This window comes from Myxococcus guangdongensis, assembly GCF_024198255.1.
Lineage (GTDB): Bacteria > Myxococcota > Myxococcia > Myxococcales > Myxococcaceae > Myxococcus > Myxococcus guangdongensis.
In genome coordinates this window covers 1-115,343 of record NZ_JAJVKW010000002.1, presented here as the reverse complement: position 1 = coordinate 115,343, position 115,343 = coordinate 1, and the positions used below count along the sequence as shown (strand labels likewise).

82 protein-coding genes, 13 tRNA genes and 6 pseudogenes are annotated in these 115,343 nt (G+C 69.5%); 49 read left to right on the top strand and 52 right to left on the bottom strand.

Annotation, left to right across the window (positions count from 1 at the left end; translation table 11 throughout):
• Window positions 1-183: 183 nt before the first annotated feature.
• On the bottom strand, window positions 184-945 hold the full coding sequence (locus LXT21_RS05365) for an SDR family NAD(P)-dependent oxidoreductase (RefSeq protein ID WP_046711505.1): 762 nt from the start codon (window positions 943-945) through the stop codon (window positions 184-186).
• A gap of 128 nt (window positions 946-1,073) precedes the next feature.
• Between LXT21_RS05365 and LXT21_RS05360 the strand changes: the two genes are divergently transcribed.
• Complete coding sequence (locus LXT21_RS05360) at window positions 1,074-2,255, top strand: acyl-CoA dehydrogenase family protein (protein ID WP_254037008.1); 1,182 nt, start codon at window positions 1,074-1,076, stop codon at window positions 2,253-2,255.
• Between the two features lie 78 nt (window positions 2,256-2,333).
• Here LXT21_RS05360 and LXT21_RS05355 read toward each other — a convergent pair whose 3' ends face one another.
• A complete protein-coding gene (locus tag LXT21_RS05355; protein WP_254037007.1) occupies window positions 2,334-3,254 on the bottom strand; it encodes a DUF2058 family protein in 921 nt (306 codons plus the stop codon).
• 106 nt (window positions 3,255-3,360) lie between these two features.
• On the opposite strand from LXT21_RS05355, the gene LXT21_RS05350 reads away from it, so the two are divergent.
• The 3 genes from LXT21_RS05350 to LXT21_RS05340 all read left to right on the top strand — a co-directional run bounded on the left by LXT21_RS05350 (window position 3,361) and on the right by LXT21_RS05340 (window position 5,685).
• Window positions 3,361-4,398 (top strand): hypothetical protein, encoded by a 1,038-nt coding sequence (locus LXT21_RS05350; protein ID WP_254037006.1) that lies wholly within the window; start codon window positions 3,361-3,363, stop codon window positions 4,396-4,398.
• Between the two features lie 271 nt (window positions 4,399-4,669).
• Complete coding sequence (locus LXT21_RS05345) at window positions 4,670-5,197, top strand: hypothetical protein (RefSeq protein WP_254037005.1); 528 nt, start codon at window positions 4,670-4,672, stop codon at window positions 5,195-5,197.
• A 143-nt stretch (window positions 5,198-5,340) separates the two neighbouring features.
• Complete coding sequence (locus LXT21_RS05340; protein ID WP_254037004.1) at window positions 5,341-5,685, top strand: hypothetical protein; 345 nt, start codon at window positions 5,341-5,343, stop codon at window positions 5,683-5,685.
• 18 nt (window positions 5,686-5,703) lie between these two features.
• On the opposite strand, the gene LXT21_RS05335 is transcribed toward LXT21_RS05340, so the two are convergent.
• On the bottom strand, window positions 5,704-7,218 hold the full coding sequence (locus LXT21_RS05335) for a peptidase M3 (RefSeq protein WP_254037003.1): 1,515 nt from the start codon (window positions 7,216-7,218) through the stop codon (window positions 5,704-5,706).
• Between the two features lie 139 nt (window positions 7,219-7,357).
• On the opposite strand from LXT21_RS05335, the gene LXT21_RS05330 reads away from it, so the two are divergent.
• Complete coding sequence (locus LXT21_RS05330) at window positions 7,358-8,281, top strand: RluA family pseudouridine synthase (protein WP_254037002.1); 924 nt, start codon at window positions 7,358-7,360, stop codon at window positions 8,279-8,281.
• 67 nt (window positions 8,282-8,348) lie between these two features.
• Here the strand turns inward: LXT21_RS05330 and LXT21_RS45315 are convergent, their stop codons facing one another.
• Complete coding sequence (locus tag LXT21_RS45315) at window positions 8,349-8,510, bottom strand: hypothetical protein (RefSeq protein ID WP_323394108.1); 162 nt, start codon at window positions 8,508-8,510, stop codon at window positions 8,349-8,351.
• On the bottom strand, window positions 8,446-8,745 hold the full coding sequence (locus tag LXT21_RS05325; RefSeq protein ID WP_323394249.1) for a glycosyltransferase family 2 protein: 300 nt from the start codon (window positions 8,743-8,745) through the stop codon (window positions 8,446-8,448). Before LXT21_RS05325 ends, LXT21_RS45315 begins: the two co-directional genes overlap by 65 nt.
• Window positions 8,746-11,854: 3,109 nt before the next feature.
• Here LXT21_RS05325 and LXT21_RS05320 point away from each other — a divergent pair.
• Window positions 11,855-15,844: a hypothetical protein gene (locus LXT21_RS05320; protein ID WP_254037001.1), complete on the top strand. Its 3,990-nt coding sequence runs from the start codon at window positions 11,855-11,857 to the stop codon at window positions 15,842-15,844.
• 4 nt (window positions 15,845-15,848) lie between these two features.
• On the opposite strand, the gene LXT21_RS05315 is transcribed toward LXT21_RS05320, so the two are convergent.
• Window positions 15,849-16,700: a hypothetical protein gene (locus LXT21_RS05315; RefSeq protein WP_254037000.1), complete on the bottom strand. Its 852-nt coding sequence runs from the start codon at window positions 16,698-16,700 to the stop codon at window positions 15,849-15,851.
• Window positions 16,701-16,760: 60 nt separating this feature from the next.
• On the opposite strand from LXT21_RS05315, the gene galU reads away from it, so the two are divergent.
• From galU to LXT21_RS05300, 3 genes are all read left to right on the top strand, one after another.
• Window positions 16,761-17,663 (top strand): UTP--glucose-1-phosphate uridylyltransferase GalU, encoded by a 903-nt coding sequence (galU, locus tag LXT21_RS05310; protein ID WP_254036999.1) that lies wholly within the window; start codon window positions 16,761-16,763, stop codon window positions 17,661-17,663.
• The gene (locus tag LXT21_RS05305; protein WP_254036998.1) at window positions 17,660-18,415 is read left to right on the top strand and encodes a hypothetical protein; all 756 of its coding nucleotides are present in this window, start codon (window positions 17,660-17,662) and stop codon (window positions 18,413-18,415) included. Before galU ends, LXT21_RS05305 begins: the two co-directional genes overlap by 4 nt.
• Window positions 18,416-18,583: 168 nt before the next feature.
• A complete protein-coding gene (locus LXT21_RS05300) occupies window positions 18,584-19,213 on the top strand; it encodes a glutathione S-transferase family protein (RefSeq protein ID WP_254036997.1) in 630 nt (209 codons plus the stop codon).
• 176 nt (window positions 19,214-19,389) lie between these two features.
• Here the strand turns inward: LXT21_RS05300 and LXT21_RS05295 are convergent, their stop codons facing one another.
• Window positions 19,390-20,061, bottom strand: a complete 672-nt coding sequence (locus LXT21_RS05295; RefSeq protein ID WP_254036996.1) for a GNAT family N-acetyltransferase — start codon at window positions 20,059-20,061, stop codon at window positions 19,390-19,392.
• A gap of 350 nt (window positions 20,062-20,411) precedes the next feature.
• Here LXT21_RS05295 and LXT21_RS05290 point away from each other — a divergent pair, with 350 nt between their 5' ends.
• The 4 genes from LXT21_RS05290 to def all read left to right on the top strand — a co-directional run bounded on the left by LXT21_RS05290 (window position 20,412) and on the right by def (window position 33,877).
• A complete protein-coding gene (locus tag LXT21_RS05290; RefSeq protein WP_254036995.1) occupies window positions 20,412-23,438 on the top strand; it encodes a sensor histidine kinase in 3,027 nt (1,008 codons plus the stop codon).
• A gap of 170 nt (window positions 23,439-23,608) precedes the next feature.
• Entirely contained in the window at window positions 23,609-26,002 is a 2,394-nt protein-coding gene (priA, locus tag LXT21_RS05285; protein ID WP_254036994.1) for a replication restart helicase PriA, read from the top strand.
• A gap of 15 nt (window positions 26,003-26,017) precedes the next feature.
• Window positions 26,018-33,262: a hypothetical protein gene (locus LXT21_RS05280; RefSeq protein WP_254036993.1), complete on the top strand. Its 7,245-nt coding sequence runs from the start codon at window positions 26,018-26,020 to the stop codon at window positions 33,260-33,262.
• Between the two features lie 87 nt (window positions 33,263-33,349).
• Window positions 33,350-33,877: a peptide deformylase gene (gene def / locus LXT21_RS05275; protein WP_254036992.1), complete on the top strand. Its 528-nt coding sequence runs from the start codon at window positions 33,350-33,352 to the stop codon at window positions 33,875-33,877.
• Here def and nth read toward each other — a convergent pair.
• Window positions 33,837-34,649 (bottom strand): endonuclease III, encoded by an 813-nt coding sequence (gene nth / locus LXT21_RS05270; RefSeq protein WP_254036991.1) that lies wholly within the window; start codon window positions 34,647-34,649, stop codon window positions 33,837-33,839. The two genes, def and nth, sit on opposite strands and share 41 nt — an antisense overlap.
• On the opposite strand from nth, the gene ltaE reads away from it, so the two are divergent.
• Entirely contained in the window at window positions 34,648-35,673 is a 1,026-nt protein-coding gene (ltaE, locus tag LXT21_RS05265) for a low-specificity L-threonine aldolase (protein ID WP_254036990.1), read from the top strand. The two genes, nth and ltaE, sit on opposite strands and share 2 nt — an antisense overlap.
• A gap of 164 nt (window positions 35,674-35,837) precedes the next feature.
• The gene (locus tag LXT21_RS45135; protein WP_267145394.1) at window positions 35,838-36,746 is read left to right on the top strand and encodes a M23 family metallopeptidase; all 909 of its coding nucleotides are present in this window, start codon (window positions 35,838-35,840) and stop codon (window positions 36,744-36,746) included.
• A gap of 109 nt (window positions 36,747-36,855) precedes the next feature.
• Here the strand turns inward: LXT21_RS45135 and LXT21_RS05255 are convergent, their stop codons facing one another.
• Window positions 36,856-37,125 carry an HU family DNA-binding protein gene (locus LXT21_RS05255; protein WP_002635502.1) on the bottom strand — a complete coding sequence of 90 codons (270 nt, stop codon included), beginning with the start codon at window positions 37,123-37,125 and terminating at the stop codon, window positions 36,856-36,858.
• Window positions 37,126-37,479: 354 nt separating this feature from the next.
• Between LXT21_RS05255 and LXT21_RS05250 the strand changes: the two genes are divergently transcribed.
• Window positions 37,480-39,210 carry a hypothetical protein gene (locus tag LXT21_RS05250; protein ID WP_254036989.1) on the top strand — a complete coding sequence of 577 codons (1,731 nt, stop codon included), beginning with the start codon at window positions 37,480-37,482 and terminating at the stop codon, window positions 39,208-39,210.
• A 19-nt stretch (window positions 39,211-39,229) separates the two neighbouring features.
• Here LXT21_RS05250 and LXT21_RS05245 read toward each other — a convergent pair whose 3' ends face one another.
• Window positions 39,230-40,351, bottom strand: coding sequence for an alpha/beta fold hydrolase (locus tag LXT21_RS05245; protein ID WP_254036988.1), 1,122 nt, complete (start codon window positions 40,349-40,351; stop codon window positions 39,230-39,232).
• 123 nt (window positions 40,352-40,474) lie between these two features.
• Here LXT21_RS05245 and pssA point away from each other — a divergent pair, with 123 nt between their 5' ends.
• The 4 genes from pssA (at window position 40,475) to LXT21_RS05225 (ending at window position 44,821) form a co-directional block, all read left to right on the top strand.
• On the top strand, window positions 40,475-41,335 hold the full coding sequence (gene pssA / locus LXT21_RS05240; protein WP_254036987.1) for a CDP-diacylglycerol--serine O-phosphatidyltransferase: 861 nt from the start codon (window positions 40,475-40,477) through the stop codon (window positions 41,333-41,335).
• Window positions 41,336-41,533: 198 nt separating this feature from the next.
• Window positions 41,534-42,796, top strand: coding sequence for a CinA family nicotinamide mononucleotide deamidase-related protein (locus LXT21_RS05235; protein WP_254036986.1), 1,263 nt, complete (start codon window positions 41,534-41,536; stop codon window positions 42,794-42,796).
• The gene (locus tag LXT21_RS05230) at window positions 42,793-44,253 is read left to right on the top strand and encodes a hypothetical protein (RefSeq protein ID WP_254036985.1); all 1,461 of its coding nucleotides are present in this window, start codon (window positions 42,793-42,795) and stop codon (window positions 44,251-44,253) included. The genes LXT21_RS05235 and LXT21_RS05230 overlap by 4 nt, the downstream gene beginning before the upstream one ends.
• Before the next feature lie 58 nt (window positions 44,254-44,311).
• The gene (locus LXT21_RS05225) at window positions 44,312-44,821 is read left to right on the top strand and encodes a DUF1285 domain-containing protein (RefSeq protein WP_254036984.1); all 510 of its coding nucleotides are present in this window, start codon (window positions 44,312-44,314) and stop codon (window positions 44,819-44,821) included.
• Here LXT21_RS05225 and recA read toward each other — a convergent pair.
• Window positions 44,818-45,846, bottom strand: coding sequence for a recombinase RecA (recA, locus tag LXT21_RS05220; protein ID WP_254037750.1), 1,029 nt, complete (start codon window positions 45,844-45,846; stop codon window positions 44,818-44,820). The genes LXT21_RS05225 and recA overlap by 4 nt on opposite strands.
• 299 nt (window positions 45,847-46,145) lie before the next feature.
• Here recA and LXT21_RS05215 point away from each other — a divergent pair, with 299 nt between their 5' ends.
• Window positions 46,146-47,510 carry an NAD(P)/FAD-dependent oxidoreductase gene (locus LXT21_RS05215; protein ID WP_254037749.1) on the top strand — a complete coding sequence of 455 codons (1,365 nt, stop codon included), beginning with the start codon at window positions 46,146-46,148 and terminating at the stop codon, window positions 47,508-47,510.
• 41 nt (window positions 47,511-47,551) lie between these two features.
• Here the strand turns inward: LXT21_RS05215 and LXT21_RS05210 are convergent.
• Window positions 47,552-49,153 (bottom strand): annotated as a pseudogene (locus LXT21_RS05210) (YifB family Mg chelatase-like AAA ATPase); the annotation flags it as partial.
• Window positions 49,154-49,449: 296 nt separating this feature from the next.
• On the opposite strand from LXT21_RS05210, the gene LXT21_RS05205 reads away from it, so the two are divergent.
• Window positions 49,450-50,022 carry a hypothetical protein gene (locus tag LXT21_RS05205; protein ID WP_254036983.1) on the top strand — a complete coding sequence of 191 codons (573 nt, stop codon included), beginning with the start codon at window positions 49,450-49,452 and terminating at the stop codon, window positions 50,020-50,022.
• Here LXT21_RS05205 and LXT21_RS05200 read toward each other — a convergent pair.
• The 5 genes from LXT21_RS05200 to LXT21_RS05180 all read right to left on the bottom strand — a co-directional run bounded on the left by LXT21_RS05200 (window position 49,923) and on the right by LXT21_RS05180 (window position 53,173).
• Window positions 49,923-50,546 (bottom strand): DUF2378 family protein, encoded by a 624-nt coding sequence (locus tag LXT21_RS05200; RefSeq protein WP_254036982.1) that lies wholly within the window; start codon window positions 50,544-50,546, stop codon window positions 49,923-49,925. The genes LXT21_RS05205 and LXT21_RS05200 overlap by 100 nt on opposite strands.
• A 79-nt stretch (window positions 50,547-50,625) precedes the next feature.
• Entirely contained in the window at window positions 50,626-51,126 is a 501-nt protein-coding gene (locus LXT21_RS05195) for an ExbD/TolR family protein (protein ID WP_254036981.1), read from the bottom strand.
• A complete protein-coding gene (locus LXT21_RS05190) occupies window positions 51,126-51,539 on the bottom strand; it encodes an ExbD/TolR family protein (protein WP_046711535.1) in 414 nt (137 codons plus the stop codon). Before LXT21_RS05190 ends, LXT21_RS05195 begins: the two co-directional genes overlap by 1 nt.
• Before the next feature lie 129 nt (window positions 51,540-51,668).
• Entirely contained in the window at window positions 51,669-52,352 is a 684-nt protein-coding gene (locus LXT21_RS05185; RefSeq protein ID WP_254036980.1) for a MotA/TolQ/ExbB proton channel family protein, read from the bottom strand.
• Window positions 52,353-52,420: 68 nt separating this feature from the next.
• On the bottom strand, window positions 52,421-53,173 hold the full coding sequence (locus LXT21_RS05180; RefSeq protein WP_254036979.1) for an energy transducer TonB: 753 nt from the start codon (window positions 53,171-53,173) through the stop codon (window positions 52,421-52,423).
• 231 nt (window positions 53,174-53,404) lie between these two features.
• Between LXT21_RS05180 and LXT21_RS05175 the strand changes: the two genes are divergently transcribed.
• The 4 genes from LXT21_RS05175 (at window position 53,405) to LXT21_RS05160 (ending at window position 60,014) form a co-directional block, all read left to right on the top strand.
• Entirely contained in the window at window positions 53,405-56,611 is a 3,207-nt protein-coding gene (locus tag LXT21_RS05175) for a TonB-dependent receptor (RefSeq protein WP_254036978.1), read from the top strand.
• Window positions 56,612-56,647: 36 nt separating this feature from the next.
• Window positions 56,648-57,343, top strand: coding sequence for a hypothetical protein (locus tag LXT21_RS05170; protein WP_254036977.1), 696 nt, complete (start codon window positions 56,648-56,650; stop codon window positions 57,341-57,343).
• Between the two features lie 117 nt (window positions 57,344-57,460).
• Window positions 57,461-59,005: a radical SAM protein gene (locus LXT21_RS05165; protein ID WP_254036976.1), complete on the top strand. Its 1,545-nt coding sequence runs from the start codon at window positions 57,461-57,463 to the stop codon at window positions 59,003-59,005.
• A gap of 94 nt (window positions 59,006-59,099) precedes the next feature.
• A complete protein-coding gene (locus LXT21_RS05160; protein WP_254036975.1) occupies window positions 59,100-60,014 on the top strand; it encodes a hypothetical protein in 915 nt (304 codons plus the stop codon).
• Window positions 60,015-60,465: 451 nt separating this feature from the next.
• On the opposite strand, the gene LXT21_RS05155 is transcribed toward LXT21_RS05160, so the two are convergent.
• Together LXT21_RS05155 and LXT21_RS05150 are read right to left on the bottom strand one after the other, a co-directional pair.
• Window positions 60,466-61,173, bottom strand: a complete 708-nt coding sequence (locus LXT21_RS05155) for a hypothetical protein (protein ID WP_254036974.1) — start codon at window positions 61,171-61,173, stop codon at window positions 60,466-60,468.
• A gap of 3 nt (window positions 61,174-61,176) precedes the next feature.
• Window positions 61,177-61,749, bottom strand: a complete 573-nt coding sequence (locus LXT21_RS05150; protein ID WP_254036973.1) for a DUF4920 domain-containing protein — start codon at window positions 61,747-61,749, stop codon at window positions 61,177-61,179.
• Between the two features lie 89 nt (window positions 61,750-61,838).
• On the opposite strand from LXT21_RS05150, the gene LXT21_RS05145 reads away from it, so the two are divergent.
• Window positions 61,839-62,270, top strand: a complete 432-nt coding sequence (locus tag LXT21_RS05145) for a DUF2752 domain-containing protein (protein WP_254036972.1) — start codon at window positions 61,839-61,841, stop codon at window positions 62,268-62,270.
• A gap of 9 nt (window positions 62,271-62,279) precedes the next feature.
• A complete protein-coding gene (gene plsY, locus LXT21_RS05140) occupies window positions 62,280-62,858 on the top strand; it encodes a glycerol-3-phosphate 1-O-acyltransferase PlsY (protein ID WP_254036971.1) in 579 nt (192 codons plus the stop codon).
• On the opposite strand, the gene LXT21_RS05135 is transcribed toward plsY, so the two are convergent.
• The 3 genes from LXT21_RS05135 to LXT21_RS05125 all read right to left on the bottom strand — a co-directional run bounded on the left by LXT21_RS05135 (window position 62,775) and on the right by LXT21_RS05125 (window position 67,575).
• A complete protein-coding gene (locus LXT21_RS05135; protein ID WP_254036970.1) occupies window positions 62,775-64,013 on the bottom strand; it encodes a THUMP domain-containing class I SAM-dependent RNA methyltransferase in 1,239 nt (412 codons plus the stop codon). The two genes, plsY and LXT21_RS05135, sit on opposite strands and share 84 nt — an antisense overlap.
• A 51-nt stretch (window positions 64,014-64,064) precedes the next feature.
• Window positions 64,065-64,349, bottom strand: coding sequence for an antibiotic biosynthesis monooxygenase family protein (locus LXT21_RS05130; RefSeq protein WP_254036969.1), 285 nt, complete (start codon window positions 64,347-64,349; stop codon window positions 64,065-64,067).
• Between the two features lie 127 nt (window positions 64,350-64,476).
• Window positions 64,477-67,575, bottom strand: coding sequence for an FtsK/SpoIIIE family DNA translocase (locus LXT21_RS05125; protein ID WP_254036968.1), 3,099 nt, complete (start codon window positions 67,573-67,575; stop codon window positions 64,477-64,479).
• A gap of 179 nt (window positions 67,576-67,754) precedes the next feature.
• Here LXT21_RS05125 and LXT21_RS05120 point away from each other — a divergent pair, with 179 nt between their 5' ends.
• The 4 genes from LXT21_RS05120 to gatB are packed head-to-tail and all read left to right on the top strand — an operon-like array spanning window position 67,755 to window position 71,345.
• Window positions 67,755-68,084 carry a TFIIB-type zinc ribbon-containing protein gene (locus LXT21_RS05120; RefSeq protein ID WP_254036967.1) on the top strand — a complete coding sequence of 110 codons (330 nt, stop codon included), beginning with the start codon at window positions 67,755-67,757 and terminating at the stop codon, window positions 68,082-68,084.
• A gap of 28 nt (window positions 68,085-68,112) precedes the next feature.
• Window positions 68,113-68,400: an Asp-tRNA(Asn)/Glu-tRNA(Gln) amidotransferase subunit GatC gene (gene gatC, locus LXT21_RS05115; RefSeq protein ID WP_254036966.1), complete on the top strand. Its 288-nt coding sequence runs from the start codon at window positions 68,113-68,115 to the stop codon at window positions 68,398-68,400.
• A gap of 18 nt (window positions 68,401-68,418) precedes the next feature.
• Window positions 68,419-69,885 (top strand): Asp-tRNA(Asn)/Glu-tRNA(Gln) amidotransferase subunit GatA, encoded by a 1,467-nt coding sequence (gene gatA, locus LXT21_RS05110; RefSeq protein WP_254036965.1) that lies wholly within the window; start codon window positions 68,419-68,421, stop codon window positions 69,883-69,885.
• 20 nt (window positions 69,886-69,905) lie between these two features.
• Window positions 69,906-71,345: an Asp-tRNA(Asn)/Glu-tRNA(Gln) amidotransferase subunit GatB gene (gene gatB, locus LXT21_RS05105; RefSeq protein WP_254036964.1), complete on the top strand. Its 1,440-nt coding sequence runs from the start codon at window positions 69,906-69,908 to the stop codon at window positions 71,343-71,345.
• Here the strand turns inward: gatB and LXT21_RS05100 are convergent, their stop codons facing one another.
• Both LXT21_RS05100 and LXT21_RS05095 read right to left on the bottom strand, forming a co-directional pair.
• Window positions 71,346-72,362 carry a carbon-nitrogen hydrolase family protein gene (locus tag LXT21_RS05100; protein WP_254036963.1) on the bottom strand — a complete coding sequence of 339 codons (1,017 nt, stop codon included), beginning with the start codon at window positions 72,360-72,362 and terminating at the stop codon, window positions 71,346-71,348.
• A 54-nt stretch (window positions 72,363-72,416) separates the two neighbouring features.
• Window positions 72,417-73,379 (bottom strand): isopenicillin N synthase family dioxygenase, encoded by a 963-nt coding sequence (locus LXT21_RS05095; protein ID WP_254036962.1) that lies wholly within the window; start codon window positions 73,377-73,379, stop codon window positions 72,417-72,419.
• A gap of 277 nt (window positions 73,380-73,656) precedes the next feature.
• Between LXT21_RS05095 and LXT21_RS05090 the strand changes: the two genes are divergently transcribed.
• Entirely contained in the window at window positions 73,657-76,533 is a 2,877-nt protein-coding gene (locus tag LXT21_RS05090) for a serine/threonine-protein kinase (RefSeq protein WP_254036961.1), read from the top strand.
• Window positions 76,534-76,571: 38 nt separating this feature from the next.
• Here LXT21_RS05090 and LXT21_RS05085 read toward each other — a convergent pair whose 3' ends face one another.
• Entirely contained in the window at window positions 76,572-76,931 is a 360-nt protein-coding gene (locus LXT21_RS05085) for a hypothetical protein (RefSeq protein ID WP_254036960.1), read from the bottom strand.
• Between the two features lie 250 nt (window positions 76,932-77,181).
• On the opposite strand from LXT21_RS05085, the gene rplU reads away from it, so the two are divergent.
• The 6 genes from rplU to LXT21_RS05055 all read left to right on the top strand — a co-directional run bounded on the left by rplU (window position 77,182) and on the right by LXT21_RS05055 (window position 82,691).
• Window positions 77,182-77,490: a 50S ribosomal protein L21 gene (rplU, locus tag LXT21_RS05080; RefSeq protein WP_141328088.1), complete on the top strand. Its 309-nt coding sequence runs from the start codon at window positions 77,182-77,184 to the stop codon at window positions 77,488-77,490.
• Between the two features lie 38 nt (window positions 77,491-77,528).
• Window positions 77,529-77,801, top strand: a complete 273-nt coding sequence (rpmA, locus tag LXT21_RS05075) for a 50S ribosomal protein L27 (protein ID WP_046711556.1) — start codon at window positions 77,529-77,531, stop codon at window positions 77,799-77,801.
• A 128-nt stretch (window positions 77,802-77,929) separates the two neighbouring features.
• Complete coding sequence (obgE, locus tag LXT21_RS05070) at window positions 77,930-79,333, top strand: GTPase ObgE (RefSeq protein WP_254036959.1); 1,404 nt, start codon at window positions 77,930-77,932, stop codon at window positions 79,331-79,333.
• A 4-nt stretch (window positions 79,334-79,337) separates the two neighbouring features.
• Entirely contained in the window at window positions 79,338-80,018 is a 681-nt protein-coding gene (locus LXT21_RS05065) for a TrmH family RNA methyltransferase (protein WP_254036958.1), read from the top strand.
• A 77-nt stretch (window positions 80,019-80,095) separates the two neighbouring features.
• Window positions 80,096-80,953: a LolA family protein gene (locus tag LXT21_RS05060; RefSeq protein WP_254036957.1), complete on the top strand. Its 858-nt coding sequence runs from the start codon at window positions 80,096-80,098 to the stop codon at window positions 80,951-80,953.
• 10 nt (window positions 80,954-80,963) lie between these two features.
• On the top strand, window positions 80,964-82,691 hold the full coding sequence (locus LXT21_RS05055; RefSeq protein ID WP_254036956.1) for a hypothetical protein: 1,728 nt from the start codon (window positions 80,964-80,966) through the stop codon (window positions 82,689-82,691).
• 298 nt (window positions 82,692-82,989) lie between these two features.
• Here the strand turns inward: LXT21_RS05055 and rimO are convergent, their stop codons facing one another.
• From rimO to LXT21_RS05020, 7 genes are all read right to left on the bottom strand, one after another.
• Window positions 82,990-84,387, bottom strand: coding sequence for a 30S ribosomal protein S12 methylthiotransferase RimO (gene rimO, locus LXT21_RS05050; protein WP_256571382.1), 1,398 nt, complete (start codon window positions 84,385-84,387; stop codon window positions 82,990-82,992).
• Window positions 84,388-84,420: 33 nt separating this feature from the next.
• Window positions 84,421-85,536, bottom strand: coding sequence for a DOMON domain-containing protein (locus tag LXT21_RS05045; RefSeq protein WP_254036954.1), 1,116 nt, complete (start codon window positions 85,534-85,536; stop codon window positions 84,421-84,423).
• Window positions 85,537-85,544: 8 nt separating this feature from the next.
• The gene (locus LXT21_RS05040; protein WP_254036953.1) at window positions 85,545-86,042 is read right to left on the bottom strand and encodes a YajQ family cyclic di-GMP-binding protein; all 498 of its coding nucleotides are present in this window, start codon (window positions 86,040-86,042) and stop codon (window positions 85,545-85,547) included.
• A gap of 24 nt (window positions 86,043-86,066) precedes the next feature.
• The gene (locus tag LXT21_RS05035) at window positions 86,067-87,707 is read right to left on the bottom strand and encodes a ribonuclease J (RefSeq protein ID WP_254036952.1); all 1,641 of its coding nucleotides are present in this window, start codon (window positions 87,705-87,707) and stop codon (window positions 86,067-86,069) included.
• Window positions 87,708-87,813: 106 nt separating this feature from the next.
• Complete coding sequence (locus LXT21_RS05030) at window positions 87,814-88,188, bottom strand: hypothetical protein (RefSeq protein ID WP_254036951.1); 375 nt, start codon at window positions 88,186-88,188, stop codon at window positions 87,814-87,816.
• Between the two features lie 107 nt (window positions 88,189-88,295).
• On the bottom strand, window positions 88,296-91,214 hold the full coding sequence (locus LXT21_RS05025) for a tetratricopeptide repeat protein (RefSeq protein ID WP_254036950.1): 2,919 nt from the start codon (window positions 91,212-91,214) through the stop codon (window positions 88,296-88,298).
• An 846-nt stretch (window positions 91,215-92,060) separates the two neighbouring features.
• Window positions 92,061-93,272 (bottom strand): polysaccharide deacetylase family protein, encoded by a 1,212-nt coding sequence (locus LXT21_RS05020; protein WP_254036949.1) that lies wholly within the window; start codon window positions 93,270-93,272, stop codon window positions 92,061-92,063.
• A gap of 315 nt (window positions 93,273-93,587) precedes the next feature.
• Between LXT21_RS05020 and LXT21_RS05015 the strand changes: the two genes are divergently transcribed.
• On the top strand, window positions 93,588-97,274 hold the full coding sequence (locus LXT21_RS05015) for a CARDB domain-containing protein (RefSeq protein ID WP_254036948.1): 3,687 nt from the start codon (window positions 93,588-93,590) through the stop codon (window positions 97,272-97,274).
• A 47-nt stretch (window positions 97,275-97,321) separates the two neighbouring features.
• On the opposite strand, the gene LXT21_RS05010 is transcribed toward LXT21_RS05015, so the two are convergent.
• From LXT21_RS05010 to LXT21_RS04940, 15 genes are all read right to left on the bottom strand, one after another.
• A complete protein-coding gene (locus tag LXT21_RS05010) occupies window positions 97,322-100,141 on the bottom strand; it encodes an AAA family ATPase (RefSeq protein WP_254036947.1) in 2,820 nt (939 codons plus the stop codon).
• A gap of 239 nt (window positions 100,142-100,380) precedes the next feature.
• A tRNA-Ser gene (locus LXT21_RS05005) sits at window positions 100,381-100,465 on the bottom strand.
• 9 nt (window positions 100,466-100,474) lie between these two features.
• Window positions 100,475-100,560 (bottom strand) — tRNA-Ser (locus LXT21_RS05000).
• Window positions 100,561-100,725: 165 nt separating this feature from the next.
• The gene (locus LXT21_RS04995; protein ID WP_074949914.1) at window positions 100,726-101,268 is read right to left on the bottom strand and encodes an HNH endonuclease; all 543 of its coding nucleotides are present in this window, start codon (window positions 101,266-101,268) and stop codon (window positions 100,726-100,728) included.
• A gap of 20 nt (window positions 101,269-101,288) precedes the next feature.
• Window positions 101,289-101,362: transfer RNA gene (locus LXT21_RS04990), tRNA-Leu, on the bottom strand.
• Between the two features lie 41 nt (window positions 101,363-101,403).
• Window positions 101,404-101,477: transfer RNA gene (locus LXT21_RS04985), tRNA-Leu, on the bottom strand.
• Window positions 101,478-101,670: 193 nt separating this feature from the next.
• A tRNA-Arg gene (locus LXT21_RS04980) sits at window positions 101,671-101,745 on the bottom strand.
• A gap of 14 nt (window positions 101,746-101,759) precedes the next feature.
• A tRNA-Arg gene (locus LXT21_RS04975) sits at window positions 101,760-101,833 on the bottom strand.
• Window positions 101,834-101,839: 6 nt separating this feature from the next.
• Window positions 101,840-101,910 (bottom strand) — tRNA-Ala (locus LXT21_RS04970).
• A gap of 21 nt (window positions 101,911-101,931) precedes the next feature.
• Window positions 101,932-102,005: transfer RNA gene (locus LXT21_RS04965), tRNA-Thr, on the bottom strand.
• 98 nt (window positions 102,006-102,103) lie between these two features.
• Window positions 102,104-102,176 (bottom strand) — tRNA-Phe (locus LXT21_RS04960).
• Window positions 102,177-102,186: 10 nt separating this feature from the next.
• Window positions 102,187-102,258: transfer RNA gene (locus LXT21_RS04955), tRNA-Asn, on the bottom strand.
• A gap of 23 nt (window positions 102,259-102,281) precedes the next feature.
• Window positions 102,282-102,352: transfer RNA gene (locus LXT21_RS04950), tRNA-Lys, on the bottom strand.
• 274 nt (window positions 102,353-102,626) lie between these two features.
• Complete coding sequence (locus LXT21_RS04945) at window positions 102,627-102,785, bottom strand: hypothetical protein (protein WP_254036946.1); 159 nt, start codon at window positions 102,783-102,785, stop codon at window positions 102,627-102,629.
• Window positions 102,786-102,924: 139 nt separating this feature from the next.
• Window positions 102,925-104,511, bottom strand: a complete 1,587-nt coding sequence (locus LXT21_RS04940) for a CARDB domain-containing protein (protein ID WP_254036945.1) — start codon at window positions 104,509-104,511, stop codon at window positions 102,925-102,927.
• A gap of 251 nt (window positions 104,512-104,762) precedes the next feature.
• On the opposite strand from LXT21_RS04940, the pseudogene LXT21_RS04935 reads away from it, so the two are divergent.
• The 3 genes and pseudogenes from LXT21_RS04935 to LXT21_RS04925 all read left to right on the top strand — a co-directional run.
• Window positions 104,763-105,255 (top strand): annotated as a pseudogene (locus LXT21_RS04935) (MotA/TolQ/ExbB proton channel family protein); the annotation flags it as partial.
• A 793-nt stretch (window positions 105,256-106,048) separates the two neighbouring features.
• Window positions 106,049-106,489 (top strand): hypothetical protein, encoded by a 441-nt coding sequence (locus LXT21_RS04930; protein ID WP_254036944.1) that lies wholly within the window; start codon window positions 106,049-106,051, stop codon window positions 106,487-106,489.
• Between the two features lie 78 nt (window positions 106,490-106,567).
• A complete protein-coding gene (locus LXT21_RS04925) occupies window positions 106,568-106,870 on the top strand; it encodes a hypothetical protein (RefSeq protein WP_254036943.1) in 303 nt (100 codons plus the stop codon).
• A gap of 45 nt (window positions 106,871-106,915) precedes the next feature.
• On the opposite strand, the gene LXT21_RS04920 is transcribed toward LXT21_RS04925, so the two are convergent.
• On the bottom strand, window positions 106,916-107,059 hold the full coding sequence (locus LXT21_RS04920; RefSeq protein ID WP_254036942.1) for a hypothetical protein: 144 nt from the start codon (window positions 107,057-107,059) through the stop codon (window positions 106,916-106,918).
• Window positions 107,060-107,264: 205 nt separating this feature from the next.
• Between LXT21_RS04920 and LXT21_RS04915 the strand changes: the two are divergent.
• The 3 genes and pseudogenes from LXT21_RS04915 to LXT21_RS04905 all read left to right on the top strand — a co-directional run.
• Window positions 107,265-107,567, top strand: a pseudogene (locus LXT21_RS04915) (integrase core domain-containing protein); the annotation flags it as partial.
• 322 nt (window positions 107,568-107,889) lie between these two features.
• Complete coding sequence (locus LXT21_RS04910) at window positions 107,890-110,004, top strand: M4 family metallopeptidase (protein WP_254036941.1); 2,115 nt, start codon at window positions 107,890-107,892, stop codon at window positions 110,002-110,004.
• A gap of 106 nt (window positions 110,005-110,110) precedes the next feature.
• Window positions 110,111-110,588 (top strand): annotated as a pseudogene (locus tag LXT21_RS04905) (transposase); the annotation flags it as partial.
• Between the two features lie 564 nt (window positions 110,589-111,152).
• Here the strand turns inward: LXT21_RS04905 and LXT21_RS04900 are convergent.
• Window positions 111,153-111,224, bottom strand: a tRNA-Asn gene (locus tag LXT21_RS04900).
• A 22-nt stretch (window positions 111,225-111,246) separates the two neighbouring features.
• Window positions 111,247-111,317: transfer RNA gene (locus tag LXT21_RS04895), tRNA-Lys, on the bottom strand.
• Window positions 111,318-111,636: 319 nt separating this feature from the next.
• Here LXT21_RS04895 and LXT21_RS04890 point away from each other — a divergent pair.
• Complete coding sequence (locus LXT21_RS04890; RefSeq protein ID WP_254036940.1) at window positions 111,637-111,816, top strand: hypothetical protein; 180 nt, start codon at window positions 111,637-111,639, stop codon at window positions 111,814-111,816.
• A gap of 354 nt (window positions 111,817-112,170) precedes the next feature.
• On the opposite strand, the gene LXT21_RS04885 is transcribed toward LXT21_RS04890, so the two are convergent.
• Window positions 112,171-112,719, bottom strand: a complete 549-nt coding sequence (locus LXT21_RS04885; RefSeq protein WP_254036939.1) for a hypothetical protein — start codon at window positions 112,717-112,719, stop codon at window positions 112,171-112,173.
• 223 nt (window positions 112,720-112,942) lie between these two features.
• Window positions 112,943-113,270, bottom strand: a pseudogene (locus LXT21_RS04880) (IS3 family transposase); the annotation flags it as partial.
• 4 nt (window positions 113,271-113,274) lie between these two features.
• Between LXT21_RS04880 and LXT21_RS04875 the strand changes: the two are divergent.
• A pseudogene (locus tag LXT21_RS04875) lies at window positions 113,275-113,997 on the top strand (hypothetical protein); the annotation flags it as partial.
• Between the two features lie 1,047 nt (window positions 113,998-115,044).
• Window positions 115,045-115,233: an IS66 family insertion sequence element accessory protein TnpA gene (tnpA, locus tag LXT21_RS04870; RefSeq protein WP_254036937.1), complete on the top strand. Its 189-nt coding sequence runs from the start codon at window positions 115,045-115,047 to the stop codon at window positions 115,231-115,233.
• Window positions 115,234-115,343 lie beyond the last annotated feature (110 nt).

Here is a 115,343-nt window from a genome sequence, read left to right as displayed (position 1 = left end):
GCGAAGGTCCGTCGGATGAGGCCGTGGGGCGAGGCCGGGATGAGAGGCTCGTCGCTTGTTGCCCACCCCAGGCGTCGAGGCGTGAGGCCGCCGACAGGTGAGAACTTCGGCGAGCCATGGGCCGCCTGATGCTCGACGGACTCGAGGCCCCCCTGGGTGAGCGGGGGGCCTCTGCGCGGGCGCTCAGCCCAGCTCGCCGCCGTCGATGGCGTGCGCCGCGCCGGTGATGGCGCCCGCGGCGTCCGAGGCGAGGAACAGGCACAGCGCGGCCACCTCCTCCGGCTGGACGATGCGGCCCATCGCGTTCATCGACGCGAGCGCCTCGCGCGCCTGCTCACCGCTGCGGCCCGTCGTCTGCGTAATCGCCGCCGTGGCGTTGGAGAACATGTCCGTCTCCACCCAGCCCGGATTCACCGCGTTCACGGTGATGTTCTTCTTGGCGTACTCCACCGCGAGCGCGCGCGTCAGGCCCAGCAGCGCGTGCTTGGACGCGCAGTACGCGGACGTGTACTTCATGCCCCGCACCGCGGCCATGGAGCCGATGTTGATGACGCGGCCGCCGCCCTCCTTGGCCATGGCGGGCATCAGCTCCCGACAGAGGATGAAGGGCGCCGTCACGTTGATGGCCATCACCTTCGCCAGGTCTTCCGTGCGCGTCTTGGTGAGCGGCGCGGACACGGTGATGCCCGCGTTGTTCACCAGCACCCGGGGCGTACCCTCCGCGAGGATGGTCTTCGTCGCGGCCATCAGCGCCTCCTCGCTCGCCACGTCCACGACGAGCGGCCGGACTCCCTCGCCGCCCTCCTTCGCGAGCGCCTCGAGGGCATCCGCCGCGCGGGCCAGGGCCCAGACGCGATAGCCCTCACGCGCGAAGGACAGCGCCACGGCGCGGCCGATGCCCCGGCTCGCACCCGTCACCACCACGGTCTTCTGGGTCGTCGTCATGGCGCGCGAGCCTAGCGCCCCCGGCCTCGACAGGGGCACGTCTTCGCACCCGCTTGCGCAAGCCCGTCATTGCCAACAAGCCCCTCGCCCCGTTTGACGCTCCCCGAGGCGGGCACTAGGACGGCGCCATGGCACGTGCGGACATCACGGACTTGTTCCGGCTCGACGACCTGCTGTCCCCCGAGGAGAAGGCCGCGCGCGACACCGTGGCTGCCTTCGTGGACCGCGAGGTGCTCCCCATCATCGGCGGCCACTTCCGCGACGGCACCTTCCCCGTCCACCTCATCCCCCAGCTCGCGGAGATGGGCGTGCTGGGCGCGAACCTGCAAGGCCACGGCTGCGCGGGGATGAACACCGTCAGCTACGGCCTCATCCTCCAGGAGCTGGAGCGAGGGGACTCCGGGCTGCGCTCCTTCGCGTCCGTGCAGGGCTCGCTGTGCATGTTCCCCATCCACGCGTACGGCAGCGATGAGCAGAAGGCGCGCTTCCTGCCGGCCATGGCGCGAGGCCAGGCCATCGGCTGCTTCGGCCTCACCGAGCCGGACTTCGGCTCCAACCCGGGCGGCATGCGCACCCGCGCGCGCAAGGACGGCGACGACTACGTCCTCAACGGCACGAAGACGTGGATTACCAACGGCGCCATCGCGGACGTCGCCATCGTCTGGGCGAAGACGGACGACGGCGGCCCCGAGTCCGTCCGCGGCTTCCTCGTGGAGAAGGGCATGCCCGGCTTCAGCGCGCGGGACATCCCCGGCAAGTTCTCCCTGCGCGCGTCCATCACCAGCGAGCTGTCCTTCCAGGACGTGCGCGTCCCCGCGCGCAACGTGCTGCCCGGCGTGGTGGGCCTGCGCGGTCCGCTGTCGTGCCTCAACAACGCGCGGCTGGGCATCGCCTTCGCCGTCACCGGCGCCGCCATCGCCTGCTTCGAGGGCGCTCGCGAGTACGCGCTGTCACGCGCGTCGTTCCACGGCAAGCCGGTGGCCGGCTACCAGCTCACGCAGGAGAAGCTGGCGGACATGCTCCAGGACATCGTCAAGGCGCAGCTGGTGGGCCTGCGCGTGGCGCGCCTCAAGGACGAGGGCAAGGTGACGCCCGTCATGGTGAGCCTGGCCAAGCGCAACAACGTGAAGAGCGCGCTGGAGATTGCCCGCGTCGCGCGGAGCATCTACGGCGCCAATGGCATCACCGACGCGTACCCGCCCGTGCGCCACATGCTGAATCTGGAGTCCGTGTTCACCTACGAGGGCACCCACGAGGTGCACACGCTGGTGCTGGGCAAGGCCATCACCGGCCTCGACGCGTTCGACTGAAAGGCCGCCGCGCCGGGCGCCTCCCCTCGACCCGATGGGAAGAGGGGAGGGCCTCGTGCGCTCTGAAGGGGCCTGACGTCAGCCCGGGTTCTCGCCGCCCTCGGGCTTGGGCGTCTCGGTGGAAGCCTCGGCCTCGACGGGCGCCGTGGCCTCGGTCGCGGCCTCCGCCTCGGCGGCCTCGCCGCCCTCGGCCTCGGGCTCGTCGGAGACCTCGGGCGCGGTGCCAGCGGCCTCCGCCGCCTGCTGCGCCTTGAGCTCCTCGTCGTTCATGAAGCCGATGGGGCTGTCCTTCCGGTTGAGGAAGCGCACCGCCTTCTTCGAGAGCGCGAACATCTGCTCGGCCGCCGCGGCCGGCACCAGCGCGTGCTCGATTTGGGCGGGGTCCGGACGCTCCACCACGCCGAGCTCGCCGTCCTCCAGCCGCTTGGCCTGCTCCGGCGTCAGCTCCATCCGGCGCAGCTTGCCCTTGCGGGTCATGAAGTAGAACGCCGTCTCGCCCGGCTCCTGGGCCACCTGCGAGCCCATCACCAGCTCGCGCAGCGCCTTGTCCAGCTCCACCTGACGCTTGGACTCCGCGCGCTGGTAGGCCTTGGAGCCCGGCATGGGGGGCAGCTTCGGGATGGGCCGCTCGGGCGGAGCGGAGGAGGGCGGACGGCCGTGCTGGGGCGCGCCGCCGCCGCTCGGACGGAACGCGCCACCGCCACCACCGCCGCTCGGACGGAACGAGCCGCCGCCGGGACGACCGCCACCGGGCCTGCCACCGCCGCCACCGGGACGACCGCCACCCTCGCGGGGAGGCCGCTCCTCACTCCGCGCCGGAGGACCACCGGATGTCCGGTTGTCATCACGCCGGGGTGGGGGACGGTTGCCGCCTGGACGTCCGCCGTCCTGGGACGAGGGCCTCCGGGCTTCCGCCTGGCTGGCCGCCGTATCAGCCTTCTTGGACTGTTCCTCGGTGACGAGGCCCGCCTTCAACAACTTGTCGCGCAGGTTCTGCATGAGATGGGCGTTCTATCCCTTGCACGGCCGCACGCAAGCCGCAGCTTGCCGCTCCTGTACGCGCCACGTAACTTGCCGCCCCCGTGGTACCCCCTCCGGAGGAGTCGTGAGCCGTTCCAGGAAGTCCGCCTTCATCTTCGCCGTGGCATTGGCGGCCTCGGGCTGCTCGGACCCGGTCGACAAGGCGGCCAAGGCCCGCATCTTCTCCCCCGAGGACCCGCCCAAGGTGGTGGCCTCGGCCCAGCAGAAGCTGCCGCCGGAGGATGTCGCGGACAACCCCCAGGTGGCGCGCCGCATCCTCGGCATGGACGCCGCCGAGGTGACCGAGCGTCTGGGACCCCACCGCTACCAGGCCACCCTCGGCTACGAGTGGACCTCCGCCGAGTCCAACCCGGTGAAGCTCACCGAGACGCGCACCTTCCGCGCCGGCGCGGGCGGGGTCAGCGGGGACTTCCACGGCGTGCTGGAGAACTCGAGGGACCAGGGCCTGGAGGTGATGCGCGTCGCGGGGCAGGTGTTCGCCCGCAACCGGTACGGCCCGTTCCGTCAGCGTCTGCGCGACCGCGGCATGGCCGAGCGCACCCGCGCGGAGCTGACCGGCGCCATCCGCGACTTCGACAGCCTGTTCCAGGGGCGGCTCAAGCTGTCGCCCCAGGGCACCGTCACCTATGAGGGGCGCACGGCGTGGCGCTACCAGGTGACGCTGGCCCCGGCCTCGGAGGGGGATGCCTCCCGGCCGCTGCCCACGCTGTTGCAGCCCAGGAACGGGGCGGACGAGACGACCCGTCGCCGGGGGAACTTCTTCGCCCACCGGCTGCCGCGCTCGCTGGACGGCGAGGTGCTGGTGGATGCGGTCACGTCGGTGGTCCTCAAGGCGCGGCTGGACGGGCGCATCGGCGTGCCGTCGGAGAAGACGCCCGAGGCGGCGGAGCTGCGCATGACGCTGGAGGCGGCCCTGTCCGAGGTGGGCAAGGACCAGAAGCTGGCGCCTCCCGAGAGCTTCCTGCCCGACGCCGACAAGCCGCAGGGCATCGCCGACGCGTTGGACCGCTTCGGCATCGAGCGCGCCAAGCCCGAGGGCGCCAAGAGCTCGACGACGGGGGAGGCTCCTCCGGAGCCCGAGGACGAGGGCGGCGGCGAGTAAGCCCCGTGCGGGGCGCCCTCGTGGCGCCCCACGCAGTCCTCCGGAAGCCCAGGCGTGGAGGTGGGTGACGCCTCCGCCTGGGCCCGGTTCGAGTGGAGCGCGCGCCCGGACCCTCGCGTCATGTGGCCCCTGCCGCGCGCCGCTCCGACGTCCGCTCGCCTGCCCTGACGGCTCCGCCCGGACGCATGCGTCAGGACAGCGCCGAGGCGATTCAACTCCTTGTTTTCACTCGGGTTGTTCCGTGGCGTGTGGCTTGCTTTTCCGCCCGGCCATGCGTCGTCTCCGCCCCCTCCTGGCCTGCCTCTGCGGGCTGCTCGCGTCCCGCGTCTGGGCGCAGCCACCCGCCCGGAGCCTGGGCGTCACCGTGTTCCCGGTGGGGGCGTATGTCCTGTCGGACACGGAGGGCGGCCGCGAGACGGGCTACAGCGCGGGACTGGCCTGGAGCTATCGCCGGGAGGCGTCCCTCCTCGAAGTGGGCGGCCACGTGGCCTCCAGCCGCCAGCTCACCGAGGCGACGCCCATGTCCCTGCGAATCACGCCCCCGGGGCCCCGACGGGTGCGCCCCTACCTGGGCCTGGGGCTGAGCCTGATGGTGGCCCACGCGCCGAGGGAGGAGGGGGCGACGCGGACCCTCCAACTGGGAGCGGAGCTGTGCGGGGGCTTCGACGTGGAGCTGGGCCGCGGGCTCTTCCTCTCCGCCGAGGCCCGCTACCAGAACTTCTCCGCCACCGGGTCCCCCTTCACCGGGGCGCGACAGGCGCTCTCGTCCGGGTTCCTGGGGCTGGGAATGCACCTGTAGCACCCTCGCGCTACAGGGCAGGCCCAACCTGTTGGAAGAAAATTTGCGCCAACTCTTGCGTCCTCTACAATCCTCGTCGGTTGCGGCCCAGACGCGTCCGACATGCTCGGAAGTTCAGTGGGCTGTACAGCAAGGGAGCGGAGATGGAGCGCAAGGTCGGGAGTAGTACGGTGACGGCCAAGGAGGTCAAGGCGGCGCTGGAGAAGACGCGCACGCTGTCGGCCGAGGAGGAGAAGGTGCTGCGCATGCGGCACGGCGCCGACGCTTCCAGTACGCAGGCCCCGCTTCCGCGGGCCGCCGGGGACAACGAGGAGCTGGGCGACGAGCTGCTCTTCATCGAGATGCAGCTGATGAAGGCCATGCGCGCTCGCGCCGCGGCCAAGACGCCCGCCACGAAGGCGGCGGCGCCCGCCGCGCCGCGTGCTCGCGAGACGGCCGCCAACCCGACGAAGGACAAGATTGTCCGGGCGCTGCGCAAGAAGAAGTAGTCGCTCGCGCGGTCACCACTACCGGTTGAGGATGGCCACGAGGCGCTCCCCCGCCTCGGGCAGCGCCAGCGGCGTGCCCGAGATTTCCGTGGCCAGTCCCTCCGCATCATCGGTTCCACCCCGCGCGTACAGCCCCTTGAGCCAGGTGGCGGCGGGCGGGTTCCGCCAGAAGTCCTCGTTGAAGCGCTCGGTGAGGCGCGCGGTGAGCCGGGCCTCCAGCGCCCACGCTCGCAGGTAGTGCGCCACGTAGAGTTGCGGGTCCACGTCCGACAGGAAGAAGCCGGGATGGGGCTCGGCGAAGAGGGCGCGGCGCTGACCGTCGGAGTATTCGTCCGCGCGCTCGGTGGACGCGCCCTTGCGGCTCAGGGACAACTCGTAGGACAGCTTCGCGCAGTGGCGCCGCAGCACGGCCAGGGCCTGGAACGCGGCCAGCCTGGCCGTGTCGCGCGCGAGCACCGGGCCCAGGCCCAGGTAGCGCTTGAGCCACTCGGGGGACAACAGCAGGCGCTCGAACACGGCGGCGTGGGCCTCGGTGATGCCCGCGTCGCCCAGCCGGCGCAGCTCCATGGGCAGCGTCGCGGACACGTGCGCGCGGTGCTGCGCGTGGCCCATCTCGTGGAGCAGGCTGCCCAGCGCGTCCAGTCCGCCGCGCGGCTGGAGCACCAGTCGGATGTCGTCCGGCACGCGCACGGTGACGACGAAGGGGCGCGAGGACTTGCCGGGGCGGTCCTCCTCGTCCAGCCGGATGCGGCCGTCCGCGTGCGGCGTGAGGCCCCACTCGCCCAGCCAGCGCACCATCGCGGGCCAGGCGTCCTCACGGCGCAGGTGCTCGTCCATCCAGGGGGCCAGGAGCGCGGCCTGCACGTCGTGTCGGCGCGCGTCGCCGCCGGGCAGGGGACGCAGCAGCGGGTCCACCTTCTTGAGCACGTACGCGAGGACATCGCGGTATGCGTCCTCGGTGCGACGGAGCGTCTCGTCCGCGGCCTTGGCGAGGTCGGCGTAGGCGATGCCGGTGACGTCCTGGCGCAGCGCGGGGTAGTCGGCGGCGTCCAGGCGCTCGGCGGCGTGGAGGGCGGCGTCGCGGCGGTCTCCATGGGGGCCGCGTTGCTCCCAGAGGAAGTTGCCCACGGCGCGCTCCAGTCCGGCGCGGCGCGCGCGGCGGGGCTCGCGGGGGAGCCGGCTGAGGGCCTCCGTGAAGGCGTAGGTCTGATCGTCGACGGTGAGCACCGCCTTGCCCTCGATGTCGGCCACGGCCCTGGCGGCGCGGGCGGCGAGCGCCTCCTCGACGTGGGTGGCCACCAGCTCGCGCAAGAGCTGGATGCGGCGCACGGCGAGGGTGTCGTCCTTGGCGCGGGCCTTGGCGAGCGCCTCGTTGGCGGCGACGAAGGTGTCCGGCGAGGACAGCTCGGGGAAGGAGGCGTGGAGGCTGGGGGGCTCTGATGAGAGCCCGGCGCCGTGGCGATACTGAAGCGTGGCCAGCTCGGCGAGGAAGTCGTCCAGCCGCGTACGCACCGAGTGAAGGGGGCGGTCCATGGGGTCGCGCAAGCTAACAGGGGACGTGCTCGCCAGGGGGAACAGGTGAGGGGCCCTGGTGGCTCGTGGACCTGGCGGGAGGGCCTTGTGGTGGGCCGCGCCTTTCTGTAGCGAGCGGGCTGGAAGTGAGGTGCCGCGAGTGAAGCGTCGGACATTCCGGGTGGAGGGCACAGGGCGCGCCGTGGCGGAGGCGGTGGCCGGGGAGCTGGGGCTGCCCGAGGAGCAGGCGCGGGAGCTGGTGCAGGTGGGCGCCGTGTACGTGGGCGGCAAGCGCTGCCGCGACGCGAAGTTGCGGCTGACGTCCGGGCAGGTGGTGGCGGTGGTGCTGGAGGAGGGCGGGACGAGCTCGCTGGCCCAGGCGCCCCAGGCCCCCACGTTCCGGGTCCTCCATGAGGACTCCGAGGTGCTCGCGGTGGACAAGCCGGCGGGGCTCCCCGCGCAGCCCACGGAGGCGCGCGTGGGCGGCAACCTGGTGGACCAGGTGAGCCGGTACCTGGGGCGCGAGGCGGGGCTGGTGCACCGGTTGGACCGCGAGACGTCCGGGGTGACGGTGTTCGGCAAGTCGGCGCGGGCGACGTCCGCGCTGGCGGCGGAGTTTCGCGAGGGTCGTGCGCGCAAGCGCTACGTGGCGGCCACGGGGCCGGGGCTGCCCGGGTCGGGCGTGGTGGACCTGCCGTTGTCCAAGGACCCGTCGCGTCCGGGGCGGTGGCGGGCGAGCCGGGCCGCCAATGGGGTGCCCGCGCTGACGTACTTCCGCACGCTGTATGCCGGGCCGGAGTTCTGCGTGGTGGAGCTCTTGCCGCACACGGGTCGCACGCATCAGCTGCGCGCGCACCTGACGGCGTTGGGGGCGCCGATTCTGGGGGACTCGCGCTATGGCGGCGCGGCGAGGGCGGCGGGGACGGAGGCGGGGCGCTGCCTGTTGCATGCGCACGCGCTGGAGTTGGCCCATCCGGACACGGGGCGGACGCTCGCGGTGGAGGCGCCGGTGCCCGAGGACCTGCTGCGCTTCTTCACCCTCGCGGGTGTGGCGGTGCCGAGCGGCGCGGTGCCAGAGAAGTAGACGGACGGGTGGCTCAGGAGGCGGGGGCTCTCGATGAAGCGGGCGTGGAAGAGCTGTTCGAGGGAGTTCAGGCTGTTGATCCACCGCGCATAGGACTGGAGGGGCTCACCGGCTGGTCGTCCCGGAAGCGCTCCACGGCGGTGCCCACGCCGACGCGCCCGGGCTCAGCTTCCAGGGCGCGGACGCGGGTCTCGAGGCGGTGGGGGAGGGCTTCGTCGTCGGCGTCCATCCGGGCGACGTAGGGGGAGGTGGCTTGCCGGAGGCGAGTCCCGGGCGGCCAGGTCCTCCAGGACGGAGCGGGTGGCGTCGGTGGAGCCGACGTCGATGGCCAACAGCTGGAGGTCCTGAAGGGTGCCGTCGAGCAGGCTCTGGGCGGCGCGGGCCACGGTGGCCTCGGCATTTCGAGCGGGAAATAGGACGGTAACAGCCGGGATGGCCGTCGTTGTGTAGACTGCCGCACCCATGGGTGGCGTGAGAAACGGCAAGGGCGCCGGAACGCCGGAGCCCGCGGCCGTCCGACAGGAGGTGCCGCGAGCCGGCATGCTCGACGTCGGGTCGACGGATGATGCGGCGGAAGGGGTGGCTCGCCACTTCCGGGCCGCCGCGCGCTGGCTGCGCGAGGGCTCCGCCTCCCGCGCGTTCGAGGAGCTGACGACCGCCCGCCGCACCCTGCCGATGACACCGCGCCTGGCCGCCGCGCTGGTGCGCTTCGGGCGATTGGCGGGGTCTGAAACTGTTGCCATCGGGTTGCTGGAATCCGTGCCGCCCACCGAGTCCGCGGAGGTCCGGCTCGCCGTGCGCCGACAGCTCGCGCGGTTGTTGCGCAAGACGGGGCAGGGGACCCGCGCGGTGGCGGTGCTCGATGCGCTGACGTGGGAGTTCCCGGACGAGCGCCGTGCGCGGCGGATCCTGGAGGCGCTTCGCGCGAAGAGCACGAAGGCGGCCGCCGCGCCCGTGGGGAGCGTGCTGGAGAAGCTGCCGACGAAGAAGTCGGGCGCGCAGGGCGTGTCCATCTGGGAGGAGGACGAGGTCGACTACCACGCGGCGACGGTGGTCGACACCTCGGGCGTGGCTCCGAGGGTGACGCCGGTGGCTGTGCCGCCGCGCTCGCTGACGATGGAGTTGTCGCGGGTGGAGTTCGAGGTGGAGGGGCCGCCCCTGGGACTGGAGACGTCCGGGGGGCGGGGGCTCGGGAGTGAACCGGAGGCGCCGACCACGGTGGAGCTTGGGGCTGCTCGGGGGCTGGAGGTCGATCCTCGGGAGCGCACGGCTTCGTCAGGGAGTGGTGGAGCCGTGCCGTGGGATGTGACGCCGACGGAGTCGGTGGCGTCCGCGCGGATTTCGGCGGAGGTGGGTGAGGCGTCGGCGGTCGCGGTTGCGCCGCGTGAGGGGACGGAGGGCGCGCGGGCCTCGGTGGCTACGATTGGCGCGTCGGTCGAGGGTTTGCCGAGCGCGGATGCATCGGTGGCGCATGCGCGGGCTGCGGCCGAGGTGGGTGACGCGTCGGCGGTCGAGGGTGTGTCGCGTGCGGATGCGTCGGTGGCGCACGCTCGGGCTTCGGTGACGACGAGTGGCGCGTCGGTCGAGGGTTTGCCGCGTGCGGATGCGTCGGTGGCGCATGCACGGGCTTCGGTGACGACGAGTGGCGCGTCGGTCGAGGGCGTGTCGCGTGCGGATGCGCCAGTGGCGCATACACGGGCTTCGGTGACGACGAGTGGCGCGTCGGTCGAGGGCGTGTCGCGTGCGGATGCGTCAGTGGCGCATACACGGGCTTCGGTGACGACGAGTGAGACGTCGGTCGAGGGCGTGTCGCATGCGGATGCATCGGTGGCGCACGCGCGGGCTTCGGCGGAGGTGAGTGAGGCGTCGGCGGTCGAGGGTGTGTCGCGCGAGAGGGCGGAGGACGCGCGGGCTGCGGTGACGACGAGTGAGTCGTCGGTGGTCGAGGGTGTGTCGCGTGAGGGGATGACGGGCGCGCGGGCTTCGACGCCGACGAGTGAGTCGTCGGTGGTTGAGGGTGTGCCGCGTAGGGGGACGGAGGGTGCACGGGCTTTGGTGGGAGAGGGCGCGGCCACTCGTGAGCTGACAGACGTGGCCGCCGCGCCGCTTGTCAGCACGGAACCGAGCGTGAGCCGTACGGATGCGCTGGCCCTGCCTCTTGGTGATGAGTCGGGCTCGTTGCGCACGACCGTGGAGATGAACGCGACCTCGGAGTCCGGGAGCGCGACGGTGGCTCTCCGTGTGGATGCGGTTCCCGGTGATTCGTCGAGTGCACCCGCGGAGTCAGGGAGTGCACCGCGTGATAGCCGTGAGGAGGTGGCCCTCCGTGGATTGTCGAGTGCGACCTCGGAGTCGGGGCTCGCGCCGCGTGATAGCCGAGCGGACGCGGCTCCCGGTGATTCACCGAGTGCAACCTCGGAGTCGGGGATTGCGGCGCGTGATCGCCGAGCGGAGGTGGCCCTCGGTGATTCGTCGAGTCCAACCGCTAGTGCTGAGCGCGCGACGGCCGCGGGCCGAGCGGATGCTCCCCTCGGTGACTTGTCGACGAGCGCAAGCGCGACGGCCGCGGGCGGAGCGGATACGCCTCCCGATGACTCATCGAGCGCCGACTTGTCTGCCGGGAGTGCGAGGGTCGCTGACCGAGTGGACGCGGCCCCCAGTGCTTCGCCAGGTGCGACTGCCGTGGCCGAAGCGAACGGTGGTCGTGCGAACGAGACTGCCGACGATGTGTTGAGGGCTGACGCTGCCGTTTCAAACGTGGCTGGCAGCGCTCGAACGGACGCGCCCCTCGGTGCTGTGTCGGGTGCGACCGGCACGGGTGGGCAGGGCTTTGGCCGAGCCGTGACGCCCGTCGATGACTCGTCGTCCGCGGTTTCGACTGCTGGGACCGAGTCGAGCAGCGACCGCGCGAGTAACACCTCGGGAGCTGTACCGAGGGCGTCTTCCTCCGTGGAACGTGAGGTCGTCGCTGGTGGAGCGGATGTGCCTGCCAGCGATTCGTCGAGCGCGTCCGCTGCCGCCGGAAGTGGAGCGCACGTCGGCGAGAGCTCCGCGGTGGCCGAGTCCGCAGCGGGCACGCATTCGACGGAGGAACGGCACACCGAGCCACGGACATCTCCTGGGGCGTCTGGTTCGAGGTCTCTCGACTCGAACGGTCCTGCCGTCATCGACGGAAGCTGGTCGGAGGATGAGTCCTCGACGGATGCCGCCGAAGGAGCCGCGCGTCCTCTGCTGGAGGCACCTCCCTCCGAGACCGACCTGCCCGCGAAGACCCTGGTCGAGATGCCAGCGGTCCGCCTGGGCGACCTCTCGGTTCCGTGGAACGACGCTCCCGGCGAGCGGGCACAGCCTCCCCGGTCCCCGGCTCCGACCAGGCCCGCTCCGTCGAAGGGAAGCCCGGCGGTTTCGGCGCCTCCCGTCCTCCAGCCCGTATCGACGGAGCCCTCCGCGAGAGCTGCTGGCCCCACTCGAATCGAGGACGCTCCGCGCTCGGAGACGACGGAGGTTCCTCTCGCGGACCTCCTCGCCGCACTCGGGCGCGCATCCGCGGGCGGCGAGAACGCGGGTCGAGCGGTGCCTGCTCCGGCAGGAGCCAGCCCCACGGCGCCGCCACGCTCGGGACGTCCTGGCTCGGGTGAGCACGTCCACGGCGAGGACACGGAGGAGTGGGCGCACTCCCAGAAGCTGGAGGCTCAGTTCATCGCGCGGCGTGCGTGGAAGGAGCTGGCCCAGCTCTATCTCAAGCGAGCGGACCGGGCGAAGGACCCCGCGATGCGCGCGGAGGCGCTGACGCGACTCGCGGAGGTGATGGAGACCGAGCTCCAGGACCCCGCGGGCGCCGCGCGCATGTACGGCGAGATTGTCGAGCTGACGGGAGACCGTGTCGCGCTTCGTGAGCAGGTCCGGCTGTTGGCCTCTCGGGGCGATGCCTCGCTGGTCCGCCGCGCGCTCGACGAGGCCATCCAACGTGCGCGAACCGGACGGGCGCGTGCGACGGCGCTGCTGACGCGGGGCGAGCGCTGGCTGCACATGGGCGAGATTCAGAAGGCCCGCGCGGACTTCGAGGCTGCGGAGGCGCTGGTGCCGGGGATGGTGCCCGCGCTTTCGGGGCTGCTCCTCTGTGTCGAGAGCGAAGAGCGATTCTCGCTGGCGTCTCGTCTTCGGACGGTGCTCGCGGGATTGCAGCGTCGGACGCCCGATCGGGCCGAGGCGCTGCGGGTGCTCGCGCGCACCGCCGAGGAGCAGTTGCGGGACTCTCAGCTGGCGCAGTGGGCCTGGAGTGAGGTGCTCGCCGAGAACCCCGAGAGCGAGCAGGCCCGGGAGCGGCTCCTGTGGCTCGCGCGCGAGTTGGGGGACACGAAGTCCCTGGAGCAGCTCTTGCGCGCGCAGCTGGCTCGGGAGTCGAGAGGGCCCGCGGCGCGACAGGCGCGACTCGAGTTGATGGCCACGCTGGAGGCCGCCGGGGACGCGGAGGCCGCGCTGGGGGAGCTTCGCCAGGCGGTGCGCTTCGAGCCGGGGCACAAGGAGGCGTGGCTCCTGCTCGTGGAGCGTCTGTGGGCGCGTGGCAATCAGGGAGAGGCCGCGTGGGCGCTCGAGCATGCGGCCACCGCGACCGAGGACGAGCTCGAGCGGGAGCAGACGTGGGAGCGACTGGCGCGGTTGTGGCGCGACTCGCTCGGCAACCCGGAGCGGGCCCAGGTCTATGCGCGGCGCGCGGAGGGATTGCGGCTGGCTCGTGAGGAGCGGGAAGCGGCGCTGCCGCCGCCCGAGCCACCTCGCAGCGCGACGCCTCGTCGAGAGCCCAGTGGGTCCAGGTCTCCGCTGGCCCCTTCGCCCGCGAAGTCGACGTCGCTCGTGGCGGCGGGCGGAGACCTGTCCGAGGAGATCACCTCGAGCTCCGACCCCAATGTCCCTCCGGGCCAGGGGAGCGTCGAGGCGACGAGCATCGCGCCTCCTCGAGGCGACCGGACGACAGGGCCTTCGGCGAGTGGTGCTCGTGGTGCGTCAGGGACATCCGCCGCGCGCGCCGAGCCGCATGCGGGCGCCGCTGGAGTTCCCGCTGGAGCACAGGGCGTACGGGGCGAGAGGTCCGCGCTGCCCCCTGGAGCGAATAGCCCGAGTGCCAGGGGCGAGAAGGGCGCGCCGCTCAACGCTGCGACAGCGTCGGGTGCGAACAGCCCGGGCCCGCGAGCTGGGAAGGCCGCGCCGCTCGCCGACGCGCTACCCGCCAACGCTTCATCTCCGCGCACGGAGCGGGCGCATCCGCCCTCCAGTGTCGCGCCCACCAGTGCGGCTCGTACGGAGAAGCCTGTTCCCGCAGGGCATGCTTCGGCTCCTCGCACGGAGAAAGCTCTTCCCACGGGTGCAGCGCCCGGCAACGCGCCTCGTGCGGAGAAGCCCGTTGGGTCCGCGGATTTCGCGCCCGGCAATGCCTCGGCTCCGCGCGCGGAGAGAGCTCCTCCGCCCACCGGTGCGGCTCGTACGGAGAAGCCCGTTCCGCACTCTGTGGGGGCAGCTCCTGGCAACGCAGCTCGCACGGAGAAGCCTGCCCCATCTGCGGGTGCAGCCCCTGGCAACGCAGCTCGCACGGAGAAGCCTGCCCCATCTGCGGGTGCAGCCCCTGGCAACGCAGCTCGCACGGAGAAGCCCGCTCCAGGTGCCGGCGCTGTGTCCGGCAATGTGCCGCGCGATGAGCGGCTTGTTACAGATGCAGGCGCCGCGCCCAGCAATGCGTCTCGTAATGAGAGGTCCGTTCCAGTTGCCGGTGCAGCATCAGGCAATGCGCCTCGCACGGAGAAGCCCGCGCCCTCCGTCGGCGCCGCCCCTGGCAACGCCTCTCGCACGGAGAAGCCCGCGCCCGTCGCCGGTGCCGCGCCCGCCAACGCATCTCGCACGGAGAAGCTCGTTCCGGCTGGGGACGGTACCCCTGGCAACGCCTCTCGCACGGAGAAGCCCGCGCCCTCCGTCGGCGCCGCACCTGGCAACGCATCGCGCACGGAGAAGCCCGCTCCGGCTGGGGGCGGTGCCCCTGGCAACGCATCGCGCACGGAGAAGCCCGCGCTCGCCGCCGGTGCCGCGCCCGCCAACGCATCTCGCGGAGAGAACCTCGCGCCCCGCGCCGCGAAGCCCGCGCCCCCCGGTGCCCGCCCGGAGAAGCCCGCGCCGCCAGTCCTCGCTCGCGTGGAGAAGCCCGTGCACCGCGAGGACAGTCTCGCCGCGCTCGGTCCCGAACTCGAACGTCCCGCCCCTTCGGGCTCCACGGTCGTCTTCGGCGAGAACGCCCCCACGCCTCGCGCGGACCCTCAGCCCCGCGCGCCCCGAGGCGAGAAGCCCCGAGCTCCGAGCCCCGCGCGCCCCCCGGAGCCACAGCCCCGAGGTGGCAAGGCCATCGACCTCATGAGCGGCGGCGCCGTGGACCTCGAAGCTCCGCCCGTGCCGGAGACACGCATCATCTCCTGGGAGGCCCCGCCGGGCCGCATGGACCCCGTGCGCCGCGTCCACCGCGCCAACCGCCCCGAGGGCACCGCCGCCGGCCCCGCTCCGGGCCGCACGTTCATCGCGAAGCCCCCGCCGCCCGCCGCCCCGCTCGTCGGCGCCGCCGAGACCCGCGAGAACCCCATCGTCCCCGAGCCGGCCCCCGCCTCGGACACCGAGCCCGAGGTCTTCCGCCAGCTCCGCGAGCGTCCGCTCGACACCGCCACCTACGAGCAGCTCGCCGACTTCTTCGACACCCGAGGCGACGCCCCGCGCGCCGTCCTCATGCGCGAAATCGTCGAGGCCCTCGCCGGCCGCGACACGCCCGCGCCCCGCCTCCAACGTCCGCCCCTCACCGGCGACGAGCGCGCGGGCCTGCGTCACCCAGGTCTGCGCACCGCTTCGGGCGAGCTGCTCGCCTGCTCCGGCATCGCCCTGTGCCGCCTCTTCCCCGCCCAGGGCCGCGCCGCGGACGCCTCCGAGCCCCTGCGCGCCGTCGCCGGACCCGGCGCACCCGCCGTCCTCGACGCGCTCCACACCTCCGCGCGCATCCTCGCGATGAACCTGCCGGAGCTCGTCCTCGCCGACGACGACGGCCCGCCCTTCACCGCCGTCCACACCGACAAGCCGCGCCTGCTCGTGGGCCGCGCCGCCATCCGCCAACCCCTGCCCGCCGCGGAGCTGCGCTTCCACGCGGGCCGCGCGCTCCTGTCCCTCTCCCCGGACCTGCTCGCCCTGCGCGCGCTCAAGGGCGCCCAGCTCCTGCGCGCCCTCGCCCTGTTGTCCACCGTCCTCAAGGACCCCAAGGACCCCAGCGCCGACGCGCGGCTCGTGCGCGACTCGCTGTCCCCGCGCGCGCTGGAGCGCACCCTCGAGCTGCTCGAGCCCGGCACCCGCGACTTCAACGCCTCCGCGCTCGCGGACGCCGCGCGCGACTCCGCCAACCGCGCGGGCCTGGTGGCCTGCGGTGGCGTGGGCCCCGCCGTGACGGTGATTCGCTCCCGCCGCTCCCAGGACTCGGAGCTGGTGGAACTCCTTCGCTTCGCCGCGTCCGAGCGCTACCTCGCGCTGCGCGGCCCCTCGCGCTGAAGCCTCAGTTCACCTGCAGGCGGATGGTGAGCGCCAGCATCCGGCTCTTCTCACCACCCAGCTCGTGCCGGTACGCGATGTCCAGGCCGCCGCCCTGCTCGGTCATGAAGCCCAGGCCCGTGCTCACCCGCGACGTGCGCGTGAAGCCGTCATACGAATAGCCGGCCCGAATCGGCACCTGCATCCCCAAGAGGTACTCCGCGCCGCCCGCGTACGTGAGCGTCGTCTTGTCGTCCGTCTCGAAGTCCGCGCGCACGTCACCGGCCAGCGTCAACATCCCCGACATGATGCCGATGTGGCCCGTGTAGTAGCGCGACAGCTCCACGTTCTCGGTGTTGATGAGGTTGTGCCCGGACACGCCGGCCACGAACGACTGCGACAGCCGCATCAGCAGGCCCGTGTCCACTGTCACCGAGTTGGCATATCGCCCCATGCCGCTCATGCGCAGGTACCGCGCCACCCCACCAATCAGGATGCCCGGGGTCAGCGGGAACCCCACGCCCAGCGAGCTCAGATGCGCGGTGGTGCGAGCGCCTCCCCGGCCCAGGCTGACCCAGTGGTAGTCCACCCCCATGGCCAGCTTGCTGGTGGCTCCGTCGATGACGGAGATGCCCAGCATGCCCTCCTTGAGCGCCGTGTCCCACGCGCCCGTGCCCTCGAAGCGGTAGGCCGGCCACAGCGCCATGGCGGCCGGGTTGCCCAGCACCGCCTCCGTGCCCAACCCCAGGGCCCGGTACGCGCCCCCCATGCCATAGGCGCGCGCGCTCATGATGTCCCTCAGGTCTTCGGAGGGCTGGGCGGAAGCGGCGGTGGAGACACACACGGCCAACAACAGGACGACGGGACGGAGCGACATGGGAGGTCCATCCTAACCAGCTTGATGGGGGGGAAGGGCGCCAATAGATTCGCTGCCCTCATGTCCGCCAACACACCGAAGGCAGAGTCCCTCATCCGCAAGTGTGTCATCCCGGCAGCCGGGCTGGGCACGCGTTTCCTGCCAGCCACCAAGTCGGTGCCCAAGGAGATGCTCCCCATCGTCGACACGCCCACCCTCCAGTACATCGTGGAGGAGGCCGTGTCCGCCGGCATCGAGGATGTCGTCCTCATCAATGGCCGCGGCAAGGGCGCCATCGAGGACCACTTCGACATCGGCTTCGAGCTGGAGACCACCCTGCGCGCCCGCGGCAAGACGGCGGACGCGGACAAGCTGCGCGCCATCGCGGAGCTGGTGCGCGTGGTCAGCATCCGCCAGAAGGAGCCCAAGGGCCTGGGCCACGCGGTGCTCTGCGCCAAGAGCGCCATCGGCAACGAGCCCTTCGGTGTCCTCCTGGGCGACGACATGATTGACGCCGAGGAGCCGGGCATCCGCCAGCTCGCTCGCGTGTTCCGCAAGCACAACCAGGCCGTCATCGCGCTGATGGAAGTGCCCGACGACGAGACGCACATGTACGGCATCGCCGCGGGCACGGACCTGGGCGACGGCGTCATCCGCATCGACCGCGTGGTGGAGAAGCCCAAGAAGGGCACCGCGCCCTCCAACCTCGCCGTCATCGGCCGCTACGTGCTGCCGCCTGAAATCTTCCCCATCCTGGAGAAGCAGACTCCCGGGGTCGGCGGGGAAATCCAGCTCACCGACGGTCTGGCCACGCTGCAGCAGTCGCACGGTCTCTTGGGCTACAAATTCAAGGGTCAGCGCTATGACGCGGGCGACAAGGTGGGGTACCTCAAGGCGAACATCGCCTACGCGCTCAAGCGCCCCGAGCTCCGGGGCGGGCTGCTCGAGTACATGCGTGAGGTCGTGAAGACGGAGAAGCCGTGAAGCGCATCGTCGCACTCGTCGCAGTCCTGCTGTCCTTCACCGCTTTCGCCTACGTGTTGCCGGGGGGCTCCATCCTCCGGCGCATGGTGTCCGAGCGCGACGAACTCAAGCTGTCCGGGCTGCGCGTGGAGGGCTCGCTGAGCTTCCATGGTCCCGCGGTGAAGGAGGCCGGCTCTGCGCTGGGCGCGGCGACGGACCGTCCCGACGTGCAGGGAGACGGCGTGCTGTACCTGCGCCTTCCGGGGCGCTGCCGCTTCGAGGCGTCCGTGCCGGATGGCAGCTCGCGCTCCGCGGTGGTGCAGGTGGCGGGGCGTCGCCGGCTGGAGGGCAACGAGATTGCGTCCCTGTCGGTGCTCGTCGCGCAGGTGTGCCCGCTGTTCGCCGCGGGTGGCGGCCCGGTGCAGCAGCTCAAGGAGTCGGTGCAGCAGTACCTGCAGGGGCTGGGCGTCGACACGACGCGCACGGGCCTGGCGCGCTTCAGCGGAGAAGTGACGTACGTGCTCGGCGAGCAGGGCGAGGGTCGTCCCCAGTTCTGGGTGTACAAGGACTCGTTCCGCCCCGCGCGGCTGCGCTACACGGACGCGGCGAAGGTGGCGTGGGACGTGCGCTTCCTCGACTACAACTCGCCCGCGGTGGGGGAGGCCATGCCGCGCACCATCGAGGTGTGGCGTGGAGACCAGCGCGCCGTGCGCTTCACCGCGCTGAAGGGCGACACCCGGGCCACCGTGCCCGACAAGCTCTTCACGCCGTAGTGGAACACCGCTCCCCTCGCCGGAGACGTTGACGCGTCACGGCGAGGCGCGAGGGCGGTGTCGTCGTGCCGGGTGTTCCTCCCGACTCGCTTGCGACGTTCCGGTGGCGCGTTGAAGAGTCGCGGCCGTCCGGTCGCTGTCCGCCGGCCCACCGACGGAGGAACGCACATGAAGGTCTATGGCCATCCGCTGAGCACCTGCACTCGCAAGGTCCTCGCCACGCTGGCGGAGAAGGGGCGCGAGGCGGAGCTCGTGCTCGTCGACCTGACGAAGGGCGAGCACAAGTCGCCGGCGCATTTCGCGCGGCATCCGTTCGGCGTCATCCCGACGCTCGAGGACGATGACGGCCTCATGCTCTACGAGTCGCGCGCCATCATCCGCTACCTGGACCGCGTGCTGCCGGGCCCGTCGCTCACGCCGACGGCGCCGAAGGCCTTCGCGTTGATGGAGCAGTACCTCAGCGTGGAGCAGTCCTACTTCTCGCCCTCGGCCTTCAAGGTGTCATGGGAGCGGCTCTTCAAGCCGCACATGGGCGGCGGCCCGGTGGACGAGGCCCGCGTGGTAGAGGGGCGTCAGGGCGTGGCGAAGGTGTTCTCCATCCTCGACCCGGTGCTGGCGAAGCAGCCGTTCCTCGCGGGTGACAGCTTCTCGCTCGCGGAAATCGCGTGGTTGCCCAACCTGACGTTCTTCCTCACCTTCGACGAGGAGAAGGCCCTGCTGGTCGAGCACAAGCACGTGGCCGCGTGGTGGGAGCGCATCAGCGGTCGTCCCGCGTGGCGCAAGGTGACCGGAGCGTAGCGAGCGGCGTCGGGGCGCGTGCTCGCACGTGAGCATGGCCCCATGTGCCTCGCGCGGCGAAGCCCCTGGTGGTGGTCCGCGGGCCGCCACCTCGCACGGGCGAGGTCCTCCCTCGAACTGCTTCGAGCCCCGGGAGGTGCGGCACCTGTCGGCGGACGGCGCGCGGGCTCGGCCTGCTACGCGCCCGAGGTGCGCCGGGCGACCTCGGTGTCATTTCGGGGCGCCTCGTCCGCGGGCGCGGGGCGCCACATGAACCACTGTGGCGGGCCACCGTCGAAGCAGGGCTCGGTGCGCTGAAGGTCGAAGCCGAAGCCCTGGTACCAGTCGCGGTTGGAGGCCTTGGCCGTCTCGAGGAAGCACGGAGCGCGAGTCTCCTCCGCCAGCGCCAACCCCGCGCGCATCAACCGCGCGCCCACGCCCTTGCCCTGGTGCGCCGGGTCCACGGCGATGGTGGCCAGGTACCAGTGGGGCGGCGTGTGCGGGTGGTAGCGCTCCAGCCTCGCCAGCGCCTGGAGCGCCATCCGCGCCCGTCGCGGGAAGTACCGCAGCCCGGCCCAGACCGTGGGCAGGAAGACGGCCTGCCGCCCGAGTGACTGCGGGAAGCTGCCCGGCCGCAACCACGCCGCCACGCCCGTGAGCTGTCCGTCCTCGACCGTGGCATGCACCACGCCGTGCGCGAGACAGTCCTCCACGGTGGCCCGATAGAACTCGGCGGACACGCGGGCCCGGCGCTCCGAGGGTCCGGGGAAGAGCTCCGCGAGGAACGGGTAGTCATCGAAGGCGCGCGCGCACATCGGGCCCACCTGTCCCAACAGCTCCGGCCTCAGGCTCTCGATGCTCACGCTCATGCGCGAGGGACTGTATCCCGGGCCCACCCTGCTCGAGTCCATCATCCCGCTCACGCCGCGCGGGCGCCTGCTCTCGACCGACGTGTCTCGGGGGCACGTCGTCCTGGGCGCGACCCTCGCCACCCAGGGGCCCGGCCGTGCTCCGGCTGACACGCTCGCCCTCGTGCCAGCCAGGTCGCGGGCAGGCCGACCGGCTTCACGCCGGAGACCTCGCCTTACGTGTGCCCTGGCCGGGGCGAAGAGTCGTTCTATGGTGGACCCTGATGGGTGTTCGACCACGGTGTGACGGGGGCCAGGCCACCCCCGGGCCGGTGCGATGCGGTGAGCGAAGCGGACGACTCCGTGGGCTCGTGCTCGCGCTCGTCCTGACGTCGTCATCAGCGTGGGCCCAGTCGCCTCGCAACGCCACGCTCCGGGACTTCCATCACACGGCGTGGACCCAGAAGGACGGCGCGCCCGCCGGAGTCTGGGCCATGGCGCAGACTCGCGATGGCTGGTTGTGGTTGGGGACGGCGTCGGGGCTGTATCGCTTCGACGGCGTCCACTTCGAGCGCCGCGACCTGCTGCCCCCCGAGAGCATCGCGTCGCGCTCGGTGGGCGTGCTCCAGGCCATGCGCAACGGAGACCTCTGGGTCGCCTACTCCTTCGGCGGCGCGAGTGTCCTCAGGGCCAGCGGTGAGGTGCGCCACTTCGACCCGGGCGGGCTGCCCGAGGGCAAGCCGGTGGAGTCCTTCGACGAGGATGGTGACGGGCGTCCCTGGGCCCTCACGCCCCTGGGGCTCCATGTCTTCGAGGGAGGCGTCTGGTCGCACGTGGACGTTGGCTGGGGACTGCCCGAGGACGAATGGGCCGACAGCCTCCAGGACGTCAGTGGCGCGTTGTGGCTGGTGGGCTCGAGCGGTGTGTATGTGCTGCGCCCGAACGCCCAGCGCTTCGAGCGCGTGGAGACCGACGGCCCTCCCGTGCTGGCCTTGTTCCTGGGCCACGATGGGACCCTCCTGCGGTACGACGAGCAAGGCACCAGTCCCCTGCGAGGACCTGGGTTTCCGGAGCCCTTGGCCCACGTCCCCGCCGATGCGTGGAGCAGCCACGCGTTGATCTCCGTCTTCGACAGGGATGGCTCCGGCTGGCTCGTCGGGTGCCCACAAGGCGGTATCTGTCGGCGCACGAAGCCCTTCGAGGAGGGGCGCTTCCTGCGGCGCACCGAGGCGACCGACGTCTTCGGCGCTCGCGAGGGGCTGTCGTCGGACGCGGCCATGACGCTGTTCCTGGACCGCGAGGGCAACATCTGGGTCGGCACCCAGCTCGGGTTGGACCGCTTCCGGCGCAATGACGTCGCCACCCTGCGCTTCCCCAAGACGACGAGCTACTTCGCGCTCGTGGCGGACCGTCGGGGCCGGCTGTGGTCGGGGTCCGCGATGCGCGTGGGCACCTCCGACGTCTGGTGGCGGTTGGACGCGTCCCCCCTCCTCGTTCCGGGCATCCAGGGCGAGATGACCGCCACCTTCCTGGACTCGGATGGACGACTCCTGCTGGGCGGCTCGTCGGGCTTCTGGCGCTTCGACCCGGAGGACAGCCGAGTGGAGACGCTCTCGCGTCCCGAGCAGGAGCAGGGGCAGCGCATCCAGGCCATCGTGCGCGACGCGGAGGGCCGGCTGTGGGTGTCCTTCCGCGCCTCGACGGTGTACCGCCTGGATGGGGACACCTGGACGCCGAAGGGAGGCCTCGCCGCGCTGCCGGACCTGCCGCCCGCGCGCGCGGTGCTGGATGGTGAGGGGCACCTGTGGTTCGGATACAACAACAACCAGGTGGTATTCCTTGAGGGAGCGCACGTGCGCTCCTTCACCGAGCAGCAGGGCCTGCGCACCGGCACCGTGACAGCCATCCTCCCCGGAGCGCCCACGCTGGTGGGCGGCGCGCTGGGGCTGGCCGCGTTCGACGGCGCGCGCTTCCAGATGCTGAAGGCGACGCACGCCGAAGTGCTGACGGGCATCACCGGCTTGTTGAAGACGGAGGACGGGGCGCTGTGGCTCAACGGCCAGGCGGGTGGGGCGCGCATCGCCGCGGAGGACCTTCGCCGCGGGCTGACGGAGCCGGGCTTCATGATGCCCATCGAGCGCTTCGACATGAACGACGGCATGCCCGGAGGCGCGCAGCAGATTCGTCCGCTGCCCACGCTGGTGCAGGGTGGAGACGGACGACTCTGGTTCGCCGCCGTCAATGGCCTGGGCTGGATGGACCCGAGCCGCATCGAGCGCAACGCCTTGCCTCCGCCGGTCATGATTCGCTCCGTGTCCTCCGGCGAGACGTCTTACGTGGGCACCACGCGACTGGAGCTCCCACCGCGCACGCGTGAGCTGCGCATCGCCTACACCGCGCTGAGCCTGGGGATGCCGGAGCGGGTCACCTTCCGCTACCGGCTCGAAGGCGTGGACGAAGGATGGAAGGACGCGGGCGCCCGCCGCGAGGCGACGTACACCAACCTGGGGCCGGGCCACTATCGCTTCCAGGTGATGGCGGCCAACGAGGACGGCGTCTGGAACGAGCGGGGCGCGTCGCTCGAGCTCGACATCGCGCCGACCTTCTTCCAGACGCGCGCGTTCGCCGTGCTGTGTGTCGTCGGAGCGGTGGGGCTCTTGTGGCTCCTGTACGCGCTGCGGATGTGGCGGGTGACGCAGCGCTTGCGATTGCGTCTGGAGGAGCGCCACGCAGAGCGCGAGCGAATCGCCCGGGAGCTGCACGACACGCTGTTGCAGGGCATCCAAGGGCTCGTGCTCAACGTGCACGTGGTGACGTCGAGCCTGCCGGTCGGGGATGCGCGGCTCGGGCTCGAGTCCGCGTTGGACCGCGCGGACTCCGTGCTGACGGAGGGCAGAGACCGGGTGAGCTCCCTGCGCGACACCTCCGCGAGCAAGGACGACCTGGCCGAGGCCTTCACGTCCCTGGCGCGAGAGCTCGACGAGCGGGAGGGACCTCGGCTGCGCATGGTGGTGCGAGGCGAGGCGCGCACGCTGGAGCCCCTCGTCGCGGATGAGCTCTATCGCATCGGCCGCGAGGCCATCGGCAACGCGTTCGTGCACTCTCGTGCGCGCGAGGTCGAGGTCAGCCTGCTGTTCGAGCACCCCGAGCTGCGGCTGTGCGTGCGTGACGATGGGCGAGGCATCGACGTGGCCACGCTGGAGCGGGGTGGCCGCGCCGGGCACTGGGGCTTGCGCGGCATGCGCGAGCGCGCCGAGAAGGTCGGTGGGCGGCTCGACATCATCAGCGGCGAGGGACGCGGGACCGAGGTCCATGTCGTGGTGCAGGCCCAGCGCGCCTATCTGCGTCGGCCGCTGGAGGGACTGCGGCGACTGGTGCCTCGGCTCGGTCGGCGCTGAAGTCTCCTGGCTGGAGTCGGACGGCTCGCACGCCCGGACGGGTGGTGGGCGGGCACGCGCTGACGCCGGACGGCCCACGTCCCTCGGGACGCCCATGTCAGACAGCCCTGGCACTGTGGACCCCGGTAGCAGGACGGACGGGGCAGGGGCGTTGGGTCGAAGGGAGCGCCATGGAACAGCGACCGTTGTGGGACGAGCCGACGGCGGACGATGCGGAGGAATCCTCCACCAGGGGTTCCATCCCGCTGCGCACCTTGGGTGCGAGACGTCGCCGGGAACTGTCCCAACCGGAACAGGCCGCTACAGTGGCGTTCGCAGTGAGCGAGCACCCTCCCGTCCTGGCCTCCGTCGCCGTGGCCCGCCCCGTCCGGGGTGAATTCACCTACTCCGTGCCGGAGGCCCTCCTGGGGAACCTGGCCCCGGGGCAGCGCGTGCTCGTGCCCTTCGGTCGAGGCACCGCGCTCGGCTTCTACCTGGGCCCCTCCACCGTGACGCTGGGCGAGAAGGTCCGGCTCAAGCCCATCCAGCGCGTGCTGGAGGACTCGCCGTCCTTGCCCAAGGACCTCATCGCGCTCTTGCGCTTCGCGGCCGAGCACTACCGCTACCCGCTGGGCGAGGTCATCCGCGGCGCGCTGCCTCCCGGGTTGTCCAAGCCCGTGGACGGCAAGGAGGCCCAGCCGGATGTGCAGCAGTTCGCGGTGGCGCTCGTCAACGAGGTGCCCGCGGCGCTCGCGCGCGCACATGCCCAGTCCGCCGCGCTCGCGTACCTCCTGGCCGTGGGCGGCAGCGCCCCGCTGGAGGAGGTGAGCCACGCCATTCCTGGCGCGCGCGCGCACCTCAAGAGCCTGGCCACCAAGGGCCTGGTGCGCATCGAGGAGAAGAAGCTGGAGGCGGGCGTGAAGGAGGGGCTGATTCAAGGCCGCCCGGACCGCCTCACGCCCGAGCAGGCCGTCGCCGGTGAGCAGCTGCGCCTGGCCCTGGACGCGGGCGCGTTCCAGCCCTTCCTCCTGCACGGCGTGACGGGCAGCGGCAAGACGGAGGTGTACCTGCGCGCGGCCGAGCACGCGCTGTCCCTGGGCAAGAGCAGCCTCATCCTCGTGCCGGAAATCGCGCTGACGCCGCAGCTGGTGGGCCGCTTCCGCAGCCGGTTCGGCGCGGAGGTGGCGGTGCTGCACTCGGCGCTGAAGGACCGCGAGCGGCTGTTCCACTGGCAGGCCCTGCGCCGGGGCGAGGTGAAGATCGCCGTGGGTGTGCGCTCGGCGGTGTTCGCCCCGGTGGAGAACCTGGGGCTCATCGTCGTGGACGAGGAGCACGACCCGTCCTTCAAGCAGGACGACAGCCTGCGCTACCAGGCGCGCGATTTGGCCGTCGTGCGAGGCAAGCAGGCCAGCGCGGTGGTGGTGCTGGGCTCGGCCACGCCGGCGCTGGAGACGTTGGAGAACGTCAAGCGCGGGCGCTATCGGCTGCTCGAGTTGAAGCGGCGGGTCGATGACCGGCCCATGCCCACCATCGAGCTGGTGGACCTGCGTCAGGAGCGCCCCCGCGAGGGCATCGTGACGGAGGAGGCGCCCATCCTGAGCCCGCCGCTGCTGCAGGCCATGGAGGAGACGCTCGCGAAGGGCCAGCAGGTCATCCTGTTCCTGAACCGCCGGGGCCACAGCACGGTGCTCTTGTGCGAGGTGTGCGGCCTGTCGCTCAAGTGCACCTCGTGCGACGTGTGCCTGACGCACCATCGCTCGCAGAACCGGGTGGTGTGCCACTACTGCGGGCTGACGATGCCCGTGCCCGAGCGGTGCCTGGAGTGCACGGGCCCCATCCTGAAGCTGGGCATCGGCACGGAGCGGGTGGAGGCGGAGGTCGCCGAGCGCATCCCGAACGCGCGGGTGGCGCGGTTGGACCGGGACTCGGCGACCAGCGCGGAGCGGCTGACGGAGCTTTTGGCCTCGTTCGCCCGCCGGGAGCTGGACGTGCTGGTGGGCACGCAGATGGTGGCCAAGGGGCACGACTTCCCGGGCGTGACGCTGGTGTGTGTCGTCATGGCGGACACCTCCCTGGCGATTCCCGATTTCCGAGCCGCCGAGCGGACCTTCCACCTGTTGACCCAGGTGGCGGGGCGGGCGGGGCGGGGCAAGGACCCGGGGCGGGTGCTGGTGCAGACCTACAACCCGGACGCGGAGCCGGTGAAGCGGGTGCTGGCGCACGACTTCGACGGGTTCGCCCAGCAGGAGTTGGAGTGGCGCAAGGCGTTGGCGTACCCGCCCTTCGCGCGCATGGCCTCGATTCGACTGGAGGGGGAGCACCCGGAGCAGGTGGCCAGCGTGGCCCGGCACCTGGGGAACCTCGTATCCCGGAACATGCCCCCGGCGTCGGCGGGGGTGCGGTTGTTGGGGCCGGCGGTGGCGCCCATCGCCAAAATCCGGGGGAAGACGCGCTGGCAGCTGCTCCTGAAGGGGCCGACACATGTGGCGCTCGCCCCGCTGCTCGCCAGGGTGGAGACGGCCCTGGCCGACGTTCCTTCGGCGGTGAAGGTCGTCCTCGACGTGGATCCGGGGGCCATGCTGTAGACTCGTTGCCCCCCCATGGGCGCACCGGTCCTCCTCGTCCACGACGACATCGCCACCATCGCCGCAGTGCGGCGTCTGCTCACCCGTGAGGGGCACGAGGTCATCCTCGCGACCTCCGCCGCGGATGCGCTCATCGCCTACGGGCATCACCTGCCGGCGCTCATCGTGCTGGCTCCGGGCGTGGAGAGCGGCCGGGGGCGGCTGGTGCTGGAGGAGTTGCTCCAGCATCCGGACGGCAAGGTGGCCCGGGTGCTGCTGTTGGGCGAGCCCATCGCGGGGTTCAGCGCGCCGGTGGCGCCGCTGCCGTTGGATGGGACGAGCTTCGTGGAGCTGGTGGACTCGCTCATCCGCGCGCCGTCGTCGGCGGACGCGTGGCATGTCCTGGAGAACCGGAGCCTGCCGGGCATGCCCGAGGCGACGGGGGCGGAGGACGCGGAGACGTGGCACGCCACGGCGCCTGGGTCCTCGGTGGGGGGGGATCCGACGCTGGCGAACGCGCTGTTCGGGGATTTGGCGCCGCTGCACCAGACGGACTGGGAGCTGGCGGCGATGACGCGCGAGGAGCGAAGCGAGCACGAGGAGCAGGCTCGGCGCGCGCCGCTCGACGTGCAGTCGACGTTGGAGAAGGTGCAGCAGGAGGAGGAGGCCGCGGTGCTGGCCTCGGCGCAGATCGCGTTGGCGGGAGGCGGCGAGGACTGGGGCGCGGCGGTCGCGGGGGACGGAGCGTTCGACGAGAGCGCGCTGCCCGCGGATGAGGTGTTCCGAGGAGAGGGTGAGTCCGCGGGCCCGGGAGGGCTCGATGCGGATGCACGCGCGTGGGAGGGCGAGGCTCCGGAGACGACGGACGGGGACGGCAACGCCGCATGGGCGGAGCAGGGAACGGAGGGCGGGCACGGCGGCGCTGCGTGGTCGGATGGTGGCGGCGAGCCGGGGGCGGGTCATGCCGCGGGGGCGGACGAGGGGCGCGAAGCGACGGACGACCCTTGGGCTGAGCAAGGCGGCGGCGCGACGGGTGAACACAGCGACGCCGCGTGGTCGGACGGTGGCAACGAGTCGGGTGTCGGCGCGGCGGGCGAGCACAGCAACGCCGCATGGTCGGACGGTGGCAACGAGTTGGGTGTCGACGCGGCAGGCGAGCACAGCAACGCCGCATGGTCGGACGGTGGCAACGAGCCGGGCGCCGACGGGGCAGGTGAACACCCCGAAGCTGCATGGTCGGAAGGCAGCAATGCCCCTGGCATTGGCGCGGCCGGTGAACACACCGAAGCTGCATGGTCAGAAGGCAGCACTGAGCCAGGCTCTGGTGCGACGGGCGAGCAGCACGACGCCACCTGGTCGGATGGCAGCAACGCGCCAGGCGTCGGTGCGACGGACGAGCAGCACGACTCCACCTGGTCGGACGGCAGCAATGCGCCGGGCATCGGCGCGTCGGGTGAGCAGCACGCCGCCACATGGTCGGACAGCGGTAACGAGCCGGGTACCGAAGCGACGGGCGAGCAGGGCCACGCCGCATGGTCGGACGGTGGCAACGAGGCGGGTGTCGACGCAGCGGGTGAGCACAGCAACGCCGCATGGTCGGACGGCAGCAACGAGCAGGTGCCGGGAAGTGAGCCCGGCAACGCCGCATGGTCCGAGCAGGAATCGGTCCCGGCAGCGAATCTGGAGTCCGCCCACGGTCCGCAGCAGTCCTGGTTCGACGACGCGGCGGAACAGGGCGCGCCTTCGGAAGCGGACGCCTACGGTGGCGATGCGTTGATGGGTGGTGCCCCGGAACACGGGACCGCACCGGGCCAGGAATCCGCGAGCACGAACGACGGCAATGATTGGACAGGCGTCGCCCCCGAGCACGGCGCGGCGTCGGACGCCTACGGCACCGATGCATGGGGGACACCACCGGCCGACCCGACCGCGCACGTGGCTCGTGTTGGCAGGGATACCAGCGTGTACGGCGCCGCACCCTGGACGGGAGCTACCACCGACGAGCGTGGTGACCTCCTGGGCGAAGACACTGACGACGCGTCCATCGGTGACGAGTGGACGAGCGAACCCACCGACCAAGGTGCGTTCGATGCCACGTCGCACCAGTCCGCGGATACCACCTTCACGGAAGCCACGACGCCCTCCGCTGACGCGCAAGTGGATGACGGGCAACACGCCTATGGCACGGATGCGACGTCCTCGGAGGAGGCTGACACGGCATACGGCGTGTCTCCGGGCTCCGACGCGACGTTGCCAGGAGCGGCGGGCGACACGTTCTCGGGAGGATTCGCGGACCCCGCACCGGACGCCGGGAACACGAGCGACGCCGCAGGTGGTCCCGCAACCGTGCTGTATGGCGTGAGCGTTCCAGACACGGGAGCCGTATCCACGGAGTGGTCCGCTGAGTCCTCGGGTGGTGACGAATCCCCGTTGCCGGTGGGCAAGCTCGCCTGGACGGAGGAGCCTCTCGCCACTACCGCCACTCCGCTCGCGGCCCAATCGCCGCAGCTCGGTGAAGAGGGCTTCTTCGACGTCGATGCTCCCGCGCCGCAAGGCGATGCGCTCTCGGCGGCCGAGGCGGAGCTGGCCGCGATGCGCGACGCCGAGCAACGTGTCCCCGAGCCAGTCGACGCGTCGGCCTGGACCGAATTGCCTCCCGACCCCGAGGTCGAGAACGCCGCGAAGGGCTTCACGACGTCGGATGAACCGACCCTGCCCGCGCACGTCGACGCTAGCGTGGAAGCGCCTTCAACCGAGTCCTCCCCCGACGAGCTGGGCGAAGAAGAGCGCTTGCCCGCCTCTCCCTGGGATGTGTTGGAGGCGGACCTCCAGGCCAAGACTCGAGCAGAGGACGAAGACTCCACGAGCACGGCCCCCGAGTCCTCCAGCCGTCAGGTGGGCGAGGACTGGTTTGACGCCGAGAACGACGAGAAGCAGTCGCCTCCAGATGCCACGGCAGCGAGCAACAGCGACCTCGTGGCCTCCGCGCCCGACGCCGGAGCGAGCACCCCGGAAGTCGCTGGGAGCGATGAGCACTCGGAGTCCCCCGGTGATGCACCGGAGTCAGGCGAGTCCACGAATCCGTCCTCCGTGCTGGGCGATGACGAGGATTGGACCAGTGCCAGGGCGGATGCCCCGGCATCCGGAGTACCGGCGGGTTGGGGTGCCGCGGGAGCCAGCGCCGACACCTCGATGGCGGACGTCGCCGCGGGCTGGGCAGACACGGTCGAGTCCTCTGACCCCACCGTGCCAGAAGCGGATTCGGACGCCCGAGCCGTGGAGTCACCCGATGCGTCCTCCGGTTGGTTCGACGCGGAGCCCGAGCTGCCGGCTTCGGCGCAGCCCTCCGCGAGCGAAGGATGGTTCGACGCCGACACGGAGTCACCGGATGCGACCGCGCGAGCTGCCCTGCTCGACGAGACCGCGCCGAGCGAACCTTCCGTCGGAGCGGAGCCGGAGCAGACCCCGGAAGCGGTGTCGATGGGCGCGGTGGACGACCCGACGATGCGCGCGCGCTGGGAGGAGTTCGAGCGCCAGTTGGAGGAGGCGCATGAGCGGGTCCACACGCTGAAGGCGGCGTTGGATGAGGAGAGCGCGCTTCGCCAGGAGACCGAGCGACAGGTCCAGGAGGCCCGCGAGCTGAGCGAGTCCCTGCGCACCATCCTGGACCGCGAAGCCGCGCTGCGCGTGGAGGCGGAGACCGCGCGAGACCGGCAGACGGAGCAGCTCCAGGCGCTCCAGGCGCGGCTCGAGGTCCTCGAGGAAGAGCACTCCCGCGACGCGACGCTGCTGGCGGAGGTGGACCAGCAGTTCCAGGAAGCCCGAGCAAGAGAAGACGAGAACGCGACGGCGCTCGCGAGGGAGGAGCGTGCGCGGCGGGAGCTCGAGGCCGAGCTGGAGATGGCTCGCCAGCGAGAGTCCGAGCAGGGCGTACGCAGCGGCTCGGAGGCCGAGGCCCTGCGCACGGAGCTCGCGAAGCTCCAGGCGCGCCTGGTGGAGGCGGAGGCGCTCGCGGAAACCGAGGCACGTGCTCGAGCCTCCGTGGACGAGGCAGCGAAGGCGACGCTCGGGCGCATCGAGTCGCGAGAGCAGGACTTCATCGAGCTGCGCGGGCTGTTGGACAGCTCGACGTCGGAGGCGCGCGAGCAGGCGAAGCTGTCGGCGGAGGCCCTGACGCGCGCGGAGGCGGAGGGCCGCGAGGCGTTCATCGCCCGGGATGATGCGCAGGAGCGTGCCGACCGTGAGTCGCTCGCCCGAGCGGAGGCGCAGGCCCGGCTCGTGGAACTGGAGACGAAGCTCGCGGAGTCTGAAACGCGAGAGGCCGCGTCGGCGCAGGCGTTGAAGGAGGTCGAGCTCCGCCTCGAGGACGAGGCCGCGGGTCGGGTCGACGCGGAGGCGCGAGCCGAGGCGGAGGTCCGCGCGAGACAAGCGCTCGAAGCACGGGTGAAGTCCGCGGAAGTGGCGCTCGTCGAAGCGGAGGCGAGGGCGGGCGCGGAGGCGCTGGCCAGAGCGGAGACCGAGGCCCGAGCAGAGGCCGCGGACGCGGCCCGGCTCGAAGCGGATTCACGAGCGAGGGCGGAGTCGCGAGCTCGCGCGGAAGCGGAAGCACAGGCGGAGCTGGAGTCACGGGCGAGGAGCGAAGCCGAGGAACGCGCGGAGGCGGAAGCCAAGGCACGCGAGGAGGCCGAGGCCCGCGCGAGGTCCGAGGTCCAGGCGCTCACCCAACTGGAGACCCAGGCCTCGTCCGAAGCCCGAGAGCGCTTCGCGCAGGAAGCCCAGGCAAGAGAAGAGGCCCAGGCCCAGGTCCAGGCGGAAGCCAAGGCGCGCGAGGAGGCGGAAGCCCGAGCCGAAGCCGAGGAGCAAGCTCGCGCCGAGGCTGAAGCAAGAGCCGAGGCCGAGGAGCAGCGGCGCGAGGAGGCCGAAGCGAAGGCAGAGGCCGAGACGAAGCTTCGCGAAGAAGCCGAAGCAAAGGTCGAGGCCGAGACGAAGCTTCGCGAAGAAGCCGAAGCGAGAGCCGAGGCCGAGACGAAGCTTCGCGAAGAAGCCGAAGCGAGAGCCGAGGCGGAAGCCAAGGCGCGCGAGGAATCCGAGGCGCGAGCGGAGTTCGAGGAGAAGCAGCGCGAGGAAGCCGCCGCACGCGCGGAGTCCGAAGCGAAGCTCCGCGAAGAGGCGGAAGCCCGAGCCGAGTCCGAAGCGAAGCAGCGCAAGGCCGAGGAGAAACAGCGCAAGGACCTCGAGGCACGCGCGAAGGCCGAAGAGAAGCAGCGCAAGGACTTCGAAGTCCGCGCGAAGGCCGAAGAGAAGCAGCGCAAGGACCTCGAAGCCCGAGCCAAGGCGGAGGAGAAGCAGCGCAAGGAGGCCGAGGCCCGCGCGGAGATTGAAGAGTCGCAGCGCAAGGACGCGGAAGCGCGAGCCGAGTCCGAAGCGAAGCAGCGCCAGGAAGCCGAAGCGAGAGCGGAAGCCGAGGCAAGGCAGCGCGTGCAGCTCGAGGCTCGAATCGAAGCCGAGGTGAAGCGACGCGAGGACGCCGAAGCCGAAGCCGCGTTCGAGGTGGAGCTTCGCGAAGAAGCCGAGGCCCGAATCGAAGCCGAGGCGACGAAGCTCGAGGCCGAGGCGAAGCGGCGCGAGGAGACCGAGTCCGAGGCGAAGCAGGCCCAGGCTCACGCCGAGTCGGAGGCCCGTCTGCGCGCCGAAGCCGAGGCCCGAGCGGACACGGACGCGAAGCAGCGCGTCGTCGCCGAGACTCGCGCGGAGGCGGAGGCCCGGCAGCGCGCGGAGGCGGACGCCCGAGCCGCCGCCGAGGCCGAGGTCCGCGCGGAGGCCGAGGCCCGTGCCCGAAAGGCGGAGCAGGCCCTGGTCGACGCGGAGGCGCGAGCCAAGACGGAGGGCCGTCACCGCACCGCCCTGGAAGTGCGCCTGGAGGCGGAAGGCCGTCAGCGCGCCGCGGTGGAGACGCGCATCGAGGAGCAGGCCCAGTCATTGAGCGCGGCCGAGGCCCGCGCCACCCAGCTCCAGGGACGGCTCGAGCAGACGGACGCGGAGCTCGCCCGGCTGCGCACGGAGCACGAGGAGGCCCGCGCGGCCCTGGAGTCCCTGCGAGAGGAGAAGGCCCGCCTGGAGGAGGACTCCGCGCAGGAGCGTGCCCGCGCCGAGCGGGAGCGCCTGGAACTCGAGGAGCGGGGACGTCGCGAGGCCGAGGATGCCGCCGCGCAGGCCCGAGCGGCGCTGCTACCCCTGGAGGCACCTCCGGGACGTCCGGAGCTCGCGGTGTCGCGCAGCGGCAGCGTCACGCAGGAAGGTCTCGCCCGCTTGGTCCTCCGGCTCTGCGAGGCGCGCATGGAGGTGCGCCTGGAGCTGAAGGTGATGAACGCGCTGCGCGTGCTGTGGCTGCGAGACGGCCTGCTGGTGGGCGCTGTCTCGTCGGCCCCGGGTGAGTCACTCATCGACCGTGCCCGCGCGGATGGCCTCATCGACGCGCGGCAGGAGGGCGAGCTGCGGCTGGTGCGCAGCGCCACCACCGGCGCGCTGCTCGACGCGCTCCGTGGGCGCGGCTACCTGCGAGAGTCCGAGTCCGTTCCCCTGGTCCAACGCTACACGGAGCAGGTCTTCCTCGACGCCCTCTCCGAGCCCTCCACGCTGTACCGCCTGGTCCAGGAGCCGGTGCCGCACGAGGTGGCGCTCGCCGCCGCCACCCGGCCGCCCCTGTTCCTGCTGGCCGAGTCCCTGCGCAACACGCTGACCGCCGAGTCCCTCCTCGCGGCCGCCGGCAGCCTGCGCGCCCGGGTCACCCGCGGAGACCTCCACCTCGCGCCCGACGACTTCGGCCTGCCCCCCAGGGACTTGCAACTGCTCTCCCAGGTGGACGGCGAGCACACGCTGGAGGCGCTGCTGCTCGGCGCGGGGCTGCCCCAGGACTCGGCGCTGAAGGCCCTCTCGGTGGCGAGGACGCTGGGGCTCATCTCCCTGCAGCCCGCGAGCACGGAGGACTCCGACGAGCTGCCGCCCGAGCTGGACGTGCGTCGGCTGGAGTCGAAGTTCGAGGAGATCCAGGACGCGGACTACTTCACCGTGCTGGGGCTGGCGCGCACGGCGGGCGGCGAGGAGGTCAAGCGGGCCTTCGAGCTGCTCACCGCCGAGTTCCACCCGCTGCGCTTCGCGGGCCATCCGGACCCGGCGCTCCAGCACCGCGCGCAGCAGATTCGCAGCGTGTTGTCCGAGGCCGCCCAGGCCCTGGGGGATGACCGACTGCGCGCCGAGTATGCACGGAGCCTGCTCGACTGACGGGGGGTGGACGTCCCCAGGAGGGGAGGGCGGGCGGCGGCCGGGGCGGGGTTGCCCGTCCGCGCGGGGGGCGTTAAGACGGCCTGCATGGTTCGTGAAATCCTCATCTGGCCCGACCCCATCCTGAAGCAGAAGGCCAAGCCGGTGACGAAGGTGGACGACTCCGTCCGCGCGCTGGTGAAGGACATGTTCGAGACGATGTACGCCGCCGACGGCGTGGGGCTCGCCGCCCCGCAGATTGGCGTGCTCCAGCGCGTCATCGTCCTCGACACCACACCTCGCCAGCCCGAGTCCAAGCCCCTGGCGATGATCAACCCCGAAATCGTCACCCTCGAGGGCGAGACGACCTACAACGAGGGGTGCCTCTCCCTGCCGGGTGAGTCGGAGGACGTGGACCGCGCCGCCGTCGTCACGGTGAAGTACCTGGACGTGGACGGCAACGAGCAGACGCTGCGCTGTGACGAGCTGCTCGCCATCGCCGTGCAGCACGAGACGGACCACCTGAACGGCACGGTGTTCGTGGACCACGTCTCGACGCTGAAGCGCGAGTTCATCCGCAAGCGGATGAAGCGCCTCAAGGTTTCGCGCGAGAACCAGCTGGGCGCTTCGCGGTAGTCGCCTTCTTCACGCGAGCCGGGGCCGGGGACTTCTCCGGCTCGGCCACGCGCGCATCGACGCCCTTCTTCGGGCACAGCTCCGCCACGACGCAGCGAGCGCACTCGGGTGAACGCGCGAAGCACGTGCGTCGTCCGTGCCACACCAGGAGCTGATGACCCAGCGTCCATCGCTCCGGGGGCAGGATGGCCTGCATGTCGGCCTCCACCTTGTCGGGGTCCTCCTGGGTGGTGAAGCCGAGCCGATAGGCGAGCCGCTTGACGTGCGTGTCCACGGGGAAGGCGTTGTCGCCGCCCAGGTGGATGCACACCACGCCCGCCGTCTTGCGGCCCACGCCGGGAAGCTCCGCCAGCGCGTCACGTTCGAGTGGCACCTCGCCGCCATGTCTCTCGGTGAGGATTTTTGCCGCCGCGACGATGTTCTTCGCCTTGGCGCGGTACAGGCCGCAGGTGCGGATGAACGGCTCCACGTCGGTGGGCTTGGCCCGGGCGTACGCCTGGGTGTCGGGGAAGTGTTGGAAGAGGGCGGGCGTCACCATGTTCACCCGCTTGTCGGTGCATTGGGCGGAGAGCATCACCGCCACGAGCAGTTGCAGGGGGGATTGGTAGTCCAGTTCGATGCGAGCGTCGGGCATGGAGGCTTCCAGTCGCTCCATGACCTTCACCGCGCGCTCGCGCTTCGCCGCCGCTGTCTCACGTCCGGGCACGCGGCCGTTGTATGTCACCCTTGCCGGGCCCCCAAGCCCCGCTGTGTCCACTCTCGGGAGAACCATGAAGCCCATCGACTTTCGCTCCGACACCGTCACGAAGCCCACCGCGGCGATGCGGCGAGCCATCGCCGAGGCCGAGGTCGGCGACGACGTCTATGGCGAGGACCCCACGGTGTTGCGCCTGGAGGCGAAGGTGGCCGAGCGGCTCGGCCTGGAGGCGGCGCTGTTCGTGCCCTCCGGCACGCAGGCCAACCAGCTCGCCATCGGCGCGCACTGCCGGCAGGGGGACGAGGTCCTGACCGAGGCGGGCAGTCACATCCTGCACTACGAGGGCGGCGCGGTGCCGGCGCTGTGGGGCGTGCAGCCGCAGCCCCTGCCGGGCGAGTGGGGCGTGTTGACGCCGGAGGTGGTGGCGGCCGCGGTTCGCGAGGACAACATCCACAACCCGCGCACGCGGTTGTTGTCGCTGGAGAACACGCACAACCGGGGCGGTGGCGCGGTGTGGTCCGTGGAGCGCTTCGCCCAGGTGGTGAAGGTGGCGCGTGACGCGGGGCTGGCGGTGCACCTGGACGGCGCGCGGCTGTTCAACGCGGAGGTCGCGGCGGGAGTCCCGGCGTCCTCGTGGGCGAAGCTGACGGACACGACGGCGGTGTGTTTCTCGAAGGGGTTGGGCGCGCCGGTGGGCTCGGCGTTGGTGGGGCGCGCGGACCTCATCCGTGAGGCGCGTCGGCTGCGCAAGCGATTGGGCGGAGGCATGCGTCAGGCGGGCATCCTGGCGGCCGCGGCGCTGTACGCGCTGGAGCATCACGTGGAGCGGCTCGCGGAGGACCACGCGAACGCGCGTCGCCTCGCGGCGGGGCTCGCGGAGGTCCCGGGCGTGAAGGTGGACGTGTCACGGGTGGAGACGAACATGGTGTTCGCCGAGTTCACGCGTCCGGCCCGGGACATGGTGCCGCTCTTGAGCGCCCAGGGCGTGTTGACGAACCCCGCGGGAGGCCCGCGCTCGGTGCGCCTGGTGACACATCTGGACGTGTCCGCCGCGGACATCGACGAGGCCGTGTCGCGTGTGCGTCGCGCCCTGAAGTAGCGCACGCGTGCCCGGCGGCCAGGCTCCCTTGCCTGCTGTACCGGGGGGCAGGGTGGGCATGCCGCGCGGCATGGGCGTGGTACGCTCGCCGGGCCGTGCGTCGACTCCCCCTTCTCGCCTTCGTCAGCCTCTGTGCCTGCTCCTCGACCCGCTCGGAGCAGAAGATGAGCTTTGACGAGGTCTACGACACCTCGGAGTTCGTCGACTCCGAGCCCGCCCCCGTGGCTCCCCGCGAGCCCCCTCCGGCCCCCGCGCGGACGCTCTCGCGGGTGGCCGCGCCGGAGCCCTCCGAGGAGCTGCAGGGCGCCCTCACCACGTTCGCGCAGCGCGCCCGAGCCCACCGCCGACAGGTGGCCCGGGGCGGCCCGATGCCGCTGGGACAGGTGCAGGGCTGGGAGGTGATGAACGGCGTCCTCGACGCCTTCCTGGAGCGCGCCCTGGAGCGCACGGATGCCCGCGACGTGGCGAAGGCCCGCGGCGTCCTGGAGGCCGAGCTGGAGCAGGACGGCAGGACGTACGGCGACATGCCGGGCGCGCTGGCGGAGGCGGTGGTGCTGAGGGTGGGGCGCCTCGCGGTCCGCATGGCGGAGCTGCGCCGGTTGGAGCACCCGGAGAACGCGGACGGCCTGCCCCGGCTGGCCTGGCCCGTGGACCCGGTCACCATCACCAGCGTGTTCGGTCAGCGCTGGCACCCCATCCGGGGCGAGCAGCGCCGTCACCTCGGCGTGGACCTGGCGGCGAAGCAGGGGCAGATCATCTACACCGCCGCGAAGGGCGTGGTGCTGCGAGCGGGCTGGAACGGCGACCATGGCCTCCAGGTGGAGGTCCAGCACGAGGGGCGCTGGCTCACGCGCTACAGCCACCTGTCCCGCGTGCTGGTGGAGCCCGGAGAGGTCCTGGACCCGGGCCACGCCGTGGGGCTCGCCGGTGAGACGGGGCTGGCCACGGGCGTGCACCTGCACTTCGAGCTGTGGAAGGACGGCGAGGTGGTGGACCCGCTGGACGCGCTCGAGGACGCCGGTGACGAGCGCCCTCGCACGCCGCCCATGGCTCGCGGCGTGACGGGCTCTTGAGGCCCGCAATGCATCAGGGGCGCCACCCACGAAGGTAGCGCCCCTGAGGAGGAGCCCGGCCCAGCGCGAGTCCCTGGGACTCCGCGGGCTGGACCGGGGTGGCGTCAGCTCACAGCGAGTTCTTGAGCTCCTTGGCCGGGCGGAAGCCGATGGTCTTCGACGCCTTGAGCTTCATCATCTCGTTCGTCTGGGGGTTGCGAATCTTGCGCGCCTTGCGGGAGCGCACGGACCACGTGCCGAAGCCGGGGTAGCTGAAGCGCGCATCCTTCTTCACGGCCTTGCCGATGTTGGTGAAGACGATGTCGAGGATCTGCGCCGCCGACTTCTTGGTGAGACGTGTCTGCGCCGCCACCACCTCGACGAGCTCTGCCTTGGTCATTACGCCCCTCCGTCCTTCGTTGTCTGGCCTTGAATGCGCGAAAGCCAACCGGTGGTAACAAATCGTTCTTTTCCCTGTCAATGCTGACCGCGTTCCGAGGCCGGAAAATCGGCCTCCGGACGAAAAGTTGGCTCGATGAAACACCGGGCGTAGACAGAGGGAGGAATCCGCGTCGGAGACACCGACACATCGCGCGGAAATCACACGGCAAAAGCATTCTGGCTGATCGTGATTGAAAGAAAGTCTTTGAGATTTCGATCGTTTGGCGTGGGCGGCTGATCGCGCCCGGGCAGGGGTGGGCGGGAATGGGGTAGGCTTCCTCCTCGCGTGCGTTTCCGAACGTTTCCCACCGTCGTGATCCTGGTGCTGGGCGCCTGCCGGAGCCCGGTGCCCCCGGCCCAGGCGCCCGCCGTCGTCCCCAGGCCGGAGGTGGGGCGGACCGAGCACTGGGTGGACGCGGCGGTCCAGGGGCGAGGAGAGGGCACTCGCGAGAAGCCCTGGTCGTCCCTGTCCGACGCCCTGGGGCATCCGGGGACGCTGACGGTGCACCTGGCGGCGGGGGAGTACCGGGGGAGCTTCACCCTGCCCGAGGGCGTCCGGCTGGAGGGCAAGGGGCCCGCCACGGTGCTGGTGGCCGAGGGCCCCGAGACCGTGGTGCTGCGAGCCGACGGATCCGAAGTGGAGTCCGCGGGGAAGGCTCCGTCCACGGCCCTCCCGTCGTCGAGCCAGGAGCCACCACCGCGAGAGGCCTCCCAGGGCCAGTCGCTGGACGAAGCGGCACCGGGCCAGGGTGCGACGCGCCCCCTCACCGACGCGATGTCCGTTCGGCCCGAAGAGAAGGGCAAGGCTCCATCCGGCGAAGCACCGAGGCGAAGCGCCGCGGGCGCTGATCAACCGCTCGCTTTCGAGGAGGGGGTGACGCTCCTTCGGAACCTGACCATCCGAGGCGGCGCCTGGGGTGTGCAGGTGACGCGCGGCCGACAGGTGAGCGCGCAGAACGTGTCCTTCACCGGGCAACATCGAGGCGGTGTCCAGGTGCGTGCCGGTCGCTTCGACGCCGAGTCCTCGCGCTTCGAGGCGAGCGTGCCGGAGACCGTGGGCCTCGTGCTCGAAGCCCCTCCGGCGGACTCGGTGGCTCCCGTGTCACCGAGGACGGCGAGCCTCCGGGATGTTCGTTTCACGGGCCCCTTCCGCCGGGCCGTGCGGGTTCGGGGCGCGGAGGCCTCCGCCAGGTTGGACGACGTCACCGTCTCGGGCGCGGTGTCGGCCCTGGGGATGGATGGCGGTCACGCCGAGGTGCGGCGCTCGTCGGCCCAGGCGGGAACAGGCGCGGCGTTCTCGGTGGTGGAGGGCACCCTGGTGCTGCAGGACGTGAGCGTGGCGGGCCACGAGCTCGCGCTCTCCGTCGTGCAGTCACCCAGGCTCGAGGTCCGCCGCTTCCAGTCCGTGGGCGCCGAGCGCGCGGGGCTCGCCGTGGTCGCCTCGCGAAACGTGCTGTTGGAGGACGTGGTGGTGCGCGGCAGCGGCAGCCACGGCGCGTTCCAGCTCACGGGCTCGCAGGTGGACGCACGGCGACTGCATGTGGAGGACGCGGCGGAGTACGGGGTGCTGGCGGTGGGAGGTCGGCTGCGGCTGCGGGGCGCCATCGTATCGCGCGTGCACTCGTCGGATGGCATCACCGGTGACGCCCTGCACCTGCGTCAGGTCGTCGCGGACGTGGAGGACGTGGTGGTGCGGGGCGCGTCGGGGACCTGCGTGCTGGCGACGCAGAACGCAAGGGTGATGCTGCGGGATGCGGACCTCGAGCGCTGTGGTCAGGCCGCCTTGCTCGCGGACACGCTCGCGACGCTCGACGCGCGAGGCGTGGAGGTGCGCGACAGCGGCCGGACGACGCTGGCGGCCACGGGCGACGGTGTTCTCCGTGTGGACGTCCTCCGCTCCAGGAACAGCAGCCAGGGCTTCGTCGGGGCCGAGTGCACCGGGTCCACTCGAATCCACCTGGGCCGTGTGGACACCGAGGACTCGCGGGGCACCGAGGTCCCGTGCGTGAAGCGAACGGTCGAGCCCGCACCGGGACCGCGCTGAGCACCGGCCACGCGGTGGCTCAGATGGGAGGAGGAGGCTCGGCGGCGGAGGTGAGCGGCGTGGCATGCTTCTCGAGCCACTCGCGGATGAGGGGATAGACCTCCGAGGGGGCGCCCTTGCCGAACACCAGGTCCCCATGGCCGTAGTCCATCGCGTCGCCGCGGTCCTTGCCGAAGACATGGAGGGTGCGGTCCGGCGCGGTGATGAGGCTGAACTGGCTCTCCACGTTCTCCGCGGTGGCGAGCCGGTCCGCGCTTCCGCCCATGACGAGGATGGGCAACTGGAGCCCGGCGATGCCCGCGCGCCAGTCGCGGGTGCGGTCGAATGAGCGGAACGCGTCGTGCTCAATCCAGTCCTGGAACTGGAGCAGCACCTTGCGGCTCATCGACGACATCATGTTCGCGTAGACCTGCCGCTGGATGCGCGGAGGGATGTGCAGCGGATTCACCACCAGGTCGGACAGGGGCAGCGTCACGTAGCCCAGGAACGGGGCCAGGCTGGCGCTCATCCACTCCTGCCGGAAGCGGGCGGGCCACGCGGCGCGCACGCCGAGGGAGATGAGCGTGCGCAGGAACGGCTCGGACTTGAAGTGCACGGGTGCGCCGAGCGTGAGCAGCCCCGCGAGCTTCGCGCCCTCCGGCCCTTGGGCCAGCCCATAACCCACGAGCCCGCCCAAGGAGTGCCCCAACCAGAACGCCCGCTTCGCGCCCGTCTCCTTCAGCGCCAGCTCCAGCAGTGCGGGCCCGTCCTGCAGGATGTGGTCGTCGATGGTGAAGTCGGTGTACCGCCGCCCTCGAGGTGGCAGGCGTGAGTGCCCCGTGCCCCGCCACTCCACGCTGAAGCAGTCGAAGCCCGCTTCGGCCAGGTAGTGGGCCACGGAGTAGGGGGGCTCGAAGTCGAACGTGAACCGGTTGGCCGCCAGTCCATGGCACAGGAGCACCGGCTCCTCGAAGCGCTTCACCGGCGCGCGCCGGACGTGCACCGCCAGCTCCCACCCGTCCGCGCACCGCGCCTTGAAGGCCTGGGGAAGGGGCGTGCGCAGACGGTACCACCGCCGGACCAGCGCCACCCAAAGGACATTCCCCAGCACCACGACGAGGCCAGCGACCAGCACCCACACGACCCAGCGCCCGTCTCCCATCGCGCCTGCTCTCCTTGCCGACCCCTGGGTCTGACGGTTCCTCGAATAAAACCCTGCTAAGGTTCGTTCTCCGGCCGTCCTGCTGCCAGGAACTCATGGGCATCAGAGGAAGTCGAGGGATCGATGAAGTTACGGAAACTGATGTTCGTGCTGCCGAACCTCTTCACTGTCACGTCCATCTTCTGTGGCTTCTATGCCATCACGCTGTGCGCGGGTGAGGCGGATCCGGTCCACCTCTATCAGGCCGCGTTGGCCATCTTCTTCGCGATGTTCTTCGATGGGTTCGACGGCCGCGTCGCGCGGTTGACGAAGACGCAGAGCGACTTCGGGGTCCAGCTGGACAGTCTGGCGGACGTCGTCTCCTTCGGGGCGGCTCCCGCGCTGCTGGTCTACAAGTGGGCCCTGGCGCCGCTGGGTTTCGCGGGGCTGTTCATCTCGTTCGCGTTCGCCGCGTGCGGCGCGCTGCGACTGGCGCGCTTCAACGTGCTGGCGGCGCGCAATCCGCACGGGGGTGGCGGGAGCTTCTTCGTGGGCCTGCCCATCCCGCTCGCCGCGGGCATGCTCGTCTCGGTCATCATCTCCCACCATGTGGCCTCCCAGGGGGAGCCGCTCCAGGAGTCGGCCTACGTGCCCGTGGCGGTGGCGGTGGTGGGCCTGTCGCTGCTGATGGTGTCGACGGTGCGCTACCGCACCTTCAAGGACACCCGCCCCAACCGGAAGAGCGCGGCCGTGTTCATGCTGATGGTGGCCGCCGGTGTGGCCATCGCGACGCAGTATCATCCCGCCTGGTTGCTGGTGGCCTGCTGTGGCGCCTACCTCGCGCTCGGGTTGGTGGAGTCCGCGGTGCAGGTGCGCACGCACCTGGCCGCGCGCAAGCTCTCCGCGGGCTCGGCGGTCGTCGCGGGCGTCATCGATGACGAAGAGGATGACGAGGAGTCCGAGGACGGCCAGGGTCCCCGCAACGACGGACCCGCCTTCCTCTGATTGGAAGACCCGAGGCCGCCGGTCGACGCGCCCAGCCTGGCGCGTCCCGGGGCTCGGGGACCGTCCGCCAGCCAGGGCCGCTGTCTGGCAACGGGTGGGGGAGGGCTGACAGGTGCCCGGCTTCCCGCTTGGATGGTGGGGCCCGAAGACGCATCCGTCCGTGCCGAGGCCCTCGCGTGTCGCTAGGATGCGCGCCCCATGCGGGTCGAACTGCTGTGCACGGGTGACGAGCTGGTCACCGGCCTCATCACGGACACGAACAGCACCTACCTGGAGGCCCGGCTCTTCGACCTGGGCGTGAAGGTGGAGCGGGTGGTGCTCGTAGGGGACGTCCGACCGGACATCACCCAGACGCTGCTCGAGGCCGCGGCGCGAGCGGATGTCGTGGTGGTCTCCGGAGGGCTGGGCCCCACGGCGGACGACTTCACCCTCGAGTGTGCCGCGGCCGCCGCGGGTGTCCCGTTGGAGGAGGACGCCCGGGTCCTGGAGTGGCTGCGCGAGCGTTACGCGTCGCGAGGCGTCCCCATCAATCCCAGCGCGATGCGCATGGCGCGAATCCCCCGGGGCTCTGAGCCGGTGCGCAACCCCGCGGGCTCCGCGCCGCTCGTCGTGCTCACGCTGGGTCGATGCCGCCTGTTCTTCCTGCCCGGAGTGCCGCGCGAGTATCGCGCCCTCTTGGACAACGAGGTGCTGCCGCGCATCCGCGCGGAGCTGGACACGAGGCCGGGCCGTGTCTACCGGGCCTTCCGGCTGCTGCGCACCGTGGGCATCCCCGAGTCCGAGCTGGACCTGGCCGTGGCGCCCCTGGCGCCCAATCACCCCAGGGTGGTGTTCGGCTTCCGCACGCACGCGCCGGAGAATCACCTCAAGCTGATGGCGGAGGCGCCCACGCAAGCGGAGGCCGACCAGGCCCTGGCCGCGGTGGAGGCCGAGTGTCGTCGCGTGCTGGGCCGACATGTCTTCGCCGCGGACGGCGAGGAGTACGCGCCCGCGCTGCTGTCGGCCTTGGGGCAAGCCGGAGCCACGCTGGCCACGGCGGAGAGCTGCACGGGAGGCCTCATCGCCCAGCGACTGACGGCGGTGCCGGGTTCGAGCACCGTCTTCATCGGCGGCGCGGTGGTCTACTCGGAGAAGATGAAGACCGCCTGGGTGGGCGTTCCCACCGAAGTGCTCGAGCGTCATACCGCGGTCTCCGCGCCGACGGCCGTGGCCATGGCCGAGGGGGTACGTGCCGCCTGCGGCGCCACATATGGCCTGTCGGTGACGGGGTACGCGGGGCCCGGCGGCGGAACTCCCGAAGACCCGGTGGGCACTGTGTACTGCGCGCTCGCGGGGCCGGGGTTCGCCACGCGGTGCGAGCGCATGTCCTTTTCTGGAGACAGGGAGCGCGTGCGCCTCTTCGCTGCCTCCCACACCCTGGAGATGCTGCGGCAGCACCTGCTGACCGCCGCCCAATCATGAGTCGCTCCAAGTCCAAGCGCCCCGCGCCTCCCGCACCCGAGTCGGAGCCCTCGCCCGTGGTCGAGCCCGCCGCCACCGCGCCCGCGGAGCCCGCGGCCCCCTCCGTCGTCGAAGGAGTGGCCGCGCCCGTGGGAAGTGGAGGCACGGTCGGCGCCGTCCTTCGCGTGTGGTTCGCGGCCTACCGGGTGGAGGTGCTGTTGTTCCTGGTGGCGTTCGTCGTGCTCGCCAGCTTCAGCTCGCAGCGCTTCCTGCGCCAGAGCGCCGCGCCGCACTTCGTCTATCAGGCGCAGGGGTGGCTGGAGGGCCGACTGGACGTGGATCCCCAGGTGCTCCCGAACCTGGAGGACTGGGCCTGTGTGCGGCTGGTGAATGGCCAGAAGGTCCGCTGCGAGGGCCGGCCGCTGCCCGACGACCGCTGGTTCGTGAGCTTCCCGTCGTTCCCCGCCGTGGCGATGCTGCCCTTCGTCGCGCTGCACGGGTACCAGTTCAACGACACCTCCTTCGGCGTCATCGTCGGAGCGCTGGCGGTGGCGTTGTTCTACTCGCTGCTGCGCTTGCTTGCCCGTGAAGGGGAGACAGCGAGAACCCGCGACGAGAACGTCGTGCTCGCGCTGACGCTCGCCTTCGGGACGTTGTTTTTCTACTGCGCCATCCGTGGCGAGGTGTGGTTCAGCGCCGAGGTCATGGGCGTGGCCCTCACCTGTCTCTACGTGCGCAATGCGCTGCGTGCCCGTCGTCCTGTCCTGGCGGGCGTGTTCTTCTCCATGGCGACGCTCACGCGCACGCCGCTGTTCTTCGCGGGGCTCTTCTTCGTGCTGGAGGCCCTGTGTCCGGGCCCCGAGCCCCGCTTGCAGCAGCTCAAGGCGTTGGGGCGCCACTGGAAGCAGGCCGCGAGGAAGGTGGGCCTGTTCGCCCTGGGGGCCGCGCCCCTGGGGCTGCTCGCCGCTGGCTACAACGTGTATCGCTTCGGCCGCTTGAGTGAGTTCGGCCACGCCTATCTCTTCAACAACCGCGTCAACGTGGACATCGACCGGTGGGGCCTCTTCCACTGGGAATACCTGGGACGCAACCTGGAGGCCGCCTTCCTCAAGTGGCCCTCGTTGTCGCTGGCGCCGCTCAAGCTCGGGTATGACCCTCGCGGGCTCACGCTGCTTTTGACGCTGCCGCTGCTCGTCTTCCTGCTGGTGCCGAAGCTGCGGCCACGCCTGCACTGGCCCCTGTGGCTCACCGTGGCCGTGTGCGCGCTGCCCGGTCTGTTCTATCAAAACACGGGCTACATGCAGTTCGGCTTCCGCTTCAGCCTCGACTACACGCCCTACCTCTTGTTGCTCTTCGCCATTGGGGGCTGGTCGCTTCGCCAGCGCGTGGTGATGGGCACGTTGGTGCTGGGCGTGCTGGTGAACTTCTGGGGCGCGGTGGCCTTCCGTGGCTACACGGAGCTTGTCCGGAACTGGTAGGGCGCTGCCTCCCGTGGGGTTGAAACCCTCGGGATGGGCGCGCAGATAGAGAAGAGCCATGCAACCTCCCACCGGACAGCCCCCCGCCGGCAAGCGCTGGCACACTCGCGAGGACAGCGGCATCCGCCTCGATGCCGCCCTGCGCTGGTGGCATGACGACGAGCCCATCGAGCACCCCAAAATCATCGAGCTCTTCAACACCTCTCTCCTCCTGGACGACGAGGGTCGCTACCAACTGCGCATCGGGCAGGACTGGTGCTACGTGCAGGTCGAGGACGCCGCGTACGAAGTCCGGACCGTGGACGTCACGCCGGACGCGCGTGTGTCCATCCGCTTGAGTGACCGCACCGCCGAGGCCCTGGAACTCGATTCGCTCCAGGTGGATGGCGCGGGCGTCCTGACGTGTCGGGTGAAGCAGGGTCGGGCCAAGGCGCGCTTCTCTCGAGATGGCCAGTACCAGTTCGGAGAGCTGTTGGAGCCGGGCCCGGGTGGCGGGCTGGTGGTGCGCGTCGGAGAGCGCCAGCACCCGTTGGCGCTCTCCCTCGACTCGCTGACCGGCTCCGTCTAGGCGGCGGCCTCCGCGGCGGGCGCGGGGCAGGGGAGCGGCGGTGTCCCCGCGAGCTCCCGGGCCAGCGCCTCCATCGTGTCGGTGTGCTCACGCAGCCACTCCGAGGCGCGCTCCCTTCCCTGGCCGATGCGCTCGCCTCGGAGGCTGAAGTGACTCCCGGACTTGTCGATGAGCCCCGTGGCCACGCCCAGGTCCAGCACCTCCCCGGCGCGGTGGATGCCGCTGCCGTACAGCAGGTCGAACTCCGCCTCCTGGAAGGGCGGGGCCAGCTTGTTCTTCACCACCTTCACCCGGGCCCGCGAGCCCACCACGGCGTCTCCCTCCTTGAGGTTGCCCGTGCGGCGAATCTCCATGCGCACCGAGGAATAGAACTTCAGCGCGTTCCCTCCGGTGGTGGTCTCGGGATTGCCGAACATCACGCCAATCTTCATTCGAATCTGGTTGATGAAGACGATGCAGCATCCCGAGCGGCTCACCGCGCCCGTGAGCTTGCGCAGGGCCTGACTCATCAGCCGCGCCTGCACGCCCATGTGCGCGTCGCCCATCTCACCTTCGATTTCCGCGCGAGGCACCAGCGCCGCCACCGAGTCCACGACGATGAGGTCCACGGCTCCCGAGCGAACGAGCTGCTCGGTGATTTCCAGCGCCTGCTCTCCGGTGTCCGGCTGGGACACCAGCAGCTCCTCCACCTTCACTCCCAGCTTGCGCGCGTAGGAGATGTCGAGCGCATGCTCCGCGTCGATGAACGCCGCCACTCCGCCGGCGGCTTGGACCTGCGCAATCGCATGCAGCGTGAGCGTCGTCTTGCCGGACGACTCGTTGCCGAACACCTCCACCACGCGGCCTCGGGGATAGCCGCCCACGCCGAGCGCCCGGTCCAGCCCCACCGAGCCGGAGGGAATCACCGCGACCTTGTGCTCCTGCGTGTCCCCGCCCAACGTCATCACCGAGCCACGACCGAACTGCTTCTCGATGGATGCCACCGCCGCCGCCACTGCCTTCAGCTTCTCCGTCAGCTTGCTCATCGACTCCCTCGCCGCCCTGTCCTTGAGTCCGTGCTGCGCCCTGTCGCCCCGGAACGAGACGCCCGACGCATCGGCGCGGTGGAGAGCAATGGGCATGCCGCGAGGTACTCCCAGTGAACACATGAAGCGAGGCGTCCGTGAGGGACTGCGGGCGTCTCGCGGGTTGGAGGGCGAACCCACCTCGGGATTTCCGGGCTGAGCGAGGGGCTGTCCGGTTGCCTGGTGAATTCACGCCGCTTTGCGTTGAAGTTTGGAGGGGGCGGCATGACCTTTCGCTCGTGAAGACCCAACGCGAAGACATGCCCCATGTGGTCATCCTCGGCGGCGGGTTCGCCGGGCTTCGGGCCGCGCAGCACCTCGCCAAGGCGCCGGTCCGTCTCACCCTGGTGGACCGGCACAACCACCACCTCTTCCAGCCGCTGCTGTACCAGGTGGCCACGGCGACGCTGAGCCCCAGTGAGATCGCCGCGCCGCTGCGGGCGCTGCTCGGACCGCAGGGCGTCGCGGTGGTGCTGGCGGACGTGACGGGCGTCGACACCGCTGGGAAGCGGGTGCTGCTGTCGGATGGAGAGCTGAAGTACGACTACCTCGTCATCGCGACGGGGGCGACGCACTCGTACTTTGGCAATGACCAGTGGGCCCGTTTCGCCCCGGGGCTCAAGTCCATCGAGGACGCGGTGGAGATTCGACGCCGGGTGCTGCTGGCGTACGAGCTGGCCGAGCGTGAGCCGGACCCGAGCCTCCGCAAGGCCCTGCTCAACTTCGTCATCATCGGCGCGGGGCCCACGGGCGTGGAGATGGCGGGCTCACTGGCGGAAATCAGCCGCAAGTCCTTGTCGGGTGATTTCAAGAACATCGACCCGCGGGACGCGCGCATCATCCTCATCGAGGGTTTGGGCAAGGTCTTGCCCGTCTACCCGGACGACCTGACGGACAAGGCGCGTCGCACGTTGGAGAAGCTCGGCGTGGAGGTCCGCACGGGCGCCCGGGTGACGAACATCGACGAGACGGGCGTCTACATCGGCACGGAGTTCATCGCGGCCCGCACCGTCATCTGGGCCGCGGGTGTCGCCGCCTCGCCGGTGGCGCGTTCGCTCGGCGTTCCGCTGGATCGCGCGGGGCGGGTGCACGTGACGCCCGAGTTGACCGTCCCCGGCCTCGAGGACGTCTTCGTCGTGGGAGATTTGGCCTCGCTCAATCAGGAGGACGGCACGCCCGTGCCGGGGCTCGCGCCCGCCGCGATGCAGGAGGGCAAGCACGCGGCGTCCAACATCCTGCGCCGCCTGCGCGGTGAGCCCATGGTGCCCTTCAAGTACTGGGACAGGGGCTCCTATGCGGTGATTGGCCGAGGCCACGCGGTGGGCATCGCCTTCCGGCGCTTCAAACAGTCAGGGCTGCCCGCGTGGAGCGCCTGGCTGTTCATCCACCTGCTGTTCCTCATCGGCTTCCGGAGCAAGCTGGCGGTGATGCTCAACTGGGCCTACTCCTATCTGACCTTCGGCAAGTCGGCCCGAATCATCACCGGCCCCGCGCCCAGGTTGGATCAGCTCGCGCTCGTGGCCTCGTCGTCGGACGGGAAGAACGGGTCCCCCACGGATGACACGGATGGTGCTTCGCGCCTCGTTTCGTCCGCGGGAGCGCTGGCCCCGCCTTCGCCCCACTGAGGGCCGACGCCTCGGGCATTGGGAAGTGGTCCCTCGGCGGGTGGTGGTCTCCACCGCCCGCCTGCTCCTGCGCGAGGGGGCGGTGGGCCTCCGTGGGTGTTCGAGTGCAGCCAGCCTCGTCGGTCCAGCGCCCTGCAGTCGATGGCGAGCTGCATGTCCACGTCCTCGATGCGTCCGTGGTCCTCGAGGTCCGCGCGAGTCAGCGCGAGCTTGAGGAGCCGGTCATGGGCTCGTGCGGACAGGCCATGCCGACGCACTGCCAGCTCCAGCATCCGCTCGGCGCCGGGGCTCAGGATGCAATGACGCCGCAGCAGGTGTGACGGGAGCTGCGCGTTGCAGTGCACGCTCGGCTCCTCCCGGTACCGCTCTCGCTGACGTTGCCGCGCGGCCTCCACGCGCTCCCGATGGTGACGACTGGGGGACTCCTTCGTCTCCGCGCGTGCCAGGTGGTGATACTCCACCGGCCGGGTCTGCAAGGTGATGTCGACGCGGTCCAACAGCGGGCCGCTGACGCGGGCGTGGTAGTCGAACACGCGATGCTCCGGGCACGTGCAGGTGTGTCCCGGCACGTTGAAGTAGCCGCAAGGGCAGGGGTTCATCGCCGCCACCAGCATCACCTGACACGGGTAGCTGATGTTCTGGTTGGCGCGCGCCAGGTGGATGATTCCCTCCTCCAATGGCTGTCGCAGCACCTCCAGCACGTTGCGGCGGAATTCCGGGAGCTCGTCGAGGAACAGGACGCCGTGGTGCGCCAGCGACAGTTCTCCGGGACGGGCCAGGGGGCCACCTCCCACGAGCCCCGCGTCCGAGAGCGTGTGGTGGGGCGCGCGGAACGGACGCTCGCGCACCAGGGCGTGGCCTTCGTTGAGCAGCCCCAATACCGAGTAGACCTTCGTCACCTCGAGCGACTCGGCGAAGGTCATCGCCGGAAGGATGCCCGGCAGCCTGCGCGCCAGCATCGTCTTGCCCGAGCCTGGGGGCCCGCACATCAGCACGTTGTGTCCGCCCGCCGCCGCCAGCTCCAACGCGAGCTTGAGATCGGGTTGTCCCCGCACGTCCGCCATGTCCGGCTCCGCGCGTCCTCTGCCCACCGGATGCGAGACACCCTGGCGTGAGAAGGGATGGATGACGCGCGTCCCGGTGAGGTGGTCCACCGCCTCGCGAAGGCTCGTCACGGGCAACACGCTCAGGCCCTCGACGAGCGCGGCCTCGGCGGCATTGGCCGCAGGCACCATGACACCCTCGAAGCCTTTGTCCCGCGCGGCCACCGCGAGCGGCAGCACACCCTTGATGGGCTTGAGCGTGCCGTCGAGCGACAGCTCTCCCCCGAAGAGGTAGCGTCCCAGAGGCGCCTCCTCGAGCAGCTTCGCCGCCGCGAGGACTCCCAGCGCGATGGGCAGCTCGAAGGCCACGCCGTCCTTGCGCAGGTCCGCTGGAGCCAGATTCACGGTGACGCGCTTCTGCGGCAGCTCGAAGCCCGTGTTCTTCAGCGCGGAGACCACGCGCACCTTCGACTCCCGCACCGCGCCTTCCGGCAACCCCACCACGTTGAAGTAGGGGAGGCCGAGCGCCATGTCGACCTCGCACTCCACCACCACCGCGTCGATGCCCATCAACGCCCCCGACCGTACCCTCGCCAGCATCCATCCCCTCCCGTGTCGCCCGCCTCCGCCTGGAGCAACCCGCGTACCGCCAGCGCCCCGAGGTGACGCCCCTCCAGAGCCAATCTCCTGGGGTGGATGCCTGTCCCATACCCAGGAGCGGCAAGGTTTCACGCTCACTGGATAAGTGAAGGGGCCTCTAGCCAGGGCGGGTGCGCCTTGGGTAGCTTGACGGGGAGTTGGGGAACGCAGGGGGAATGACGCAAATGGGGTCGCAGGAGATTCAGCGGCGTCGTCCGGTCCGTATCCGCCGGGCAGACATGAAGCGGGGTCAGCGGATGAAGGTCGCCTTCGCGATGTTCCGCTTCTGCCTCTACGGCATGGTGGGCATCAGCTCGGAGATCTTCTTCTACAACCTGGTGCGCGTGTCCCGGGACGTACCCATCCTAGGCTCGCTCTTCCAGTTCCAGTGGCGGGTCGATGACCGGCTGGGGCTCAACGCCATCTGGGACACACCCGCCGTCACCGCCTACGGGCAGTGCTCGCTGTGGATGTTCTTCATCTACGCCATCGCCTGCTTCTTCTTCGTGGAGCCCGTCTTCCGCTGGATGCTCTACCAGCACGCCAGCCTCCGGGCCGCCATCTATGGCGTGGGCATCCTGCTGTTCGAGGGCTTCAGCGGCCTGGTCCTGGAGCGGCTCACCGGCTACCGCATCTGGTACTACGGCGACGCGGGCGCCATCATGGGACAGATGACGTCGCTCTACATCCTGCCCATCTGGATGGTGACCGGCCTCATCGCCGAGTTCATCTACAGGGAGCTGATGGACCCGGACCTCATGGCCGCCTTGGAGTCGCCGCTGCCGGCCACGCCCGAGGAGACCGAGGCTTCCTTCCAGCTGATGCGATAGGTGCAGGTGTGGCCGTCGTAGCCCGACGGCTCCACGCGCACCTCCTGGGCGCCGGCCACCCGCAGGCCGGCGTGGATGATGCCCGCCGTGAAGTCCGGGTAGTCGCCCACCTCGTTCATCCACAGCTCGAACTGGGTGGGGGTGAGCTCCACCAGCTTCGACTCGGTGTAGTTGTTGCCCGCCCGGAAGTTCTGCGTGGCCCGCATGAGCGTCCGGCGAGGCCCCAGCACCCGCAGCAGCGACAGCACCGCGCGGCCGAGCATCGTCTCGCGGAAGCCCTCGATATAGGCCTCACCGAGCTTCCAGGTTCCCTGCGCGACGGCCTCCTGGGGAAACAGCTCCTCCGCGGCGATGCGCAGGAACGCCATCCAGGATGTGAAGGAGTAGGCGGGACGCAGCTTCTGGTCCACGTCGAGCCCCGCCTGCTTCAAGCGCTGCTTGCAGGCAGGCGTCAGCCGCCCGTGCAGCGCGCGCAGGAAGAGGGCTTCGATGGTCTGTTCAAAGACGAGAAGCTCGTCGGCCATGAGGAGTGGACTCTAGCCGACGAGCTTCTGATTGTGAACCGCGACTCCAACCCGGAGCGTAGGCTCCAAGAGGGAGCTGTCAGGGCGTGGGGGCGGGCGCCGGAGTGCCCGTGTCCACCTGCGTGCCCTGGATGATGGCGTTCGACGGCAGCTCCGTCGCCATGCCGAGCACCTTCGCGCCGGCCGCCTTCGCGCCGTCCAGGGCCGCGATGAGCCGCCCGTAGTTGGTCGCGTCGTCCGCCATGAAGAAGACGACCTTCTCGTCCGCCTTCTTCGCCGCCAGCATGCGCTTGAGGCGGTTGATGTAGTCCGAGGCCGGGACCTTCTCCGTGTTGATGGAGTAGCTGCCGTCCTTGTCCAGCAGGACCACCAGCTGCTGGTCATTCGGATCCGGCGGCGGCTGGTTCTCCTCGACCTCGGTGTCCGGCACGCGCACCAGGATGTCCTTCTCCAGGAGGGGCGTGACGACCATGAAGATGATGAGGAGCACCAGCACCACGTCCACCAGCGGCGTGACGTTGATCTCCGAGTTGGGCGCCGACTGCGGCTTCACCCACTGGCGCTGCTTGTGGCCGGCCATTACTTCTTCTCCTCGACGCCGAGCGCGATCTGCTTCGCCTTGGCCTTGCGGGCCACGTCCAGCACCCTGCGCACGTCGCCCACGTTCACGGTGTTGTCACCCTTGAGCAGGATCTTCTTGCCCGGGTCCTTCACCAGCTCCTCCGCGATGCGGTCCTGGAGAGCCTGTTCGTCCACCTGGTCATTCTCCACGAACACCTTCTTGTCCGGGGTGATGGAGACGTAGAGAGGGTCCGAGTCCTTGCCCTTCTCTTTTTCGATCTCGGTGGCCTTGGGCAGCTCCACGGACTTGCCGCGCTGGAGCATGGGGGTGACGACCATGAAGATGATGAGGAGCACCAGCACCACGTCCACCAGCGGCGTGACGTTGATCTCGCTCTTGATGCCCCCCTTGGGGCCAGCTGACATTCCCATGCGTGTAACCTGCTTCCTGGTGGTGGAAGCCCGCCGTCCCGAGTGGTGTCGCGGGCTCCGGTTGTCCAGGAGCCGCGTTCACGCCAGGAGGCGGGCCTCGGGTCGTCCCCGGGGCTCGCCGGTGACTGCTCAGGCCGCGTGCGAGGAGTGCGCGCCGCCGCCCAGGTGCCGGGCGACCACGTCGAGGAACTCGTTGGAGGACTCGCTGATGTCCACCGAGCGAGCATCCACCCAGCCCTGCAGGAAGTTGTAGGCCATCACGGCGGGGATCGCCACGAGCAGACCGAAGGCCGTGGTGATGAGCGCCTCGGCGATACCGGCCGAGATGGTGCCCAGACCGCCGGAGCCGGCCGCCGCCATCAGCTGGAAGGCGTTGACGATACCCATCGTCGTGCCGAGCAGACCGACGAACGGAGCCGTCGAGCCGACCGTGGCCAGCAGACCCAGGCCGCGCTTCATGCTCTGCACCTCGCGCTGCGCCTGACGCTCGAGCGCGCGGGCCACGGACTCCACCGCCACGTCCTTATTGTTGGGGCTGATGCGGTAGGCGGTGAGGCCGGAGTTGATCACCCGACCCAGGTGGCCCACGTCCTTGCCCAGGTTCGTGTTGGCCGCGGTGGTCAGGTCGCCCTTCGCCAGGATGGCACCCATCTTGGCGGCGAAGTTGCGGCTGTCGGACCGGGTCTTGCGGAAGACGATCATCCGCTCCGCCATCACGACCAGCGACGCCACCGACATGATGGCCAGGGTGAAGATGATCATACGGGCGAAGGTGCCCGTGTGGTGCCAGATATCGATGAGAGTGAATTGCATGGCTTGGTTGAGCGCTCCTCCTCACGAGCGCGGGGTGGTCGGCGGTGCTTCTCTACGGCGCGCCCGGATCAGCGCGGCAGCTTCAGATTCAGGGTGAAGGTGTAATCCACCTGGACCGGACGGCCCTGGAACGTGACGGGCTTGTAACGTGACGATGTCAGGGCGTCCATGACGGCCTGTTCCATGTGGGGCAGGGGCTTGATGATTCGGCAGCGCTCCACACGACCTTCCACGGTGATGACGCACTTGACGATCATCGTGCCCTGCACGCGAGACTCGAGCGCCTCGCGGGTGTACTCGGGCTGCGGGCCCGAGACCTTCTCCGGACGGGTCATGCCCGCGCCGAACGGCAGCACTTCCGTCCCCGTCCCGCCCAGCTGCCCACCGACCACGCCGCCGATCACACCACCGACGACGCCGCCCACGACACCACCGGCGACACCACCCTCGACGCCGCCCTCGACCGCCTCTTCAGTGGGCTCCTCGGCGGCCTCTTCCGGCTGCTCCGTCGGCTCGACCTCCTTGGGGACCTCTTTCGGGATCTCCTTGGGCTGGACGATGGTGTCGGGCTTCTTGGGCTTCTTCGGGGTCGTCTTCGGCTTGGAGGTCGCCGCCGGGGGAGGGGGCGGCGGCGGAGGAGGTGGCGGGGCCATGGTGGCCTTCAGCGTCACCTCAATCTCCTTCTCCTCCTCGACCGGAGGCCTCGTCGAAAGAACGTAGGCCACCACGAACAGCGCCACATGCAGGATCACCGAGATGGTGGTTCCCACACCGAACCGCGCTTTGGGCGCCTGACCGCGGTCAAGGACTGAATCAAACATGTACTAGACTCCTCTTCACCAGTGGACACCCACCACGCCACCCCCGGCTGAAAGGGCGCGCCACCATACAGAAACGCGTTCCGGGTTCAAGTGAGCAAGGTCAAGGGTAACTGACGTGATCGCGCAATTGCCCCACTGGTTACCAAAAAGCAACGGTCTATTGACAACTGCTCGACCTCGGATATTTTCCCCAGTCATTTTCGGTTGCAGCCCACCTTGGAGGGGTCTGGTATGCACTTGAACCGAGTGCTCCGGGAAACCGGAGTTGTCCTGGCCGCAGGTCTGCTTTATGGATCGGCGGCTTTCGCGCAGTCGAGCACGATGATCGGAACGATCATCGACGCTCAGAGTCGGCAGCCTGTTCCTGACGTGGTGGTAACCGCGACCTCGCCCAACCTTCAGGGTGAGCAGACCGTGGTTTCCGACGCACAGGGCAACTACCGTATTCCCCAGCTTCCGCCGGGTGTTTACACCCTGCGGTTCGAGAAGGAGCAGTTCAAGCCCTACGCCCGGTCGGACGTGCAGCTGCGTCTGAACCGCACCATCCGCGTCAACGTCGAGCTGCTCCCCGAGTCCCTCGGTGAAGTGGTGGAGATCGTCGGCGCGCCGCCGACCATCGACGTGGGCTCCACGACCACGGGCGTCAACGTGGATCAGGAGTTCATCAAGCGCATCGCGGTCGCCCGTCCGGGCGGCAAGAGCGGCGCGGCTCGCTCGTTCGAGTCCCTGGCCGAGCTGGCGCCTGGCGCCCAGAACGACCAGTACGGTGTCTCCATCAACGGCGCGACCTCGCCTGAGAACGGCTACGTGGTGGACGGTCTGTCCACAAACGACCCGGCCTACGGCGTGAACGCGAGCCCGATGAGCATCGAGTTCGTGCAGGACGTGAACATCATCACCGGCGGTTACCTGCCGGAGTTCGGTCGCTCCACGGGCGGTGTCATCAACGCGGTGACCCGGTCGGGCTCCAACGAGTTCCACGGTTCCGTGTTCGCCAACTGGACGCCCGGCACGTTCGAGGGTACCCGCAAGACGATCCGGTCCGAAGGCTCGGTCATCAGCGGCCTCAACGAGCTGAAGAACATGGGCGACTTCGGTGCCACCCTCGGTGGTCCGATCCTCAAGGACAAGCTGTGGTTCTTCGCCGGTTTCGCGCCGTCCTTCACGCGCTACCAGCACACCCGCACGCTGAACTCCATCCGCCTCGACGCCTCTGGCAACACGGTCACGGATGACGCCGGCTTCACGGTGGTCGACCCCATCGCGGGCTCGGATCGTCAGTACTACGCTGACTCCCGCACCGTGCAGTACATGGGTAAGCTGACCTACCTCATCAACCAGGACCACACGGTCTCGCTCGCCCTCAACGGCACGCCGACGACCACGGGTGGCATGGGCAAGCTGTCCATCAACCCGCAGTCCGGTGGTCTGCCGGGCGCGATCTTCTCCCGTCCGGGCGACTTCGCCTTCACGGAGACGAACGCGAACGCCACGTCCGTCGCCCTGAAGTACGGCGGCGCGTTCATGGACAAGAAGGTCCTGGTCGACGCGACGGCCGGCTGGTTCCACCAGACGGCGTCCACCCTGCCGGGCGACGGCAGCAAGCTGGGCTCCTCCGAGGGCCTCGCGGGCTACTCCCGCTTCGGGTACACCTCCTCGCGGTCTCTGCCGGATCTCGAGGCCCTGCCCGCCGGGCAGGAGGGCGCCTGCGCCCCGTTCGAGACGGTCGACGACGAGGGAAATCCCGTCACCATCGACCGCTGCCCCGTCATCGGGTACACGGTCGGCGGCCCCGGCTACATGAACGACTCGAAGCTGGATCGCTACCAGTTCAACGCGAAGGCCACGTACCTGCTCAACGCGCTCGGCACCCACGTGCTGAAGGCCGGCGCGGACGCGGAGTTCCTGTCCTACGACCAGCTCAAGGCGTACGGCGGTGGCGTGTACTTCCGTGAGGCCGCTCCGTACGCGAACGCGACCCTCAACGGCCAGCTCTACACCGGCGGCGCGGTGCAGGACTACCGTCGCTACGGCTACCAGGCCTCGCCCGACAGCCCCATCACCCAGCTGACCCAGCAGTCGAAGACCACCAGCACCACGGTCGGTGGCTTCCTGCAGGACTCCTGGTCCATCGCCAACCGCGTCACGCTGAACCTCGGCGTGCGCTACGACGTGCAGGCGATGTACGGCGGCGACGGCAACCTGGCGCTCATCATGGGCAACCAGTGGTCGCCCCGCCTCGGCGCCATCGTCGACCCGTTCGCCAACGGCCGCACCAAGTTCTTCGTGAACTTCGCTCGCTACTACGAGCAGGTTCCGCTGAACATGCTGGACCGCGCGTTCCCGGGTGAGCGCCGCTACGAGGCCCGCCGCGCGCTGGCGTCGGACACTCAGGCCGGTTGCGATCCCACGGATCGCCAGAGCCAGCAGACGGAGTGCCGCGACCCGGCCTACGTGCTCGCTCAGCCCGAGAGCGTTCGCAACCCGAACCGCCTCTACACGGGTGGTAAGGTCGAGAACGAGCCGATCGACCCGGACATCAAGCCCCAGTCGTCCAACGAACTGGTGGTCGGCGCCGAGTACGAGCTCATCGCCAACACCCGCGTGGGCGCCAGCTACACGCACCGCAACATGAACATGGTCATCGAGGACATGAGCCGCGATGACGGTGCGTCGTACTTCCTCGGTAACCCGGGCAGCGGCTTCGCCAAGGAGTTCCCGAAGCCGGAGCGTAACTACGACAACGTCACGGTCTACCTGAACCGCACGTTCTCGGATGGTTGGCTCGCCGCGGCGAACTACACCTGGTCCCGCCTGAACGGTAACTACCCCGGTCTGTTCCGCCCGGAGACCGCTCAGCTCGACCCGAACATCCTGTCGGACTTCGACCTCGTCAGCCTCCTGGCCAACCGCACGGGTCCGCTGCCGTTCGACCGTACGCACCAGATCAAGGTGTTCGGCGCGAAGGAGTTCAACTTCACGAACGAGCTGTCCGCCAGCCTGGGTCTGTCGTACCGCGGCAACTCCGGCTCGCCGATCAACTACTTCGGCGCGCATGCGCTCTACGGCCCGGACGAGTCCTTCGTCCTCCCCCGTGGCGCCGGTGGTCGTACGCCCTGGCTGAACGTCATTGACTCCAACATCGGCGTCAACTACCGCGTCAGCAAGGACAACGTCATCTCCGTCACCCTGGACGTGTTCAACCTGTTCAACTTCCAGGGCGTGAGCACGGTCGACCAGACGTACACCCTGCTCTCCGTGCAGCCCATCGCGGGCGGCAAGCCCTCCGACCTGCCTGGCAACGTCCAGTGGCAGGAGGGCGAGGAGCGCGCTGCCGACTTCGGCACGGTCGATGGCGACGTCAACCCCAACTTCAAGAACCCGACCAGCTACCAGCCGCCGCGCCAGATGCGCCTTGGTGTCCGGTACACGTTCTAGTCACTGGCCATTCACGGAACCAGGATTTCAAGTCACATGACCAAGAACATCTTCAATGCGGTAATGGTCCTTGTTGGCACGGCGGGTCTGCTGACGGGTTGCAATTTCGACCAGCCCGAGGCTCCCTGCTTCGTGCAGGACAGCGCGAGCTGGGCGACCCGGTATGACCCCATCGACGACCCTGTCGATGCCAGCGGTGCTGGGTGCGAACTGCGAGCCCCTGTCGGTGAGTTGGTGGGCGTCTACAAGTTCAGCGACCCGGATGACCTGAGCAACTCGCTGCTCACCCTGCGTCCGCAGGGCGTGGCGTCCATCGCGAGCCGCGACCCCGGCCCGACGACGGATCAGACGGCGCTGGGCCGGTTCGACATCCAGCCGGACGCGGAGGAGTTCTGCACCGCGAAGACGCTCTCGGTTGCCTCGGTCAACGCCGCGGCCACCCAGACGGCTCCTCAGACGACCATCAGCTACGAGTTCAGCAACATCCAGGTGTACGCGGCGCCGTCGACGCCGGGTACGCAGCTGCGCGGGCAGGTGAAGTACACCCGCAACGGCTGCACCTCGAACTACGCCATCCGTTCGATGTGGCCGGCGGTCGCCTGCGATCCGTCCGACGCCACCTCGTGCGCGACCAACCCCAACGTGAACCCGGACTTCGCCACGGAGTGCCTCCAGGTGAGCGCGACGACGGCCCTCTGCGTTCCGTCGAAGCCGGTCCCGTCGTTCAAGTAGTCGTCCATCGCTGAACAGCGCCACCCGCCTGGGTGGCGCCTCGCGGCCCCGGCAGCCCTCCTCATGGAGTGGATTGTCGGGGCCGCGGTGTTTGGAGGCAGTACCCACTGGAGGCACATGGAGGGCCGTTACTCACTCATCCACCACGTCCGCTCGCTGTTGGACGACGAAGAGGGCACCCTCTACAAGGAAGCGCCCTTCCGCGTGGCGCTCTGCTACCCCAGCCCCTACCACGTGGGGATGAGCTCGCTGGGCTTCCAGGCCATCTACCGGGAAGTCCACCAGCACCCCGGCGCCACCGCGGAGCGCGTGTTCCTCCCGGATGACGTGGAGGCGTTCAAGAAGACGCGGACGCCGCTGTTCACCTGGGAGTCCCAGGCCGCGGTCTCCAGCTTCCAGATGCTGGCGTTCTCCGTCGCATACGAGCTGGAGCTGACGGGGCTCTTCTCGCTGCTGGAGTTGGCCGGGCTGCCCGTGTTGGCGGAGGAGCGCCGGGAGGGCCGCCATCCGTTGGTGGTGGCTGGCGGGCCGCTGACGTTCTCCAACCCGGATCCGCTGGAGCCCTTCGTCGACGTGCTCGTCCAGGGCGAATCCGAGGAGCTGATCCACGTCCTGGTGGAGGCGGCCGCCTCGATGGATCGCGAGGCGCTGTTGGATCATCTGGCTCGCATCCCGGGCTTCCGGGTGCCGGGCAGGGGAGGGGCGCGCTACCACGTGGCCCGGGCGACGGACTCACGGTTGCCCGCTCGCTCGCAGATCATCACGCCGCACACGGAGCTGCGCTCGATGTTCCTCATCGAGCCGGAGCGTGGCTGTTCTCGCGGGTGCCACTACTGCGTCATGCGGCGCACCACCAACGGGGGGATGCGGACGGTGCCGCCCGAGCGGGTGCTGTCGCTCATCCCGGAGAACGCGAAGCGGGTGGGACTGGTGGGCGCGGCGGTGACGGACCACCCGCGCATCGTCGAACTCCTGCGCACCCTGGTGGACTCGGGGCGCGAGGTGGGCGTGTCGTCACTCCGAGCCGACCGGCTGACGCAGGAGCTGGTGGATCAACTCCGCCGGGGCGGGGCCACGAACCTGACGGTGGCGGCGGACGGCGCCTCGCAGCGGATGCGGGACATGGTGGACCGCAAGCACTCCGAGGAACAGATTGTGCGCGCGGCCGGGTATGCCCGGACCGCCGGCATGAAGCAGCTCAAGGTGTACAACGTCGTGGGTCTCCCGTTCGAGGACGAGACGGACATCGACGAGTTGATCCGCTTCACGGCGGAGCTGTCGCGAATCCTTCCCGTGGCGCTGGGCGTGGCGCCCTTCGTGGCCAAGCGGAACACGCCGTTGGACGGCGCGCCCTTCGCGGGCATCCGCGAGGTGGAGAACCGGCTGGAGCGGCTGCGCAAGGGGCTGCGGGGGCGCGCGGAGGTGCGTCCCACGTCCGCGCGCTGGGCCTGGGTGGAGTACATGCTGGCCCAGTGTGGTCCCGAGGGCGGGCTGGCGGCGATGGATGCCTGGCGGGCGGGCGGCAGCTTTTCCGCGTGGAAGAAGGCCTTCGAGGCGAGGGGCTGTGAGCCCTATCTCGCGCGTCGGGTGGAGGATGGGCGACGCAATCCCACCCTCTGGCCCACCGTTCCGAAGGTGGCACCCGCGCCGTCGGCCGTGTGACGGCGGACGTACGAGGGCCATGCATTGTGGGCCCGGGTTCCGCTAGAAGACCGCATGCGCCGATGGCCGGCGCCCAGGGGCAGCGGAGAACCAGGTGAGCACGCAGCGCGTGGACAAGGCTTGGCAGCAGAAGGGTCTGAAGGAGTTCTCGACGGAGGCCCTGCTCGGGACGCTCGGCCACTACGGCATCCCGGTGACGGAGGAGGACTTCCGGAAGCTGTCGGAGTCGACCTTCCCGTTGGGCATCGCCCAGCAGTGGAAGTCGAAGTGGAAGGGCACCGGGCCCTTCAAGGATTTCGTCGTCGCCGCTCCCGTGGAGCTGTGGCGCCGCTGGCTGCCTGACCGCGTGGCGCCGCACGAGATGACGGACACGCTGGCGTCGCTCATGCGGTCGCTGCTGGAGCTGCTCAACGGCAAGACGGATGCGCCCGTGAGCGCGGCCTTCGAGCGGATGACCAGCCTGCGCGCGCGGCTGCCCGTGGATGACAAGGGCCTGCCCCAGGAGCGCTTCATGCAGGAGGCGCTGGCGCCGTTCTCCGAGAAGGACGCGGAGCTGTTCGACCGCCTCGCGGAGCTGCTCGCGCGCTCGGGCCATGTGAATCACGCGGAGTCCTTCGCGGAGATGGAGGAGTTCTTCCTTCCGGACCGCAAGGGCATCTCGCGCGCGATGGTGCGCGCGGCGAAGGGCGAGAAGGACGAGGCGGCGACGGACCTGGTCAAGCTGTCCGAGGACACGAGCCGCTCCGCGATTGCCCGCATCCTGGCCGTCGATGGTCTCATCCACCTCCAGACGCACGGCGTGGCCGCCACGGCCGCCCGGACGCTGCTGGCGTGGGCGGAGGAGAACAAGGACCTGCACCTCGCGCTGGACCTCATGCCGCGCCTGGAGCACATCTACAAGGCGCAGAATGACCGCGTGAACCTGCTGGACCTGATGCGCATCTCCGAGCGGCTCAACGAGGAGCATGACCGCATCCACCCCGGTCACAACCGTCACCGCCACGGGTAGTGAGCGTGGCTGCCGGCACGGCGCGCGGGCCTTGGCTCGCGACGCCGTGCCCGCGTCGATGACTCGAGCCCGAGGTTGCCCGGTTCCACCTGCGCCGCGTGGTTACCGTCTCGGGTCGTGGGCTTGAGACTAGAGGCGTCGTGCCCGAGCCGGACTCTTCCCGGCTCCTCATGGTCACCGCCGTGAGTTGGCGAGGCCCCCGTCGATGACTCGACGCGGAGCCTGACCGCAGCCATCCCGGTCGCTGTTGGCACAGGTCTCGAACCCACTGACGGCACGGCGTGCGGGCTCGAGTGCCGCGAAGTCACATCAGCACCGGGCTCGAGTACCGCGACGTCGTGTCAGCGCTAGGGAAGTCGCGTCAGCACCGGGCTCGAGTACCGCGACGTCGTGTCAGCGCCAGGCTCAAGTTCCGCGACACCATGTCAGCGTCGGGCTCGCGAGCGGTCCGTTACTCCGACGTGCCCGTGCCGCTGCTCGCGGAGGTCTCCGTGGTCTTGCGGCGCCGCGCCCGCTTCTTCGGCGCGGGCTTCGTGTCCTCCGGTGCGCTCTTCCCCGTTGCCACGCCTTCGAGCTCCGCCTGATTCGTGGGCATGGCCGGCGTGCCCTGAGATTCATGCGTCGTGGATTCCTCCTGTGCCCGCAGCGGTGTCGAGCGCCTCAGGGGAATCTTGAGCACGTTGGGCACACCCTCGACGACGTCTCGCGTTGAGACCACCGCGCCCACCGTCGTGTAACGGATGGCGCCCGTCTGGGTGAAGGCGTGCTTGAGTGGATACTCCTTCGCGCGCGGGAGGAACCAGTCGCGCGCCGCGCGCAGCGGCAACACGTGCATCTCTCCTTGCGAGAGGAACACGTACACGAGCAGGTCCGCGCCGCTGTAGAGGAAGCAGCCCGGGGTGTCCTTCTCCAGGTTGGACACCAGCTCGAAGAAGTACCTCTTCCGGGTGGCGTTGCGGTCCCCCTTCACCTCGATGCCGCGCACCTCACCCGAGGGCAGCTCCCACAGCAGGTCCACGCCCCGATGCTGGAAGCGCGGGTCCGACTGCACGTCGTGCACGCGCGAGCCCGGCTCCGTCTCCAGCAACCACGCCCTCGCGTGCTGGACGGCGCGGTCCGCGGCGCCCTGCACGCCCTTCATGCTGAAGCTGCGCGCCATGTCCTACCGACGCAGCTCGACGCCCGTCGCCACCAGCTGCACCTCGCGCGGCTTGCCGTCCGCGCCGCGCGGGACGATGGCGCCCTCGGCCTCGTAGTGCGCCGCGTGGCCTTCACTCAGCTCTGCCACCTTCACCACGCCCTCGACGCGCGCCTGTGAGCCCGCCGAGTCCAGCGGCACGAAGAAGCCGTAGTCCTTGAACGTCACGCGCACGCCCGGACCCTTCGCCTGACCTTCCTGCGCGAGCTCCATCCAGCAGCCCTTCTTCTCACACGCCTTGCGCACCGTGCCCTCGAGCCGCACCGTCTTGCCGTCGTGGGCCTGGGGCTTGGAGAGCAGGTCCGCGAGCTTCACCTCGGAGGCGCCCTTGAGGGCCTCGCCCCGGGTGAGCTTCCAGCTGTCATCCTTCGCGGCCTCGGGCTTGGGCGCGGCGGCGGCCTTGTCGGCCGGGTGGTGACAGTCGGCGGCGGCCGCGGCCTTGTCGGCCGTCTTTCCCTTGGCGGGCGTCTTGTCGCCAGCGAAGGCCACCAGGGGAACAGCGACCAGCAGCATCAGGGACGTGCGGAGCGAGTTCATGACCTGCCCGCTTAGTCAAAACTCGTTGCCCCGGCAAGGCGGCGCCCGTACTAGAGTGTGACTCCCGCACACCCCGGGGCGCGCAGCACATGAAGGTCTTCCTCCCTCCTCGCAACCGCCGGCTCGGCACGGTGGACTACCTGGGCTTCATCGGCCTGGCGGGGCTGCTCGTCGCCCGCTTCATCCCGGTGGCGAAGCTCATCCCGTTCTGGGGCTGCGTGCTTCGCGAGCGGACGGGCTGGCCCTGCCTCGGCTGCGGCCTCACCCGCGTGGCGGACCGCGTCGCCCACTTCAACTTCGTGGGCGCGTGGGAGGCCAACCCCCTGGGCACCGTGGCCGCCGTGCTGTTCGCGCTCGCGGCCGTGGCCATGGTGGTGCACCTGGTGTTCGCGGTCCCCATCCCTGAAATCCAGCTCTCGCTTCGGGAGTGGAAGGCGTTCCAGGTGGTGATGCCCGTCATCGTCCTGGTGAATTACGCCTACGTGGTGGTGAAGACGCGCTTCCCCCACCTGCTGCTATAGCGTGGGGTCGTGACTCTCGCGCTCGTCCTGCTGGGCTACCTGGCTGGCTCCATCCCCTTCGGTGTCCTGCTGACGCGGTGGTTTCGCGGCGTCGACGTGCGCCAGAGCGGCAGCGGCAACATCGGCGCCACCAACGTCACCCGCGTCGCGGGCAAGAAGCTGGGCGCGGTGGTGCTGGTGCTCGACGCGGTGAAGGGCGCGCTGCCGGTGGTGCTCGCGCTGAGGCTGGTGCCGGAGCTGCCCGGGGTGCACGTGCTGGTGGCCCTCTCGGCCGTGCTGGGCCATGTCTTCCCGGTGTGGCTCAAGCTGCACGGGGGCAAGGGCGTGGCCACCGCGCTGGGCGTGCTGCTGGTGCTGGTGCCCCAGGCCGCCCTGGCCGCGGGGCTCGTCTTCATCGCCATCTTCGCGGTGTGGCGCGTCAGCTCGCTGGGCTCGCTCGCGGCGGGGGCGACGGCGGTGGGCACCTCCGCGCTCACCGCCCGCGCCCCCGAGTACGCCGGCCTCTCAGCGGTCCTCTTCGCCCTCATGCTCTGGACGCACCGAAGCAACATCCACCGGCTCATGCGACGCACGGAGCGGCGCTTCTGAGTCCTCGCCGCCGCCCCCCGAGGGCCGGTAGCCGAGCAGCGTGCAGTCGATGGGGCCGTTCATCAAGTCCCTGCGCGCCGACGGACGCGCGTGGAAGGCGCTCTCGAAGGCCGGGTTGCCGCTGAGCACCCAGACGCGCCAGCCGGGCACGCGCAAGGACTCCCCCAGCTTGTAATAGAAGCTCTTCATGCCCTTCTGTCCGCCCGTGCCGATGCGGTCTCCGTAGGGCGGGTTGGTGAGGATGAGGCCACTGGAGGCCGGCAGCGGCGGCAGCTTCGTCGCGTCGCCCTCGGCCAGGGTGATTTCCTCGGTCAGCCGGGCCGCGCGCACGTTGCGCTGCGCGGCATCGAGGGCCTCCGGGTCCTTGTCGAAGCCCCAGAGCGGAACCTCCACCTTGCGCTCGTCGCGCCGGGCATCCGCGCGCATGTCCGCGAGCAGCTCCTTCGCCCGCGCTCCCAGCTCCGGCCAGCGCTCCACCGCGAAGTCGCGATTGAGTCCGGGCGCGCGCCGACGGGCCATCATGCCCGCCTCGATCAGCAGCGTGCCCGAGCCGCACATCGGGTCCACCAGCGCCTCGTCGCCCGTGTAGCGCGCGGCGCGCAGGATGGCGGCGGCCAGCGTCTCCTTGAGGGGCGCCACGGTGGGCCGCACGCGGTAGCCACGGCGGTGCAGCGGCTCGCCGCACAGGTCCAACGAGAGCGACAGCGTGTCGCGCGACAGGTGCGCCACCACGCTCACGTCCGGGTTCTTCGTATTCACGTCCGGCCGCGTGCCCACCACGTCGCGCATGCGGTCGACGATGGCGTCCTTCACCTTCAGCGCGACGAAGCCCGAGTGGCTGTGCTCGCTGTCCTTGAGCGTCGCGTCCACCGCGAACGTCGTGGTGGGCGTCAGGTGCTCCTCCCAGGCGACGCCGCGGGCGGCGTCATACAGGCCTTGCGCGCCGTGGGCCTCGAAGGTGCCCAGCGGGTACAGCACGCGCATGGAGATGCGGGACCAGAGACAGACCTTCAGCGCCTCGTCGAGCGAGGCCATGAAGCGCACACCGCCACGGTCCTGGCGGATGCGGCGCGCGCCGAGCTCCTTGAGCTCGTCGGCGAGCAGGTCCTCGGTGCCTCGGGTCGTGGTGGCGAATAGGGCGATGCGTTCAGCCATGGGACACCGCCCATAGACGACCTGCGCCTGCTTGGGAACCCCATACACGCCTCACGTGCCCACCACCTCGTAGATGGCGAAGGTGGCCCCCTCCTGCTCGGCGCTGGCCTCCTTCGCCCTCCGGAAGTCCTCCGACTGGAAATAGCTCCGCATCGCCTCCCTGTCCCGCCAGCGCGTCACCAGCAGCAGCTCCGGCGAGCGCTCGAACGAGCGGAGCACCTCCAGCCCCAGGAACCCCTCGTGCGCGTCCACCCTGCGCCCGCGCTCCTGGAAGCGGGCGACCAGGCGCTCGGCGTCCTCGGGGGAGGCTCGGAAGCGGGAGATGGCGACAATCATGGGCACTCACCTGGAACACATCGGGGCGGGCTGGGGGACACCCGCGCGTGGGGAGGGGAAACGGACAGGGGGCGCCCGGACCGAAGCCGGACACCCCCTGGGAGAACCACCTTGAGCCGCGGGTGGACTACATCGCGCCCGCGCCCGGCATGTCGCCCACCCCTCGGATGAGCACCTCGCGGGGCTTGGCGCCATCGGCGGCGCCGACGACTCCGTCTCGCTCCATGCGCTCAATCATGCGCGCGGCGCGGTTGTAGCCGATGCGCATCTTGCGCTGGAGCATGGAGATGGAGACGGCGCGCATCTCGCTGACCGTGGCGAGGGCCTGGTCGTACAGCTCGTCGGACAGCTCGTCCTCGCCGCCGCCGGACTCCACGTCCTCGTCGCGCGGCTTGAGGATGGACTCGTCGAAGACGGGCTTGCCCTGGGCCTTGAGGTGGTCCACCGCCTTCTTGATTTCCTGCTCCGACACGAAGGCGCCGTGCACGCGCTGCAGGTGCGCGCTCGTGGGCGGCATGATGAGCATGTCGCCCATGCCGAGCAGCGCCTCGGCGCCCACCGTGCCCAGAATCGTCATGGAGTCCGGCTTGGAGCGGAGCATGAAGCTGATGCGTGTGGGGAAGTTCGCCTTGATGATGCCGGTGACGACGTCCGTGGAGGGACGCTGCGTCGCGACCATCAGGTGGATGCCGGCCGCGCGAGCCATCTGCGCCAGGCGCGCCACGTATGTCTCCACCTCGCGGCTGGCGACCATCATGAGGTCCGCCAGCTCGTCGATGATGACCACGATGTAGGGCAGCTTCTTGAGTTCCTTCTTCTCCGGCTTGGACGCGGCGGCGTCCAGCGGCGCGCCCGCGTCGTCGTCCTCGGGCTCGGCCTCCACCTCGGGCACTTCCGGGGCGGCCTCGTCCTCGGCGGACACCAGCGCCTCGCGCAGGTCCTCCATGTCCTCGCGCGGCGCGGCCACGCCCAGCCCGTCCGACGCCTGGGCCGCGGGCTTGGGCTCGCCGCCCTCCAGGTCCACCACCAGGACCTTCTTGGGCTTGGACTTCTTGGGCGCGGGCTCGGCGGCGGCGAGCACCTCCTTCACCTCGGAGGCGGAGCTCTCCACCAGCTTGTTGTAGCCGGCGATGTTGCGCACGCCCGCCTCGGACAGCATCTGGTAGCGGCGCTCCATCTCCTCCACGGCCCAGCGCAGCGCGAGCGCCGCCTTCTTCGGGTCCGTCACCACGGGCAAGAGCAGGTGCGGGATGCCCTCGTACACGGAGAGCTCCAGCATCTTCGGGTCCACCATGATGAAGCGGACCTCCTCCGGCGTCGACTTCAGGAGGATGCTCATGATCATCGAGTTGACGGCCACCGACTTGCCCGAGCCGGTGGTGCCGGCGATGAGCAGGTGCGGCGCCTTGGCCAGGTCGAAGACGTACGGCATGCCTTCGATGTCCTTGCCCACGCACATGGTCAGCTTGCTGGGACCCTTGAGGAACGCGTCCTGCTCGGCGATCTCCTTGAGATAGACGGTCTCACGGTCCTTGTTCGGCACCTCGATGCCCACCACGCCCTTGCCGGGGATGGGGGCGACGATGCGAACGCGCATCGCCTCCATGGCCATGGCCAGGTCGTCGGCGAGCGCGGCAATCTTGCTCACCTTGATGCCAGGGCCCGGCAGGAACTCGTACATGGTGACGACGGGGCCGGGGCGGATCTCCACCACCTCGCCGACGATGCCGAAGTCGGCCAGCTTCGCGCGCAGCTTCTCCGCCGTGGACAGGAACGCGTCCTTGTCCAGCTCCGAGCGCTCCTTCTTGTCGTACTCGAGCACGTCGAGCGGCGGCAGCGAGAAGCTCTTGCGGTCACCCACGAACTCGAACTGGTCCTGGGTCTTCTTCACGGTGGGCTTGGGCGGCGCCTTGGGCTCCACGATGAGCGGCATGCGCGCCAGGGCGGACGCGGCCTGGGCCGGTGCGGGCTGGGGCGCCGCGGCCTGCGGAGGCTGGGGCAGGGAGATGACGGGCGCCGGGGCCACGGGCTCGGTGGACTCGGGCAGCGCGGCGATGGGCGCGGCGGGGCCGGTGACGATGTTCGGCGTCTTGCGGCGGCCGCGCGGAGGCTCCACGCCCTCGGGGACGATGGGGGGCGCGGAGTGGGGCTGGGGCGCCAGGAACGACGCGGCCCAGGCCGGGTCCGCGCCGGGAGCGGGGCGCTTCTCCGCGATGCGCGGCAGCATCCTCTCGGCGGGCGCGGGCGGCGAGGACGTGGGCGGCAGCGAGTCCGTGTCCTCGGGCAGGGGCAGGGCCTTGCGCGTCTGCTTCTCCAGCTTCTCCTTCTCGCGAGACTCCTTGAGGGCCAGCTTCGCGGCGACGGCCTGCTCCTTCTCGTTCTGGCGGGCCAGGCGCACGGCCTCCTCGGCCATGGCCTCCGCTTCGGCGGCCTCGGCCTCCTCGGCGGCGCGCTCGGCCTCGGCGAGCTCCTCCTCGTCCGCCTCGATTTGCGCGAGGAAGGCGGCCTCCTCGAGCTTCTCCTCCGCGGCGCGCTCCTGGCGGGCCTTGTAGGCGACCTTCTGCTGCTCCCAGAAGGCCTCGGCGGCATCGGAGACGCGGCGGCCCAGCACGCTCAGTCCGGCCCACACCAGCGAGCACAGCTTGAAGAACGTGTACTGGGTGCCGACGATGAGCGCCGCCGCGCTGATGGCGGTGACGAGGATGACGGTGCCGACGGTGGAGAACAGCCCCTCCATGACGCCGCCCAGGCTCGCGCCCAGCGCGCCACCGGGCGGATGCGCCCAGCCCTTGTCGCCCGCGAAGATGAGCTGCGCCAGCACGGCCACGCTCGCCGTCAGCAGGACGAGGCTGACGATTTGCGGCCCGCGCTTGCGCTCGCGGCTGCCCACGAAGAGCACCATCGCGGCGTAGACGCCTCCCGCGGGCGCCAGGTAGGCGCACACGCCGAGCATCCCCCGCAGGGTCTCCGCGATGAGGTGGCCCATGGGGCCCACCGCGTTGCGGAAGCCTGGTCCGACCCGGTCATGGGCGTCGAACGTGGCCACCGACAACAATGACAGCAGGGACGCCGCCAGCAGGAAGACACCGGTGATGGCTCGGGCCGTCGTTCCGTCACCGCCCTCGACCCCCGCCTTGCGCCGTTTGTCCGCGAGCGCCTTGCGACGCGTCGCGATCTCCTGCCGGGACAGCACTGCCTTCTCCGCCCGACCCTTCTTCGCCGTCATGACCTTCTTCCCTCTGCGCGTCTCAGCCGCGTAGCGGGCTGTAGCAATGCCCGCGACGAGTGTAGGGAGGGAGGGGGTCCGGTCAATTTTCCGGCTGCCGGACAGGGGGCCTACATTTCGGCTGCGCGTTGCACCAGAGGGGGTATGGTGCCGCCACGATTTCCTGGAGGTACATCGCCATGGCAGACAACGACAAGCCGTCCTCGAGCGAGGAGGAGTACTTCGCCCGCGAGGAGATTGAGAAGAAGCGCAAGCTGGCGCTCCAGCAGGCCGCCGACACGGCCCAGGCCCAGCGCGACGAGCTCAAGAAGCTCCACTGGATGAAGTGCCCCAAGTGCGGCATGGACCTGCAGACGCTCAAGCAGGGCAAGGTCGAGCTGGAGACGTGCTTCAACTGCGGCGGAGTCTTCCTGGACGCCGGCGAGCTGGACCAGCTGCTCGCGCAGCACGGGCACGAGGGTGGCGGCAAGGTGATGGGCGCCATCCTGAACCTCTTCAAGAAGAAGTAGACCCGAGGTCCCAGGGAGGTCTGTTGGCATGGCCCTCACGCTCGAGCAGGTGCGACACGTGGCCACCCTGGCGCGGCTGGCGCTGACTCCTGAAGAGGAGCAGCGCATGGCCACGCAGCTGTCGGCGGTGTTGGACGCGGTGGCGCAGTTGCAGACCCTGGATGTGGGGGACGTGGCGCCCACCTCGCATGCCACGCTCACGGCCTCGCTGCTTCGCGAGGACGTGACGCGGCCCTCCCTGCCGCCGGAGAAGGTGCTGGCCAACGCCCCGGCGAAGTCGGGGACCTCCTTCGCGGTGCCGAAAATCATCGAGTAGCCGGAGGGGTTCCACGTCATGCAGCTGACGGACCTGACGATGCTGGAGCTCGCGCGGAAGCTGGACGCGGGCGAGGTGTCCTCCGTCGAGGCCACCTGTGCGTGCCTGGCGCGCATCCAACAGGTGGACCCGCGGATTCGCGCCTTCTTGCGCGTGGACGAGCAGGGCGCGCTGGCGTCCGCGGAGGCGAGTGACGCCCGCAGGCGCGCGGGCACCCCGGCGAGCCCGTTGGACGGCGTGCCGGTGGGCCTCAAGGATTTGTTCCTCACCGAGGGCGTGGAGACGACCGCCGGCTCGCGCGTGCTGGAGGGCTTCGTGCCGCCGCTGGACGCGACGGTGGTGCGGCTCTTGAAGGAAGCGGGCCTGCCGCTGGTCGGCAAGCTGAACCTGGACGAGTTCGCGATGGGCTCCTCGAACGAGTCCAGCGCGTACCACCCCACGCACAACCCCTGGGACGTGACGCGCACGCCGGGAGGCTCCTCGGGAGGCTCGGCGGCGGCGGTGGCGGCGCGCGAGGTGTTCGGCGCGCTGGGCACGGACACGGGCGGCTCCATCCGCCAGCCCGCGGCCTTCACCAACACGGTGGGGCTCAAGCCCACGTACGGGCGGGTGTCCCGCTACGGCGTCATCGCGTATGCGTCGTCGCTGGACCAGCCGGGGCCCATGACGCGCACGGTGTCGGACGCGGCGGCGCTGTTGCAGGTCATCGCGCGGCACGACCCGCTGGACGCGACGAGCGCGCCAGCGAAGACGCCGGACTACTCGGCGGAGCTGGAGGGCGGGGTGCGCGGGCTGAGGCTGGGCGTGCCGCGCGAGTACTTCGCCGAAGGGATGGACCCGGAGGTGGAGGCCGCCGTCCGCGCGGCGCTCGCCGAGTACGAGCGACTGGGCGCGACGCTGGTGGACGTGTCGCTGCCACATACCCAGTACGCGCTGGCCACGTACTACCTCATCGCGCCCGCCGAGGCGTCCAGCAACCTGGCGCGCTACGACGGCATCCGCTACGGCCTGCGCGCGAAGGACGCACGCGGGCTCAAGGAGCTGTACGCGCAGACGCGCGAGCGGGGCTTCGGGCCGGAGGTGAAGCGCCGCATCATGCTGGGCACGTATGCGCTGTCCGCCGGCTACTACGACGCCTACTACCTGCGCGCGCAGAAGGTCCGTACGCTCATCCGTGAGGACTTCACCCAGGCCTTCAAGGGTGTGGACGCGCTGGTGGCCCCCATCTCCCCCGTGGCGCCGTTCAAGCTGGGGGAGAAGGTGGATGACCCGCTGTCCATGTACCTGATGGACGTCTACACGCTGCCCTGCAACCTGGCGGGCATCCCTGGCCTGTCGGTGCCCTGTGGCTTCACGAAGGCGGGGCTTCCGGTGGGGTTGCAGGTGTTGGGGCGGGCCTTCGACGAGGCCCTGCTGCTGCGCATCGCTCGGGCCTTCGAGCGTGAGCACGACTTCTTCCGCCGCCTCGCGCCTGTCGAGGCGTAGGGCCGCCTGGTGACACCGCCATGCCCGTGAGCGATTTCCAGCCCGTCATCGGCCTCGAGGTCCACGCGCAGCTCCGGACGCAGTCCAAGATTTTCTGTGGCTGCTCCACCGCGTTCGGCGCCGAGCCCAACCGCAACACCTGTCCGGTGTGCCTGGGCATGCCGGGCGTGCTGCCCGTGCTCAACGAGCGCGTGGTGGACTTCGCCATCCGCGCGGGGCTCGCGCTGGAGTGCCGCGTCAACGCCAGGAGCGTGTGGAGCCGGAAGAACTACTTCTATCCGGACCTGCCCAAGGGCTACCAGATTACGCAGTACGACCTGCCCATCTGTGAGTTCGGGCGCCTGGCCATCGAGACGCCGCGGGGTGAGAAGGTCATCCGCGTCCGGCGCATCCACATGGAGGAGGACGCGGGCAAGAGCGTGCACGACGGGGATGGGGGCCAGAGCCTGGTGGACTTGAACCGGGCGGGCGTGCCGCTGATTGAGATTGTCAGCGACCCGGACCTGCGCGACGCGGACGAGGCGGTGGAGTACCTCAAGGCGCTGCGCGACATCCTCGTGTACCTGGGCGTCAACGACGGGAACCTGGAGGAGGGCAGCTTCCGCTGCGACGCCAACGTGTCGGTGATGCCCAAGGGCTCCGACACGTTCGGCCAGCGCTGCGAGCTGAAGAACCTCAACTCGTTCCGCTTCGTGAAGCAGGCCATCGAGTACGAGATTGCCCGGCAGGTGGACGTCATCGAGTCCGGCGGGAAGGTGGACCAGGAGACGCGGCTGTGGGACCCGAACAAGGGAGTCTCACGCTCGATGCGCAGCAAGGAGGACGCGCACGACTACCGGTACTTCCCGGAGCCGGACCTGCCGCCGCTGCACGTGACGACCGAGGTCGTCGAGGCGGTGGGTAGGTCACTGCCCGAGCTGCCGCGCGCGAAGGTCCAGCGGTTCGTGAGTCAGTACGGGCTGCCCGCGTACGACGCGCGCCTCCTCACCACGGAGCGCCCGCTCGCAGACTTCTTCGAGGCGTGTGCCCAGCGCTATCCGGACGCGAAGAAGCTCTCCAACTGGTTCCAGGGCGAGTTGCTGCGGCTGCTCAAGGAGTCGGGCACCACCGTGGGCGAGGTGCGCTTCACGCCCGCGCAGCTCGCGGAGTTGCTGACCCTGGTGGACCAGGGCACGGTGTCCGGCAACGCGGGCAAGGACGTGCTCGGGGAGATGTTCCGCACGGGCCGCCCGCCCGCGGACATCGTCGCGGAGAAGGGCCTGGCGCAGGTGAGCGACACGGGCGCCATCGAGGCGGTGGTGGACGACATCCTCGCGAAGAACCTGGGCGAGGTGGAGAAGTACCGCGCGGGCAAGAAGCAGGTGTTCGGCTTCTTCGTGGGCCAGGTGATGCGCGCCATGAAGGGCAAGGGCAACCCCGCGCTCGTGAATGACTTGCTGAAGAAGAAGCTCGGCGACTGATTACGCGGGGCACGCGGGGACGAGCGCGTGAAGCACTTCATCGGCGAGTGAAGGCTCCGCGCGTGCGAGGACGCGTGTGGCGCCCCCGTCCGTGCGCTCGACGATGAGCGAGGGCGCTTCGAAGCGCTGGTCGAACAGCTCACCCGAGAGCTGCGCCGTCACGGTGTAGCGGACGTGACGCAGGGCTGGCAGTTGCCCGAGGAGTCCCTCGTCGAGTGAGCGTTCATCCCAGGCTCCTGGATGCGCGGAGGGATGGGCGACCACCTGTGCGCGCCATGCGTCCAGGTACTGCGCGCACGGCACGAACCAGGGCTCCTTCGACGTGCGAGGTCTCGCGGCACCATCGTATCCGAGCAGCGTCCCCAGTCTGCCGAACGGCGTGGCGACGAGGGTCAGGTCCTCGGGTCGACCCGGGCTGAGGCGCAGGGTGTCCTCGCTGGAAGGCAGGAGGTTCACCTTGCGCGCCGTGGCCACGCGGACACCCTCGGGGGAGAAGGTGTGGCTGGTGTTGAAGATGCGCGCGCCTCGGGGTTCGAAGTCCGGGCCGTCGGCGGTCAATCGGTTGTCGGGGAGGAACGCGCTGCCCGCGACGACCCACAGGCCGAAGTCCCGGGCGATGGCGGAGAAGGTCTCGTGCATCACGCGGTGCACCCGGGACGCGAGCGTGGCGTGCAGGCACTCCACCATCGTCGGAGGATGCAGCTCCTTCCACGTGTGCCACACGTCCCACCACTCCGCGCGCGCCACCCTTCGCAGCGCGCTTCTCACCGTCGTGTGGCGATGCACTCGCCGCACGTGGCCCAACAGCTCCAGCGGCGCGCCCACCCACTCGGGCCAGACGGCGAGGGCGGGATGGCGCGGACGCCCTGCCTCATCGCGGGTCCGCAGAAGGTCCACCCGCTCGGCGAGCGCGCGGTGTCTCGCGGCGAAGGTGGACGGGGAGGTGTAGTCCTCCAGCGCGACGCGCGGCTGGAGGGCGAACAGCTCCACATGCGTGGGCAGGCGTGCTTCGTCCACGAGAGCATCCAGGGGCCGGTGTGACGCGCGCGTCGGACACCGGGCGGTGAGGGGCTACTTGATGAGGCCGTTCTCGCGCAGGCGCTGCTGCAGGAAGGCGCCGGCGGTGATGGGGCCGTGTCGGGCGGGGTTCTCCGGTGTCTGGGTGCAGGGCAGGGGCTCCAGCACGCAGTCGGAGTAGGGGTGCACGAAGAAGGGCAGCGAGTAGCGGACGGTGTCCTCGTCCGCGCTCTTCGGGTTCACCACCCGGTGCGTGGTGGCGGGGATGACCTCGTTCGTCACGCGGCTGAGCATGTCGCCCGAGTCCACGACAATCTGCCCGCGCAGCGTGTCCACCGGCAGCCACTCTCCATCGCGCGTGAGCAACTCCAGGCCGGACGCGGTGCCCTCGCACAGCAGGGTGATGAGGTTGATGTCCTCGTGCTCGGCGGCGCGCACGCCTCCGGGGATGAAGCGCTCCTTCAGGGGCGGGTAATGGATGAGGCGCAGCACGGAGTTGCCATCCGTGGCCATGCCGCTGAACGTCTCGCGCGCCACGCCGAAGAACTCGGCCAGGGCGTGGAGCATCACGCTCGCGGCGCCGTCCAGTTCGCGGAAGAGGGCGAGCGTGTGCTCGCGGAACGAGGTCACCTCGCCGGGCCACACGTTGGCGCCGTAGTGCTTCAGGTACGGGTGGCCTTCGGGCAGCTCGCGGCCCACGTGCCAGAACTCCTTCAGGTCCCCCACCTTGCGGTCCTTCGCGTGCTCCTTGCCGAAGCCCGTGTAGCCGCGCTGACCGGCGAGCTCCGGCACCGCGTAGCGCGTCTTCACGTCCTCGGGGAGCTGGAAGAGCTTCTCGATGTCCGAGTAGGTGCGGCGGATGAGGCCGTCGTCGATGCCATGTCCCACCACGGAGACGAAGCCGAACTCACGCAGGCCCTCGCCGAAGACTTGGACGAAGCGGGCTCGCTCGGTGGGCGTTCCGGTGCGGTAGTGGGACAGGTCGACGAGGGGGATGCGACGTGAGGTTCCGGACATGGGCGCCGCACTCTAATCGAGCGTGATGGATTGTCGGCACCTTCAGCGTCCGCCGGAGGACCGTCTCCTGGCACCGCGGCACGAGAGGCCACTTCGCCAGCCGACATCACCGGAGGCCGGCAGTGGCCTCGCGTGGACGTGAATGTCCAGATTAGCTGGGCAGGCCCGGGGGAGTGGCATGGCCCAGGAGAGCAGCGCTGATGCGTGCGAGGCGTGCGGCCACCGACATGGGTCGGCGTCGTCATGCTCGACGCTGGTCCGAGCCGAAGGCGAGAGTGTGCCCGCCCGGCCCCGCTGTTCGTCCGTCTCCGTGGAGGTGGACCCGCTGGTGGGCACGAAGCTGGGGAGCTTCCGGCTGGTGCGCCGGCTGGGCCGCGGGGGGATGGGCGCGGTGTACCTGGGCGAGCACGTCTCCATCGGCAGCCGGGTGGCGGTGAAGGTGCTGCACGAGCACCTGGCGACGTACCCGGAGCTGGTGCAGCGCTTCCACGCGGAGGCTCGGGCCGTGAATGTCATTGGCCACGAGAACATCGTCAGCATCTTCGACCTGAACGCGGGGCCGCCCAGGCCGTACCTCATCATGGAGTACCTGGATGGGGCGCCCTTGTCCGCGTGGGTGGGCACGCCGCTGCCGGCGCCCGCGGTGGTGTCGGTGCTCTCGCAGGTGTGCGACGCGCTGCAGGCCGCGCACCTGAGTGGCATCGTCCATCGGGACCTGAAGCCGGACAATGTCTTCCTGGTGCGGCGCGGGCGGGGCACGCCGTTCGTGAAGGTGCTCGACTTCGGCATCGCGAAGCTGGCGGACGCGAACATGCCGCAGACCCACGCGGGCATCATCGTGGGCACGCCCGAGTACATGGCGCCCGAGCAGTCCCTGAGTCGACGCGTGGATGGGCGCGCGGACCTGTATGCGCTGGGGGTGCTCGCGTATCAGCTGGTGACGGGGCGGCTGCCGTTCGAGGACGAGGGGCTGACGGCGCAGTTGGTGGCGCATCAGATGCGGGCGCCTCCGCCGCCCCGGTCCGTGCACGCGGCGGTGCCCGCGGCGTTGGAGCGGGTCATCCTGCGCGCGCTCGCGAAGACACCGGAGGAGCGGTACGCGACGGCGGCCATCCTGCGCGCGGCGCTGGAGGGAGCGCTGGCCGAGGAGCTCCATGCCCGATCGCGGCAGGCACGGCCCGTGGAGCCTGGTGTCCGAGCTCGGAGTGCTCCCGCGCCCGTGGCGGGTCCGGGGCCTGTGGCGGGTGAGGGGAGGAATGCTCCTCCTGTCCCCGTGATGATGGAGACGGACCTGCCCGCGCCTGTGTCGAACGGGAACGTGTCGCCGCGACAGGCCCGGCCCGTGGAGCGTGTGAATCCGCCTGGGGCACGGGACGAAGAGCTGCGTCCATCGCCGCCGGGACTCGTGTCCGCGATGGGCGAGGTGCTGCCTCCCGGGGCGATGTCCGGAGGACTGCGCTCGTCTCCGCGCGCTCAGGTGTCTCAGCCGAGGGCGTCGGGGGCTGCTTCGCGTCCGTCTCCGCCCATGCCAGTTCAATCGCCGATGGAGGCGATGCCTCTGGGAGTTGGGTCGCGTCGGTCTCCGCCGGTGCCAGTTCAATCGTCGATGGGGGCCATGCCCCTGGGCGTTAGGTCGCGTCCGTCTCCGCCGGAGCCAGTTCAATCGCCCATCGGAGCGAAGCCGTCAGAGGCGGGGGGCCTGGTGCCTGCGCCTATGTCGCTTCGGCCATCCGTTGATGCACGACCGCAGGAGGCTCGTCGTCCTTCTCCTTCTCAACAAGGACAGGCTCGGCCGCCCCTCGACGTGAAACCAGCAGCCGTCGCGTCCGAGGTCTATCCGTCGGGCTCGGCCCGTCCAGGAAGCGGAGAGATTCCGAAGGAGGCTCGTCGTCCGTCGTCTCAGAGCGGCCCGCCGCGAGTGTCCGATGTTGCTCCCACCGGGAGCCCTTCATCGAACAGACGCGATGCTCCAGTTCCCGGGACACCGAACAGCAGTGCGCCACCAACGCCGGCCGCTTCGTCTGCATCCGGACGGAGCGTGCCTCCCGCACCGGCGCCGAAGAGTGTCGCGTCGTCGGAGGACCTCGTCGCGCCCTGGTCCCCAGTCCCGAATCTGGCATCCCGAAACTGGGGCGCCGCCATCCAGAACGCCTCGAGCGTCCTGCCTCCGGTCCTCGACCCCGCCGCCGACGGAGTCCTGCCCGGCTCCAACGACATCCCACCGACCACCGCCCGGCCGCGCACGGTGGAGCTCCTTGTTCGCGCCGTGCTGCGCCCCGGCGAGACACCGGTCTGGCTGGCCGGGTCCGACCTGTCCCGCGGTGGATTGTTCCTGCGCAGCGATGGCCTGCTGCCGCCATTGTTCGCGCGACTGCCGCTCGTGCTGGAGCTGGAGTCGGGCCCGCAGTCCGTCGTCTGCGAGGTGGTGCGCCATGTGCCCGCGGAGCAGGCCCAGGTCTGGGGCATGCCCACCGGCTTCGGTGTCCAGTTCGTCGAGGCCACCCTGGCCCTCAAGTCCTCTGTCGACGCGCTCCTGCGCGCCGGCCCTGGCCGACGTGCCGCTCCGCCCGCATCCACGCCCGCTGACGACAAGGAGGCCGCCCAGGTGCTGGAGGCCTACCGGGCCCGCTTGACGGGGGACCACTACGCCGTGCTCGCCATCCCGCCCGACCTGGACATGGGCTCTCTGCGCAGGTGCACCCGGGAGGCACGGGGCACCCTCGAGTCACTGCGACAGCGTCCCCTGTCACCCGCGCAGTCCCTGCTGCTCGACTCGGTGCTCGCCCGGCTGCACGAAGCAGGGGAGGTGCTGGGCACCGTGACGCAGCGGGCGCTCTACGACGCCTGGCGGGGCAACCACCGGGGCGTCGCTCGCTGCCTGGAGGCAGGCCTCACGTCCGAGCAACTCGAGTCACTCCGGCGCGAGTTCCTCACCCGGCGGCCCCAGTCCGCGGGCATGGCGCGCGTGCACTACCTGTCCGGCTCCGCCCTGGAGCGCGAGGGCCAGCTCGCCCGCGCCCTGGAGACCTACGAGCGGGGCCTTGCCCTGGACCCGCTGGAGTCGAGCCTCCACCACCGCTACCGCAGCGTCCGTCGTGCGCTGGACGCCCGGGGCGTCGCCGAGCCCTCGAACGAGAGAGCCCGGCCTCCCTGAGGGGAGCCGGGCCCGGTGCCGCCAGTTCGGGAGGCGAGCTACCCGCCAGCCGCCGCGGCGCACGCGGCGCTCAGGCCCGCCGCCTGCTGGAAGCAGGCGCTGAACTGATCGACCCACTCCATCTCGGCGCCCACCCGGCAATCGGGCAGGTCCTGGATGCAGTCCGCCACGTCCTTCAGGCGGTCCTTGTCGCTGTCCGAACAGTCCTTCAACGCGTCCTCGCACCGGCCCTTGTCGAAGTCCTCCTCGTCCATCCCCGTGTCGGTTCCACAGGCCTCCGTCTTGTCGTTCACCGCCCGGCTCGCGTCGGCCAGGTCGTCGCAGGCGCTATCGCTGCCGCAGCCGACGCCGAACAAAAGGGTGCCGGCGGCCACCAGGCCGTACATGAGTTTCTTCATTGTGGAATTCCCCCCGGGGGTTGATGGTAGGACGGTGTGAGGCCGGGCTTTTTCGGCCGGACCATCAGGTAGGGGCGCCTGGGAGCGGGGGCAATCTGCACCGCCGGACGAGATGATCCAGCATCCGTCTTGACTCCCCAGGGCATCTCCCGTAAATCCGGCCGTCCTTTGCGCTAGGGCGGCCCGTCCGTCCGAAATGCGCGGCCGATTCCACGGGTTGACCCAACCCGAAGCTGACAGGGGTTAGACGATGTACGCAGTGATTCGCACGGGCGGAAAGCAGTATCGCGTCGCCGAGGGCGATGTCCTCCGGATCGAGAAGATCGCCGGCGACATCGGGGCCGAGGTGTCCTTCACCGACATTCTCCTGCTGGGCGGTACGGACAGCCCGAAGGTGGGCCAGCCGACGGTCTCCGGCGCTCGCGTCGTGGGCAAGGTCCTGGCGCAGGACAAGCACCGCCGCGTCCTCCACTTCCGCAAGGAGAAGGAGGGTTGGACCCGTCGCCGTGGCCACCGTCAGCCGTATACCGAGGTGAAGGTCACCTCCATCTCCGGCTAGTCCGGACGGTTTCACCTCAACTTCAGGAGCAAGGTGTCATGGCCCATAAAAAAGGTCAGGGTTCTTCGCGCAATGGTCGCGATTCCAATCCGCAGTACCGCGGCGTGAAGGTGTACGGAGGCCAGGAGGTCTCGGCCGGCAGCATCCTGGTTCGCCAGGTCGGCACCGTCATCCACGCGGGCGCGAACGTGAAGCTCGGCCGCGACTACACCCTCTATTCGGTGGTGGACGGCGTGGTGAAGTACGAGCGCCTGGGCCGCGACCGCAAGAAGGTCTCGGTCTACCCGGCCGCTGAGCAGCCCAGCGCCTGACGGTTTCCCGGCCCCCTCGAGGGCCGGTCGCCGCGCGGCATCCACGAGCGGGTCGCTTCTCCCGTCCCCGCGCCCTTGGGCGCACAGGACGTGAGGCGGCCCGCTCTGCGTTTTTCAGGAGAGCTTTCATGAAGTTCGTCGACGAGGTCCGCATCTTCGTGAAGGCGGGCGATGGCGGTAACGGCTGTGTCTCCTTCCGCCGTGAGAAGTTCATCGAGCGCGGTGGTCCCAACGGCGGTGATGGCGGCAACGGTGGCTCCATCATCTTCGTGGCTGATCCGCAGCTGACCACGCTGCTCGACTATCGCTACCAGCAGCACCACCGGGCGAAGAGCGGCGAGCACGGCATGGGCAACGACTGTAACGGTCGTGCCGCCGAGGACATGATCCTCAAGGTGCCGGTCGGCACGCTCGTGAAGGACCACGCCACCGAGGAGCTGCTGGTGGACCTGAGCCAGCCGGGGCAGGTCTGGGAGGCGGCGAAGGGCGGGCGGGGCGGCCTGGGCAACATGAACTTCGCGACCTCGACGCGGCAGACGCCGCGCTTCGCCCAGGACGGGACGAAGGGTGAGGAGTTCACGCTGCGGCTGGAGCTGAAGCTCCTGGCCGACGTGGGCCTGTTGGGCTTCCCCAACGCGGGCAAGAGCACGTTCATCTCGCGGGTGAGCCGGGCGCGGCCGAAGATCGCCGACTACCCGTTCACCACGCTGGCCCCCAACCTGGGCATGGTCCAGTACAAAGACCACCTGTCGTTCGTGATGGCGGACATCCCCGGCATCATCGAGGGCGCCAGCGAGGGCGTGGGCCTGGGCCACCAGTTCCTGCGGCACGTGGAGCGATGCAAGGTGTTGATCCACCTCATCGACATGGGCGCGGAGGGCGAGGGCCGCGAGCCGCTGCACGACTTCGACGTGCTCAACCGGGAGCTGGAGAAGTACAGCGAGGATCTCTCGGGGCGGCCCCAGGTCGTCGCGGCGAACAAGCAGGACCTGCCGGACGCGCAGGAGCGGCTGGGGCCCTTCACGGAGGCCCTGCGTGAGCGCGGCATCCGCGTGTTCCCTGTGTCGTGCGCCACGGGCGAGGGGATGCAGGCGCTGATGGACGCGGTGGCGGAGGTGCTGTTCACGGGCCGCACCGACAAGATCCACGTGGAGGCGCCGCCTCGGGCCAAGGGCGCGAAGAAGTCCGTGGCCTCCATGGCCAAGGCGACCATCGCTGCGGTGCGCGAGGCGTTCTCGGGCGACGAGTCCCGGAACTCGAAGAAGGCCCCGGCGAAGAAGTCCGCGGCGAAGAGCGCGAAGGCGCCGGCGAAGAAGTCGGCCACGAAGAGCACGAAGGCGTCCGCCACGAAGAAGCCCACGGCGAAGAAGTCGGCCACGAAGAGCACGAAGGCTCCGGCGAAGAAGTCCGCGGCGAAGAGCGCGAAGGCTCCCGCCAGGAAGAGCGTGAAGAAGTCGGCCGCGAAGAAGGCCCCGGCGAAGAAGTCGGCGGCGAAGAAGGCCCCGGCGAAGAAGTCGGGCGGGAGGCGCTGATCCGATGTCTGGTGGTGGCCCTCGCTACGAGCGCTTCGAGAAGGACAAGCTGGATCCCGAGCAGTTCCTTCTCGACGTGCGCAAGGAGAAGATCGACCGCGTCGTCAGTCAGCGCACGCGCAACTTCACGGTGGTCCTGGACCGACTCGAGGACAGCTTCAACATGGCCGCGGTGCTGCGCACCTGCGAGTCCATGGGCGTCCAGGAGGTCCACGTCGTCATCAACCCGGAGGCCCCCTTCCTGCCGAACTCGAGGGTGGCCCAGGGCTGTGACAAGTGGCTGGACGTGAAGCTGTACAAGTCCTTCGCCGAGTGCCGCGAGCACCTGAAGTCGCGGGGCTTCCTGCTGTACGCCTCGGCCATCCGCGAGGGCGCCACCAGCCTCTACTCGCTGCGCTTCGACCAGAAGGTGGCCATCGTCCTCGGCAACGAGCGCTACGGCGTCAGCGACGACGTGCTCAACGCCGTGGACGGCACCTTCTGGGTCCCGATGAAGGGCTTCAGTCAGAGCCTCAACATCTCCGCGGCCGCCTCGGCGTGCATCAGCCGGGCGATTGCCTGGCGGGACGAGCACCTGGAAGGCGGCTCGGGGGACCTGCCGCCCGAGGAGGCGCAGGCCCTGCGTGAGCGCTTCTACGTGCTGGCCATCAAACAGAGGAAGCGGCTCTTCAAGAAGCAGCCATGAATGCCGGCCCCCCGGGGCGCGTCGGTATGGGGTAGATGGACGCCGGGGGCCTACCTGCCCTCCTGGAGACGCACGCCATGTTCCTGGAAACCCTGCTCGCCACGCTCCTGTCCGCGCAAGCCGTGCCGCAGTCCGCCGCTCCCGCCCCGGCCGCCACGGTGGCCCAGGGGGCTCCCGCGGGCGCTGGAAAGCCCCTGGTGACGCCGTCCGAGGCGGCGAAGACTCCGGCGCCCTCGGGGGTGAACCCGGCCGCTCCCGCGCAGGCGCCTGGCAAGCCGGCCACGCCGCCCGCGCCGGCCTCCGAGACGAAGCCCGCCGCGAAGCCGGCCACGCCGATGACGCCCGAGGTGAAGACGCTCGTCGACCGGATGCAGGCGTTCTACGAGAAGACGGGCGACTTCCGGGCGGGCTTCAAGCAGGACTACAAGTACAAGACCTTCCGCCGGACGCAGTCGTCCGAGGGCGTCGTCACGTACAAGAAGCCGGGGCTGATGCGGTGGGAGTATCAGACGCCCTCCGCGCGCACCTTCGTGCTGGCCGGCAACAAGGTCTACGCGTACGACCCCGCGGCCCAGTCGCTCACGGTGGCCAGCGTGGACACCAGCCAGCTGTCCGCGTCCGTGACGTTCCTCTTCGGCCAGGGGCGGCTCGCGGACGAGTTCGCCATCACCAAGGGCGCGTGCAAGGACTGCAAGGGCACGCTGCTGGTGTTGAACCCGCTGAAGGACGAGCCGCGCTTCAAGCAGGTCCGCCTGGAGGTGGACCCCGCGTCGGCCCAGGTGCTGAAGAGCACGGTGGTGGATCCGGACGGCAGCGAGAACACCATCTCCTTCGTGAACCTGAAGACGAACGTGGGTCTGGCTGCGGACAGCTTCAAGCTGGATGTCCCGGACGACACGCGCGTGGATGACTTCACCAAGCAGAAGAAGCAGTAACCTGCACGCCGTGCGCGGCGCGTTCCTGCTCTGGCTGTGTCTGGGTGTGGTGGGCTCGGGATGTCACCGGGAGGTGGCATCCGGCCCGTCGTCGCGGACCGAGGGGCTGGTGGGCCGCACGTTGCCGCTGTTGGCCTCGCCCGCGCTGAGGCTCACGGTGGCGGGGAAGCTGGGGACGCGGACGGTGCCCGTCGTCCTGGACGTCGCGCGGCCCCTGTCGATGGTCTCGCAGGAGTGCTTCGAGGGCGGCCTCCCTCCGCCCGAGGGCACGGTGCGCGCGCCCGAAATCGCCGGTGGGTTCCGCGCCTGGCCGGTGGTGCCGCTGCCCGCGCTCACGGTGAGCGGTGCCCTGGTGCCGCTGCGCACGGCGGGCGTGTCCGGGGAGAAGCCCTGCTCGGTGACGCTGGGCTCGGACGTGCTGGAGCCCTACGCGCTCACGGTGGAGCCGCTGCGTCGCGAGGTGACCTTCACGGCCTCGCGTTCACGGGCGGCGTATGTGGCGGAGACCTCCGCGTCGGATGCGGCGTGGGAGGTCCACCGCGTGGAGCTCAGCCGCGAGCCGGTGGGGGACTGGCCGCTCCTGGCCGCGCGGGTGGCGCAGGGCGAGGCGGAGCTCACGGGCCCGTTCGTGTTGTCGACGCGGGAGCCCTTCTCGCGCATCGCCCTGGGGCCCGCGGAGGCGCAGGGCCTGCAGCCGCTGGAGACGGCGGCGAACCTGCCTCCACGGACCTTCGCGGTGGACTCGGTGGATGTGGCGGAGGGCGTGGGTGTCCGGCCCCTCGTCGTCGAGGCGGCGGGGCGATGGGATTCACCGAGCAGCCTGGGTCGACTGGGCCCGGATGTCTGGGGGCGCTTCACGGCGACGCTGGACGCGAAGGGCGGGGTGCTGGTGCTGCGCAGGCCTCGGGTGCTCGCGTCCGAGGCTTCGGGACCGGTGGGTGCCGAGGCGCTTGTTCCGGGCGATGTGGAGGGCGTGGGGCGGCATCAGGGCGCATCTCCCGAGTCGAGCAGCGCATCGTCGGGCGACGCTCGTACGGCCACGTCCTCGATGATGGCACCGGGAGTTGGAGGTCCAGCGGAGGGGGCTCGTGACTCCGCCCCTGCCGCCACGAAGCCTGGGGCAGAAGCCTCATCGTCGGATGACTCGCGGGCCACTTCGCCCCAGGCGCCAGGTCCTGGACCCTCGGGGCAAGGCGCCACGCAGGGAGCACCGTCCTCGCAGCTGACGCCGCGTCAGCGTTGCTCGGATGCACACGGTGTCTTCAGCGAGGAGGCCTGTTACGGGCTCCACGTGCGCCGCGAACCGGACGGGACGGTCTCCGTGGTGGGCGCGGTGTTCCGAGACCTCCCCGAGGGAGGCAGGGTGCATCTGGAGCTGGTCGGCGCGGAGGGGCAGCGCCTGGAGTCGGGCTGCGCGGTGGGCCTGAGCTTCCCGGCCACCAGCCGAGGTCTCACGACGCAGCACCGTCTGCCCTGGCCTTCACTGGCGCAGTCGCTACCCGCGTGCCACGCGGCGCTCACGCAGGCGAAGGACTTCCGGCTGTCCCTCTACGAGGAAGCCCGTCAGCCCGAGTGTCCCACGGCGTGCGCGTTCGTCACCGAGACGTCCTCGCGCCGCACGGTGTGTGAGTGCCAGCCCACGCCGCTTGGAGAGGGCGTCGCGGCCCCATCCCGCAAGAAGACCTCGCGCGAGCCACCGCCCGAAGAGCGCGAGCTGGAGCCCGAAGACCCGCGGTAGTCGCCCGGCGGCTCACCTGCCACGGAGTCATGCTTTCGCGAGTGGGCGCGGCGCTGGCCTGTGTGGAGGAAACGGGTCGAGTAAGGGCTGCGGCGGCCTCGCGGGGATGCGGTGATTTGGAAGAGCGAGGCTCCTTCCGGTCACCACGTCCTGCCTCGGGGCCACGTCGCGAGTACCGCACGCTGCTCCAAGGGCCGCGATGCCGAGGAGCCACGCTCCTTCCAGGCACCGCATCCAGCAAGACAACCAGAGACTCCCGGGCCACGTCGCGAAACGCGCGGCCCGGGATGCCTCGGGACTACTCCAGCCGCGTCACGGGCCGGGGCGCGGGCACCACCGGCACAGGGGCCGGGTGTGCGTCACGCGCCACGTGCTGACACTGCTTCGGGTCCGGACGCTCCACCACGCGCGCCACCAGGTCGTAGTCGTGCGCCTCCGTCACCTCCACGGTGACGAGCTCACCCGGATACGCCAGGCCGTCGTTGATGTAGACCAGACCGTCGATCTCTGGCGCCTGACCCTGGTGGCGACCCACCAGCAGGTGCTCCGTCTCCGGCGCCGGGCCCTCCACCAGGACCTCCAGCCGCTTGCCCACGAGCTTCTTGTTCTGCTCGCGGTTGATGCGCTTCTGGATGGCCATCACCTCGCGCCACCGGCGCTCGATGATCTTCTGCGGCACCTTGTCGGGCAAATCGAACGCCGCCGTGCCCTCCTCGTCGGAGTACTGGAAGACGCCCAGGCGCTCGAAGCGCTGCGTCTTCACGAACTCCTTCAGCATCTCGAAGTCTTCCTCCGTCTCACCCGGCAGGCCCACGATGAGCGACGTGCGCATCACCAGCCCCGGCACGCGCTCACGCAGCTTGGTGAGCAGCCCCTTGAGGAACTCCGAGTTGCGGCCACGCTTCATCGACAGGAGCAGCTTGTCGCTGACGTGCTGCACCGGCATGTCCAGGTAGCGGGCAATCTTCGGCTCCGCCGCCATCACGTCGATGAGCTCGTCCGGGAACACGCGCGGGTAGGCGTAGTGCAGGCGGATCCACCGCACGTCCACCTTCACCAGCGCCTTGAGCAAGTCGTGCAGCTTCGGGCGGCCCGGCAAGTCGTGCCCGTACGCGGTGAGGTCCTGCGCGACGAGGTTCAGCTCCTGCACGCCGCTGTCCGCCAGCCGCTTCGCCTCGATGACGATGTCGTCGATGGTCCGGGAGCGCTGCCCGCCGCGCAGCGTGGGGATGATGCAGAACGCGCAGGCGTTGTCACAGCCCTCGGACACCTTGAGGTAGGCCGTGTACTTCGGCATCGAGTTGATGCGCGGCGTGTCCGAGTCGTGGATGTAGTCGGGGTCCGGAATCACCTGACGGGGCGACGCCTCGGCCGCCAGCAGGTCGCCAATCTGGGCGTACGCGCTGGTGCCCAGGAAGTGGTCCACCTCCGGCATCTCCTTCGCCAGCTCCTCGCCGTAGCGCTGGGACAGACAGCCCGTCACCACCAGCGTGCTGCAGCTCCCCGACTTCTTCAGCTCGGCCATCTCCAGGATGGAGTCCACCGACTCCTGCTTGGCCGGACCGATGAAGGCGCACGTGTTGACGACGATGACCTGTGCCTCCGCGGCCTCCTGGACCAGCGTGTAGCCGCGGTGCTTCAGCGTGCCGAGCATCACCTCGGAGTCCACCCGGTTCTTCGGGCAGCCGAGGGTCATCATGTACAGGCTCTTGGTGGTTTCCACTGCGGTCTACCTGCTTCCCAGTTCGGTTCGCGTGAAGTGGTCCCCACTCCAAACGAAGTTCATCATCGCGCCGTTCGAGTAACGGATGGTCAGCCCGTCCTCTTCGTCCAGCTCCACCGAGGACGCACGCCCCAGCGCGCAGGTGGCGGCCGGCCACTCGAGCACCCGTCGGGCCGTCTTCCCCGTCACGAGGTAGAGCCCCATCCGCAGCTCCGTCTCGGCGTCGCATTGACCCGCGACGGCGTATGGATTCTTCCCCGAGAGCACCGTCACGAAGGACAGCTCGCCTGTCAGGCTGAGGGACTCGGGGACATTCACGTTCACCGACTTGGGGTCCACGGGCTTGCCCACCACCAGCTCGCGCAGCGACTCGGGGGACAGCTCCTCGTCCCCCTGCGCCCAGGCCGGGTAGCTGAGCAGGTCCCACCCCAGCCAGCCGGTGGCCGCGGGCTCCAGCGCCGTCACGCTCTCGGGCGGCTTGAGCTTGAGCGCCTTGCGCGGCTCGTCCGGCAGCCGTAGCGCCTCGCCCACCATGGTGCCGCTCTGGCAGTTGGAGACCGGCACGCCCTTGCCCTCGCCGTCCTGGTCCTCGTAGGTGATGCACACGTCCATCACCATCGGGTCGATGGCGGGGAAGCGCGGCAGCGCGCGCACCGGCACCGCCGCCACCAGCGACAGCGTGGTGCCTCGGCGCTCCACCGCCCCGTTCACCTTCTGCTGGGCGAACTCCGGCGTGCCGCTGGTCGTGCCCGAGGCCCGCTTGCCGTCGAAGCCGAAGCGCCACGTGTAGCCCGTCGTCAGAGGGCCCGTGTCCGGGAAGTAGATGGACAGCGTGACGGTGTCACCCGCGAGCAGCTGGTCGTCCTTGGCGTCCACGCCCACGTAGAGCGTGTCCTTGCGGAAGCCCACCTTGGCGGTGAACGACGCGCTGGAGCCCGCCACGTCCGTGGACTTGAGCGTCAGCGGCGAGGCGAAGCCCTTCAGGCCGCCCTGCAGCTTCGGCGGCTTGGGCATGGAGGGCACCAGCTTGGACGGCCGGGGCGGGGGGAGGGCTTCGTCCTGCGCGGAGGCAACGGCCGGGACACAGAGCAGACAGCAGAGGGACAGGGCAGCGACTCGCATGGCTTCTATCAATCGCGGAAGTTGGTGAACTGCATGTCCAGCTTCATTCGGTCCTGCTCCTTGCGGAACAGGGCGATGGCGGCCTGGAGGTCGTCCCGGTTCTTCCCGGTGACTCGCAGCTGGTCGGCTTGGATGGAGCCCTGCACCTTCATCTTCGAATCCTTGAGGAGCTTCACCAGCTCCTTGGACTTCTCCACCGGGATGCCCTGCTGGAGCTTGATGACCTGCTTCACGTTGTGCAGGCCCGTCTTCTCGATGTCGCCGTAGTCGAGCGCATTCAAGCTGATGTTGCGCTTGGCCAGCTTCGCCAGCAGGACGACCTTGGCGGCCTTGACGTGGTCCTCGCTGTTGGCCTTCACCGTGATGGCCGTGTTGTCCGGGGCGATGACTACGTCCGCCTGCGCACCCTGGAAGTCATAGCGGGTGCTGAGCTCCTTCTTGGTCTGGTTGACCGCGTTGTCGAGCTCGGCGATGTCGATTTTCGAGACGACGTCGAACGAGGGCATGGGCAACAGCGGCGCTTAACACACCTACACCCTGACGACCATGGGCACCACCAGGGGGCGCTTGGAGCTGTACAGCCGGAACGCACGGCGCACCACCCGGGTGAGTTCCTCTCGCACCAGGGCGTCGTCGCCCCGCAGCTGGACGGACAGCTCCTCGAAGAGCGCCCGGGCATCCTGGGCCACCCGGGGCAGCAGCACCTGTTCATCCAGCGACAGGCCCTGGCCCGACAGCTGGGGGCCTCCCACCAGTTGCTGCGTGCCCCGCTGCAGCACCACGACGGCGGCCACCAGTCCCGTCTCCGACAGGCGGACCCGCTCGTGGAGTGTGTCCGGCGTCACCATGCCACCCCCGAAGCGGTCCTTGAAGATGCGCCCGGAGGGCACGCTCCCGGTGAACCGGCCCAGGCCGTCCTCGAAGCTCACGACGTCGCCGTCCTGGGTCAAGAGGCACTGCGCGGGCTCCAGGCCAGCCTCGCGGGCGGTGGCCAGGTGTCGGTGCAGGTGGCGCCCCTCGCCGTGGACGGGGATGAAGTGGCGCGGGCGCACCAGCTCCAGCACGCGCTGCTGTTGGGGACGGCTGGCGTGGCCGGACACATGGACGCCGGGTTCCACCTGGGCGTACACGACCTTCGCGCCCCGCCAGTGCAGCTGGTCGATCAACGCCCCCACGCCGCGCTCATTGCCGGGGATGGGGCGGGAGCTGAGGACCACCAGATCTCCAGGGCCCACCTTCAGCGGTCCATCACCGGAGGCGAGCTGCGACAGGCCCGCGCGAGGCTCTCCCTGCGCGCCGGTGGTGAGCACGAGCACGCGCTGCGCGGGCAAGAGCGGCACCGTGTCCAGGTGGACGAAGAGCGAGTCGGGCACGTCCAGGTAGCCCAGCTGCCGCGCCATCTCCACGTTGCGCTGCATGCTGCGGCCCTGCAGGGCCACCTTGCGCCCCAGCCTCTCGGCGAGCGCCAGGAGGTGCCGCACGCGGTGCAGGTTGGAGGAGAACAGGGCCACGACGATGCGGCCGGTGGCGCCCTGGAACAGGCGCTCGAAGGTCTGCTCCACCACGCGCTCGCTGCCGGTCTCCTCCGTCAGCTCGGAGTTGGTGGAGTCCGACAGCAGGCACAGTACGCCCTCCTCGCCGGCCTCGCCCCAGCGCTCCAGGTCCGTGCGCAGCCCGTCGATGGGGTCGGGGTCCAGCTTGAAGTCGCCGGTGTGGATGAAGGTGCCTTCGGGCGTGCGGATGATGAAGCCCACCGCGTCCGGCACGGTGTGCGTGACGCGGCTGGCCTCCACCTTGAACATGGTGCCGACGTCGAAGGGCTCGCGCGGCTCGATTTCGCGCAGGTCCGCCTCCACGCCCAGCTCGTCCAGCCGGTGGCGCGCCATGGCCAGCGTGAAGCGCGTGCCATAGACGGGCACATTCACTTCGCCCAGCAGGTAGGGGAGCGCGCCCAGGTGGTCTTCGTGGCCGTGCGTGAGCACCACGCCCTTGAGGCAGGCGGCGTTCTGCTTCAGGTGGGTGAAGTCCGGGATGATGATGTCGACGCCGGGCATCCCCTCGGAGGGGAACATCAGGCCCGCGTCGATGAGCAGCATCTCCCCGTTGCAGGCGATGACCAGGGAGTTGAGGCCGATTTCTCCCAGGCCGCCCAGGGGAATGACTTGAAGCATTTGGGGGAGTCTAAGGACTCACCCCGTCTCGCGCGGTGGAAAGTTTCGCCGGGACGTGCCGGAGGGGCTTGGCGGACCCCACCCGCGAACCTGGACGGTGGGAGGGCTAGGAGAGGCGGACGGGCAGGCCGCAGCCGCAGGGCGACGCGGACCGGGTGGAGGCGCTGGTGCCGAAGATGTCCGGGGAGTGCACCCAGGGCTTCTGGCGGGTGCCGTTCCAGGGCTCCAGGTTCGTGCGAGGCATCCAGGGCCTGAGTGGAAGCCCCTTGGGTGGCTTCCGAGGCCCCTGGCCCGACAGGCGGATGGGGAGCCCCGCGCCCTCCTGCCTGAGCCCTTCGAACTTGTCGCGGCGGGGATGGGAGCCATCCGTCTTTCCAGACGGGGGACGGGGCGACTCGGGGCGCGCCGGCGCGGTGGACCTCGAGGTGGCCAGGCGAGGACCCATCCTGGCGGCGGACTTCGACGGCTTGTCGATGCTCATGACGCAACCCCCATCGCGTGCGGTGCCTGGGTGAAAAGGCTTGCATGGGGAGTATCGGGCGAGGCCCGCGCGAAGGTGCTTGAGATGGGTTTTCGAGTGTTGGCTTTTCAGGGGCGTGACACGGGGCCGGTGCTCATCCAGTCCCGGACGCGGCGGGCCTCGGGGGTCCAGAGGTCCGGCGCGGCCTCGTAGAAGCCCAGGGCCTGCTGGGCGAGCGAGCGCGCGCGGGAGGACTCGGTGGCGCCGAGCGCCCGGGCGAGGGCGAAGCGGGTGGCGGCGAGGTCCTCTGCGAGGCCCGGGGTGGTGGCCCGCAGGGAGAGGGCGCGCTCCAGCGTGGCGCGGGCCTCGCGGGCGCGTCCCAACGCGAGCTGCGCGAGGCCGAGCGTGGTCAGCGGCGCGGCCTGGTCGGGGTGTTCCTTCTGGAAGGCCTCGTAGGCGTTCACGCTGCTGCGGGCCAGCTCCACCGCATCGCGCGTACGCCCCTCGCTCAGGGCGAGCTGGGCCAGGAGGGCCCAATCGGAAGCGGTCTCCGGATGCGAGGCGCCGTGGGTCTTCAAGTCCAAGGCGAGGGCACGCTCCCGCAGCGGACGGGCCTCCGGGAAGCGCCCGAGTGATTCCAATGCGGTGGCAAGATTGTTGAGGGGATAGCTGAGCGTCGCGCTGTCGGGTCCCATGGCGCGCTCCTCCAGGGCGATGGCCTGGCGCAGGTAGGGCAGGGCCTCGTCGAAGCGGCGGCGGAGCGTCAGGTGGTAGCCGACGGCGTTGGCGGCCAGGGCCGTCTGCGGATGGTCGGGCCCCATCACGACCTGGGTGAGGTCGAGCACGCGGTGGAGCAGCTTCGCGGTGCGCTCCGTGTCGTCGGTGCGGGAGAGGGAGGCGGCTTGATTGCGCAGGGACTCGAGGGTGAGCAGGTGCTCGGGGCCGTGCACCTGTTCGCGCAGGGCGGCCGAGCGGCCGAAGGCCTCCGCGGCCTCGGCGTACTGGCCGCGGAGGAACGCGTTGCGCGCGAGGCTCGTGTGGAGCAGGGCCTCCAGCTCCGGGGCGCCGCCCGCGCGCTCGATGCTGGCTCGGGCCTGGGCGATGCCCCACTCCTCGAGCTCGGGAGAGCGCGAGAGGGTGGTGACCCAGCGGGCAGCGGCGCGCGCGGCGACCTCGTCATGTCGAGTGGCCTGCGCGAGGAGCAGGGCCTCCCGCAGCGCCTTCTGCGCGCGGGGCTCGTCTCCGAGCACCTGGGCCAGACGGCCTTCGAGCTCCAGGGTCTCCGCGAGCACGGGGCGGTAGCCGAGCGCGCGGGCCAGGGCGAGCAGCGCCTGGAGCTCCGTGTTGGCCTGCTCGTAGCGGCCCGCGTCCACCAGCGCGGTGGTGCGGTCCAGGCCGGCGCGGAGGCTCTCCACGCGTTGGCGTTGCTCGCTCGACTCCGGGAGGCCCAGACGAAGCGCGTCCACGTTCGCGCAGTCGTCGATGGAGGGCAGCCGTTGAGCGGCGTCCAGCGCGGTGGCGAAGGAGGCTTCGTCGGTCTGCGCGAGCACGCCCACCACGGCGCCGAGCGTCGAGCGTCGGCGCTCCAGGCAGGCCATGCGCAAGGACAGCACCGCGTCGGACTGGTGGCCGTGCACGCGCGTGGCCTCGCAGGCCTCCAGGTGCATGCGAGTCCAATCGTGGGCGAAGGCGTCCAGGCTCTGCGTCACGCGGGACAGCAGCTCGGGGGCCTGGGGTTTGTGGGTGGCGGAGAAGGCCTTGCTCACCGCGTCCTTGCGCGAGGCATCCCAGATGCCCGTCAGCCGCGCTCCGGCGTCGAGACACGGGGTGTGACGGCGATTGCCCACCCACCATGCGCTGCCGATGACGCCGTAGAGCACGAGCACTCCGGCGGCCATGATGCCGCGGCGTCGCCAGCGGACGGACGGGTCCTTGCCCAGCTCCGTGAGCAAGGCCTCCATGGAGGGATAGCGGGCCTCGGGGGTTGGCGCGAGTCCCCGGCTGAGGGCGCGCAGCAACCACGCGGGGACGCGGCTGCCGCGTGGAGGCGGGCGCACGTTGCCGGCGAGGGACTCGCGCAGGTAGACGCTGGCGCTCTTGCCTTCGAAAGGGAGCTGTCCGTAGAGGGCCTCGTAGAGCGAGGCGCAGAAGCTGAACTGGTCTCCGCGCGCGTCGGTGCGTCCGTCCTCGTGTTGCTCGGGCGGCATGTACGCGGGCGTGCCCATGACGAGGCCCGCTTCCGTGAGGGGGGACTCGAGGAGGTCTTCGCGTCGGAGGGCGAGTTGGGAGGGAGTGGTGGGGCGCCCTTCCTCGGCGGCGTCCTGGTCCGCGCTGTTGCGGGCCAGTCCGAAGTCCGTCACCTGGGCGCGGCCGTCGCGGCTGACGAGCACGTTGGCGGGCTTGAAGTCACGGTGGACGAGCCCCGCGGCGTGCGCGGCGGCGAGCCCCTTGCCGGCTTGTCGGAAGAGGTCGAGGACGTCGCGCCAGGAGTGGTCCGTGGCGCGCAGCCAGTGGCGCAGGGACACGCCGTCGACCAGCTCCATGGCGATGAAGACGCGTCCGGCGAAGGTGCCCGCGTCGTAGACGGAGACGACGTTGGGGTGGGAGAGGCGGGCCATGGCCTGGGCCTCTCGCAGCAGGCGCGCGGCCCCGTCGGCGCGGACCACGGTGTTGGCGCTCGGGTGCAGCAGCTTGATGGCGACGCGGCGGTGCAGGTCCGGGTCGTAGGCGTTGTAGACGACGCCCATGCCGCCCGAGCCCAGCTTGTCGAGGATGTGATAGCGGCCAACGAGTGTCCGCGAGGGCGCCTCGATGGACGGTGGCTCCGTCGATGAGCGGAACACGCGCTGGCTGTTGCCGGGGGGCGGCGCGACCTGCGTGCCCGCGCCGACAGGAGGGCGGGGCGGAGGAGCGACCTGTGTGCCTTCGCCGACGGGAGGCCGGGGCGGAGGCGCGACCTGCGTGCCTTCGCCGACGGGAGGCCGGGGTGGAGGAGCGACCTGTGTGCCTTCACCGACGGGAGGCCGGGGCGGAGGCGCGACCTGCATGCTTTCGCCGACAGGAGGCCGGGGTGGAGGAGCGACCTGGGTGCCTTCGCCGACGGGAGGCCGGGGCGGGGGAACGGAGATGCTCGTTCCAACCAGTGGCCGCGATGAGGGCGGGGGCACAGCGCTGCTTGCACCGACCAGGGGCCGCGACGGCGGCGGAGGAGCGGGAGGGTCTTCACCGCCCAGTGGCCGTGATGGATTGGCGGGTGGCGGCCCAGGGTTCGCGGGTGCCTTTGGCTGCAGTGCTGTCTGGCGCCCCGCCTCCGCGACCACCGGAAGCTCCAGCAGCGTCTTCGGGCCCTCCAGGCGCCGGGGCACCGGCGAAATCAGCGTCCCCGCGTCCGGCGCGGACTCCTCGGAGGGAGCGCTCAAACTCCTCACCTCCGAAACCGTGCTTCCCTTCCGCGCGGCGCGCAGTGGCTCCGTGGGTGGGTCGAAATCCCCCACCATTCCCTTCAACGCGGCATGCGGAAGGGCCAGCTCCGTGGCCTCCTCTTGCGGCGGCGTGACGCGGTGTGCCGCGCTGCCGGGCGGCGTCAGCCTGGCCAGGAGCGCCGCGCACGCACGGCATCCCTCCGCATGACGCCGCAGGCGTTGTGCCTCCACGACGGAGAGCACACCGCTGACCAATGCTTGCGCGGTCTTCTCGTCGAAGCAGGACACCCCTCGGATGTAACCCCACACGGTAGGTACATGAGAAGGGGGCCCGGGCGCGCGACTCCCCTGGGCCACGACAAGGTCCGGACCCACAGCCCATTCTCATCCGATGGGAGGCGCGTCTGTCCTTTCGACCCCACCCCCGGGATGCCGCGGCGCGGCGAGCCCTCCCCGCAGCGCCCCAGAGGCTCACCGGGGGATGAGAGCGATTGAGTCCAGGTACACCGCTGCCTGGTCTCCTCCTGAATCATCCTGGAAGTAGAGGTCCTGCAGCACGCCCGACGAAGCGCCCATCGCATCGAGAGAGAGCGTGACCTTGCGCCACTCGCCCGCGACCAGCGGCCCGCCCAGCGCCTCGTCCAACCGCTGACTCCCGAGCACGTCGGTGCCGTCATGCAGCACGGCGCGCACCCCCTGACCGCCCGTGGTTCCGCCATGGACCCACAGCTCGAGTGCCTGGTAGCCCGACAGGTCCACGCCCGAGTGGTGGAACATCAACCCCGCCCACGTGTCGGGCTCGAAGCGGATGGACGCCGAGCCCGAGTGGACCGTGGTCGTCTCGTCCAGCGAGTGCTCCGCCCAACTCCAATCCGCGAAGCCACCCTCCAACGCATCGCCATAGATGCTCATCGTCGAGGTCGTCTCCGGCCCGGTGCGACCCTCCATCAGGGCGAGCCCTTGCGACAGCGTCACAGGGAGCGCGCCCCGGGTGCGGATGTAGTCCAGGATGGTCGTGAAGTTCGACGTCTTGTATTGCGTGTCGCGGGTCGGAGTTCCGTCCACGAACTCGTGGAAGACGAGGATGAGCCAGCTCTTCTCCGCGATGGCCTGGTCAATCCAGCCGCGCACCGTGGCGACCGAGACGCCGCGCGCCACGTCGTTGCCACGCAGCTCGTACACGATGGTGTCACGGAAGTTCCGCCCCGCGTTCACCGTGCGGCTGCTGGAGTAGTACTGCCGGATGGAGGAGAGCACGGTGGCGTCATAGCGCCCGTAGGGGATGATGAAGTCGGGCACCGCGCTCCGGCCCAGCGTCCCCACCAGCCAGTCGCGGGAGTCGCGCAGCTCGGCGACGAGCTCGGTGGGCGACAGCGTGGTGAGGTCCGGATGCGTGAGGGTATGGCTGGCAATGCCATTGCCCTCGGCGATGAGCGTCTGGACTTGCGAGATGCTCATGTAGCCGCCCCAACCCTGGGCGAGCGCCTGGGTGATGATTCCATACGTCGCGGGAATCCCTCGCGCATTGAGCGCGGGCCGCGCCTTGTCGTACTGGGTGGCCCAGCCGTCATCCAGGGTGATGGTGACCATGCCCCGCTCGAAGGGCTCGGCCCCGAGTGCGGACGTCGTCACCAGCACCAGCAGCGCGGCAAATCCTCGCATCGCCTCGAAACCCTTCGCCATGGACAGCCCCCCGGGGCAGTTCGCCGCATGCGGCGCGAGGCGCGCGATAGCAGAGGACTTCCACACAGGGCAACCCGAGGCACCCGGCACGTTCTGCCGTGGATGCGCGCCGCGCATGCGGGGCCCTGAGGACTCGCTCTCCGTCACACGTATCGAGAAGTGAGGTTTCTCATCGAGGGAGTCCGTTCAGACTTCATGAAACGGCCGTGTTTCATCCGCACTTTCATGGGAGCGACCGCACCCTTAGTGCGCGTGCCTGGAGCCCGCGTCGAGGTTCGTCGACGTGCTCCGCATGTGACTTCAACGGGAGACTTCATGAAGAGGCCGGAGTGGAGCGTGACCGCCACGGGGTGGCTGGTCATGGGTATGTTCATCGGTGTGGGCACGGGCTGTTCGGGAGGCGAAGGGGTCTCGCGGGAGTCCGGAGTCGAAGCGGCATCCAGTCCGCTCCAGACGGGGCCGGACCTCGTCATCCGCGAGCTGCGGGTCCCCGCGAGTGTGAATCGGGGTCAGAACTTCAACGCCACGGTGACAGTGTGCAACCAGGGCACCGTGGCGGTCAGCGGTGTGCAGACCCGGTTCTACATGTCCGTGGATGACGTGCTGACCCCCAGCGGCCCCCAGGCGCCGCCGCCGGACCAACTGCGCGTGGGGGACCTCCCCCTGTCGCAGACGCTCACCCCGGGAGCCTGTGTGACGCGCGAGGTCTCGCTGTCCTCGTCGCTGCCTCCGTTGGCCCAGCAGGATGGCGCCTACTACGTTGGTGCCATCGTGGATGACCCGTCCTCCATCCAGGAGCTGCGGGAGGACAACAACAGCGCGGTCCAGCGCATCGGCGTGGGCAATCTCCCGGACCTGGTCATCGCGGAGCTTCGCGCGCCCGTCAGCGTGACGACGCAGCAGATGTTCGAGGTCCAGACGCGCGTGTGCAACCAGGGCACGACGGCCTCGCCCAACACGCGGATGAGCTTCATCCTCTCCGTGGACGATGTGTTGACGCCGTCGGGGCCCGGCGCGCCTCCGCAGGACCAGGTCGTGGTGGGCTCGCTGCAGCTCCCCTGGCTGGAGCCGGGGCAGTGCATTGCTCGCTTCTCGCAGGTCGGCGCGTGGCTGCCGCCGATGGGGAATGGCGAGGGACGGTATGTCCTGGGCGCCATCGTGGACGACCCGGCCTCCGTGCAGGAGCTGCGCGAGGACAACAACGCCCACACGAGCACCCTCATCGGCGTGGGCAACCGCGCGGACCTGGTGGTCCGTGAGCTGTCGGCCCCCGCGAGCTTCACGCCCGGGCAGGCCACCCCCGTCCGAGTGACGGTGTGCAACCAGGGCACGCAGTCCAGTGGCTGGGCGCGGCTCGGGTTGTACCTGTCATTGGATGACGTGCTGACGCCGATGACGCCTCCCGGGCCTGCGCCGTTGGACCAGGTGCAGGTGGGGATGAGCTCGTTTCCGTCGCTCGCGCCCGGCCAATGCCTGACGCGCGAGGAGAGCATCTGGCCCACGTTCCCGCCCGCGCCCACGGAGGCCACCGCGCTCTATCTGGGCGCCATCGTGGATGACGCGAGGGAGGTGCTGGAGCTGTGCGAGGACAACAACGCCTTCGTGAAGGGGCTGGTGGGCCTGGGACATCGTCCGGACCTCGTCGTCACGGACGTGCAGGTGCCGCCCTCGCTGTCCACGAGCCAGTCCTTCTTGGCGACGGTGACGGTGTGCAACCAGGGGACGCAGTCCAGCAACTCGGTGCGTGCGCAGCTCTACCTCTCCACGACGCCGACGTTGTCGCCCATGCCGTCGGGCCCCGCGCCCATGCCACCGAACCAGTCGCCCATGGGCGAGGTCCAGGTGTCGTCGCTGGTGCCGGGACAGTGTGCGACGCGCTCGCTGACGGGCTGGCCCATGGTGCCGCCGGGCGCCCAGGGTTCGGGCCCCTTCTATGTGGGCGCCGTCGTGGATGACATGAATCAGGTGCAAGAGCTGCGCGAGGACAACAACACCTTCGTGAAGGGTCTGGTGGGCGTGGGCAACGGGCCGGACCTGGTCATCACGTCGATGACCGCGCCGCCGAGCCTCGCCTCGGGACAGTCCTTCCAGGCGACGGTGACGGTGTGCAATCAGGGCACCCAGTCGAGCAACCCCGCTCGCGCGCAGGTCTACCTGTCGATGGACACGACGCTGACGCCCATGACGCCGTGGCCCGGCCCGTCGATGCCGCTGGACCAGACGCCGCAGGGAGAAATCTCCGTGCCCTCGCTGATCCCGGGCGCGTGTCTGGTGCGCGAAGGGACGATGCAGGGCGCCGTCACTCCGCCCGAGGGAACGGGCGATGGGGCGTACTACCTGGGCGCCATCGTGGACGACCCGGCCTCCGTGCAGGAGCTGCGCGAGGACAACAATGCCTTCATCCACGGCCGTGTGGGCGTGGGCCTCATGCCGGACCTGGTCGTCACGGCGCTGGGCTCGCCGGAGAACCTGTCGACCCAGGGGGCCTCCACCGTGACGGTGACGGTGTGCAACCAGGGCAAGCAGTCCAGCAACTCGACGCAGGCGCAGCTCTTCGTGTCCTCGGACGCGGTGCTCTCTCCCATGTCGTCCAGCCCCGGCCCCGCGCCCATGGACCAGGTCCCGGTGGGCTTTGTCTCCGTGCCGTCCCTCGGCGCGGGCCAGTGCACCACGCGCTCCATCCAGGTGTGGGCCTCCATTCCTCCGGACTCACAGGGTGACGGCGCGTTCTTCCTGGGCGCCATCATCGATGACCCTTCCTCCGTGCAGGAGCTGCGCGAGGACAACAACAGCTTCGTGAAGCGCGTGGGCGTCGGTCAGCGCGCGGACCTGGTCATCACCGGGATGACCGCGCCCCGGAGCGTGGGGGTGAGCCTGCCGCTCGCCTTGTCCGTGAATGTCTGCAATCGCGGCACCCAGTCGAGCCCGCCGTCCACCGCTCGTGTCTATCTGTCGATGGATGCCGTGCTGACGGCCACCGTGCCGTCCGTGCCTCCCGCCTTGGACCAGGCGATGCTCGGGAGCGTGGATGTCCCCGCGCTCGCCATCGGCCAGTGTCTCTCGCGCTCGCTCACTCCAAACGCCTGGCTGCCGCCGGAGGCGCAGGGAGACGGGGCCTACTACCTGGGCGCCATCATCGACGAGACGAACTCCGTGCCGGAGCTGCGCGAGGACAACAACATCTTCATCCACGGGCTCATCGGCGTGGGCAGCCGCTCCGACCTGGTCGTCACCGCGATGACGGCGCCGGCCAGCGCGCAGAATGGTCAGTCCCTGCCTATCACCGTGACGGTCTGCAACCACGGGACGATGCCCAGCCCCGCGTCGAGCATCCGCCTCTTGCTGTCGGTCGATGACCAGCTCTCCTCGTCGCCCCTGCCCTCGGAGGAACAGCAGCCGCTCGGCAACGTGGACGTGCCCGCTCTGGCCGTGAATCAGTGCCTGCAGCGCAGCACCACCGTGTCGGCGATTGTGCCGCCGGGCCTGCAGGGATGGGTCTTCCATCTGGGCGCCATCGTCGACGCCGCGTCACAGGTGCAAGAGCTGCGCGAGGACAACAACACCTTCGTTCACGGGCTCATCGGTATCGGCGCGCGGCCGGACCTCGTCGTGTCCTCCTTGACGGGGCCCGCGACGGCCATCTCTGGCAGCCGCATCTCCGCCACGGTGCGGGTGTGCAACCAGGGGACGACGGCGAGCACTTCGAGCTGGGTGTCGTTCGTGGTCTCGCTCGACACGAACCTCGCCCCGGAGCCGCCGGCGTCTCCCGGTAGCGCTCCTCCGCTGGACCAGATGCCCATGGGGGGCGCGAGCATCCCCAGCCTGGCCCCGGGTGTCTGCATCACGCAGTCGGTGCCCAACCTGCAGGTGAGCATGCCCCCGGATGCGCAAGGCGTGCCCGGTGCCCGGTTCCTCGGCGCCTACGTGGACTCGTTCCTGGCGCAGCAGGAGCTGCGCGAGGACAACAACACGCGCACCACTCCACTGACGGTGACGAACTAGCGTGACGGAGGAGGGGACGGGGCCGTCGAGCCCGTCCCCTCCGGCCTTCAGCTCCCCAGCGGAGGCTCGGTGGGGGCGCGTGAAATCCACGCGGCGATGAACACGTCCAGCTCGCCGCGCAGCACGTCCTTCACGCGCGGCGTGCCGGCGCCGGTGCGCGGGTCCTCCACCCGGGCGCTGCGCCCCAGGTAGTAGCGGCGCGCCTCGTCCGTGCTGCCACCCTGGCCCGCCACCACGCGCGCCGCGATGTCCTTGAGCTCCTCCAGCTCGCCCGCGCCGGTGAGCGTGAGCACGCGCCCGGTGGACTCGTCCTTCACCGTCACCTCGGTGCGCACGCGCTGGAGGTAGGCGCCCTCGTGGCTCTTCACCGGACGGCCCAGCACCTCCAAGAGCTCCAGCTCCTCCTCGGACAGCGCGCCGCCCCGGTGCACGCGGACATAGGCGCGCTGGCGCTTCTCGTCCTCCAGGCGCCGGTGCATGCCCGCCTCTCCCGCGAGGAAGCCGTACGCACCCGGGCCGGCGATGCGCACCACGACGCGCGAAGGCTCGTCTGCCTCGGCCACCGCCACCGCCTCGTAGCCCCGGCGCTGCGCCCACCCCAGGTACATGGTGGCCAGCTCCTGCACCCACACCGCCTGCGTCTCCGCCGAGTCGCTCGCGCAGATGTCCACCAGCGCCTCGGTGTCCTGCTGCGAGGCCCCCGAGGCATGCAGCGCCTCGGCCATCTGCATCTCGCGCGCGACCTCTTCCACCTGCCTCGCCGCGGAGCCCAGCTGCACCTCGTTCTTCGCCTCTCGCACCAGCCGGCGGGCGAACAGACACGCCGCCTCCAGTCGCTCCATCTCGTTGAGGTGGGCTTCCACCAGACGGAAGGCGCGGATGACGTCCGCCGCGTGCGTGGGGTCGTCCCAGAGGTTGGGCGCCTGTGTCTCCGTGAGCAGGGACGTCCTGCGCTCCTCCAGCTCCGGTCGTCCGGAGGACGCCGCCAGCGCGCGCGCCTTGCCCACCAGCCGGTCCATCTCCACCAGCAGCGACTTGCGGTCCAGGCGACGCTTCACCGGAGCCGCGCGCGCGGACGGCAAGAGCAACTGCGCGGTGGGCGACGGCGGCGGAGCGGCGGGCTCGGCCACGGCCACCACGCGGTCCCCCGCGCGCGCCTCCACGCGCACCGGCGTGCCCGGGGGCAGCGGCTTGCGAGCAATCTCCACCGCGAGCGCCGCGGTGAGCGTCTTCTCGATTTCGCGCTGCAGGTAGCGTGCGCCGAACTGCGGCGAGTACCCGCGCTCGACGAGGATGTCGACCACCTCGGGCGTCACCTCCACGTCCAGCGAGCGCGCGCGGATGCCCTCGCGCTCCAGCACGCGGCCCACTTCGCGCTGGGCAATCTTGCGGATGTCCACCTTGGACAGCGGCTGGAAGTGACAGATGGCGTCGAAGCGGTTGAGGAACTCCGGACGGAAGGACTCGCCGATGCGCCGGTCCACCTCCGTCACCATCTCCTCCGCGCGCCGAGTGCCCGCGAAGCCCATGGCGGGCTCCCGGTACACCTCCGCGCCCACGTTGGACGTGGCGACGATGAGCGTGTTGTTGCACGACACCACCTCGCCCGCGCCGTTGACGAACGTGCCCTCATCGAAGAGCTGGAGGTAGCGGTCATGCACGCTGCGCGCGGCCTTCTCGAACTCGTCGAGCAGCAGCACGGAGAACACCTTGCCGTCGAGCAGCGCCGTCAGCTCGCCGCGGCGGGTCTCCAGCGCCGGCGCCCAGGACGCGCCGAAGGGCACGCTCTCGTCGCCGTCGTTCGGGTAGTCCGCCATGTTCAGGCGCACCAGTCTGTCCGCCGAGCCGAAGAGGTACTCCGCCAGCAGCTTCGCCAGCTGCGTCTTGCCCACGCCCGTGGGGCCCGCGAACAGGAACACGCCCAGCGGCCGGCGCGGGTCGTTCAATCCGGCCTTGAGCAGCGCCACCGAGCGCAGCACCGCCGCCACCGCGTCCGTCTGTCCCAGGAGCCGCTCGCCGAAGAAGCGCTCGGTCTCCTCCAGGTCCAACGGCATCGCGTCGTCCACCACGAAGCGTGGCAGGCGCGTGGCGGCGCAGAAGCGCGTGAGCACGTCCTCGGGACCCACGTGGTCCTTGGCCGCGCCCGCGGCCTCCGCCGCCGTCTCCTTGAGCAGCTCGATGGCCTTGCGCGGCATGCGCTGCGCGAGCAGGAACTTGGCTGAAAGTCGCAGCGCCAGGTCACACGCCGCCGGGTCGATGGGCAGCCTCAGCTCACGCTCGAGCTCCTCCGCCACCCGGCCCAGCACCCAGCGCGCCTTCTCCAGCGGAGGCTCGTGCAGGGGCAGCAGGTGGAGCCGCTCGGCCAGCGCCTCGTCGGAGCGCAGCAGCTCCTGGACGCGCTTGGGCTCGGTCTCGAAGATGAACCGCATGCCGCTGGTGCGCAGCGCCCGCACGGCGACGGGCGCCAGGGGGCCACCCAGCGCCGCGGGCAGATCACGGATATAGACGATGGGGCAGGCCTGCCGGGCGAGCCGGGCCAGCAGCTCCTCGAAGCTCTCCGCCGCCTGTCGTTGGGTGGAGCGCGCGAGGATGTTGGCGATGGACACCTCCACCAGCCGGGCCTGCACCAGCTCCGCGTCCACGCGGCCCTCGGCGATGCGGCGGGCCACCTCCTGCACGAGCGCGCTCTTGCCCACGCCGGGGTCTCCGGCCAGCAGGGGATGCTTGCCACCGCGCGTCAGCAACGCGAGGACCTCCGTCACCGCGGCGTCCACGCCATGGGCGGCCGGCAGCCGGCCCTCGCGGGCCAACGCGGTCAGGTCCCGGTCGATGAGTCGCTCCTGGTCCTCGGTCTTCCTCGTCGCCATGTCTCGTCAACCGCCCCCTCGCCGGAGCACGCACTCTAACCGCTGAACCGTCGAGGTGAGCGCGCAATCCCGGCCAGGGGCCGGCAACAGGCCCGCCTGTGCGAGCGGAGCCCGGACCCAGGGTGGGCGGGTGTGGCAGCGGAAGTCGGAGGACTCGAACCCCAAGCCGGAAGGCCGGCTCGCACCCGGTAGCAGCGGGGCCTGGCGCCATCGCCAGTCCAACTTCCAAAGAGACAGACCGGAGCAGGGTGGAGTCGAACCACGAGCCCCGAAGGGCCCTCCCGATTTCCAGCCGGGCGGCCGGCCACCCGGCCTGCATGCTCCAAGAGACAGCGGAAGACAGGGGACTCGAACCCCGAGCGCGTCATGCACCCGCACCGTTTTCGAAACGGGCCGCCAGCCTCTGGCGTCGGTCTTCCAGGAAAATGTGCCGGCAGCGGCGCTCCCGCCTGCCGGCGCGCGGGGAGCTTCCTCCGGGCGGGAGGTCCACCTCTGGCGGACCTCCTCATCCCCCGTCACCCGCGCGGGCGGAGACGAAGGGGACGGAAGCCCGCCTCTGGCGGACCTCCTTCACTCGGGGGAGCTCAGGACTCCAGCTCGCCATGCCAGTACGCCACGTCCCTGAGGAACTTGGCCCACGACATGGGCATGCCCTTGTCGAAGACGAACGACAGGTGCAGGGTGTCCGGCAACTTCTTGGGCTTCACCGGGGCGCAGCGCAGCGCCATCTTCGCGTGCTCCGGCGTCCGGTTGCCCTTCTTCTGGTTGCAGGGCACGCAGGCGATGACGACGTTGTCCCAGGTGGTGCGGCCACCCTGGGCGCGGGGCACCACGTGGTCATACGTGGCCTCCGCGCGCGACACCTTCAGGCCGCAGTACTGGCAGCGGCAGTGGTCTCGCACGTAGACGTTCTCCCGGCTGAACTTCACGCCCTTGGGCCCCTTGCGAAGGCCGCGGAAGAACCGGATGACGGACGGCATGCGAATCTCCACCGTCACCGAGCGCACGAAGCGGTCCTCGTACTCCTCGACCACCTCGACCTTGCCCTGGAAGATGAGCATGACGGCGCGCTGCCAGGGAATCCGCGCGACGGGCTCGAAGGACTGACTGAGTACCAGCGTCTCCATGACGCAACGCCTTTCGTTTGTATCCGCGGCGAGAGTCGAACTCGCACTGGGCCGGGTTTGAGCCGGCGGCCTCTCCCGTTTGGGCTACGCGGACGGACTTCGGGAGTTCCTGCTGACCTGCGACGACGACAACAATGCCGGCGGCGGGAGTCGAACCCGCAACCTCCAGGTTCTCGACCTGGCACCTCTACCTATTGGGCTACACCGGCAGGACTTCGAGGACAGAGTGCACGCCCCGGGGATCGAACCCGGCGAGAACGGTGTGTGGGACCGTCGCCGTCTCCAGCTGGCTCGGCGTGCGAAAGACGAGTTGCGGAGCAGGGAGTCGAACCCTGGAGGCCGGGCTTATGAGGCCCAGTGGGGCACCGACCCCACACCGCAAGAAGAAGTGAACCGCGCAGATGCTCCCGGCAGGATTCGAACCTGCGACCTTGCGCTTAGGACGCGCGTGCTCTGATTCCGCTGAGCTACAGGAGCGTGAGGAGAAACAGTGCCCCTGGCAGGGATTGAACCTGCGGCCTCACGGTTCGGAACCGTGCGCTCTCATCCACTGAGCTACAAGGGCAAGAAGTGGAACCGCCGGGACTCGAACCCGGACCGCTCGGGTGCAAACCGAGTGCTCTCCCATTGAGCTACGGACCCATGATGACTCGCGTGAAACAGTGCCCCCGGTCGGGTTCGAACCGACAACCCCCGGTTTACGAAACCGGTGCTGCTACCAGTTGAGCTACAGGGGCAAGAAGACAGGCCGCCGAGGAGTTGAACCCCGCACGCTCGGATTTGGATTCCAAGCTGCTCCCGGAGCGCGGCCTATGAAGATGAAACGTGCTGCGAGTGCCGACCCTCGGAATCGAACCGAGTCCTCCCGCTCTTCAGACGGGCGCGCGGACCACCTACGCCAGGTCGGCAGATGTGAAGCTTCCCAGGAGGGACTCGAACCCTCAGCCTTGCGGTTAACAGCCGCCTGCTCCGCCATTGAGCTACCGGGAAATGTGCTGCGTTTGTTGTGTGAGTACCTCCGGAGGGATTCGAACCCTCGCCGTCCGCTTAAGAGGCGGATGCTCTTCCAATGAGCTACGGAGGCAGATTGCTCGCCGCCCCGGATGCTCGCGGGCGGCATACATTCACCACGACGATTCAGTTGTCAGAGACCTGGATGCTGTCGGGTACGAAGGCTCGAACGGGATTTCTCACGTGCGACCACGTGCCCTGTCGGGCTCGGGCGCTACAGGCCCGCGCGTCTTCCCGGCTGCTCGATTTTTCGGAAGAAGAGGGGCCCAGAACGCCGAGAGGCCGGGTCCCCTGGATGGGAGCCCGGCCTCTGCGTGGCTTGGCGCGCCAGTGAAGGAGCGCGAGCGTCAGCAGGGTACGGGCGGATGGGCGCCGAGCCGGTCGAATCCCACGAGGGACTTCGTGGCGAAGCTCACAAGGGAGCCGGAGGCGGCGCTGAACTGGGACCAGAGGTTGTCGAGATTGCTGCGCTTCATCGGGTTCGTCCGCATCGTCAACATCGTCATGGTCGCCGCTCCTTTCGGGGAAACTCTACGGCGGGTGGTTTTCGTTCCTGACAAGGCCCGATTATTTGAGCTTCGCTGCTGTGGTTCGCCCGCCAGTGGCGGGTGGCACCCTTGCTGCCATCGGCCGCTCGCCATCCGCTCAGGGGCTCACGGAGAAGGTCCGCGTGTAGCTGTTGTTCGCCTCGTTGCTCTCCTGGACGGCATTGCCATCATCCACGCGCATGGTGAGGGTGTAGGTGCCCGCGGGCAGGGGATTCAGCTGGATGTCCGTCACCCCCTGGCCCGACAGCGACAGGAGGCCGGTGGAGGACGCGGTGACCAGGGAGCTGCCCTGCAGCGTGAGCAGGACGGTGAAGGGCCCCGCGTCGGCGTTGCCGAAGTTGGCCCAGGCCAGGTCGATGTAGACCGACTGTGCCGTCGTGATGACGGCGCTGTTCGTGCTCGTCCCGGGCTGGTTGGACACCACGATGGGCGCGGACCAGCCGGACGGCGTGAAGGGGGCCAGGTCGGGCAACGGGCAGGACGAGGTCACGATCCGCTGATTGCCCGGGTTGGATGTGCCCACGCTCACCCAGGCCGCCGGTCCCGCGGTCACCGTCTCCAGGCTGTTCGACGTCCCCGAGCTCCGGCTCACCCACGACCCGGAGCCTGTCGAACTCGCGATCTGTCCTCCCTGGCCGACGAGGACCCAGACGCCATCCAGATACGCGCCACTGAACCAGGCCAGGGTGCTGGGCGTCGCATCCAGGGACCACGACTGCCCCGTGGTGGACTTGTAGATCCTTCCATTCGAGGTGCCCCCCACGAACTGCCCCCCGCCGGAGGCGACGAACTTGAAGTCCGCGCCGGGCACGTAGGCGGCATAGGACCAGGTCGTCCCATCGGACGAGGAGTAGACGTCGCCCGTCGGGCCCGTCACGACGAACACGCCATTCCCGAACGCGACGCCACGGCCCACAGTGGTCGCTCCCGACGCGGGGATGGAGCTGACGACGTTCCAGGAGAGCCCTCCGTCCGTCGACGCGATGATCAACGAGTACCAACGGAAGCTGGCGTCCAGGTATCCCCCCGTGACGACCCAGGCTCCGTTGCCATAGGCCACGTGGCCGAACACGAAGCCCGAACCGAAGGACACGGTCCCCGTGACCGGCCCGCTCAACAGCGAGATGCGCCCTTCGGTCCCCACCGCGACGAAGGTCCCGCCCCCGTCGTACGCCACGTCCAGATAGGAGAAGGGGCTTGAAGCGGTGGACAGGTCGCTCCAGGCCGTCCCATTGCCGGAGGTGAGGATCTCCCCGCTGTCTCCCACCGCCACATAGAGGCCGTCGCCGTAGGCGACACCGGCCAGGATCCTCCCGGGCGCCACCTGCGGCTGAACGGCCCAGGCATTCGGCTGGCAGGCCGCGAGCGCCGCCAACGCCCGCTCAGCGGTGGGCGCCGAAGCGGTGCCCACCGTCAGGTCCACCGCCATTCCATGGGAGGTGACAAGCCTTGCCTCATCCCGCACGCGCAACGCCTGCTCCGACAGGCGCGACTGGGAGGGCGTTTCGACCTCGGCCGCGGAGCGCTCCAGGGCGGCTCGGGGCCACGCGGCCCACTCCGCGGGCGCCGTGCTCCGGGACTCGCTCGCTGTGAGGTCGGGTTCGGCTCCGCAGCCTGCCAGGACGATGACGGAGAGCAGCGACAGGATGGACAATCCATGACGCTGATAGGGAATGGAAGACATGGGGGCTTCTCCTGATAAGGGAAAGGGGCGGGTTGGAATTCAGACATGGGGGGTTGGTAAGGGCAAGCCTGACTCCAGGCGTGGCAAGCAAAGCCCTCATTCCAAGACGGGGTCAGGCCTGACTTGGGAACTCGGCCCGCGGGACAAGAGGACCGGTCGCGCCGGGTCTTCTCCCCGGAACGTTCGAGGTGACACTTTCCAGTGGGGGCGGTGGTCCCTTCGCGCACCGCATCTATCGAGCGGAAATCACCCTGTCTTTGTTCGTACCCGCGCAGGTTCCCGCCGAGCATCTGGGGTGGCTCAGCGGCAAGCTGCTGGGGGTGACGCTCACCAGCGCCGAGTGGGTGTTGTGGGTGCTCGTCGTCCTGTCCATGTTGTCCATCGCCGTCATGCTGGAGCGCTCCGTCTACTTCGCGCGCCACCGGCTTCCGGACTCGGAGCTCCTGGCGGTGCGGCTGGCGTGGGGGGCTGGAGGCGGTGGGGAAGCACCGTGGCATGGAGGCCGCCGTCATCTGGGAGGCCCTGGCGTCCGCGTCCCAGGGCGCCGACACCGTGGAGCAGGTCATCGCCTCCACCGTGGCGCGCGAGCGCCCCCAGTACGAGCGCTTCCTGTCCTTCCTGGGCACGCTGGGCAACGACGACCCCTTCATTGGCCTGTTCGGGACGGTGCTCGGCATCATCAAGGCCTTCAATGACCTGGGCTCGCTCACCGCCAAGGGCGGCGCCATGCAGCAGACGGTGCTGGAGGTCGACGCCGAGGACGAGCGAGGCTGCTGCCCTTCTGTGGCCGCTAGGTGGGATATCCGCCTCCCCGCCGAGCTAGGGCCCCGCACTCCTTCACGACTTGGTGAGCGTCATGAAGCTGCCGACGCCTACCTCCCTCGGGGGATTGCCCCTCCTTCGCACCCAACGCCTACTGGTGTCGGAGGTGGCCCCCATGCGGATGCGGCTGACGCGGGATGTGGAGAAGGAGGACGACGGCCGGCGGGAGCTGACGGTGGAGGTATTCGTCCACGAGAGGCGGGGTGGGGTTGCTGAGCTCCAGTCCGCGGGCGCTGAGAGGCGCGTGCGGTGGCTGCGTGGGACGGCGGACCTCAACCGCCAGGGCAGCGGCATGGCCACGGTGCGGGTGACGGCGCCGGGGCTGTACCGCGTGCGAAGTGTCGCGAGTGCCCGGCGTGCTCGGTCTGGTCCTCTTCTACTGCCTGCCCTGGCGTTGTCTGGCTTACTGCGTCAGGTCTCTGCTGCCTCAGCTTGCGACTGCATACTTCCCAACTCCATCACCGTGTTCGGCAGTCGATCGCCTTGTCTGCCCTGCTCGTCTGCTTTCCTAGGGAGCGAGCGCCTCTCATGGACAAATCGTTTGTGAGCGGACCCATACATTCCTCCGATGTCGACGATGCCTATGCATATCATCAAGTAGGCCTACGCGCGACGAGTCGTCTGTTGCGGCTAGTGGGATTAAGCGGTTTGTGGCATGTTGGGCGCGCCGGCGAAGAAACTACGGATGCGTTCGCTAACCTTGAGAGGATCGTTCATGAAACGAAGCGTCAGCATGTCCGCAGCGATTTTCGGCACCATTATTGGCCTCGTCGTTCCGGTATCATCCGCACAGGCTGCCGACTGCGGAGGAAATCTTATTTTCAGGAAGGCAGCTTTCGCGGGTGGCACCGTGGTTGGAGAGCTCGTGGTGTATTACAATCCGAGCAACGGCAACAATTGCGCGCGATTCAACCGTCTCGGGCCCGCATACGGGGTAATGACGTATACAGAGGTACAATTGACCAAGTGCTCGACCGTCAATCCGGGCAGTGGTTGCGGTGCCGCCCTGGCAATCATCGTCGATGCCGACCAGTACGCCTACTACGCCGGACCAGTCCGCGTGAACTCACCTCGAAATTGCGTCACTGCTGAAGGCCGCATCAACTGGAACGGTAACCAGCACATCGTTTCTACAGGTGGCGTGATCGGCTGCTAACTCGGCTGCGGCAGGGCTCATATGAGCTGAAGGAAGGAGAGGCAGTGGCGGAACCAAGCCGCGAGCTTTGCGAGCGGAGTGGCCGCGTGCAGCGGCCTCACTGTCCGCGCGAGTGCTGTCCATGGCTTCTTCAGCGTGATGCTGGCGCGCGGTACGAAGCTGCCACGCGCCAACGTCGAGGAGCAGATGCCGATGCTCGCCGGCTGGGTGCAGAGCCTCCTGCGTGCGGAGACGGAGAGCCGCTACTGGCTGGACGGCCGTGTGCTCGCGGATCCGGCCGTCGGCGTCGTGGGCGAGGCCTTCCGCGCGTCGCGGGCCGCGAAGGTGGAGATGCCCGCGGACTCGCTTCTCCAGCGCGAGCTGGCGTGGCCAGGAGCCTGACGATGATTTCAAATCTCATCGCCGAGCTGACACCCTGCTCGGAGGCTACTCGTCCTGCGTGACGACCTGTGCCTCGAGAATGGCGCCAGCAGGAATCTTGATGCCCTCGACCGTGAGTGAGCCGCTGTGGTCACCATACTTGGTGTCGTAGAGCTTCGCCTTTACCGAGCCGGCGTTCTCGTCAGCCACGAAGTAGGCCTTCTTGCGACCTGGATATTCCCCGACTCTGCACCCACCTTCATGCGCAGCATCCCGTAGCCGTTGCCCGGAGCTCCGTTCGCATCCACCGCGCCGGTCCACGAGCCGACCACCACTTGGGCCGCAGCCTTGATGAGCAAGATGTCGCTCTCTGGGCGTGATCCGGTTCGGCGCGGGCTGCCGCCAGGCGCCGCACCCGATTGAATGGCTCACCGACAACGGGCCGGCCTTCACGGCCCACCCGACGCGCGAATTCGGGGCCAGCCTGGGGCTGCTCATCCGCACCACGCCGGCCTACTCGCCGGAGAGCAACGGCATGGCGGAGTCCTTCGTGAAGAGCTTCAAGCGCGACTCCGTGTACCTGAACCGCCTGGACAGTGCCGAGCTGGTTCTCCAGCAGTTGCCCCGCTGGTTCGACGACTACAACGCCGTGTATCCGCACAAGGCCCTGAAGATGCGCTCCCCGCGCGAGTTCCGGCTCGCGAATTCACCCCACTGACCCTGTCCGATTGGACGAGGGTAACTCCAAGCGCAGCTGTGTGCGGCGAGGTGCAGGATGCCCTGACGGTCGCGCCTGGCTGCAACGCCAGCGTCGCACGACTCCACGCCTCCTCGGGCCCCGTAGTGGTTTTCCTGTATATCAAAGGACTCGCGAATCTGCCTTGAATGACAGACGCAGCCGCCATGGGCGGGGGTAGACTATGATGCGCAGCATTCGCTGGGTCGGTGCATGCCTGCTGTTCTCGCAGTTGGCCTGTGTCACTGAAATCCCAGACATCGAGGAGGCCCCGCGCGACACCGGCTCCGCTAAGGATGCCGACATGAAGTCGGCGCTGGCACGCTTGAAGGAAGTCGAGGTGCTCGGAGCCCAGGATGACGTGCCCTACTTCGTCCGAGGCAACTTCGGAAGCGTGTCGCAGACGTCAGCACCGCAAGCGCGAGAGTCCGGTGAGGACGTGCGCGCGGTGCTGAGCGACCTGGCGCCGGTGTTCCGTCTCGACGGCAATGACCTGCGTTTCCTCAAGCAGTCCGTGGACGCGCAGGGCCACCGGCACCTGCGCTTCCAGCAATTCCACCAGGGCCTGCCCGTCATCGGTGGCCAGTTGGTAGTGCATGTGGACCCGCAAGGCCGGGTGTACGCAGCCAACGGCTCGGCGCGCGGCGGGACTCCGGCCCCTACGAACGCGAAGGTGTCACCTGAGGCCGCCGCGAAGCTCGCGGTGAGCGGCTCGCGCGCCGAGCCAGCCTTCGTCGGCGGCCCGGTGGAGCGCGTATTCCTGCGCCCCGAAGGCGTCAAGGAACTGCATCTGGCGTGGCAGGTCCGAGTCAAGGGCCAGCGCGACGGCATGCCGTCGGATGACCTCGTCTTCGTCGACGCGCAGAACGGCGCGCTGCTCTCCGTGCATCCGCAAATCCACTCCGCCCTCAAGCGCCGCGTCTACAGCGCCAACAACAAGTCCACCACGCCGGGCACGCTCAAGCGCTCCGAGGGCCAGGTCGCCATCGGCGACGCCCACGTGGACCAGAACTACGACCAGCTCGGGTTCACCTACGACTGCTACAACACGCTGTTCGGCCGCGACTCCATCGACAACGCGGGCGCCACGCTCATCAGCACCGTTCACTACCGCACCAACTACGTGAACGCGTACTGGGACGGCACCCAGGTGGTGTACGGCGACGGCAACGGTGTGGACTCCATCGAGCTGGGCAAGGACGCGGACGTCACCGTCCACGAGCTGACCCACGCCGTGACGGAGTACGAGTCCAACCTCACCTACTCCGGCCAGTCCGGCGGACTCAACGAGTCCATGTCCGACATCTTCTCCGGCGTGTGCGAGAGCTGGACGCGAGGCTGGTCCACGGACGCGGATGTCTTCAAGATTGGCGAGGACGTCTGGACGCCTGGCATCCCCGGGGACGCGCTGCGGTACATGGACGACCCGGCCAAGGACGCCGACTCGCTGGACTGCTACGGTGACTACTCGTCCGGCGTGGACGTGCACTACAGCTCCGGCATCAGCAACCTCGCGTTCGCCCTACTCTCCAAGGGCGGCACGCACCCGCGCGGGAAGACCACGGTCAATGTGACGGCGATTGGCCCCGAGAAAGCCGGCCGCATCTTCTACAAGGCCAACACGGACATCTTCACGCAGAGCACCACGTTCGAGCAGGCGAAGACGTACACCGTGCAGGCCGCGCGGGAGCTCGGCTACGACGCAGCCACGGTGCAGGCCGTGGGGGATGCATGGGCCGCCGTCTGCGTGCCCCTGCCCCCTTCCCAGGAGCGCACACCCCCGCACCAGACGCCGGCCACCCCCATCCCGGGCGCCCAACTCGTCCAGGCGTCCCTGGCGGCGCTGTTCACGGACCCGCCTCCCCGTGACCCCGAGCTTCAGTACGAGGACTCTTTCCTGCCCGATCTGCCAATCCTGGTGGACGGAGTGCAGTACACCGCTGCGCAACTCCTCCAGCAGGACATCTTCCTCCCGTACTACGTTCTCGACGACCGGTCGGCGGAGCTCAACGTGCTGCAGGGCTTCCGCACCTCCGCGGACCTGCAGGCGTACTTGCGGGCCACCAACCAGTATCCCTCCGAGCAGCCGACGAGCCTGCAAAAGTCTACTTGCAACCCGTACTCGGTGTTCCGCGAGCACGCCAACTATGGGGGGGCCTCTTTCACTGTGCCTCCGGGGTGGGGATACAGCGACCTCCGGCCCTATTGGAATGACCGCATCTCGTCCCTGTTTAGCACCCAGTGTGGAAGCCTGACGGTGCTCTTCCAGCACGTCAACTTCGGAGGCTTCAGAGTTGTATTTGGCCGCGGCTGGGCCATTCGCAGGCTGAGCGACTGGGGCTTGTACGCCAACTTCTGGCCGTTCACCGCGTGGCACAACTGGAATGATCAAGCCTCGTCCGTGTTCGTCTACTGGTAGTGAAGCAGACACTGCAACCGGGTGACGGGCATCAGCGAGGTGGGCACCTAATACCACCTGATCAGATGCGTGACGCTCCTCGAGGAGGAGCGCGAGCGCCGAGTCTGCGGAGGCACATCGGACAATGGCCGAGGCCCAGCTCCAGCGCTGCACCGTGCACCTCACCCGCAACGTGCTCGCCAAGGACCCCCTGGAGGCTGCGAGGACGGTTGGGCAAGCAGACGTCGGCAATCTTCGAGGCGCCCACCCTCCAGGATGCCAGGAAGCGAATGGAGGCCCTCCAGGAGGGCCTGGGGCGTCAGGTGCCCGAGGCCATGGAGTGCCTGCGCCAGGGCTTCGCCGCCACATCCTGCTTCTTCGCCTTCCCCACGGCCCACTGGAAGCACCTGCGCAGCACCAACGGCCTGGAGCGCCTCCACGGCGAGGTCAAGCGCCGCATCCGGGCTGTCGGCGCCTTCCTGGGCCGTGCCAGCGCCCTGCGCCTCATCTCCGCCGTCGCCCTCGAAGTGACTGGCATCTGGGGCGACCGCCGCTACCTCGACATGGCCCTGCTCAACTCAACCCCAGACACTGCGGCTGCTTGACCCCGCCAAGGAGCCTTCCTCTCCGAGCCCCCTCCGAATCAACTACACACGATTCGGGACTTGACCGGTTGTTCCCGGGACCGCACGAGGATCGGTGTCGATGCGGGGAGGTGGAATCGTCGGGGACGCAGGACAGGAGCGCGCAGGCTGGCCCTTCGCAGATGCCCCATAACCACCTTGCGACTCCCTCTGGAAGCCTGCAAAGCATGTAAGGGGTGAAACCGGAAAGCAGAGAGAGCGGCCGTCCTGGAAACCCTAGAGCGGAGAACTAAGACTCTCAGAGAATTGTGTTAACCGCTGCCCCAACGGTTAACAGCGCCTGTTAACCGCTCTCGGCTCCTCTCTCCCCAGATTGGGCCAAAGAGAGCTCCAGAAAGCCCAATCCGCGGCCGAATGGATGGGCAATCGCGTTCTAAGTCGCAGAGCGTAGAGAGTGTCCTCTGAATCGTCGTGGGATGAAAACCCTTGTAATTCAGGGGCTTCAGCACGAAAGCCCCGCGATATTCATCGCGAGGCTCGTGTTAACCGCAAGGGCCCTGCCAGTTTGCGGGCCCGTTCAATCAGCTCCCCAGGAGGGACTCGAACCCTCAGCCTCGCGGTTAACAGCCGCTTGCTCCGCCATTGAGCTACCGGGGAATGTGCTGCGATTGCTTGTGAGTACCTCCGGAGGGATTCGAACCCTCGCCGTCCGCTTAAGAGGCGGATGCTCTTCCAATGAGCTACGGAGGCAGATTGCTTGCCGCCCCGATGCGCGCGGGCGGTATGACATTCACCACGACGATTCAGTTGTCAGAGACCTGGATGCTGTCGGTACGGGGCGCGAGCCGAACTTCTGGCGTGTGGGCATGTGCCCTGTCAGGCTCGGGTGCTACAGGCCCACGTGTCTTCCCGAGCCGTGGATGTTTGTGGAAGAAGAGGAGCCCTGAAGGCCGAGAGGCCGGGTCCCCTGGATGGGAGCCCGGCCTCTGCGTGGCTTGGCGCTTGGGTAACGGCGCGCGAGCTTCAGCAGGAGGGTACGGGCGGAAGACCGTGGAGGCGGCCAAATCCCATGTTGGACTTCGAGCCGAAGCTCGCGAGGGCCGAGGAGGCGGCGTCGAACTGGGACCAGAGGCTGTTGCGATTGCTGCGCTTCATCGGGTTCGTCCGCATCGTCAACGTCGTCATGGTCACCGCTCCTTTCAGGGAGACTCTACGGCGGGTGATTTTCGTTCCTGAGAAGGTCCGATGAGTTGAGCTTCTCGGCCGTGGCTTAGGTCCCAGTGGGGGCAGCTGTACCTGTTGGGACACCAGGTTGGTCGTAATCAGGCCGCTTGCCTCGACTGCATCAACTCTCGCCGGGCCTGCCTCGGAGAGAGGCGGTTGTGACACTCCATCAGCCAGTGCTCGCTGTAGCGTGGAGCCCAGTAGGGATTCTTGCTCGCTGACCCATCTCGTTCTCTCCCGGTTCGTTTGCACGAGCGAATGAGAGCGGCCGGATGCTCCGGTGTCGATGGTGCGGCCCGTCGAACCCTCGGCAGTAGCACACGGAAATCTCACGAGATTTCACGCCCCGACTTCCGGTGAAGAGCGAGTAATCGGTCTCCTATTCCGAACCGAAGACCTGCGCGAGATAGTGCTTCGAGAACGCTGTCCAGTCAGGACTGTCGAAGAGTGCTGCCTCGACCCAGTGGTGTATGAAACGCATGGCAAAGCCGCGCTGCAAATAGTCCTCGACGCCCACGGGGAGCGGCCGGACCTCTCCGACTCCGTCGAGTGGCACGAAATGCAGCCGGTCGAGGACCCGGCCCGATTCCAATTCGAGGCAGACCGCGAACTCGCCCTCGCAGTAATCGAAAGGCGCGAGGCGGTCGAGCAACCCGCGCGCCTCCGGAAAGGACCCGTACGGGTCGAGGAGGTCCGCTCCACGTCGGCCGTCGATGCCGTCGATGCATGCGGAAACAGGGAGGACGTTCGCCTCTCCCCCAACGATGTCGATCTCGCGGTCGAGGTACTCGATTGCGGCGCCTTGTTGCAAGCGCCATCGGATCTGCATGGAATCAGCCTGCTCGTAGAAGCGCTCGAGTGCCGCGGGCAGTGTCAGAGTCTGTCGTACGCGGGCGAGATCGGCGCCATTGTGGCCATACGACAGCACGCACCGACCCGCTTTCGCCACCGAGGAGGCCGCGAGGGGCGCGATGCAAGCATGGTATCGGCCCGAGACCGAATTATCGCTCATCGATGGATGATACGCGAGGAGACGTGTTTGTCGAGCTGCGCCACCCAACGGCGCCATTCCGTTCACCGCGACGAGCCCCGGTCGGGCGTCGTGGGGTTGCCCCTGTCAAATCGGACATGGTCAGTGGGGTGAAGCGGCGATCGGTGAGCCATTCAATCGGGTGAGATGCCTGGCGGCAGCCCGCGCCGAACCGGGCCTCGAGCGTTTCGGCCATCAAGTCGCGCACCAGCTCGCCGGTGAGGGCCCCTTTGGTGGCGACGAAGCCCATGTCCTCGCGGTCGCAGCAGTCCAGCGTGAAGGCCACCTGGACGTGCTCTGCGTTCAAGCAACGAATCTCGAAGTCGTCTGAGCGGCCAGCGCAGGTTGCTCTTGAGGGTGGCTACCTTGCCTTCGTGGGTTCGCGTGGGTTTGCCGGTGTAGCGGGCCAGCTGCAGCCCCGCGGCCTTCATCACCCGGTACACTTGCTTGGCTGAGCTTCCTAAGGGCTCCGTCCTCCTGGTTCTTCGGCCTACTGCAGCGGACTTCGCGAGTGAGGAGTCGCGTGTGGTGCAGGCCCGCGCGCATGTCCACCTACGGCCGGACCTCGACTTCGACACGGTGCTGCGCACGCTGAGAGAGCGCCGCGCCGCGCTCGTGCCCGTCGAGCCGTGCTTCCACCCAGATGTGGCGCCGTTCCTCTCGCGGTTGCCTGACGAGTTCGCCATCAGTGAGCGGCAACGGAAGATTGCCGAGTTCAACGCCTTCCGACCTCCTGTGCCGGATGAGTGGCTGCCGGTCGCCCTTCCGTCGGACGTGGTGAATCCGGAGCGCGTCCACGAGTCCTACGGCGACTTGTCCGAAGGTCTCGTGGCGGCACTGCACACTAAGGTGCCCTCCATCATGGACGAGACGGCCGAGTCCCTCACGGACTTGGACTTCTACTTCTGGCGGGACAACTTCCCGGAGCGGCACACGCGCGAACTCATCGACAGCCACACAGCTCCGGCGCTAGGCGCCTACCTGGGGGACGTGCTGGTGCGGCGGCTGGGAGGGACGTGGGTGCTGCGGCAGAAGATGGAAGAGTCCCAGGTGCGCGTTGAGAAGCGCGTCTGGTTGCCCTTCCTTCGCGCGCGCCGGTACATGCAGTCTCGCGAGTCGCTGTTGGAGTACTCGCTCACCCAGTTCTTCAAGGAGGCGGAGCGGTACCGGCCCTGAAAGCGGCGGTTGGGGTGGAAGGGGATGGTCGAGGCAGAAGCAGGAGGAGCAAGGGCGCGTTGGTGGGCGCGCCTGGCGGCTCCTGCCCCACCACCCGCCGGTACACGCCGTCCCGCCGATTGCTGCTGGACTATTCACCCATCCAGCCCTCCTTCGGAGAAGAACGGTTCATTCTGAGAGAGTCCTCACCGCGTGGGGAAGGGCCAAGCGACGAGGGGCACTGGGACTGGAGTGGGTCGCTCCATGTACATGGAGTGCGCGAACGGGCCGACCTCCTTTGTCTCGGAGAGTGCGTTGAACCGGCCTGTCACTTCGAGTTCGGCCCCGCTTTGCTCCATCGACTCGTCGATGAACAGTGTCAGGACGCCTGTGTGGACCCAGCCGAACTCGAAAGTAAAGAGTCCCACTACGCATTCGATTCGTCCCCGGCGAGGAGGGGGGCCTCCGGCGATGAGCGCCTCAGCGACGCGGGCGGCGGGGGCTGAGTCCAGATGGCTTTCGCTCAAACTCCAGGACGCAAGAGGGCGCTCGAAGCGGATGGGGGTGCGTAGGCACAGCACCGCGTGTTGAATCGCAGGCGGGAGGGAGGCGTCTTCACCCAACAGCCCCGCGGCTCGCGCGAAGCGGCTTGCACCGGAGGGCTCTGTGGCGACGAGATAGTTCCAGGCTGCGGAGAAGGGGCCGCCTCCGTATTCCACCAAATAGCCATCGGGAGCTTGGACTCCCACGGCGGCCGTCCCTTCGGGGGCACGGTAGTAGCCGTACTTCTGGAGCGTTTCCAACTGCCAGAGCCCCGGGCCCACTCGGCCAAGGCGAGCAGCCCAGCGGTGGTTCGGAAAGTCCCTGGCATCAGGCATTCGAGGTCGTGTCCATGCCCAGTGCGTCGTCACCGCCCAATCACCCATGGTGAAGCATCACAGCACGAGGGCTAAGGGGAGACGAGCGCTTTGGTCGCCCAACGGCCGGACCTCAACTTCGACACGGTGCTGCGTAAGCGACCGACGGCGGGCGTGCTGAACCGAGGTGGATTCGTCGGTTCACCCCGACATGAGACGCCCCAATCCGGATGAGTGGAAGCAGTTAGTCGAGGAGTTCGAGGCGAGCGGGCTGACGCAGAAGGAGTTCGCGGTCCGGCACCAGGTCTCGCTCGGTGGCTTCCAGTACTGGCTGTACAAGAAGTCGCGGGCCACGCCGGTCCGGAGGTCCGAGACGGCAGGCCCCTCAATGGTCAGGTGAAAACCGGCCAAAGAGGGTCCCGTCAAAACCGGCCAAAGAGAGAGGGCCGAGACAGGAGGACTCCTACCCTGCGGACTCGGCGGACCGCAACTCCATGGCCCCCTTGGTGC

Bases quoted from the DNA above. Each gene is read 5' to 3' on its own strand.
- LXT21_RS05365 (WP_046711505.1), bottom strand. From the start codon at position 945: ATGACGACGACCCAGAAGACCGTGGTGGTGACGGGTGCGAGCCGGGGC.
- LXT21_RS05360 (WP_254037008.1), top strand. From the start codon at position 1,074: ATGGCACGTGCGGACATCACGGACTTGTTCCGGCTCGACGACCTGCTG.
- LXT21_RS05355 (WP_254037007.1), bottom strand. From the start codon at position 3,254: ATGCAGAACCTGCGCGACAAGTTGTTGAAGGCGGGCCTCGTCACCGAG.
- LXT21_RS05345 (WP_254037005.1), top strand. From the start codon at position 4,670: ATGCGTCGTCTCCGCCCCCTCCTGGCCTGCCTCTGCGGGCTGCTCGCG.
- LXT21_RS05340 (WP_254037004.1), top strand. From the start codon at position 5,341: ATGGAGCGCAAGGTCGGGAGTAGTACGGTGACGGCCAAGGAGGTCAAG.
- LXT21_RS05335 (WP_254037003.1), bottom strand. From the start codon at position 7,218: ATGGACCGCCCCCTTCACTCGGTGCGTACGCGGCTGGACGACTTCCTC.
- LXT21_RS45315 (WP_323394108.1), bottom strand. From the start codon at position 8,510: ATGGACGCCGACGACGAAGCCCTCCCCCACCGCCTCGAGACCCGCGTC.
- LXT21_RS05325 (WP_323394249.1), bottom strand. From the start codon at position 8,745: ATGGGTGCGGCAGTCTACACAACGACGGCCATCCCGGCTGTTACCGTC.
- LXT21_RS05315 (WP_254037000.1), bottom strand. From the start codon at position 16,700: ATGTCGCTCCGTCCCGTCGTCCTGTTGTTGGCCGTGTGTGTCTCCACC.
- galU (WP_254036999.1), top strand. From the start codon at position 16,761: ATGTCCGCCAACACACCGAAGGCAGAGTCCCTCATCCGCAAGTGTGTC.
- LXT21_RS05300 (WP_254036997.1), top strand. From the start codon at position 18,584: ATGAAGGTCTATGGCCATCCGCTGAGCACCTGCACTCGCAAGGTCCTC.
- LXT21_RS05295 (WP_254036996.1), bottom strand. From the start codon at position 20,061: ATGAGCGTGAGCATCGAGAGCCTGAGGCCGGAGCTGTTGGGACAGGTG.
- priA (WP_254036994.1), top strand. From the start codon at position 23,609: ATGGAACAGCGACCGTTGTGGGACGAGCCGACGGCGGACGATGCGGAG.
- LXT21_RS05280 (WP_254036993.1), top strand. From the start codon at position 26,018: ATGGGCGCACCGGTCCTCCTCGTCCACGACGACATCGCCACCATCGCC.
- def (WP_254036992.1), top strand. From the start codon at position 33,350: ATGGTTCGTGAAATCCTCATCTGGCCCGACCCCATCCTGAAGCAGAAG.
- ltaE (WP_254036990.1), top strand. From the start codon at position 34,648: ATGAAGCCCATCGACTTTCGCTCCGACACCGTCACGAAGCCCACCGCG.
- nth (WP_254036991.1), bottom strand. From the start codon at position 34,649: ATGGTTCTCCCGAGAGTGGACACAGCGGGGCTTGGGGGCCCGGCAAGG.
- LXT21_RS45135 (WP_267145394.1), top strand. From the start codon at position 35,838: ATGAGCTTTGACGAGGTCTACGACACCTCGGAGTTCGTCGACTCCGAG.
- LXT21_RS05255 (WP_002635502.1), bottom strand. From the start codon at position 37,125: ATGACCAAGGCAGAGCTCGTCGAGGTGGTGGCGGCGCAGACACGTCTC.
- LXT21_RS05245 (WP_254036988.1), bottom strand. From the start codon at position 40,351: ATGGGAGACGGGCGCTGGGTCGTGTGGGTGCTGGTCGCTGGCCTCGTC.
- pssA (WP_254036987.1), top strand. From the start codon at position 40,475: ATGAAGTTACGGAAACTGATGTTCGTGCTGCCGAACCTCTTCACTGTC.
- LXT21_RS05235 (WP_254036986.1), top strand. From the start codon at position 41,534: ATGCGGGTCGAACTGCTGTGCACGGGTGACGAGCTGGTCACCGGCCTC.
- LXT21_RS05230 (WP_254036985.1), top strand. From the start codon at position 42,793: ATGAGTCGCTCCAAGTCCAAGCGCCCCGCGCCTCCCGCACCCGAGTCG.
- LXT21_RS05225 (WP_254036984.1), top strand. From the start codon at position 44,312: ATGCAACCTCCCACCGGACAGCCCCCCGCCGGCAAGCGCTGGCACACT.
- recA (WP_254037750.1), bottom strand. From the start codon at position 45,846: ATGAGCAAGCTGACGGAGAAGCTGAAGGCAGTGGCGGCGGCGGTGGCA.
- LXT21_RS05215 (WP_254037749.1), top strand. From the start codon at position 46,146: ATGCCCCATGTGGTCATCCTCGGCGGCGGGTTCGCCGGGCTTCGGGCC.
- LXT21_RS05205 (WP_254036983.1), top strand. From the start codon at position 49,450: ATGAAGGTCGCCTTCGCGATGTTCCGCTTCTGCCTCTACGGCATGGTG.
- LXT21_RS05200 (WP_254036982.1), bottom strand. From the start codon at position 50,546: ATGGCCGACGAGCTTCTCGTCTTTGAACAGACCATCGAAGCCCTCTTC.
- LXT21_RS05195 (WP_254036981.1), bottom strand. From the start codon at position 51,126: ATGGCCGGCCACAAGCAGCGCCAGTGGGTGAAGCCGCAGTCGGCGCCC.
- LXT21_RS05190 (WP_046711535.1), bottom strand. From the start codon at position 51,539: ATGGGAATGTCAGCTGGCCCCAAGGGGGGCATCAAGAGCGAGATCAAC.
- LXT21_RS05185 (WP_254036980.1), bottom strand. From the start codon at position 52,352: ATGCAATTCACTCTCATCGATATCTGGCACCACACGGGCACCTTCGCC.
- LXT21_RS05180 (WP_254036979.1), bottom strand. From the start codon at position 53,173: ATGTTTGATTCAGTCCTTGACCGCGGTCAGGCGCCCAAAGCGCGGTTC.
- LXT21_RS05175 (WP_254036978.1), top strand. From the start codon at position 53,405: ATGCACTTGAACCGAGTGCTCCGGGAAACCGGAGTTGTCCTGGCCGCA.
- LXT21_RS05170 (WP_254036977.1), top strand. From the start codon at position 56,648: ATGACCAAGAACATCTTCAATGCGGTAATGGTCCTTGTTGGCACGGCG.
- LXT21_RS05165 (WP_254036976.1), top strand. From the start codon at position 57,461: ATGGAGGGCCGTTACTCACTCATCCACCACGTCCGCTCGCTGTTGGAC.
- LXT21_RS05155 (WP_254036974.1), bottom strand. From the start codon at position 61,173: ATGGCGCGCAGCTTCAGCATGAAGGGCGTGCAGGGCGCCGCGGACCGC.
- LXT21_RS05150 (WP_254036973.1), bottom strand. From the start codon at position 61,749: ATGAACTCGCTCCGCACGTCCCTGATGCTGCTGGTCGCTGTTCCCCTG.
- LXT21_RS05145 (WP_254036972.1), top strand. From the start codon at position 61,839: ATGAAGGTCTTCCTCCCTCCTCGCAACCGCCGGCTCGGCACGGTGGAC.
- LXT21_RS05135 (WP_254036970.1), bottom strand. From the start codon at position 64,013: ATGGCTGAACGCATCGCCCTATTCGCCACCACGACCCGAGGCACCGAG.
- LXT21_RS05130 (WP_254036969.1), bottom strand. From the start codon at position 64,349: ATGATTGTCGCCATCTCCCGCTTCCGAGCCTCCCCCGAGGACGCCGAG.
- LXT21_RS05125 (WP_254036968.1), bottom strand. From the start codon at position 67,575: ATGACGGCGAAGAAGGGTCGGGCGGAGAAGGCAGTGCTGTCCCGGCAG.
- LXT21_RS05120 (WP_254036967.1), top strand. From the start codon at position 67,755: ATGGCAGACAACGACAAGCCGTCCTCGAGCGAGGAGGAGTACTTCGCC.
- gatC (WP_254036966.1), top strand. From the start codon at position 68,113: ATGGCCCTCACGCTCGAGCAGGTGCGACACGTGGCCACCCTGGCGCGG.
- gatA (WP_254036965.1), top strand. From the start codon at position 68,419: ATGCAGCTGACGGACCTGACGATGCTGGAGCTCGCGCGGAAGCTGGAC.
- gatB (WP_254036964.1), top strand. From the start codon at position 69,906: ATGCCCGTGAGCGATTTCCAGCCCGTCATCGGCCTCGAGGTCCACGCG.
- LXT21_RS05095 (WP_254036962.1), bottom strand. From the start codon at position 73,379: ATGTCCGGAACCTCACGTCGCATCCCCCTCGTCGACCTGTCCCACTAC.
- LXT21_RS05085 (WP_254036960.1), bottom strand. From the start codon at position 76,931: ATGAAGAAACTCATGTACGGCCTGGTGGCCGCCGGCACCCTTTTGTTC.
- rplU (WP_141328088.1), top strand. From the start codon at position 77,182: ATGTACGCAGTGATTCGCACGGGCGGAAAGCAGTATCGCGTCGCCGAG.
- rpmA (WP_046711556.1), top strand. From the start codon at position 77,529: ATGGCCCATAAAAAAGGTCAGGGTTCTTCGCGCAATGGTCGCGATTCC.
- obgE (WP_254036959.1), top strand. From the start codon at position 77,930: ATGAAGTTCGTCGACGAGGTCCGCATCTTCGTGAAGGCGGGCGATGGC.
- LXT21_RS05065 (WP_254036958.1), top strand. From the start codon at position 79,338: ATGTCTGGTGGTGGCCCTCGCTACGAGCGCTTCGAGAAGGACAAGCTG.
- LXT21_RS05060 (WP_254036957.1), top strand. From the start codon at position 80,096: ATGTTCCTGGAAACCCTGCTCGCCACGCTCCTGTCCGCGCAAGCCGTG.
- rimO (WP_256571382.1), bottom strand. From the start codon at position 84,387: ATGACCCTCGGCTGCCCGAAGAACCGGGTGGACTCCGAGGTGATGCTC.
- LXT21_RS05045 (WP_254036954.1), bottom strand. From the start codon at position 85,536: ATGCGAGTCGCTGCCCTGTCCCTCTGCTGTCTGCTCTGTGTCCCGGCC.
- LXT21_RS05040 (WP_254036953.1), bottom strand. From the start codon at position 86,042: ATGCCCTCGTTCGACGTCGTCTCGAAAATCGACATCGCCGAGCTCGAC.
- LXT21_RS05035 (WP_254036952.1), bottom strand. From the start codon at position 87,707: ATGCTTCAAGTCATTCCCCTGGGCGGCCTGGGAGAAATCGGCCTCAAC.
- LXT21_RS05030 (WP_254036951.1), bottom strand. From the start codon at position 88,188: ATGAGCATCGACAAGCCGTCGAAGTCCGCCGCCAGGATGGGTCCTCGC.
- LXT21_RS05025 (WP_254036950.1), bottom strand. From the start codon at position 91,214: ATGCAGGTCGCGCCTCCGCCCCGGCCTCCCGTCGGTGAAGGCACACAG.
- LXT21_RS05020 (WP_254036949.1), bottom strand. From the start codon at position 93,272: ATGGCGAAGGGTTTCGAGGCGATGCGAGGATTTGCCGCGCTGCTGGTG.
- LXT21_RS05015 (WP_254036948.1), top strand. From the start codon at position 93,588: ATGAAGAGGCCGGAGTGGAGCGTGACCGCCACGGGGTGGCTGGTCATG.
- LXT21_RS05010 (WP_254036947.1), bottom strand. From the start codon at position 100,141: ATGGCGACGAGGAAGACCGAGGACCAGGAGCGACTCATCGACCGGGAC.
- LXT21_RS04995 (WP_074949914.1), bottom strand. From the start codon at position 101,268: ATGGAGACGCTGGTACTCAGTCAGTCCTTCGAGCCCGTCGCGCGGATT.
- LXT21_RS04945 (WP_254036946.1), bottom strand. From the start codon at position 102,785: ATGACGATGTTGACGATGCGGACGAACCCGATGAAGCGCAGCAATCTC.
- LXT21_RS04940 (WP_254036945.1), bottom strand. From the start codon at position 104,511: ATGTCTTCCATTCCCTATCAGCGTCATGGATTGTCCATCCTGTCGCTG.
- LXT21_RS04930 (WP_254036944.1), top strand. From the start codon at position 106,049: ATGAAACGAAGCGTCAGCATGTCCGCAGCGATTTTCGGCACCATTATT.
- LXT21_RS04910 (WP_254036941.1), top strand. From the start codon at position 107,890: ATGAAGTCGGCGCTGGCACGCTTGAAGGAAGTCGAGGTGCTCGGAGCC.
- LXT21_RS04890 (WP_254036940.1), top strand. From the start codon at position 111,637: ATGTTGGACTTCGAGCCGAAGCTCGCGAGGGCCGAGGAGGCGGCGTCG.
- tnpA (WP_254036937.1), top strand. From the start codon at position 115,045: ATGAGACGCCCCAATCCGGATGAGTGGAAGCAGTTAGTCGAGGAGTTC.